This window comes from Hymenobacter glacialis (assembly GCF_001816165.1).
Lineage (GTDB): Bacteria > Bacteroidota > Bacteroidia > Cytophagales > Hymenobacteraceae > Hymenobacter > Hymenobacter glacialis.
The window spans coordinates 1-92,234 of record NZ_MDZC01000028.1; the positions used below are offsets into that span (position 1 = coordinate 1).

Annotated in this window: 79 protein-coding genes; 46 read left to right on the forward strand and 33 right to left on the reverse strand. The window is 60.3% G+C overall.

Annotated features, from left to right (window positions below; translation table 11 throughout):
- The 3 genes from BEN48_RS03075 to BEN48_RS03085 all read right to left on the reverse strand — a co-directional run.
- On the reverse strand, nucleotides 1-839 hold an 839-nt coding region (locus tag BEN48_RS03075; RefSeq protein ID WP_206599806.1), incomplete at its 3' end, for a YDG domain-containing protein.
- 1,636 nt (nucleotides 840-2,475) lie between these two features.
- Nucleotides 2,476-3,855 (reverse strand): NAD(P)/FAD-dependent oxidoreductase, encoded by a 1,380-nt coding sequence (locus BEN48_RS03080; RefSeq protein WP_070732834.1) that lies wholly within the window; start codon nucleotides 3,853-3,855, stop codon nucleotides 2,476-2,478.
- A gap of 182 nt (nucleotides 3,856-4,037) precedes the next feature.
- The gene (locus BEN48_RS03085; protein WP_070732835.1) at nucleotides 4,038-4,733 is read right to left on the reverse strand and encodes a carboxypeptidase-like regulatory domain-containing protein; all 696 of its coding nucleotides are present in this window, start codon (nucleotides 4,731-4,733) and stop codon (nucleotides 4,038-4,040) included.
- Between the two features lie 100 nt (nucleotides 4,734-4,833).
- Between BEN48_RS03085 and BEN48_RS03090 the strand changes: the two genes are divergently transcribed.
- The 4 genes from BEN48_RS03090 to BEN48_RS03105 all read left to right on the forward strand — a co-directional run bounded on the left by BEN48_RS03090 (nucleotide 4,834) and on the right by BEN48_RS03105 (nucleotide 8,448).
- Nucleotides 4,834-5,223 (forward strand): ArsR/SmtB family transcription factor, encoded by a 390-nt coding sequence (locus BEN48_RS03090; RefSeq protein WP_070732837.1) that lies wholly within the window; start codon nucleotides 4,834-4,836, stop codon nucleotides 5,221-5,223.
- 37 nt (nucleotides 5,224-5,260) lie between these two features.
- Nucleotides 5,261-5,578 carry a (2Fe-2S) ferredoxin domain-containing protein gene (locus BEN48_RS03095; protein WP_070732839.1) on the forward strand — a complete coding sequence of 106 codons (318 nt, stop codon included), beginning with the start codon at nucleotides 5,261-5,263 and terminating at the stop codon, nucleotides 5,576-5,578.
- Nucleotides 5,579-5,692: 114 nt separating this feature from the next.
- Nucleotides 5,693-6,892: a BamA/TamA family outer membrane protein gene (locus BEN48_RS03100; RefSeq protein ID WP_070732841.1), complete on the forward strand. Its 1,200-nt coding sequence runs from the start codon at nucleotides 5,693-5,695 to the stop codon at nucleotides 6,890-6,892.
- A gap of 293 nt (nucleotides 6,893-7,185) precedes the next feature.
- The gene (locus tag BEN48_RS03105; protein WP_070732844.1) at nucleotides 7,186-8,448 is read left to right on the forward strand and encodes a glycosyltransferase; all 1,263 of its coding nucleotides are present in this window, start codon (nucleotides 7,186-7,188) and stop codon (nucleotides 8,446-8,448) included.
- A 265-nt stretch (nucleotides 8,449-8,713) separates the two neighbouring features.
- On the opposite strand, the gene BEN48_RS03110 is transcribed toward BEN48_RS03105, so the two are convergent.
- The 5 genes from BEN48_RS03110 to BEN48_RS18385 form a co-directional block, all read right to left on the reverse strand.
- The gene (locus tag BEN48_RS03110) at nucleotides 8,714-11,170 is read right to left on the reverse strand and encodes a S9 family peptidase (RefSeq protein ID WP_070732846.1); all 2,457 of its coding nucleotides are present in this window, start codon (nucleotides 11,168-11,170) and stop codon (nucleotides 8,714-8,716) included.
- Nucleotides 11,171-11,319: 149 nt separating this feature from the next.
- Nucleotides 11,320-11,916 carry a class I SAM-dependent DNA methyltransferase gene (locus BEN48_RS03115; RefSeq protein WP_070732847.1) on the reverse strand — a complete coding sequence of 199 codons (597 nt, stop codon included), beginning with the start codon at nucleotides 11,914-11,916 and terminating at the stop codon, nucleotides 11,320-11,322.
- Nucleotides 11,913-12,671, reverse strand: a complete 759-nt coding sequence (locus BEN48_RS03120) for a PIG-L deacetylase family protein (protein WP_070732849.1) — start codon at nucleotides 12,669-12,671, stop codon at nucleotides 11,913-11,915. Before BEN48_RS03120 ends, BEN48_RS03115 begins: the two co-directional genes overlap by 4 nt.
- 21 nt (nucleotides 12,672-12,692) lie before the next feature.
- Nucleotides 12,693-13,241 (reverse strand): acyl-CoA dehydrogenase family protein, encoded by a 549-nt coding sequence (locus BEN48_RS18380; protein ID WP_094122918.1) that lies wholly within the window; start codon nucleotides 13,239-13,241, stop codon nucleotides 12,693-12,695.
- Entirely contained in the window at nucleotides 13,208-13,909 is a 702-nt protein-coding gene (locus BEN48_RS18385; protein ID WP_094122919.1) for an acyl-CoA dehydrogenase family protein, read from the reverse strand. The genes BEN48_RS18380 and BEN48_RS18385 overlap by 34 nt, the downstream gene beginning before the upstream one ends.
- Nucleotides 13,910-14,095: 186 nt before the next feature.
- Between BEN48_RS18385 and purH the strand changes: the two genes are divergently transcribed.
- From purH to BEN48_RS03160, 7 genes are all read left to right on the forward strand, one after another.
- Complete coding sequence (purH, locus tag BEN48_RS03130; protein WP_070732851.1) at nucleotides 14,096-15,631, forward strand: bifunctional phosphoribosylaminoimidazolecarboxamide formyltransferase/IMP cyclohydrolase; 1,536 nt, start codon at nucleotides 14,096-14,098, stop codon at nucleotides 15,629-15,631.
- 296 nt (nucleotides 15,632-15,927) lie between these two features.
- Nucleotides 15,928-16,953 (forward strand): rod shape-determining protein, encoded by a 1,026-nt coding sequence (locus BEN48_RS03135; RefSeq protein ID WP_070729623.1) that lies wholly within the window; start codon nucleotides 15,928-15,930, stop codon nucleotides 16,951-16,953.
- 156 nt (nucleotides 16,954-17,109) lie between these two features.
- Nucleotides 17,110-18,048, forward strand: a complete 939-nt coding sequence (mreC, locus tag BEN48_RS03140; RefSeq protein ID WP_070732853.1) for a rod shape-determining protein MreC — start codon at nucleotides 17,110-17,112, stop codon at nucleotides 18,046-18,048.
- Nucleotides 18,045-18,572 (forward strand): hypothetical protein, encoded by a 528-nt coding sequence (locus tag BEN48_RS03145; protein WP_070732855.1) that lies wholly within the window; start codon nucleotides 18,045-18,047, stop codon nucleotides 18,570-18,572. The genes mreC and BEN48_RS03145 overlap by 4 nt, the downstream gene beginning before the upstream one ends.
- Before the next feature lie 126 nt (nucleotides 18,573-18,698).
- Nucleotides 18,699-20,555: a penicillin-binding protein 2 gene (gene mrdA, locus BEN48_RS03150; RefSeq protein WP_070732857.1), complete on the forward strand. Its 1,857-nt coding sequence runs from the start codon at nucleotides 18,699-18,701 to the stop codon at nucleotides 20,553-20,555.
- A gap of 259 nt (nucleotides 20,556-20,814) precedes the next feature.
- Nucleotides 20,815-21,531 (forward strand): 3-ketoacyl-ACP reductase, encoded by a 717-nt coding sequence (locus BEN48_RS03155; protein WP_070732859.1) that lies wholly within the window; start codon nucleotides 20,815-20,817, stop codon nucleotides 21,529-21,531.
- Nucleotides 21,532-21,568: 37 nt separating this feature from the next.
- Entirely contained in the window at nucleotides 21,569-22,132 is a 564-nt protein-coding gene (locus tag BEN48_RS03160; RefSeq protein WP_070732860.1) for a hypothetical protein, read from the forward strand.
- A gap of 256 nt (nucleotides 22,133-22,388) precedes the next feature.
- Here the strand turns inward: BEN48_RS03160 and BEN48_RS03165 are convergent, their stop codons facing one another.
- Nucleotides 22,389-23,789 (reverse strand): NADH-quinone oxidoreductase subunit N, encoded by a 1,401-nt coding sequence (locus tag BEN48_RS03165; RefSeq protein ID WP_070732861.1) that lies wholly within the window; start codon nucleotides 23,787-23,789, stop codon nucleotides 22,389-22,391.
- A 151-nt stretch (nucleotides 23,790-23,940) separates the two neighbouring features.
- Complete coding sequence (locus BEN48_RS03170; protein ID WP_070732863.1) at nucleotides 23,941-25,407, reverse strand: complex I subunit 4 family protein; 1,467 nt, start codon at nucleotides 25,405-25,407, stop codon at nucleotides 23,941-23,943.
- Nucleotides 25,408-25,696: 289 nt separating this feature from the next.
- On the opposite strand from BEN48_RS03170, the gene BEN48_RS18990 reads away from it, so the two are divergent.
- Nucleotides 25,697-26,575, forward strand: a complete 879-nt coding sequence (locus BEN48_RS18990; protein ID WP_070732866.1) for a glutamate--tRNA ligase family protein — start codon at nucleotides 25,697-25,699, stop codon at nucleotides 26,573-26,575.
- A gap of 109 nt (nucleotides 26,576-26,684) precedes the next feature.
- On the opposite strand, the gene nfi is transcribed toward BEN48_RS18990, so the two are convergent.
- The 4 genes from nfi to BEN48_RS03195 all read right to left on the reverse strand — a co-directional run bounded on the left by nfi (nucleotide 26,685) and on the right by BEN48_RS03195 (nucleotide 33,756).
- Entirely contained in the window at nucleotides 26,685-27,374 is a 690-nt protein-coding gene (gene nfi / locus BEN48_RS03180; RefSeq protein WP_070732868.1) for a deoxyribonuclease V, read from the reverse strand.
- A 159-nt stretch (nucleotides 27,375-27,533) separates the two neighbouring features.
- Nucleotides 27,534-29,588 (reverse strand): S9 family peptidase, encoded by a 2,055-nt coding sequence (locus BEN48_RS03185; RefSeq protein ID WP_070732870.1) that lies wholly within the window; start codon nucleotides 29,586-29,588, stop codon nucleotides 27,534-27,536.
- Between the two features lie 292 nt (nucleotides 29,589-29,880).
- Entirely contained in the window at nucleotides 29,881-31,707 is a 1,827-nt protein-coding gene (locus BEN48_RS03190; RefSeq protein ID WP_070732872.1) for a DUF885 domain-containing protein, read from the reverse strand.
- Between the two features lie 222 nt (nucleotides 31,708-31,929).
- Nucleotides 31,930-33,756: a DUF885 domain-containing protein gene (locus tag BEN48_RS03195; protein ID WP_083320710.1), complete on the reverse strand. Its 1,827-nt coding sequence runs from the start codon at nucleotides 33,754-33,756 to the stop codon at nucleotides 31,930-31,932.
- Nucleotides 33,757-34,087: 331 nt separating this feature from the next.
- Between BEN48_RS03195 and BEN48_RS03200 the strand changes: the two genes are divergently transcribed.
- The 5 genes from BEN48_RS03200 (at nucleotide 34,088) to BEN48_RS03220 (ending at nucleotide 39,963) form a co-directional block, all read left to right on the forward strand.
- Nucleotides 34,088-35,647, forward strand: coding sequence for a peptidase dimerization domain-containing protein (locus tag BEN48_RS03200; protein ID WP_206599812.1), 1,560 nt, complete (start codon nucleotides 34,088-34,090; stop codon nucleotides 35,645-35,647).
- A gap of 180 nt (nucleotides 35,648-35,827) precedes the next feature.
- Nucleotides 35,828-36,775 (forward strand): isoaspartyl peptidase/L-asparaginase family protein, encoded by a 948-nt coding sequence (locus BEN48_RS03205; protein WP_070732874.1) that lies wholly within the window; start codon nucleotides 35,828-35,830, stop codon nucleotides 36,773-36,775.
- A 255-nt stretch (nucleotides 36,776-37,030) separates the two neighbouring features.
- Nucleotides 37,031-38,299, forward strand: coding sequence for a metal-dependent hydrolase family protein (locus BEN48_RS03210; protein ID WP_241502154.1), 1,269 nt, complete (start codon nucleotides 37,031-37,033; stop codon nucleotides 38,297-38,299).
- A 379-nt stretch (nucleotides 38,300-38,678) separates the two neighbouring features.
- Entirely contained in the window at nucleotides 38,679-39,260 is a 582-nt protein-coding gene (locus BEN48_RS03215; RefSeq protein WP_083320712.1) for a DUF1990 family protein, read from the forward strand.
- On the forward strand, nucleotides 39,253-39,963 hold the full coding sequence (locus BEN48_RS03220) for a DUF1990 family protein (protein WP_070732880.1): 711 nt from the start codon (nucleotides 39,253-39,255) through the stop codon (nucleotides 39,961-39,963). The genes BEN48_RS03215 and BEN48_RS03220 overlap by 8 nt, the downstream gene beginning before the upstream one ends.
- An 8-nt stretch (nucleotides 39,964-39,971) precedes the next feature.
- Here the strand turns inward: BEN48_RS03220 and BEN48_RS03225 are convergent, their stop codons facing one another.
- Nucleotides 39,972-40,277, reverse strand: a complete 306-nt coding sequence (locus BEN48_RS03225; protein ID WP_070732881.1) for a DUF3817 domain-containing protein — start codon at nucleotides 40,275-40,277, stop codon at nucleotides 39,972-39,974.
- A gap of 179 nt (nucleotides 40,278-40,456) precedes the next feature.
- Between BEN48_RS03225 and BEN48_RS03230 the strand changes: the two genes are divergently transcribed.
- Nucleotides 40,457-41,503 carry an NAD(P)-dependent alcohol dehydrogenase gene (locus tag BEN48_RS03230; RefSeq protein WP_070732883.1) on the forward strand — a complete coding sequence of 349 codons (1,047 nt, stop codon included), beginning with the start codon at nucleotides 40,457-40,459 and terminating at the stop codon, nucleotides 41,501-41,503.
- A gap of 230 nt (nucleotides 41,504-41,733) precedes the next feature.
- Here the strand turns inward: BEN48_RS03230 and BEN48_RS03235 are convergent, their stop codons facing one another.
- The gene (locus tag BEN48_RS03235) at nucleotides 41,734-42,555 is read right to left on the reverse strand and encodes a ribonuclease H-like domain-containing protein (RefSeq protein ID WP_206599807.1); all 822 of its coding nucleotides are present in this window, start codon (nucleotides 42,553-42,555) and stop codon (nucleotides 41,734-41,736) included.
- Nucleotides 42,556-42,937: 382 nt separating this feature from the next.
- Between BEN48_RS03235 and BEN48_RS03245 the strand changes: the two genes are divergently transcribed.
- The 4 genes from BEN48_RS03245 to BEN48_RS03255 all read left to right on the forward strand — a co-directional run bounded on the left by BEN48_RS03245 (nucleotide 42,938) and on the right by BEN48_RS03255 (nucleotide 46,721).
- Entirely contained in the window at nucleotides 42,938-45,421 is a 2,484-nt protein-coding gene (locus tag BEN48_RS03245) for a TonB-dependent receptor domain-containing protein (protein WP_070732887.1), read from the forward strand.
- A 115-nt stretch (nucleotides 45,422-45,536) separates the two neighbouring features.
- A complete protein-coding gene (locus BEN48_RS03250; RefSeq protein ID WP_070732889.1) occupies nucleotides 45,537-45,941 on the forward strand; it encodes a hypothetical protein in 405 nt (134 codons plus the stop codon).
- A 24-nt stretch (nucleotides 45,942-45,965) separates the two neighbouring features.
- A complete protein-coding gene (locus BEN48_RS18995) occupies nucleotides 45,966-46,121 on the forward strand; it encodes a hypothetical protein (RefSeq protein ID WP_158010088.1) in 156 nt (51 codons plus the stop codon).
- 48 nt (nucleotides 46,122-46,169) lie between these two features.
- Entirely contained in the window at nucleotides 46,170-46,721 is a 552-nt protein-coding gene (locus BEN48_RS03255; protein WP_141764575.1) for a hypothetical protein, read from the forward strand.
- A 247-nt stretch (nucleotides 46,722-46,968) separates the two neighbouring features.
- Here the strand turns inward: BEN48_RS03255 and BEN48_RS18570 are convergent, their stop codons facing one another.
- From BEN48_RS18570 to BEN48_RS03275, 3 genes are all read right to left on the reverse strand, one after another.
- Nucleotides 46,969-47,376, reverse strand: a complete 408-nt coding sequence (locus BEN48_RS18570) for a peptidase associated/transthyretin-like domain-containing protein (protein WP_125932453.1) — start codon at nucleotides 47,374-47,376, stop codon at nucleotides 46,969-46,971.
- A 549-nt stretch (nucleotides 47,377-47,925) separates the two neighbouring features.
- Nucleotides 47,926-48,306 carry a hypothetical protein gene (locus tag BEN48_RS03270; protein ID WP_070732897.1) on the reverse strand — a complete coding sequence of 127 codons (381 nt, stop codon included), beginning with the start codon at nucleotides 48,304-48,306 and terminating at the stop codon, nucleotides 47,926-47,928.
- Between the two features lie 81 nt (nucleotides 48,307-48,387).
- Nucleotides 48,388-48,990, reverse strand: a complete 603-nt coding sequence (locus tag BEN48_RS03275; RefSeq protein ID WP_070732968.1) for an RNA polymerase sigma factor — start codon at nucleotides 48,988-48,990, stop codon at nucleotides 48,388-48,390.
- A gap of 220 nt (nucleotides 48,991-49,210) precedes the next feature.
- Between BEN48_RS03275 and nuoK the strand changes: the two genes are divergently transcribed.
- The 3 genes from nuoK (at nucleotide 49,211) to BEN48_RS20015 (ending at nucleotide 53,624) form a co-directional block, all read left to right on the forward strand.
- On the forward strand, nucleotides 49,211-49,543 hold the full coding sequence (nuoK, locus tag BEN48_RS03280; protein WP_035562135.1) for an NADH-quinone oxidoreductase subunit NuoK: 333 nt from the start codon (nucleotides 49,211-49,213) through the stop codon (nucleotides 49,541-49,543).
- 138 nt (nucleotides 49,544-49,681) lie between these two features.
- Nucleotides 49,682-51,625: an NADH-quinone oxidoreductase subunit L gene (gene nuoL / locus BEN48_RS03285; protein ID WP_070732899.1), complete on the forward strand. Its 1,944-nt coding sequence runs from the start codon at nucleotides 49,682-49,684 to the stop codon at nucleotides 51,623-51,625.
- 415 nt (nucleotides 51,626-52,040) lie between these two features.
- On the forward strand, nucleotides 52,041-53,624 hold the full coding sequence (locus tag BEN48_RS20015) for an OmpA family protein (RefSeq protein ID WP_070732901.1): 1,584 nt from the start codon (nucleotides 52,041-52,043) through the stop codon (nucleotides 53,622-53,624).
- A gap of 250 nt (nucleotides 53,625-53,874) precedes the next feature.
- Here BEN48_RS20015 and BEN48_RS03295 read toward each other — a convergent pair whose 3' ends face one another.
- Together BEN48_RS03295 and BEN48_RS03300 are read right to left on the reverse strand one after the other, a co-directional pair.
- Complete coding sequence (locus tag BEN48_RS03295; RefSeq protein ID WP_206599808.1) at nucleotides 53,875-56,535, reverse strand: TonB-dependent receptor; 2,661 nt, start codon at nucleotides 56,533-56,535, stop codon at nucleotides 53,875-53,877.
- Between the two features lie 51 nt (nucleotides 56,536-56,586).
- Complete coding sequence (locus BEN48_RS03300) at nucleotides 56,587-56,946, reverse strand: winged helix-turn-helix domain-containing protein (RefSeq protein ID WP_070732902.1); 360 nt, start codon at nucleotides 56,944-56,946, stop codon at nucleotides 56,587-56,589.
- A 231-nt stretch (nucleotides 56,947-57,177) separates the two neighbouring features.
- On the opposite strand from BEN48_RS03300, the gene BEN48_RS03305 reads away from it, so the two are divergent.
- On the forward strand, nucleotides 57,178-59,643 hold the full coding sequence (locus BEN48_RS03305) for a S9 family peptidase (RefSeq protein WP_070732904.1): 2,466 nt from the start codon (nucleotides 57,178-57,180) through the stop codon (nucleotides 59,641-59,643).
- A gap of 366 nt (nucleotides 59,644-60,009) precedes the next feature.
- Here BEN48_RS03305 and BEN48_RS18575 read toward each other — a convergent pair whose 3' ends face one another.
- Entirely contained in the window at nucleotides 60,010-60,351 is a 342-nt protein-coding gene (locus tag BEN48_RS18575; protein ID WP_125932454.1) for a hypothetical protein, read from the reverse strand.
- Between the two features lie 119 nt (nucleotides 60,352-60,470).
- Complete coding sequence (locus BEN48_RS03310; RefSeq protein WP_070732906.1) at nucleotides 60,471-61,010, reverse strand: DUF6252 family protein; 540 nt, start codon at nucleotides 61,008-61,010, stop codon at nucleotides 60,471-60,473.
- A 1,083-nt stretch (nucleotides 61,011-62,093) separates the two neighbouring features.
- Here BEN48_RS03310 and BEN48_RS03315 point away from each other — a divergent pair.
- Entirely contained in the window at nucleotides 62,094-63,215 is a 1,122-nt protein-coding gene (locus BEN48_RS03315; RefSeq protein WP_070732908.1) for a Fic family protein, read from the forward strand.
- 73 nt (nucleotides 63,216-63,288) lie between these two features.
- Nucleotides 63,289-63,744: a hypothetical protein gene (locus tag BEN48_RS03320; RefSeq protein ID WP_070732909.1), complete on the forward strand. Its 456-nt coding sequence runs from the start codon at nucleotides 63,289-63,291 to the stop codon at nucleotides 63,742-63,744.
- A 297-nt stretch (nucleotides 63,745-64,041) separates the two neighbouring features.
- Here BEN48_RS03320 and BEN48_RS03325 read toward each other — a convergent pair whose 3' ends face one another.
- The 3 genes from BEN48_RS03325 to BEN48_RS03340 form a co-directional block, all read right to left on the reverse strand.
- Nucleotides 64,042-64,923, reverse strand: a complete 882-nt coding sequence (locus BEN48_RS03325) for a bestrophin family protein (RefSeq protein WP_241502155.1) — start codon at nucleotides 64,921-64,923, stop codon at nucleotides 64,042-64,044.
- A 753-nt stretch (nucleotides 64,924-65,676) separates the two neighbouring features.
- Nucleotides 65,677-66,342: a porin family protein gene (locus tag BEN48_RS03335; protein WP_070732915.1), complete on the reverse strand. Its 666-nt coding sequence runs from the start codon at nucleotides 66,340-66,342 to the stop codon at nucleotides 65,677-65,679.
- 123 nt (nucleotides 66,343-66,465) lie between these two features.
- Nucleotides 66,466-68,619, reverse strand: a complete 2,154-nt coding sequence (locus tag BEN48_RS03340; protein WP_083320717.1) for a glycoside hydrolase family 97 protein — start codon at nucleotides 68,617-68,619, stop codon at nucleotides 66,466-66,468.
- 278 nt (nucleotides 68,620-68,897) lie between these two features.
- On the opposite strand from BEN48_RS03340, the gene BEN48_RS03345 reads away from it, so the two are divergent.
- From BEN48_RS03345 to BEN48_RS03355, 3 genes are all read left to right on the forward strand, one after another.
- On the forward strand, nucleotides 68,898-69,293 hold the full coding sequence (locus BEN48_RS03345) for an NUDIX hydrolase (RefSeq protein WP_070732917.1): 396 nt from the start codon (nucleotides 68,898-68,900) through the stop codon (nucleotides 69,291-69,293).
- A 105-nt stretch (nucleotides 69,294-69,398) separates the two neighbouring features.
- Nucleotides 69,399-70,742 (forward strand): PQQ-dependent sugar dehydrogenase, encoded by a 1,344-nt coding sequence (locus tag BEN48_RS03350; protein WP_070732920.1) that lies wholly within the window; start codon nucleotides 69,399-69,401, stop codon nucleotides 70,740-70,742.
- A 167-nt stretch (nucleotides 70,743-70,909) separates the two neighbouring features.
- The gene (locus tag BEN48_RS03355; protein WP_083320714.1) at nucleotides 70,910-73,036 is read left to right on the forward strand and encodes a prolyl oligopeptidase family serine peptidase; all 2,127 of its coding nucleotides are present in this window, start codon (nucleotides 70,910-70,912) and stop codon (nucleotides 73,034-73,036) included.
- A 91-nt stretch (nucleotides 73,037-73,127) separates the two neighbouring features.
- Here the strand turns inward: BEN48_RS03355 and BEN48_RS03360 are convergent, their stop codons facing one another.
- From BEN48_RS03360 to BEN48_RS19000, 5 genes are all read right to left on the reverse strand, one after another.
- A complete protein-coding gene (locus BEN48_RS03360) occupies nucleotides 73,128-73,922 on the reverse strand; it encodes an ion transporter (RefSeq protein WP_070732922.1) in 795 nt (264 codons plus the stop codon).
- 108 nt (nucleotides 73,923-74,030) lie between these two features.
- On the reverse strand, nucleotides 74,031-74,819 hold the full coding sequence (locus BEN48_RS03365; protein ID WP_070732924.1) for an oxygenase MpaB family protein: 789 nt from the start codon (nucleotides 74,817-74,819) through the stop codon (nucleotides 74,031-74,033).
- Between the two features lie 255 nt (nucleotides 74,820-75,074).
- Nucleotides 75,075-77,645, reverse strand: a complete 2,571-nt coding sequence (locus tag BEN48_RS03370; RefSeq protein WP_070732926.1) for an alpha-amylase family glycosyl hydrolase — start codon at nucleotides 77,643-77,645, stop codon at nucleotides 75,075-75,077.
- Between the two features lie 205 nt (nucleotides 77,646-77,850).
- On the reverse strand, nucleotides 77,851-79,293 hold the full coding sequence (locus BEN48_RS18580; protein WP_125932455.1) for a T9SS type A sorting domain-containing protein: 1,443 nt from the start codon (nucleotides 79,291-79,293) through the stop codon (nucleotides 77,851-77,853).
- Nucleotides 79,294-80,188: 895 nt separating this feature from the next.
- The gene (locus BEN48_RS19000) at nucleotides 80,189-80,332 is read right to left on the reverse strand and encodes a hypothetical protein (protein WP_158010090.1); all 144 of its coding nucleotides are present in this window, start codon (nucleotides 80,330-80,332) and stop codon (nucleotides 80,189-80,191) included.
- Nucleotides 80,333-80,737: 405 nt separating this feature from the next.
- On the opposite strand from BEN48_RS19000, the gene BEN48_RS03385 reads away from it, so the two are divergent.
- From BEN48_RS03385 to BEN48_RS03395, 3 genes are all read left to right on the forward strand, one after another.
- Nucleotides 80,738-81,601, forward strand: coding sequence for an SDR family NAD(P)-dependent oxidoreductase (locus BEN48_RS03385; protein ID WP_070732931.1), 864 nt, complete (start codon nucleotides 80,738-80,740; stop codon nucleotides 81,599-81,601).
- 106 nt (nucleotides 81,602-81,707) lie between these two features.
- Nucleotides 81,708-83,120 (forward strand): hypothetical protein, encoded by a 1,413-nt coding sequence (locus tag BEN48_RS03390; RefSeq protein WP_070732933.1) that lies wholly within the window; start codon nucleotides 81,708-81,710, stop codon nucleotides 83,118-83,120.
- Nucleotides 83,121-83,197: 77 nt separating this feature from the next.
- Nucleotides 83,198-83,596, forward strand: a complete 399-nt coding sequence (locus tag BEN48_RS03395) for an NmrA family NAD(P)-binding protein (protein WP_083320715.1) — start codon at nucleotides 83,198-83,200, stop codon at nucleotides 83,594-83,596.
- Here the strand turns inward: BEN48_RS03395 and BEN48_RS03400 are convergent.
- A complete protein-coding gene (locus BEN48_RS03400) occupies nucleotides 83,590-83,955 on the reverse strand; it encodes a transposase family protein (RefSeq protein ID WP_241502156.1) in 366 nt (121 codons plus the stop codon). The two genes, BEN48_RS03395 and BEN48_RS03400, sit on opposite strands and share 7 nt — an antisense overlap.
- A gap of 41 nt (nucleotides 83,956-83,996) precedes the next feature.
- Complete coding sequence (locus BEN48_RS03405; protein WP_070732938.1) at nucleotides 83,997-84,488, reverse strand: hypothetical protein; 492 nt, start codon at nucleotides 84,486-84,488, stop codon at nucleotides 83,997-83,999.
- 149 nt (nucleotides 84,489-84,637) lie between these two features.
- Between BEN48_RS03405 and BEN48_RS03410 the strand changes: the two genes are divergently transcribed.
- The 12 genes from BEN48_RS03410 to BEN48_RS03465 form a co-directional block, all read left to right on the forward strand.
- Nucleotides 84,638-85,093 (forward strand): Rossmann-fold NAD(P)-binding domain-containing protein, encoded by a 456-nt coding sequence (locus tag BEN48_RS03410; RefSeq protein WP_193408649.1) that lies wholly within the window; start codon nucleotides 84,638-84,640, stop codon nucleotides 85,091-85,093.
- 287 nt (nucleotides 85,094-85,380) lie between these two features.
- Complete coding sequence (locus BEN48_RS03415; RefSeq protein WP_070732942.1) at nucleotides 85,381-86,118, forward strand: DUF4142 domain-containing protein; 738 nt, start codon at nucleotides 85,381-85,383, stop codon at nucleotides 86,116-86,118.
- A gap of 42 nt (nucleotides 86,119-86,160) precedes the next feature.
- The gene (locus BEN48_RS03420) at nucleotides 86,161-86,964 is read left to right on the forward strand and encodes a DUF5602 domain-containing protein (RefSeq protein WP_070732944.1); all 804 of its coding nucleotides are present in this window, start codon (nucleotides 86,161-86,163) and stop codon (nucleotides 86,962-86,964) included.
- Nucleotides 86,965-87,494: 530 nt separating this feature from the next.
- Nucleotides 87,495-88,028 carry an NUDIX hydrolase gene (locus BEN48_RS03425; RefSeq protein ID WP_070732946.1) on the forward strand — a complete coding sequence of 178 codons (534 nt, stop codon included), beginning with the start codon at nucleotides 87,495-87,497 and terminating at the stop codon, nucleotides 88,026-88,028.
- Between the two features lie 251 nt (nucleotides 88,029-88,279).
- Complete coding sequence (locus BEN48_RS03430; RefSeq protein ID WP_070732948.1) at nucleotides 88,280-88,852, forward strand: hypothetical protein; 573 nt, start codon at nucleotides 88,280-88,282, stop codon at nucleotides 88,850-88,852.
- A 202-nt stretch (nucleotides 88,853-89,054) separates the two neighbouring features.
- Complete coding sequence (locus BEN48_RS03435; RefSeq protein ID WP_070732950.1) at nucleotides 89,055-89,282, forward strand: type II toxin-antitoxin system Phd/YefM family antitoxin; 228 nt, start codon at nucleotides 89,055-89,057, stop codon at nucleotides 89,280-89,282.
- Nucleotides 89,282-89,545, forward strand: coding sequence for a Txe/YoeB family addiction module toxin (locus BEN48_RS03440; RefSeq protein WP_070732952.1), 264 nt, complete (start codon nucleotides 89,282-89,284; stop codon nucleotides 89,543-89,545). Before BEN48_RS03435 ends, BEN48_RS03440 begins: the two co-directional genes overlap by 1 nt.
- A 270-nt stretch (nucleotides 89,546-89,815) precedes the next feature.
- Complete coding sequence (locus BEN48_RS03445) at nucleotides 89,816-89,980, forward strand: hypothetical protein (RefSeq protein ID WP_206599810.1); 165 nt, start codon at nucleotides 89,816-89,818, stop codon at nucleotides 89,978-89,980.
- Entirely contained in the window at nucleotides 89,977-90,393 is a 417-nt protein-coding gene (locus BEN48_RS03450) for a type II toxin-antitoxin system VapC family toxin (protein WP_070732956.1), read from the forward strand. Before BEN48_RS03445 ends, BEN48_RS03450 begins: the two co-directional genes overlap by 4 nt.
- A gap of 234 nt (nucleotides 90,394-90,627) precedes the next feature.
- Nucleotides 90,628-91,053: a hypothetical protein gene (locus tag BEN48_RS03455; RefSeq protein WP_070732958.1), complete on the forward strand. Its 426-nt coding sequence runs from the start codon at nucleotides 90,628-90,630 to the stop codon at nucleotides 91,051-91,053.
- Between the two features lie 221 nt (nucleotides 91,054-91,274).
- Entirely contained in the window at nucleotides 91,275-91,751 is a 477-nt protein-coding gene (locus BEN48_RS03460; RefSeq protein WP_070732960.1) for a hypothetical protein, read from the forward strand.
- The coding region (locus BEN48_RS03465; RefSeq protein WP_141764576.1) for a transposase at nucleotides 91,751-92,234 on the forward strand (484 nt) is incomplete at its 3' end. The genes BEN48_RS03460 and BEN48_RS03465, both read left to right, overlap by 1 nt.

The window sequence follows — 92,234 nt, forward strand, 5'->3', positions numbered from 1 at the left end:
GCCGTGATGTAGGAGGCCGCGTTGGTGGCCGAGGCGTTAACGTTGGCCAGCGAGTAGTTGCCGGCGTCCACGTTGGTGGTGGCGTTCGGGGCGTTGATGGCCACCGTGGCCGTCACCGTCTTGCCCGTGCCCACGCGCTTGGTGTCAAACGTGCCATTGCTGGCGCTAACCTCGACTTTGTCGTTGGCGACGAGCCCGCTGGTGGCCGCGTCCAGGAAGGCCGAGGGCGAAGCCACCGTGCGGGTGCCGTCGTACTCTTTGTTGGCCGGGTTCAAGGCGATGGTCAGGGCCTTGGCCGTGATGCTGGCCGTGGTCGTGGCGCTCGTGTTGGCTGTGTAGTTGCCGGCATCCGCGCCGGCCTTGGCCACGTCGGCGGTCACGGTGCGCGACCCCACGTTCTTGGAGCTGTACACGCCGTTGCTGGCCGAAACCGTCACGTCGTCACCGGTCACCAGGCCGCTGGTCGTGGCCAGGATGGCCGTGGCGCCGGCGGCGGTCGTGTTGCCGTCGTATTGCTTGCCCGCGTCGGTCAGGGCGATGGTCAGGGCCTTGGCCGTGATGTTGGCCGTCAGGCCCGTGGGCTGGGTCAGGGCGTAGTTGGTGGAGGACAGGCCCAGGCCGGTCACGGTCACGGCCAGGCCGTCGGCCACGTTCTTGCTGGCGAAGGCGGCCGCGGGCACCGACGGGGTGGCCGTTGCGGTCGAGGTCAGCGTCACGCTCTCGCCCGATACCACGCCGGTGAGCGTGGCCGAAGCCGTATTGAGCGAAGCGGCCAGGCCGCCGTCGTAGGCTTTGTTCTGGGCGGTTACCCCGGCCACGGTCACGGCCTTGGCTATCACAGTCAGTGCTGCATTTCCATTAGAAGTTGCAGTACCACAGGTATTGGTAACTACACAACGGTACTTGTAGCCATTGCTGGACACAGGAGGCTTGGTCAAAGTTAATGATGCAGTAGTCGCAGTCGAATAGATGCCTCCGTTGGAGACGCTGTTCCATGACGAGCCCCCATCAGTACTAACCTGCCACAGGTAGCTCAATGTACCTGTCCCGGATGCCGCAACAGTAAAAGATGCGTTGGTGCCATAATTGCCCGATTGATTCGCCGGCTGGCCGTTAACTATGGGTGCTGTACAGGATGGTGCGCTTACAGTTATAGTAGGACTTGTAGTAAGAGTTGAAAAAGTATAGGTTGTCGTTGGGTTAGTTTTTGTGTTTGGGCCCTGCTTAGAACTGGTGGTAAAAGTATTAGCACCTGTCGTCGAAGGTACTGTCACTCCAGTATAAGTAAATGCAAAACTGCCTCCGTTACTGATAGAGAAATCGATAAATATACCATTGGAGCCAGTCGAACTACTAACGGTAGCGGCAGCACCATTCAGGGTGGTTATCTGTATGTAACCTGCTCCTGGCGAAACGCTAGGAATTGTCCATCCACTTGGGACTTCTACTTTGACTTGTGACGAAGGGAGGAATGTATTACCGTTCGGAATCGAAAAGTTAAACGTAAATGATTGTCCACTGCTACCCGCAACAACATTGTTGTTTGGCGACACAGTCATTAAACCATCACCACTATTTGCGTTCCCATCTGTAAAATCAGTCTGCGCTGTAAGCCCTGAAGTCAGACCCGTCGCTAGAAGTGTGAAGGACTCGCCTAAGTGAATTTGCTGAATAACAAACTGATTATTGTAAATATGCCCATTCACATCAGCAGTGGCATATAACACGGTATTACCATGGGAAACGGTAGAGTGGTCAATATCAAGCTTGACCTGCTCGTCTGCCTTCCACCCATCGCCTTCTATAATCACCACATCACCCGGCCGATAGTCCGGCTTATCGGTGTAAACAGTTGCCGCACTTGTGGCGGTAGTGCCTGTTTGAGCATATGCAGTTCCCAGAGAACTGAACAAGCTGACGAGTACCAACAGCAGGACCCCGTAGGCCCTGAAGTGCGTTACCCGCTTTGCAAAAAGTAAAATCTCTTTCATACGGTGGGTGTTGAAAAAAGGTTTAGATAAAAAGCATTGAGTTTTAGAAGAGAAAAAAACGGGTGTCCCAAATGGTACGGAGGAGCTTGACTGGAGATAATATAATCTCTCTAAAATTATAGATTACAAAGATATATTAAACAATGCAGCAAAAAATTTTAATTTTTCCGCTTATTAAAAAATTATTAAAAAACATGACAAATTCTGTAAATCTGTAAAATATTCTTTGTAAACTACTATATAGGTAAAACAGCAAGGCCCGATGCGTACAAGCGCATCGGGCCTTTGAGAGGTGGGTGAACAAGGCGGCTTCAGAGGGTAGCTACGTACTGATGCAGAAGCAGGCGTACTGAATTTAGGCCGTCATACGGAGCTTGTCGAAGCATCGCTACCGCAGCAGTAATCTGATTACCAATGAAGTAGAGATGCTTCGACAAGCTTAGCATGACCGCCATTTCTGCTGCGGTTGCATCTGCGCCACTACTTAGGAAGCTGCCGGCGTCTGAATAGCGGGCGGCGTGGGGTTGTACTCGGGCGTAGCGGTGCGGTGCTCGGCGCTTTTCTTGCCCTTGTCGTCCTTCACGTCGCGGCGGCTGAAGGGACGGATGATGAGGCGCAGGGCCTGGTCGGAGCTGAAGTAGCTGAAGGCCCAGTCCACGAAGGCCACCACCTTGTTGCGGAAGCCTACCAGCGTCATCAGGTGCACAAACAGCCAGGTGGCCCACCCAAAGATGCCGTTGAAATGCACGTTGCCGGGCAGGTCCACCACGGCTTTGTTGCGGCTCACAATGGCCATGGAGCCCTTGTTTTTGTACGCAAAGTCCTTGGGGGTTTCGCCGCGCAACAGGCGCAGCAGGTTCTCGGCCAGGTGTTCGGCTTGCTGCTGGGCCACGGGCGCCAGCATGGGCAGGCCGCGGGGCATGTCGTCGGTCACCATGTTGGCCACGTCGCCGATGGCGAAGATGTGGGCCTGGCCCTCCACCTGGTTCCAGCGGTTCACGGTGATGCGCTTGTTGCGGGCCACCACCTCCGGGGGCAGGCCGGGCACTTCGGCGCCGTTCACGCCAGCAGCCCACACCAGGTTTTCGGTGGGGATAAACTTGGTTTCGGAGTAATAGGCCCGGTTATCCTCGAATTTCTTGATGGACGTGTTGAGCTTCACCAGCACGCCCAGCTCGTCCAGGTAGCGCTTGGCATCGGCCTGCGAAGCCTTCGACATGGGTCCCAGCAGCTCGGCCCCGGCCTCAACCAGGAAAATCTGCATGGCCCGCAGGTCGAGCTCCGGGTAGTCTTTGGGCAGCACGTGCTTGCGCATCTCGGCCAGCGAGCCGCTGATTTCTACGCCGGTGGGGCCGCCGCCCACCACCACAATGTTCATCAGGGCCTGCTTTTCGGCGGGGTCGTCGGTGAGCAGGGCTTTCTCGAAATTCTGGAAAATGAAGCTCCGCAGGTTCAGCGCATTCGGAATGCTCTTTATCTGCATGGCGTTGCGCTCGATGCTTTCCAGGCCGAAGAAATTGGTGAGCGAGCCGGTGGCCAGCACCAGGTAGTCGTAGCGAATGCTGCCCACGCTGGTGCGCAGGGTGTTGGTGGCCGGGTCCACCTGCTCCACGTCGGCCATGCGGTAGAAGAAGTTCTTCTGGCCCGCAAAAATCTTGCGAATGGGGTAGGCTATGCTGTCGGCCTCCAGTGCGCCAGTGGCCACCTGGTAGAGCAGGGGCTGGAAATTGTGGTAGTTGTTGCGGTCTACCACCACCACCTGCACCGGGGCATGGCGCAGGGATTTGGCCAGGCGCAAGCCCCCAAAGCCGCAGCCGATGATGACCACGCGCGGGAGCGACGAAACGGGAAGGTTGGTATCCATAAAGAAAAGCGTGAGTTAACCCTTGCTTTACCCGGAAAGCCCTGTAGATGTTGCCGCAGCGAATACTGCCGTGCTATCTGACGTCCGCATTTGACCGTTTAGGTTTTTATCGAACAAGTGCAGGTCAGGCGTGATAAGGTCCTTCGCAGGCTCAGGATGACAGACGCTGACGGCCGATGCCCTTAATAGTCGTAGTCGTCGTTGTCCTTCTTCTTGAACTCGCCCTTTTTCACCTGCTGAATGAGCTGCAGCCAGCTGAAGGGGTTGAGCAGCGGGTTGTTGGAATAGCGCGACGGGCCCATGCCCTGGCGGGCGTTGTAGTCGTACTGCTGCCGGTCCATGGTCTGGCGGAAGTTGGCCACCGCGCCCATGGGCTGGGTGTTGAAAATGCGGCGCATGAGCTGCTCGTTGAGGTTGGCCGCCGCGGCGCTGCCGCGCTCGGTGGGTAGCTGCAGCGCCAGAAACGCCCGCTTGAAGTCACGCTCGGTGGTGTAAGGGAACACGCGCACCTCCCCCAGCATGGTGGCGTCTTCCTGCATCTGGATGATAACGGAGTAGCTCTGGCGCTGGAAATCGGCCGGAATCTGGATGGTCTGGTTGGTGTAGCCCAGCGAGCGAATCACCACGCTGTCGCCAGCCAGCACGGCCATGGAGAAGTAGCCGTAGGCGTTGGACGACGTGCCGCGCCCGGCCTTGGGCACGTAGATGGTGGCGCCGGGCACGCCCAGCAGGCTGTCGCCGCTGGCCACAATGCCGGTGAACTGAATCACCCTGCGGTTGCCCTGGGCCTGCGCCGAGGGCGCCGTCAGCAGCAGCACGCCCAGCAGGGCCACGGCAAAAAACAAAGAGAAGCGACGAAAGCGCAAGAAATCAGGCATATTCAGAGGGGGTAGTACAAATATACGGTACCGGGTTCGGGGCCGATGGTAACTTTGGGCGGAAAGCACCCGGCGGTTCCGCCTACTTTCCATATAGCAGATGCGTTTGAAACATTTCACGGTTGCTTTTGGCCAGCAACTTTTTAAATCCCTGGGCGATGAAAGCCGGGTGCGCATCCTGCATTTGCTGTGGCGCAACCGCGAAATGGTGGTGGCCGACCTGGAGCAGGTGCTGGATTTCACCCAGACCAAAACCAGTAGGCAATTATCGTACTTAAAAAACGCCGGCCTGGTGAGCGTGCGCCGGCTCGACAACTGGATGTACTACGCCCTAAAGCCAGAGGCGGTGGAATTGCTGCAGGAGTTGCTTGGCTTTATGGAAAAAGACCCGCAACTGCTTCGCGACCAGCAACTGTACCAAACGCTGTGGTCGAACCGCGAGCTGGCTGCGTATAAGCTGCAAAACCGGCACTGGCACGGGCCGGCGTGAGCCCGGCCGGCCGGGCCCAGCAACTTTTAGCATTGGTATGAGCAAGGACCGCCGCCTGTTTGTGTGCGTGAAACAAAAATCGGAAGTGGGGGAAGACGTGGCCCGCGCCCTGAAAAAAGAGCTGAAGCAGCAGGGCCTGAAAAGCCAGGTAATAGCCGGGGAAAAATGGCGCACGCAGGTGCAGACCTGCAACTGCCTGGACCTGTGCAAGCAGTGCAAAAAAGGCCCCGGCGCCGCGCTCATCGTGTATCCCGAAGGCACCGTGTATGGCAACGTGCGCCCCGCCGACGCCGCCGAGCTGGTAGCCGAGCACCTGGGCCGCGGCCACGTAGTGAAGCGCCTGCACCTGGACTAGCCCAGGGCCAAGTTCCCAAAAGACAAGGCTTCCGGAGCAATTGCCGCGCTGCTTGCCAACCGAAAGCAGGCGGAATCCGTTGTTAGCTCAATCAAAAGATTTTACCCCCTTCACATGCGCTTCCCCTTCGCAGCCCTCGCCCTGGCAGGGCTGGCTTTTACTGCCGCCGCTCAATCCGTAGCCCCGCCCGATACGGCCACTGTAGCGGCCGCTGCCCCCAGCACCCCTGCTGCCGACGTCAAGCCCAAGCGCATCACCATTCTGCCCATTCCCGTGCTTTTCTTCCAGGCCGAAACCGGCCTGGGCTACGGCCTGGGCGGCTTGCTGAGCGGCCGCTTCTCCGACGACACCCTCACGCGGCCTTCCAACATCCGGGTGCAGTACTGGCAGACCCAGAAGAAGCAGTCGCTCATTCAGCTGGTGCACACGGTGTACACGCCCGGTGAGAAATTCTACCTCAACGGCGAAATCAGCGCCTACGACATCCTGCTCTACTACTACGGCACGGGGCCGCGCAGCAGCAGCAACGACGAGTCGGAGACGGCCTACAAACTCTTCATCGTCAACCAGCGCCTGCAGAAGCAGGTGGCCCCCAAGCTGTTCTTTGGCGCCCAGTACCGCTTCACCGGTATGCGCGACATCGAGATTCCGGCCGGCACGGTAGACGCCGTGGGCACCAACGTAAACGTGTTGCTGCGCGACCCCCGCGTGACGCCCCGCCAGCGCGAAGACACGCGCGTATCGGGCCTGGGCCCGGTTATTAGCTACGACACCCGCGACGTGCCACTGGCGGCTTTCCGGGGCAATTTGCTCGATGCGAGCGTGATGTTCAACGGCTCCGGCCTGGGCTCCGACTACCGCTTTGTGCGCTACCAGCTCGATGCCCGCCACTTTCAGCCGGTGTTTTCGGAGCGCACCATTCTGGCCATGCAGTTCCTGGGGCAGTTCCACACCGGCGATGTGCCCTTTCGGGAGCTGGCCGGCGTGGGCGCCAACCTGGGCGGCACGCTCTACAACAACGCCAACCTGATGCGCGGCATCTACGAGCAGCGTTTCCGCGACCGCCAGATGGTGACCTTCCAGGCCGAGCTGCGCCAGAAGCTGTTCTGGCGCTTCGACGGCGCCGTGTTTGGCAGCGTGGGCAACGTGAGCAACTACATCGACAAGTTCAGCCTCAACCAAACCAAGTACGCCGGCGGCGCCGGCATCCGCTTCAACTTCGTGCGGCGCGACCGGCTCAACCTGCGGCTTGACTACGCGGGCGGCACCGGCAGCAAGCCCGGCATTCTCTTCGCCATCGGCGAAGCATTCTAAGCCTACTGCACCAGCAGCCATTACACACAAAAGGCTCCTCTGATATCTCAGGGGAGCCTTTTTGCGTGTAAGTAATCATATTGATATGGAACGTCATGCCGAGCCTGACGCCGTTTCTTGCCACGGATGCATTTACACGACTACTTGAGATATTTTGAGGCAACCCGAATTTCTCAAATGGGTTGGGCATCAGAATAAAAGCTGATTGCCACGGTTGAGGATAAGCCTGGAAAAGTGGCCTCAGGGTACCCGTGCCACTATCTTTCTAATCGGGCCGACCGTACACGGCTCCGATGAACCACGCTGCGCCTGCCCGCTTTATCGGCTCTCACGAAGCTACTGCTTCTACCCCGTCTCCATCAGCCTGCCTTTCGCCTGCGGCCCCGCGCCGGGGGCGCGATGCGGCGCGGGTGCACCGGCAGCTGCCGCCGCCCCGCGCCGAGCTGCGAGCGAGCGTCATCATCCCGGCCAAAGACGAGGCCCTCAACCTGCCGGCCACCCTGGCCGCCCTGGCTTCCCAAACCGATGCCCACGGCCAGCCGCTGCCCGCCGGCTGCTTCGAGGTGATTGTGCTGGCCAATAACTGCACCGATGCCACGGCCGCCGTGGTGCGCCAGCATGCGCGGCTTTTCCCGCAGCTGGTGCTGCACGTAGCCGAGTTGTGCCTCCCGCCGGCCAGGGCCCACGTGGGCCGGGCCCGCCGCCTGCTCATGGACGAGGCCTGCGCGCGCCTGGAGCAGGTGGGCGCGCCCGACGCCATCATCGCCAGCACCGATGCCGACACCTGCGTGGCTCCCACCTGGCTGGCCGCCATTCAGGCCGAAATAGCGGCCGGGGCCGATGCCGTGGGCGGCCGTATCCACAGTGAGATAAGCGGGGAGGAGCTGCTGCCCCTGCGTCGCCTGCAGACCCGCGACACTGCCTACCGCCTGCTGTGCGCCCGGCTCGAAAGCCTGATTGACCCCAGCCCGGCCGACCCGTGGCCGCGCCATTACCAGCACTTCGGTGCCAGCCTGGCCCTCACCACCCGCGCCTACCGCCGGGTAGGCGGCCTGCCCGAGGTTCGTTTTCTGGAAGATGAAGCCTTGTGCCAGGCCCTGCGCCGCCACGATTTGCGAGTGCGCCACAGCCCGTACGTGCAGGTGCTCACTTCGGCGCGCCGGGAGGGGCGGGTAGAAGTGGGCCTGTCGTGGCAGCTGCGCGAGTGGCTGAACATGAGCCAACACTACCGCGAGCCGCACGTGGAATGCCCCCACCAACTGGCCGCCCTGTGGCAGGTGCGGCGCCAATTGCGGGCGTACTGGGGCCGCCGGGCCATGCAGTGCAACCAGGCATTAGCCACGCGCCTGGGACTGGCGGCCTCAGCGCTGCAAGCCCAGGTACAGCAAGCAACCAGCTTTGGCGAACTGTGGGAGAATGTAGCAGCCACCGCTCCGGGCACTACCGTGGCGCTCGTGCCGCTGTCGCGGGCGTTGCGGGAGCTGCCACTGCTCATCAAGCCGGCGCAGGCTACCCGCCGGGCCGCGTCAGTACCACAGCTGCTGGCGCATTTTTAAGTTGTCAGGCAAAGGCAACCGCAGCAAAAAAGGCGGTCATGCTGAGCCTGCCGAAGCATCTCTACCGCTTCGTTGGTCATCCTGAGCGTAGCGGAGGACCTTATCATGTTTGAGCGACTACGTTCCTAGGTTAAGTACTCGTGCAGAGGTAAGCGTACTGAATTTAGAACGTCATGCTTCGGCTGCGCGGACGCCAGGTGAGCATGACGTTCTTTTTTCGTTTGGTTACTTCTGCACGGGTACCCAAGCCCCATTGCAGCGGTGCTTATTTTTCCGTTTTCAAGCCCGAAGGTGGCATGCCACCAGGGTTCAGGTTGGTTTCAAATAGCTTGAGGATGCGCTTGTACTCGTCGGTCCAGGAGCTGGGCTCTACGAAGCCGTGGTCTTCTACGGGGTACACGGCCAGCTCCCAGTTCTCCTTTTTCAGCTCGATGAGCCGCTGCGTGAGGCGCACAATGTCCTGGAAGTGCACGTTGGTATCCACCATGCCGTGGCACATGAGCAGCGCGCCTTTCAGCCCGGCCGCGTAGTTGATGGGGGAGGAGCGGGCGTAGGCGATGCTGTCCTGGTAGGGTTCGTTCAGGATGTTGTCGGTGTAGCCGTGGTTGTAGTGCGCCCAGTCGGTTACCGAGCGCAGGGCGGCCCCGGCCTTGAATACTTCCGGCTGGGTAAACATGGCCATGAGCGTGATGAAGCCGCCGTAGCTGCCGCCGTAAATGCCGATGCGCTGCGGGCTAACGCCGTATTTCTCGGCCAGCAGCTTGGCGCCGTCCACGTGGTCGGACAGGTCTTTGCCGCCCATGTAGCGGTAGATGCCCGTGCGCACGTCGCGGCCGTAGCCGGCCGAGCCCCGGTAGTCGATGTCGAGTACCGTGTATCCCTTGTCTACCAGCAGGTTGTGGAACATGTACTCGCGGGAATAGCTGCTCCACCACTTGTGCGCGTTTTGCAGGTAGCCCGCGCCGTGCACAAAAATCACGGCCGGGCCCTGGGCCTGCGGCGTGGCCGGCCGGTACAGCCGCGCGTACACGTCGGCCCCGTCCTGGGCTTTTATGGTAATAATCTCCGGGTCGCGCCAGGGGTAGCTCTCAAACTCGGCGGTGGTGGAGCGGGTGAGCTGGCGCATGGCCGCGCCGGTCTTGTTGGGCATCACGTACAGCTCCCAGGGCTTGTTGGCATAGCTGTAGCGCACGGCCAGGGTCTTCTCGTCGGGCGAGAGCGTGACTTCGCTGGCGCCGGGCTTGGTGGTGATTTGGGTGAGGGCGCCGCCTTCTACCGGCATCCGGAAAAACTGCTGCTCGCCGGGGTTGGTCTTGTTGGTGCTGAGGTACCAGGTTTTCTTGTCCTGGCTGAGCTGGGCCTGCTGCACCTCAAACTTGCCGCTGGTGAGGGCCTTTTTCTGGCCCGTGGTCACGTCCACGGTGTAAAGGTGGGAGTAGCCCGACTCCTCGCTCTGGAACCACACCCGGCGGTTGTCGGCCAGCCAGCCCACGTTGCCCGCGCCGTTGCCAATACCGGGCCCGCTAATCCAGGCCTCGTCGCGCTGCCGGTCCAGCAGGCTGATTTTCTGGGTGGCGGGGTCCAGCGACACCAGCCACCGGTCCTTGTTGTCGGCGGCGCGCATCACCAGAAATGCCCGCTGGCCATTGTCCGACCACACCGGGCGGAAGGGAGTTATCCGGCGGGTTTCGGTGGGCTTCTTTTCTTTCTTGGCCTTGGTGCTGTCGGCTGGTTGCGGGGCTTTGGCCTGCAACTGGTATTCCTTGCGGTAGGCCGGCAGTTCATCCAGTCCTTTTAGCTCCTTATAGCCCAGCACAAACGTGGTATCGCGCCCAATGTCGTAGATGCCCATTTCGTAGGCCGTCTGGGTGGCACCCACTTTGGTGCGGGTCGAAATATCTTCTGTAAAGCCCGAAGCCGTGACGAAGCTGGGCACAATGGCCACCTTCTGCTTGTCGGGCGCCGCCTGAATGGAGTAGGTCACAAACCGGCCGTCGGGGCTGAGCTGCAAGTTTTCTATCGTTTTAGCGCCCAGGTAAATGGCTTTGGGCCGCAGCTGGGCCAACGCCTTTTGCTGCTTTTCGCGGGCCTTCACGTCCTGGTCGCGCTGCCGAATCACTTCAAACAACGCCATTTGCCCGGCTTTGAGGGACTTCTCGGCCGGGCTGAGGTCGGTGCCCGCCGGCCGGGGGCCACGCCGGAAGTCGGTGCGCTGGGTGGTTTCGCCGGTGGCGGGGTCCCAGGTAAAGAGGTTGCCGCCGCGGGTGTAGCTCACCACGCGGTCGAGCAGCGCAAAATCGGCCTCGGTTTCGCGTTCGGCAGTGTTGGTCACGCGCCGGGCGCGTTGGGTTTTTAGGTCCAGCAGGTAGATGTCGCCGTCTTTCTCATACACCTTGCGGGCGCGGCGCTGGTCGTACTGCCCGCGGCTGGCGGGCAGGGCACGCTGTTCGCGCAGGCTAATTTTCTGCGGCTTACCGCCATCCGGCGCCACGCTGTAGAGCGAGTCGCGCCGCGCCTTTTCGGGGTTCCAGCTAAAGTAGATGCGCTTGCCATCCTCGCCCCAATACACGTTCGATGGCGAGGCACCCATCCATTGCGCCGGCTCGCGCATGATTTTTTCAACGGTGAGCGGGGCCAGCGTGGAGTTTCCGGCGGTGGGAACCTGGGCCTGCACGGCCACCGGCAAGGCCAGGGGCAACGCGGCGAGAAGAAGAAAACGCATAGAAAAGCAGGGGCTAAGTAAGGCTGCCCACAAGTGCGCAACACGGTGGCAACGGCCACGCCCGCAACGCCAGGCTCACCAATGGAGCAAAGCTACCCACCAGCTGTGGTTATTCTTTGATGGATTGTACTCCCTCAATTCAATGCCTGCTAGCGTTTTTCCAGCAGGTCGAGGCGGTAGGTTTCGTGGCGCTGCCCGGCCAGGTGGCGCAACGGGCCACCGTCCCCGGCTTTGGCGAGAAAAAGCGCGTGCACATCGTCGCCCGTCAGGGGGTAGTCGTGCACCGGGGGCGTCCAATGCACCAGCAGGAGCTGGCCGCCCGGCAGCAGCCGGCCGATGAGGCGGTCGGCGGCCAGCGCCAAATCGGCTGCTGACCAGTAGTAGCCCACTTCCGATACCAGAATCAGGTCGAACTGCTTTTCCGGGAGCTCCTCGGGTACCTGCATGCGCTGCACCGCCACGTGCGGCAGGCCCGCGCAGCGCTGCCGGGCTTGCGCCAGGGCGGCCTCGCTCACGTCCACGGCCAGCAGGTGGCCGCAGCGCCTGGCCAGCTGCTCCGTGAGCACCCCTAGCGAGCAGCCAATCTCAAACGCCTCTGGGTAGTGCGGGCGCGGCAGCGCCGCCAGGGTGGCCGTATATTTTTCTCGCTCGTAGGGGCGGCTTTCAAAACCCCACGGGTCGCGGTTGGCTTGGTACACCTGGTCGAAATACTCCGGCGGCAAGGTGTTGGGCTGGTTTTCATTCATACTGAAAGGGCTTCAAAAAAGACTTCGTACGGACCACTAAAATGCGCCAGCATCTCCTCTGAGAGCAGAAAGCCGGCCGGGTCGTCCGTAAACACCCCCGGCGCCACCTGCGAACGGTGCGCCGTAATGGCCCGCTGCTTCTGCACCACCACCGCCCCGATATCCAGCCGAAACCCGGTCACGTTATCAGCGTCCGTAGGCAAGTCGTCCGGGGCGGCGCGCTCCCAGGCCCACACCACGTATTCGAGGCGGCGCGGGGCTGCCGCCATGCCGGCCAGGGCTGCCTGCACCAGCCGGCTGGTAGCGCGGTGGTCGGGGTGCGGGTCGCGTCGCCACGAAACCACCACCGTAGCCGCCTGCTGGCGCTCCAGGAACTCGCGCAGCTGAGCTACCGCCGCCACGAAGCCAGGCTCCTCCGGTGAACCAGGTACCTGGCCGTCGGGCAGTCCCAGCAAAAGCGGCTCCTGCACATCAGCCCCCAGAATAGTCAGGGCGTGCCGGAATTCCGCCTCCCGAACTGCCCGGCGGGCCGGGCCGGAGAACAGCTCGGAAGCGGGGTGCGACATGCTGCCATCGCTCACCAACACCGCCGCTACGGGCGTGCCCGTCTGGTGCAGCAGGGCCAGCAGCCCGCCGCAGCCCAGGGCTTCATCATCAGGGTGCGGGGCAATGACTACGGTAGCGCCCAGGCTGGCTACAAAGCCAGCTTCTCTAATAGGGTAAGCGGAAAATGGTAGGGCGGTTTCAGACGACATCGGCAGCTGGATTCTCGGAAGTTAGGCTTCGAAATTCTTGCCATCGAGCACAAACCGACCAACATCGGCCAGGGCGCCATCGGGGGCGGGCTGGCGCAGGTAGTGCGTCAGGTCGCGGTGCAGGCGCTCGAAGGGCAGGGGCTGCAGCAGGCCGCGGGCGCCCACGCACCGCTCTGCTCGCTGCAGCATGTCGAGGCTAATGGTTTCGATGGCCGTGCGCGTCATGTTGGCGTAAGCCACGGTGGCTTCGGCCCCTTCTTCGGTGGCGGCTCCCGGGCGGGCGGCGTGGTTGGCCGCGCCATGCAGCCACTGACGGCCGCTTTCCAGGGCAATGGCCATTTCGCCCAGCCGCTGGCGCTGGTAGGGGTCGTCGGTGCGGCCCAGGCCGCGCAGGAAGCTCCGGGTTTCCTCAAATACGGCTTCGGCCCCGCCCAGCTGCACGGCGGCAAACCGAATGGCACCGCCGCTGAACCCGGGCTGCCGGTAGTAAGCATTGGGTGGTCCAATCAGGTCCTCGGGTCCCAGCTCCAGCCCGGTCAGGTCGGCCCGGAAACTGGCCGACGCCCGCATGCCCAGCGGCCGCCAAAACGAAGAGTCCAGCACCGGCGGCTGGGCATCGGCCGGCAGCACAAACAGTTGCCAGCCCTGCCCATCGGGTAGGCGCCCGTGATGAGGGGCCGGGCCACGTGGCCCGCACCGGAGGCAAAGGTTTTGGCGCCGCGCAGGCGGTAGCGGCCATTGGCCAGCGGCTCCAGGTGCACGCCTTCGATTGGGATTTCGGTGTTCCAGACGCCAAATAACCGCCCGGCGCGGGCATCGGCCGCGTAGCTCGCCACCTGCGCCGCGGTGCCCAGCTGCTGAATGAGTTGCAGGGCGTTAAAATGACCTTCGAAAACCCGGCCCACGGCCAGGTTGCCGCGCCCGATGTGCTGCAATACTTTTAGGAGTGAATGCGTAGCGGTTGGCTTGTGTAGCTCGGCCCCGCCCAGGCTGGTGGGCAGCCCGGCCGTGAGCAGGCCCGCCGCGCGCAGCCAGTCAAATTCCTGGGTCGGAAACGCGCCCACTACATCGGTTTCGCCGGCCTGCGCAAAGAGCCGGGGCGCCAGCCGGGCCGCCGCCGCTTCGGCTTGCGCGGGGCTGGCCAGCGGCCGGGGAAAGTCTGGCGTAATCACCGACTCAGCCAGCTCAACGGTTGTTTGGGGTTCTGCATTGACAGGAAGTAGAAAGGCGGCCGACATACACTCAGGAAACAGGCGGAAAGGAATACGCTATACTGAAAAATAGCCCTCAGTGTTCCGCAATGGCCCAATTGCCAGCGGTGCGAGTGCGAAGTCACAATTCCGTACTGGTTGGGCTAGGTCCCCGGCGGGGTGGGCCCGTACCTTTGCGGCGGCAATGGTGCCCTGCTTACTCGCCCCCTTTTTATGTCGTCACGTCCTATTCGCGCTGCGTTGCTTTCCGTGTATCACAAAGACCGGCTGGCGCCCCTGGTGCAGGTGCTGCGGCAGCACGGCGTCACGCTGTATTCTACCGGTGGCACCCAGAAATTCCTGGAAGACGAAGGCGCCGAAGTAACCGCCGTGGAAGACCTGACCAGCTTTCCCGAGGTATTTGGCGGCCGCGTGAAAACCCTCCACCCGAAAGTATTCGGCGGCATCCTGCACCGCCGGCACGACGAAGCCGACCTCGCCCAGGCCGAGCAGCACGGCATTCCGCCTATCGACCTGGTGGTGGTAGACCTGTACCCCTTCGAAGAAACCGTAGCCAGCGGTGCCGACGAAGCCGATGTCATCGAGAAAATCGACATCGGCGGCATTTCGCTGCTGCGCGCCGCCGCCAAGAACTACCGCGACGTGCTCGTCGTCAGCAGCCGCGACCAGTACGAGGCCGTGGCCGAGCTGCTGACCGCCAAAAATGGCGCCACCGACCTCGAAGACCGCCGCCACTATGCCGCCGCCGCCTTCGCCACCACCTCGCATTACGACACCGAGATTTTCGGTTACCTCGCCCAGGATACCGCCGTGGCCGGCACGGCCCTGCGCGTGAGTGCCCAGCCCGCCACGCCCCTGCGCTACGGCGAGAACCCCCACCAGGCCGGCACATTCTACGGCGACCTCACCGCGCTGTTTGACCAGTTGCACGGCAAGCAACTCAGCTACAACAACCTGGTAGACGTGGACGCCGCTGTGGCCCTGATGGCCGAATTTGCCGAAGGCCAGCCCGCCTGCGCCATCCTCAAGCACACCAACGCCTGCGGCGTGGCCCAGGCCGCCACCCTGCGCGACGCCTACGTGAACGCCCTCAGCTGCGACCCAACCTCGGCATTCGGCGGCGTCATCATCATGAACCGGGAAGTGGACGCCGCCACGGCGGCCGAGCTTAACCAGCTGTTTTTTGAGGTGCTGATTGCGCCCAGCTTCGCAGCTGATGCCCTGCCGGTGCTGCAAAGCAAGAAAAACCGCATTCTGCTCCTGCAAAAGCCGGTAGCATTCGCCCCGAAGCAGGTCAAAACCCTCCTCAACGGCTTCATCGAGCAGGATGCCGACCGCCAGAGCGAAGGCCCTGCCGATTTCCGCACCGTTACGCAGTCGGCCCCTACTGATGAGGAAACGACGGCCCTGGAGTTTGCCGGCAAAATCTGCAAGCACACCAAAAGCAACACCATCGTGCTGGCCCGCGCCGGCCAGCTGCTGGCTTCGGGCGTGGGCCAGACGTCCCGCGTCGATGCCCTGCGCCAGGCCATTGAGAAGGCCCGCGCCTTCGGCTTCGACCTGCACGGCGCCGTGATGGCCTCCGACGCCTTTTTTCCCTTCCCCGACTGCGTGGAAATTGCCGCCGCCGCCGGCATCCGCGCCGTGGTGCAGCCCGGCGGCTCTATTAAGGATGCCGACAGCATCCGCGCCTGCGACGAGCTGGGCATGGCCATGGTGCTCACCGGCGTGCGCCACTTCAAGCACTAGGCAGAACAGCGAACTCCCCTCCTTTTTTAAGGAGGGGATGCCGGCGCAAAGCGCTGGCTGGGGTGGTTGCACTCGTTGAACGATGGCTGAACAAGCCAGGTGATAATTGTTCGGGTGTCGTTCAATGAGTGCAACCACCCCAGCTTAGGCTTTGCCTAAGCGTCCCCTCCTTAAAAAAGGAGGGGAGTGTGGGGCGGCCCGGAAGTTATAATTAAGCCCCGCCCAAACCTTCCGTACCTTTGCCCATTATTTTGCCCGGGCTAACGCCGGGGCTTCGCCTTATTGCAGCTAACTCAATGGGTTTCTTTAATTTCCTTACCAGCGATATAGCCATTGACCTGGGTACGGCTAACACGCTCATCATTCACAACGACAAAATCGTGGTGGATGAGCCGAGCATCATTGCCAAAGACCGCACCACCAACAAAGTCATCGCCGTGGGCCGCCAGGCCCAGCAGATGCACGAGAAAACACACGATAACATCCGCACCATCCGCCCACTGAAGGACGGGGTAATTGCCGATTTCCACGCCGCCGAGGAAATGATAAAGGGCATGATTAAGATGATTGACACGCGGAACCGGCTGTTTCAGCCTTCGCACCGCATGGTCATCTGCATCCCCTCGGGCATTACCGAAGTAGAGAAACGCGCCGTGCGGGACTCAGCCGAGCACGCCGGGGCCAAGGAAGTCTGGATGATTCAGGAGCCTATGGCCGCGGCCATCGGCATCGGCATCGACGTGCAGCAGCCCGTGGGCTCGATGATAATTGACATCGGCGGCGGCACCACCGAAATTGCCGTTATCGCTCTGTCGGGCATTGTGTGCGACCAAAGCATAAAGACCGCCGGCGACGTCTTCAACCAGGACATTCTGGACTACATGCGCCGGCAGCACAACCTGCTCATCGGTGAGCGTTCGGCTGAGCGCATCAAGATTGAAGTAGGGGCCGCTCTCACCGAGCTCGACGTGCCGCCACCCGACCACGAAGTGCGCGGCCGCGACCTGATGACGGGCATTCCGAAAGTAATTAAAGTAACCTTTTCCGAAATTGCCATCGCCCTCGATAAATCGGTGGCTAAAATCGAAGAAGCTGTACTGAAAGCCCTCGAAATTTCGCCCCCCGAGCTGTCGGCTGATATTTACGAAAACGGCATTCACCTCACCGGTGGTGGCGCGCTGCTGCGCGGCCTGGACAAGCGCCTGGCCGCCAAAACCAAGCTGCCCATTCACATTGCCGAGGACCCATTGCGCGCCGTAGTGCGCGGCACCGGCAAGGCCATTAAGGACATTCAGGCATATAAGGGCGTGCTGTTAACGTAAGTTTAGAACAGGAAAAGGCCCGTCATGCTGAGCGAAGTCGAAGCATCTCTACTGCAGCAGTACATGAATTGCTTGTGCAGTAGAGATGCTTCGGCAAGCTCAGCATGACGTTCTTTTGTCGGTCGTTCTGCTACTTGAATTAATTAATAAACCTCCGTGCGGAATTTATTTCTTTTCCTATTTCGCTTTCGCGGGGCGTTGATTTTTGGCTTGTTGGAAGTAGTAAGTCTGTATTTATTTATTACCAACAATTCGTATCAGCGGGCGGCTTTTTTTAATTCGGCTAATAAATACACCGGCGTGGTATTGGAGCGCCGCATGCAAATAACGGACTACTTCCAGCTGGTGGAAATGAACCAGCAGCTGGCTGTGGAGAACGCCAGCCTGCGGCAGCAGCTGTACCCGCCGGATACCACGGGGCGCGAAGCCGATTCGGTGGCCCTGCCCCCGGCTCGCACCGATTCGCTACGGCGGGTTCGGTACCAGCGCCCCGCCGCGCGGCCCGATACGTTGCTGCTGGGGCAGCAGGCAATTGCGGCCCGCGACCCGGGTTATCCACTCATGCCAGCCCGGGTTATCAACAATATGCTTCGAAATGTGGATAACTACCTTACGTTGAACGTGGGCAGTGCCAATGGCGTGCGCCCCGGCCTGGGAGTGATAGCGGCGAATGGGGTAGTGGGCCGGGTGAAAGTGGTGACCGAGCATTACGCCACGGTCACGAGTCTGCTGAATTCCAAAACCAGCATCTCTTCCAAAATCAAGCGCGATGGCACCTTCGGAACCGTCCGCTGGCTGGGCGACGACCCCATGCATGCCACGCTCGACAACGTGCTGCGCGAAACCCGGCTGGTGAAGGGCGACACGGTGGTGACGTCGGGCTACAATACGGTGTTTCCGGAAGGAGTTTTTATTGGCACCATCGATTCATTTGTAAAAGAACCCGACAAAAATTTCTGGACCGTGCGTGTGAAACTGGGGGTCAATTTTGCTAATCTAACCTACGTGTACGTGGTGACCAGCCGGGCCAAAGCCGAGCGCGACACCGTAGAAGCCCGCTCGGGCATGCCACGGGAAGGAGCCCCGCGTCCATGAGCGGCCTCCGGTTTTTACTCGTTCAGATACTACGCTTCGGCCTTTACGTGGGCGTGCACGTGCTGCTGATTAGCCGGTTGGTGCTGTTCGACCTGGGGTGGTGTTTTTTCTACCTGGGTTTTCTGTTGTTTTTGCCCATCGGCACGCCCATTGTGGTGCAGCTGCTGCTATCGTTTGGCCTGGGTCTCACCGTTGATATCTTTTATGACACGGGCGGGCTGCACGCGGCGGCGGCGGTGCTGCTGGGCTTTTTGCGGCCCTGGGTGCTGCGGCTGCTCACACCGCGCGACGGCTACGATAGCGCCGACTCGGTGAACGTGCACCAAATGGGCTGGCAGTGGTTTGGTGTGTACCTGGCTCTGCTGGTAATGCTGCACCACGCGGCTTTTTTCCTGCTGGAACTCGGCAGTTTCCGCCACTTGGGGCTCACCATGGGAAAAATGCTCGTCAGTGCACTCTTTACCAGCCTTGCGCTGTTGATTGTGCAGCTGCTGTTCTTCCCCGTGCGCCGCGGGCGTAATTAGTGGTAATAGTGACTGTCATCCTGAGCCTGCGAAGGACCTTATCACCGCAGCACGATTTGCAGTAAGCCAACCCGACGCCTACGTGATAAGGTCCTTCGCAGGCTCAGGATGACAAATGAACAAGAAATGCAATACCTGGAAGGCCGTAAGTATATCGTGAAGGGCATCTTTCTGGTGGTGGCCCTCATCTTCCTCACCCGGCTGTTTTTCATGCAGGTGCTGGACGGTACCTATAAGCTGGCCGCCGACCGAAACACCTTGCAACGCCTGGTGCAGACGCCGTATCGGGGCCTGATTTACGACCGCAAAAACGAGCTGCTGGTGCAGAACACGCCCGTGTACGACCTGATGGTGATACCCCGCGAAGTGAAGGGCCTCGACTCGCTGCGGTTCTGTGAGCTGTTGCAAATTCCCCTCGAAGACTTGCGCAGCAGCCTGTTGGCGGCCAAGAAATACTCCCGCAACAAACCCTCGCCGGTGGTGCAGAACCTGACCACGCCGGACCTGGCCGCTATTTCCGACCGGCTGGGCGACTTCCCGGGCTTCCGCATCCAGGCGCGCATGGCGCGGGCCTACCGCACCCCCAACCTGGCGCACGCCCTGGGCTACGTAGGGGCTATCACGCCGGCATTTCTTGAAAAACCCAAGTACGCCAAGTACCGCCCCGGCGAAAACGTAGGCATTTCGGGCCTGGAGTCCTACTACGAGGAAACGCTGATGGGCCGGCGCGGCGTGCAGTACAAGATGGTGAACGTGCGCGGCATCGAAAAAGGCAAATTTCGGGACGGGGAATTTGATACGCTCTCGGTGGCGGGGCAGGACTTGCACCTGAGCATCGACGCCGAGCTGCAGGCTTACGGCGAGAAGCTGCTGGCCGGCCGGCGCGGCTCCATTGTGGCCATCGACCCCAAAACGGGCGAAATTCTGGCCTTTGTGTCGGCCCCGCACTACGACCCCAAGCTGCTGTCCGGCAAGGGCTCGGGCAACCGCTACATGGCCCTGCTCAACGACCCCAACCGGCCGCTGTTTGACCGGCCGCTGATGGCGACCTACCCGCCAGGCTCGGTGTTTAAGCTGGTAAATGAGCTGGTGGCGCTGCAGCTGCGGGTGGTCACGCCCAATACTTCATTTGAGTGCAACCAGAAGCTGGTGCGCTGCACCCACCGCCACGAGCGGCCCAGCAACGTGAGCATTGCCATCAAGCAAAGCTGCAACCCCTATTTCTACCAGGTGATGCAGGCGGCCGTGGTGCGCGGCCAGGCCCCCAACAAGTACGACGACGCCCGCATCGGCCTGGGGCAGTGGCAAAAAATGGTGAAGTCCTTCGGCCTCGGTGAAAAGCTGGGGGTAGACATGAGCCAGGAAAAGCGCGGCCTCATTCCTTCGCCGGAATTCTACGACAAGAAGTTCTTCAACAAAAAAGAGAACCGCCAGCACCGCTGGAGCTACCGCAACGTGTACTCGCTGAGCATCGGGCAGGGCGAAATCGGCATCACGGGCCTGCAAATGGCCAACGTGCTGGCCACCATTGCCAACCGCGGCTATTATTATACGCCGCACTTTGTGCGCAGCATCGGCAGCGGCGGGCCGCTGCCCCAGTACCGCGAGCGGCACTACACGGCCATCGACACCACGCTGTTCAAGCACATCATCCCCGGCATGATGCAGGTGGTAGACGGCAACGGCGGCACCGGCAACCTGGCGTCGTTGGCACAGTTTGGCATTTCGGTGGCTGGTAAAACCGGCACCGTGCAAAACCCCCATGGCTTCGACCACGCCACCTTTGCCGGCTTTGCGCCCGTCAACAATCCCCAGATTGCCATTTCGGTGTTCATCGAGAACAGCGGCTTTGGGGGCACCAGCGCCGCCCCGGCCGCTGGCCTCATGATTGAGAAATACCTGCGCAACAAGGTGGCCCCGCACCGCAAAAATTGGGAAGATTGGGTGATGTATGGCGACTTCACTAAGAAGCTGAAGTATTAACCACAGTCCATAAGCCGATAAAAAGCCAGTCATGCTGAACGTAGTGAAGCATCACTACCGCGTAACTAATTCAATCGAAGGGTTTACTGCTGCGGTAGAGATGCTTCGACAAGCGGACGCCAGATGAGCATGACGGCCTATTGAGATAGGCTCTAAATATAGCGGAAGAGGCCGCCCAGGCGCGAAGCTTCGCCTCCGCTAACATTTCCTGCGTATTGAAGTTCTAGAGCCTATTTCGCTCTCATTAACTTTTGTATTTATGGAATCTCTGCAAGGAAAAGTCGCGCTGGTAACTGGTGCCGGCAAAGGAATTGGCCGCGCCGTGGCCCTGGCCCTGGCCGCCGAAGGCGTGCACGTGGGCCTGCTGGCCCGTACCGATAGCGACCTGCAAGCCCTCGCTGCCGAAATTGCCGCCGCCGGGGGCACCGCCGCTACGGCCGTGGCCGACGTGGCCGACCGCGCCGCCGTAAACGCGGCCGTGGCGCAGCTGCACAAAGAGCTTGGCTCAATTGATATTCTCATTAACAACGCCGGCATTGGCCACTTCGCTAAGTTTCTGGAGATGGAGCCCGAGCAGTGGGAGCACATCATTCAGGTAAACCTGATGGGCACTTACTACGTGACCCGCGCCGTGCTGCCGGACATGATTTCGCGTCAGACTGGCGATATTATCAACATCTCCTCCACTTCCGGGCAACGGGCGGCGGCGGGCACCAGCGCCTACAGCGCCTCCAAATTTGCCGTCCTCGGCCTCACCGAAGCCTTGATGCAGGAGGTGCGCAAGCACAACATCCGCGTATCGGCGCTCACGCCCAGCACCGTGGCAACGCCGCTGGCGCTGGAAAATAACCTCACTGACGGCAATCCCGAAAAGGTGATGCAGCCCGAGGACCTGGCCGAATTCATCGTATCGCAACTGAAGCTGAACCGCCGGATTTTCATTAAGGAAGCGGGTATGTGGTCGACTAACCCCTAACTTGTTCCCAACTCTCACTTCCTTTCACTACCAAGCCATGAATGTCCGTGCTTTTCTCTTGTTAACGGCAATGCCATTGATGGCCATGATGAACAGGTGTGAGCGGGAGCCTGCCCCGGAGTTTGTTCTACCAGCGGCAAGCCAGTCCGGAGCCAACACCTTGGGCTTTGTTGCTGATGGTCGGGTGTGGCTGAACTACGGTTGGCTTCCCTACACCAGCGGCGAAAGCGACAACTTGAGGGTAGATTACCACCCTAGCACTGGAAAAAAGACCTTCACAATAAGTGCTGGCCAGATTGCTCGCGACGTGCAGGAAAGTTTCTATCTGACAATAGACAGCCTTACCAGCGTCGGAACGTACCAGGCCAGTACCCGCAGGAGCGGTGCACGTGCTGTGCGTGGGTTCGTTTTCAATAACGATAATACGGGGGCGGTATACAGCTACTTGCCTGTAGGCAGTACAGCAGTTACCACAATTACCACGCTGGATACGGTTCAACATATCATCGCTGGCACTTTCAGTGGAACACTGACGAGTATTAGCGACACTACGAAAAGAGTGAACATTACCGACGGGCGGTTTGATGTCAAGTACCGATGATGTGAGAGTTCGCCTGTTGGGCACTCTTGCAGGAGTAAGCGTACTGAATTTAGAACGTCATGCTGAGCCTGTCGAAGCATCTTTACTGCGTGAGTAATCAGGTTTACTGCTGCGGTAGAGATGCTTCGACAGGCTCAGCATGACTGCTTTTTTACAAAGATTGTTTTGAGCTACTACACCCCGCATAAACATAAAGCGTCCCCGCTACCTGATGTGGCGGGGACGCTTTGTGTTTATGCGGGGTGTAGTAGCCTTTCTACAAAATGCCGCTCAAGAAGCCAGGAACAATGCCCAAGGCGATGCTCAGCAGCGCCAGCAGCGCGAGGGTTACGGTCTGGATGCCATCGACGGGCACGGGCGTGGCGCCTTCTTCTGCAGGGCGCAGGTACATGGCAATGAGGGGACGCAGGTAGTAATACAAGCCCACCATGCTCATCACGAGGGCAAACACTACGAGGCCGATGTAGCCCTGGCCCACGGCGGCAGCCAGCAAGAAGAACTTACCAAAGAAGCCGCCCGTGAGCGGAATGCCGGCCAGCGAAAGCATGGCTACCGTCATGCTGAACGCCAGCAGCGGATTGGTTTTGCCTAGGCCATTAAGGCCGGCGTAGTCGTCGCGCTGGCGGTGGTCGGCTACCAGTTTCAGCACGCCAAAGGCGGCGATGGTGGCCACAGAATAAGCCAGGGAGTAGAAGAAAATGCCGCTGGCGGCCTCGCCGGTGAGGTTGCCCCGGCTGGCCACCAGGCCGATTAGCAGATAGCCGGCGTGGCTCACGCTGGAATAGGCCAGCATGCGCTTGGTGCTGGTTTGCACGGCGGCGCCCACGTTGCCCAGCAACAGCGTGAGGGCACACATGGCCTGAATGGTGGGCAGCCAGAAGCCCTGGGCGCCGGGCAGGGCCACGGCCAGCAGCTTGAGGAAGGCAGCAAAACCGGCCGTCTTCACCACGGTGCTCATGAAGGCGGTGAAGAAGGTGGGCGTGCCCTCGTACACGTCGGGCGTCCAGAAGTGGAACGGCGCGGCCGATACTTTAAAGCCGATGCCGATAATCATCATCAGAATGCCGATGTAGAGCATGGGCTGCAGGCTGGCATTGGCGGGCGCCGCCACGGCCGTGCTCAGTTCCGACAGCACGAAGGTGCCGGTGGCCCCGTAAACCAGCGCGACCCCGAAGAGCAAAATGCCAGTGGCAAAGGCGCCCATCAGGAAGTACTTCAGGGCGGCTTCGTTGCTGCGCGCGTCGCGCTTGCTGGAGCCGGCCAGCACGTACATGCTCACGCTCAGAATTTCAATGCCTACAAACAGCATGATGAGGTGGTTGTAACCTATCATCATCACAGCACCCACCAACGAGAAGAGCAGCAGGGAGTAATACTCGGCAAGGTTGGGTTCGCCGGCCACCACGTAGCTGCGCGAGAAGGGCAGCAGCACCAGAGTGGTGAGCACCACAATGCCCGTGAAGGCCACCGTGTAGTTGTCCACCACCAGCATGCTGTTGTAGAACGACTGCGTGCCCTGGCCCCAGTCGGCCAGGTTCACCCCGAACACAATCAGCAGCAGCAGCATGGCTCCGGGCAGCAGCACCTTGTTCGAGCGCAGGAAGCCCAGGAACAGGTTGATGATGCCGAAGACGGAGAGGAGAATGATGGAAGTCATGTTGGCTTGCGTAAGGCAGAACGGCAGCGCGGTACTGTCATCCTGAGCTTGCGAAGGACCTTATCAGGGTCGCTTCGTTGGATTACTACTTCAAATCTGCGCTGGCGTGATAAGGTCCTTCATTTCGCTGCGCTGCATTCAGGATGACAGGTTAGCGCCCTACCAACGACAGCAGGTTGGTCACGGCCGGCTCCGAGAGGTGCAGGAACGTTCCCGGGAACAGGCCCAGCCAGAACACCAGCACGATGAGCGGCACCAGTATCAGCAGCTCGCCGCCGGTGAGGTCGGTGATGGTTTCGGAGAAAGCGGAATCGGGGCCGAGCATGACGCGCTGGAACATGCGCAGCAGGTACACGGCCGAGAAGATGATGGTGAGGCCGGCTACGGCGCCCACCCAGGCGTTGTACTGGTACAAGCCGGCCAGCAGCAGGAATTCGCCCACGAAGCCGCCCGTGAGGGGCAGGGCCACGGTGCTGAGCAGCATCACCAGAAAGCATACCGTGAGGATGGGCGTGCGGCGGGTGAGGCCGCCCAGGTCGGGGATGTGGCGGGTGCCGGTGCGGCGCTCAATGGCATCGGCCACGAAGAACATGCCCACCACGTTTACGCCGTGGGCCAGCATCTGCACCACCGCGCCCTGCAGGCCGATTTGGGTGAGCGAGAACACACCGGCCGCCATCAGGCCCACGTGCGAGAGCGACGAATAGGCAATGAGCCGCTTCAAATCCTGCTGGCGGATGGCGATGATGGCCCCGTAAATAATGCCGATAACGGCCAGGATAATTACCAGGAAACCCCACTGGCTCACGCCCAGCGGCACCACGGGCAGCAGCCACCGCATGGTGCCATAAATGCCCATTTTCAGCATGATGCCCGAGAGCAGCATGGTGGCCGGGGCGGGTGCCTCGGTGTAGGTGTCTGGCTGCCAGGTGTGGAAGGGGAAGATGGGCATCTTCACGGCGAAGGCCGCGAAAATGAGCCAGAACAGCCACGACTGCTCCGATGCGCTCAGCGTGAGGGCATAGAAGGCCGACAGTTCCGAGGAGTGCTGGGCTAGTGAGCCCACGCCGGGGCCGGTTTGCAGGTAGAGGTATACGAAGCCGGCCAGCATAAACAGCGAGCCCACCACGGTGTAGAGGAAAAACTTGAGGGTGACGGCCACGCGGCGCTCGCCGCCCCAGGCGCCGGCCAGAAAGTAAATCGGAATCAGCGCGACTTCCCAGAAAAAGTAAAACAGGAAGGCATCGAGCGAGACAAACACGCCAATCAGGCCCGTTTGCATAAACAGCACCAGCGCGTAGAAAGTCGAGGGGCTGTCGTAGTTGTGCTTGAAGGCAGCCAGCAGAATGAGCGGCACCAAGAACGTGGTGAGCAGCACCAGCAGCAAACTCAGGCCGTCGAGGCCGAGGTGGAAGTTGATGCCGGCCGAGGGAATCCAGGCGTAGCTGAGGTCGAACGAGCCCGTGCCGGTGGCTTTGAAGGCGAAAGCGGCGTATACCGCCAAACCAAATTCGAGAAGCGAGGCACCCAGGGCCAGGGCACGGGCGGCGGCTCCCTTGGTGAATAGCAGCAGCAAAGCGGCAGCCAGCGGGAGGAAAAGCAGTACGGCAGTCAGCATGAACGAGCGGGTTGGGCGCGTTGCGGGGCAGGAGAACCGCCTCGCAAATTGACCGCAAACTTACGCACGGACCGGTAAGGCTCCGCTGTATTCGCTGAACTTCTGTGCGTGGCCTGCTTCCGACGCAGGAGTACGACCCCGGTAGGCGGCCGGAATTGGGTCGAGCGGCAGGCTCTTGGCATCAGGGGCGCACCGCCCAGCCGGGTGGGATTTGCGCGGGACTACTTTTGCGCCGCGGGTTGCGTGCGGCCTGCTTCGGCACCAGTCGTTACAAATTTCTCTCAAACTCATGTCGCCCATTTCACTGCCCGTTGTTTCGCGATTGGCCCCCACGCCCAGTGGCTACCTGCATCTGGGCAATGCCGTGAATTTTGTGCTCACCTGGCTGCTCACGCGGCAAGCCGCCGGCGTGCTCCACCTGCGCATCGACGACCTGGACCGCGCCCGCCTGCGCCCGGCCTACCTCGACAACATTTTCCGGGTTATCGACTGGCTGGGGCTCGACTACGACCACGGCCCCAGTGGCCCCGACGACTTTCTGCGCCACCACTCCCAGCTGCTGCACCTGCCCGAATACAACGCGGTGCTGCGCCGCCTGGCGCAGCAGCCGGGCCTGGTGCAGGCCAGCCCACGCACCCGCACCGGTGGCCCCGAAGCTCCCGTGCCACTTGCCACGCCCGGCGCCGCCTGGCGCGTGCAGGTGCCCGCCGCCACTACCATAGCCATTGCCGATGGCTGGCAGGGGAGCACCCACGTGCCCCTCGGCGCGCTGATGCCGGACTTTGTTATTCGTAAGAAAGACGGCGTGGCGGCGTATCAGGTAGCCTCGGTGGTAGATGATTTGCGCCTGGGCACTACCCTGATAGTGCGGGGCCTGGATTTGCAGCCCAGCACGGCCGCGCAGCTGTGGCTGGCCCGCCAGCTTTCCGAAACGGCGGCTTTCAACGCGGCGCGGATTCGGTTCTGCCATCACCCGCTGCAGACGAATGCGGACGGCCAGAAGCTTTCCAAGTCGCAGCAGCTACCGCTGGATGCGGGCGTGCTGGCGCAGAGTGGCGGGGCGCGCGGAGTGTATCAGGCCGTGGCCCAGTTGTTGGGAGGCCCGCCCGGCGCCGTTGGTTCTCTCAGGGATTTAGCGGCCTTAGTGCCTCAGGTTCATTCGGCTTAAAAAAACACCTGTCATGCTGAGTGCAGCGAAGCATCTTATCAGGGTGGAACAAGTCGTTCGTTGGTGATAAGATGCTTCGCTGCGCTCAGCATGACAGGAGAGGATATAATTAACGCACTTCCTTCTTGAACTGCTCGGCCCAATAGTCGGCTAGGCGGGTGGGTTCGGGCAGCTTGTAGCCGCGCAGGCAGGCCAGGGCGAGGCGGGTAGCGGTGGCTTGGTCGCAGCGGTGGCCGGGACTCACGAACAGCGGCAGCACCTTGTCTTTGCTGCGGACTACCTCCCCAATCAACTCGCCGGTTTTGGCATCGGTGAGCGGCGTGATGCTGCCGCGCTCGAGGCCCGGTTCCTGAAAAGTGCCCGTCAGCTTCTGCTTGGCTACGCCGAAGGTGGGCAAGTCGAGCAGCACGCCGAGGTGCGCGGCAATGCCCATGCGGCGCGGGTGCGCAATGCCGTGCCCGTCCACCATTATCACATCGGGCTTGTTTTCGAGCTTCGCAAAGGCATGAATGACGTTGGGCGCTTCGCGAAAAGAGAGAAAACCGGGTACGTAAGGCATGTCCACGATACCGTAGTTGCACACTTTTTCCACCAGCTTCAGGGAGGGAAATTTCAGCACCACAAATACCGAAAGAATCGTGTCGGGGGTGGGAAACGAAGAATCGCAGCCGGCAATGAGGCACGGCTCGCGGGCCAGGGGCTCGGCGCGCACCCGCAGGCGCATTTCCTGCTGCTGTTGGATGAGGCTTTTTACCAGAGCAGGGTCGGGCGGCGGGCCGGGCGGGCGGTAGTAGGCCATTTTTTCGAATTAGTGGTTGCTAACTGATTCTACGCGCTAAATCAGAGTTCAGCCATCCTTCCTGCCTGCTGCCATCACCTGCACGTTGAAAACGCATATGGCTTACCTGATTAGCTCGACTGGGCCGGGGCCCGCAATTGTCTAACCCGTAGCGGGCCGCTACTTGCTACCGGCCGCCGAGCTCGTGCCCGTGGGCAGGAGGTATTGCTGGTACCACGCCAGGTACCGGGCGTAGCGGTCCTTCACGTAGCTGGGCGTGATGATGCCATGGAACTGCCCGGGATAAATAACCAGCTGGGTGGGCACGTTCAGGCTTTTGAGCGCCTGGTACATCTGCTCGGTATTCAGCAAGGGCACGTTGAAGTCTTTTTCGCCGCACATAAACAGGGTGGGCGTTTTGATGCGGTCGGCGTGAAAGAAGGGGTAGGATACGCGCAGGTAAACATCGGTGTTTTTCCAGGGGGTGCCCAGCTCGGTTTCGTAGTCGCGGATGTACTGGTCGGTACCGTAGCCGGCCAGCACGTTGGCGATGCCGGCGCCGCTCACGGCGGCTTTAAAGCGCTGGTCGCGGGCAATGACCTGGTCGGTCATGATGCCTCCGTAGCTCCAGCCGCCCACGCCCAGCCGCTCGGGGTCGGCCACGCCTTGTGCCACGGCGTAGTCCACCACGGCCAGTACGTCGTCGGTATCCTTATTGCCCCAGTCGGCATAAATGGCTTTGCTGTACTCCAGGCCCCGGCCCGAGCTGCCCCGAGGGTTGGCCGCCACCACGGCAAAGCCATTGGCAGCAAAGTACTGCCACTCAAAGGAGAACCCGTAGCCAAACTGCGCCACCGGCCCGCCGTGAATGCGCAGCAGCGTGGGGTATTTGCGGCCGGCCTGGTAGCCCACCGGCTTCACCAGGAAGCCGCTTACCGGCGTGCCGTCTTTGCTTTTGGTTTGAATGGCTTCTACCGGGCTCAGGGAAACCCCCTTGAGCCAGGCATCATTTTGCCGAGACAATGGCTTGGGAGCCCCCTTTTTGTCCACCCCGAATACCTCGGCCGGCGCCTGGGGCAGGCTGCTGAGCACGACCAGCTGCCCGTTGCGGGCCAAGGCGAAATCATTCACCTCCCGGGTACCTCCCAACACTATGTTGATGGTGCCACCCGCCGCCGGCACCCGGGCCAGCGAGGTGGCGCGGTCGTCTTCCAGCAGAAAGTACAGGCTCTTGCCATCGGGCGCCCACTGGGGCTTGGTGGTGTTGCGGTCGCGGCCAGCAGTGAGGGCCTTCACGGTTCCATTGGCCACTTCCACCACCATCAGCTGGTGCAGGGCGTACACGAGCTGCTCGCGGGGGCCGCCCTGCACAAAGGCGATGCGCCGCCCGTCGGGGCTCCACGCGGGCCGGCTGCCGTAGCCGGGCGAGCTTTCGGCTACGTCGGTGGTGAGCAGCGGCCGGGCGGTGGCGCCGGCTTTCGCGTCGATAAGGTACAGGTCGAAGTTGTCGTGGCGGTCGGGGTCGGGCCCGCGCTTGCTGGAAAACACCAGCTGCTGGCCGTTGGGGCTCCAGGCGGGCAGGTGCTCGTCGTACACGCCGGGGGTCAGGTTCGTGAGCTTGCGCGACGCCACGTCAAAAATGTAGAGGTGCTGGCGCTGCTTGTTGAGGTAGCCATCAACGTCCTTTTTAAATTGAAAGCGGTCGATGACGATGGGCGGGGCAGTTTTCTTTTTGGCCTTCTGGGCCGCCGTAAGCGAGTCGGGGTCGGCGTCGCGGATGATGAGGGCCAGGCGCTGGCCGTCGGGCGACCAGACGTAGTCGGATACGCTGCCTCGGAGCTTGGTCACCTTTTCGGCCTCGCCACCGGCCCGGTTCAGCAGCCAGAGCTGGGCGTCGCCGCCGTCTTCCTCGCCGCGGCTCGACACGAAGCTCAGGTACTTGCCGTCGGGGCTGAAGCGGGGCTTGGCCTCGCTGGCCGGGGCGGTGGTCACGCGCAGGTTTTGGGAGCCGTCGGTGCGGGCCATCCACACGTCGGCGTCGCGCTTGTCGGTGGCCGAATCGGCGCGCGTCACGGTGTAGGCCACCCAGGCCCCATCGGGCGACAGCTGGGGGTCGGCCACGTCGCGCATCCGGTACAGGTCGCTGAGCTGGAGGGGCCGTTGGGCAGTTTGTGCCTGCAGGGCCGTCAGGGGCAGCACCAGGGCGGCCAATAAGGTAAAGGCTTTTTTCATCATACCACGCTGGAGAAAGACGCCCGCACCAAGCGGGTTGGGTTCGTATACGAAGCTACGCCCGGCGCGCTGGTTGTCCCACAACCGTCGCAGGTGAGCTGGCTTATTTCGTTCATCGAAAAGGTGCTATTGCAAGTACTTTAGGTAGTCGACTGCTTGGCGTTCAAGGAACGGCCACGTGTTGAGAGGTGAAACAGCAATAAACTCAAACGAGCGGGCCGCTTGGTCCGCTCGTTTGGGTTTAAGAAGTTCAGCAGTGGTTCAAGATTTGGGGAAGCTGAAGTGGTCATGCTGGCTACCGCTGCCGGGCGGCCCAGGCGTCCATGCGGCGCTCGGCTACGGCCAGGGGCATGGCACCGCCGGCCAGGAGTTCGTCGTGGAAAGCGCGCAGGCTGAATATCGGGCCGAGCTGCTTCTCGTAGCGGGCGCGCCATTCCAGGATTTTGAGCTGGCCCGTTTTGTAGCTCAGGGCCTGACCGGGGTTGCCCATGTAGCGCTCAATCTCGGCAGTAGCCAGCTGTTCAGTGATGACTTCGTTGTCCATCATGTACTTGATGGCTTCCTCCCGAGTCATGCCCTTGGCGTGTAGGCCCACATCTACCACCAACCGGATGGCGCGGTGCATTTCACCGCCCAATGAACCCACGTACTGGTACGGGTCGGTGTAAAGCCCAAGCTCCTTGCCCAGAGACTCGCAGTACAGCCCCCAGCCTTCGCTAAAAGCGCTGAAGCCGCCAAAGCGCCGGAATTTGGGCAAGGCCGTGTTTTCATTCTGCAGCGAAATCTGGTAATGATGCCCCGGAATGGCTTCGTGCAGAAACACGTCTTCCATGGGCGGCAGGGAGGTGACGTTGTATTGGGTAGCATCGAGAATGGGCACGTAAAAGATGCCCGCCCGGGAGCCATCGGGCGAGCCGGCCACGTACTGGGCACTGGCCGAAGCGGCGCGGTAGGCCTCGGTCTGCCGCACCTCAAACGGGGTTTTGGGTGTGCGGCCAAACAGCTTCTGCAGGTTGGGGAGCATGCGCTGGTGAATGGCTTCAAACCCATCGAGCACTTCCTGCGACGTTTTGTAGGGCCGGAACTTGGGCTCGTTTTTCATGTAGGCGAAGAAGGCGGGCAGGTCGCCCTGAAAGCCGACCTCCTGCTTCACCCGCTCCATTTCCGTGCGCAGGCGCTGCACCTCGCTCAGGCCGGTCTGGTAGATTTCGTCGGGCGTTTTGTTGGTCGTGGTGGCCGCTTTTACTGCGTAGCGGTAAGCCGCGGGCCCACCGGGCAGGGCCCCAAAACCCGAGGTAGTACGTGCCTTGGGCAAGTATTCGTTTTTCAGGAAAGCACTCAGCTTTTGATAGGAGGGAACCAGCTCGGTGAGAATGGCCTGCTGGTAGGCTGTAGTCAGCCTTGCTCGGTCGGCCGCGGGCAGCGCGTCGGGCAGCTTCGTGATGGGGCCGTAGAATAGGCTCTTGGTGGCGTCGGCCACCACTTGGGCTTCCAGCTGCGGAATCATCTTTACCACCAGGGCCCGGGGCAGTACCACGCCGGTTTTCAGGCCCTGGCGGAAGTTGGCAATGGCCGAATCGGTCCAGGCCGGGAAGCCGTGCACCCGGCCCAGCCAGTTGTCGTAGTCTTTGGCCGTCTTGAAGGGCTGGGAACCCGTGCCCGACCCAAATTGCACCATGCTTTGTGGCAGCCCGCCCGCCTGGCCAAAGGGCATCATCCACCGGAACTGCTGCAGTCCTTCCAGCGCCGTTTCCAGCTGGTACCGGAACACGTCGTAGCTCACCTGGTCTTCGCCCGCAAGCTTGGCGCGGTCAAATTTCAGCAGTGAAGCCTGGTATTGCTGGTAGAAGCGCCGCTGCTGCTCCCGGAAGGCGCGGGTCTGGTCGTTGGGCAGCTGGTCGTTGTAGCGGTTGTCGCCCTGGGCCGTGGCATTTAGCGGAAACTGGCGGGCCTGCTCGTTCCAATACGCCGCAAACAAGGCCACCAGCGGGGCCGAAGTAGACGGTTTGCGGGCGGTAGCGGCGGCGGCAGTCGATTTGGCAGCTTGGGCAACCGCGGGCACCGGTAGCTGAGTGGCGAGCAGAATGCCAAGGGCAAGCGGGGCCAGTATTCGTTTTCTCATGGAGCAAAGAAGGCTGAGGTTGAACGCGCAAGTACGAGCAAGAACCTGATTCCGGCTGCCCGCGAGCCGAATGCCCACGGCGAGCCACGGCGTGGCCGCAACAGGCATTTTTTGTAGAATCGATGGGCATCTGGCGGCGAGACTCACCGAACCGGCCAATCGGCCGTTGCCAGCCGGTCGGGTTGTATTTCAGCTGCAAGTTTGTGCGCTGCCCGGATGGCACTACCGCTGCCGGGCGGCCCAGGCGTCCAGCGTTTTTTCCAGCACGGCCAGGGGCATCGAGCCGCCGGCCAGCAGCTCGTCGTGGAAGGCGCGCAGGCTGAATTTCGGGCCCAGCTGCTTTTCGTATTTGGCGCGCAACTCCAGGATTTTGAGCTGCCCCACTTTGTAGCTCAGGGCCTGGCCGGGGTTGCCCATGTAGCGCTCCGTCTCGGCGGTGGCCCGCTGCTCGTCAATGGGCTCGTTGGCCATCATGTATTCGATGGCCTGCTCGCGGGTGAGCTGGCCGGTGTGCAGGCCCACGTCTACCACGAGGCGAATGGCCCGGTGAATTTCGGTATTCAAGGCACCCATTTGCTGGTAGGGGTCGGTATAAACTCCCAGGGCTTTGCCCAGCGACTCGGCGTAAAGGCCCCAGCCTTCCACGTAGGCGCTGTTGAACGTGAAGCGGCGGAACTTGGGCAGACTGGTGTTTTCCTGCTGCAGGGCTATCTGGTAATGATGGCCCGGAATGGCCTCGTGCAGGAAGAGCGACTCCATGCCCCGCGTCACGTTGTACTGAGTGGCATCGGGAATGGGTGCGTAGAAAATGCCCGGCCGCGAGCCGTCGGGCGCTCCCTGGTTGTACTGGGCCGAAGCAGACGCTTCCCGGAATTTCTCCGTTCGGCGCACTTCAAACTCCGTTTTGGGGGTCTTGCCGAACAGCTTGGGCAGGTTGGGGGAAATGCGCGTGAGCACGCCCCGGTACACCGCCAGCACTTCCTCAGGGGTTTTAAAGGGCCGGAATTTCGGGTCATTACGCATGTAGGCAAAGAAGGCGTTGAGGTCGCCCGCAAAGCCCACCTGCTGCTTCACCTGCTCCATTTCGGTGCGGATGCGCTGCACTTCGCGCAGGCCCGTCTGGTAGATTTCGGCCGGGGTTTTATCGGTTGTGGTGGCCCGCTTCACCCGGTAGGCGTACTGGGCTGCCCCATCCGGTAGCGCGTCTATGCCGCTGCTGGCGCGCGCCTGGGGCAGGTATTCGGTTTCAAGAAACTGCGCCAGCCGCTGGTAGCTCGGCACCAGGTCCTGTAGAATAACCTGGCGGTAGGCTGCTACCAGCTCGGGCTGCTCGGCTGCGGGCACGCCGGCCGGAAACTTGGCCATCGGTGCATAGTACAGGCTGGCCGTGGGGTCCGTGACTACAAAAGATTTCAGCTGCGGAATCATCTTCACCACCAATGCTTTGGGCAGCACGATGCCGGCCAGCATGCCGCGGCGGAAGTTGCCGATGGCCGAATCGGCCCACACCGGAAAGGCACGGGCGCGGCCCAGCCACTGGCGGTAGTCCTGGGTGGTTTTGAAGGGCTGGCTGCCCGTGCCCGCCCCCAGCTGGCCCAGGGTGCTGGGCAGGCCGCCGCCCTGGGTGAAGGGAATCATCCAGTCGGGCTGCCGCAGGCCGGCCAGGTTCATGGCCAGGTCGTAGTCGAAGATGTCGTAGCTGGTCTGGTCGGTGGCGTTGAGCTGCCGCCGGTCTGTTTTACGCAGCTGCGTTTGGTATTTCTGGTAAAAAGCCCGCAGCTGCTCCCGGAAGGCCTGGGTCTGGTCGTTGGGCAGCTGGTCGTTGTAGCGGTTATCGCCCTGGGCCGTGGCATTGAGCGGAAACAGCCGGGCTTGCTCGTTCCAGTACGCCGCAAACAAGGCCGCCAGCGGCGCCGAAGCAGACGGTTTGCGGGCGGTAGCCGGCTTGACTGGCTTGGCAGGCTTGGCCGATTGAGCGAACGCGGGAGCTGGCAAGGACAAGGCCAGCAAGGTGCCGAAGGCGAGCGGGTACAGTATTCGTTTTATCATGAAGCAAAGAAGACCAAGGTTGGACCCGCAAGTACGAACAAGAACCTGAATTCCAACTGCCCGCGAGTTAATTGCCTACGGCGCGTTATGGTGCGACGGCCGGCATGTATCTTCCCGCTTCCGGGCACCGGCTTCCCCGTTTCGGGGGGGAGTGGGTTCCGTGCTGGGCCAACGGTTCGAGTTTCTGACGCATCTTTTCCTCCTTTATATGACGCCTTCCTTTACTCACTCCCTTTCTTCCTGGAGCCTGCGCGGTGGGCGCGCCTGGTGCGTACTGGGCCTGCTGGCTGGGCTGGCGCTGGCCCCGCGGCCCGTGCTGGCTCAGGCCACCATGCCGCCCGCCAAGCTCGAAGCCCTGAAGCAGGAGCTCATCGGGGAAATTGATAAGCAGCAAAAGGCCACCCAACAGATGGTGGACATGGTGTTCAGCTTCGGGGAGCTGGGCTTTCAGGAAACGGAAACCTCGCGCTACCTCACCGGCATTCTGAAAAAAAACGGCTTCGTCATCAAATACGGCATTGCCGGCGTGCCCACGGCCTGGACGGCCACTTGGGGCGCGGGCAAGCCGGTTATTGCCATTGGCAGCGACATCGACTGCATTCCCAAGGCCTCCCAAAAGCCTGGCGTGGCCTACCACGACCCTATCATTGAGGGCGCCCCGGGCCACGGCGAGGGCCACAACTCGGGCGTGCCGCTGAACATCACGGCGGTGCTGGCCCTCAAAAAAATAATGGAGCGCGAGAAGCTGCCCGGCACGCTCATGCTCTGGCCCGGCGTGGCTGAGGAGCTGGTGGGCACCAAAGCCTACTTCGTGCGCGACGGCTACTTTAAAAACGTGGACGCCTGCATTTTTACCCACGTGGGCGACAACCTGGGCGTGTCGTGGGGCGACAGCGGCAACAACGGCCTGATATCGGTCAAGTTTAACTTCGATGGGCAGGCCGCGCACGCCGCCGGGGCGCCCTGGCGCGGCCGCAGTGCCCTCGACGCCGTGGAGCTGATGAACGTGGGCTGGAACTTCCACCGCGAACACATGGAGGTGACGCAACGCTCGCACTACGTCATCGCCGACGGCGGCGACCAGCCCAACGTAGTGCCCTCGAAAGCCACGGTGTGGTACTACCTGCGCGAACGCACCTACCCCAAAATCACGGAGATGTACGCCGACGCCCTGAAAATGGCCGAGGGCGCCACCCTCATGACGAAGACGACCACCACCCACGAGGTGCAGGGCAGCGCCTGGCCGGTGCACATGAACAAGGCCATTGCCGAGGCCATGTACCAGAACATCCAGCTCGTGGGCCTGCCCCAGTGGAGCGCGGCCGACCAGGTGCTGGCCCGCGCCGCCCAGGTGGAAATGAAAGCCCCCAAAACCGACCGCCGCAACCGTCCCATCGATGGCCTGGCCACCAAGCTCGACTCGCTCCGGGGGCCGGAGAAGTTCTCCATCGGGGGCGGCTCGGATGATATTGGCGACATTTCCTGGAACGTACCCACCGTGGTGCTCAGCTACCCGGCCAACATCCCCGGCCTGCCCGGCCACCACTGGGCCAATGCCATTGCCATGGCCACCCCCATTGCCCACAAGGGCGTGACGGCCGGCGCCAAAGCCGAGGCCCTGACCCTGCTCGACCTGCTGGTGAGACCCGAAATCATCAAGAATGCCTGGACGTATTTCAACGACGTGCAGACCAAGGACACCAAGTACACGCCCCTGATGTTGGCCACCGACAAGCCCGCCATCAATCTCAACCAGAGCATCATGGCCCAGTACCGGCCTCAAATGCAGAAATTCTACTACAACCCAGCCAAGTATAAGACCTACCTGGAGCAGCTCGGCATTGCCTACCCCACGGTGCGGCCGGCACCCAAAGCGGGCACTCCGCAATAAGGGCACCGCGCGGGTAGCACCCCTTATGCTTTATGGTCGGGCTAAATGGCTATCCGAATAGAACGTCATGCCCATCTGGCGTCCGCGCAGCCGAAGCATCTCTACCGCGTATGTAATCTGTTTTTACTGCTTTAGTATTACGCATGCTGGGAGCCCTTAAAGCTTAACCTCTTACACCTTATGTCTTCTGTGCCTCCCGTCAATTTCACATTGCTTCTGCACGGCGGCTCGGGCCGCTTGCACCCTGCTGGTACCCCGTTTCCGCAGGAAGCGGACTACCAACGCACGTTGGCAGCCGCCGCGCAGGCCGGCTTCGCGGTGCTGGCCGGAGGCGGCAGCAGCCTGGCAGCGGTGGAAACCAGCCTGCGCCTGCTGGAAGACTCGCCCCTGTTCAACGCCGGGCGCGGCTCGGTTTTTTCGCACGCCGGACTGAACGAGATGGACGCGGCCCTGATGGACGGCGCCACGCTGCAGGCCGGCGCGGTGGCGGGCGTGCGCACCGTGCGCAACCCGATTTCGGCTGCCCGGGCCGTGCTCGAACGCTCGGCCCACGTGCTGCTCACGGGCCCCGGCGCCGACCAGTTTGCCGCCGAAATGGGCCTGGAAACAGCCCCGCCGGAGTGGTTCCGGACCGAAGAGCGCTGGCAGCAGCTGCTGGCCCTGCAAGCGGCCGAAGGCAGTCCCGCGGCTCCGGCTCCGCCCGCCAAGTACGGCACCGTGGGCGCTGTGGCCCTTGACCAGGCCGGGCACCTGGCGGCTGGCACGTCCACCGGGGGCATGCTGAACAAGCGGTACGGCCGGGTGGGCGACTCGCCCATTATTGGGGCTGGCACCTACGCCAATCACGTGTGCGCCGTGTCGGGCACCGGGCACGGTGAATTTTTTATTCGCCACGCGGTGGCCCACGACATCGCCGCGCTGATGGAGTACCGGGGCCTGAGCGTGGCGGCCGCCGCACACCGGGTCATTCACGAAAAAGTGGCGCCAGCGGGCGGTAGGGGCGGTGTTATCGCCCTCGACGCTCGCGGCCACATGGCCATGCCCCACAGCACCGAAGGCTTGTTCTGGGCCTACGTGAGCGCCGATGGCCAAACCGGTACCAACGTGTGCCACATGATTGTGGAGTAGCTAAAAGTGCCAGCCTTTCCCAGGGCCCGATACCCTGTGGGGCCGAACAAGTGACCGCGCCGGAAATTGTGGCGGCGCGGTAAAACCGGCCCAATGCGACCCAAGGTGACAACGGGCGCGCAGCGGAGCGCGGCAGAAAAACCCTGTTTTCGGCCAAGTGCCAGCCTGCTTACCCGCCTTGCCCGGCAAAAGGCCGATTAAATGAACCACTTATCCCCCCATTGCATGCGCCAACTGCTACTTCTATTGCTTGTCTTGCTGTTCGCCACATGCCCTTCCTGGGTAAGTGCCCAGGTGAAGGCCCTTCGCTTCGGCCAGGTGATTGACGGCCGGGGCCGGGTCATTCCCAACGCCGTGATTTTGGTTAAGACCGACCGCATCGTGGCCGTGGGCCCGGAGAAAGACGTGATTGTCCCGGCCACTGCCGAAATCCTGGACCTGCGGGCGTACACGGCCATCCCCGGGCTCATTGACGCGCACACTCATATGACTTTTTATTGGGATAAAGCGCCCGGTACCACCCCATGGCAACAACTGGGCACGCTGGGGCCGGCCGTAACGGTGTTTCTGGCCCAGGAAAACGCTCGAAAAACGCTGGAAACCGGCGTCACCACCGTTCGCGACCTGGGTTCCTCGGACAACATGGACCTGGCCATGCGCGCGCTCATAAACCGGGGTGCCATGCACGGGCCGCGCATGTTTGTGGCCGGCAACGGCCTGCACATCAGCAGCTCGCCCTACAAAGTGGGGGCCGTGCCCGACCCCGGGCAATGCGACGGCGTGGCCGAGGTGCAGCGCGTGGCCCGGCAGCAGCTGGCGGCTGGCGCCGACTGGATTAAAATGTACGGCTCGACCGGCAGCGACCAGGATGTGACCGGGTTTCAGACCTTTGGCTATGAGGAGATGAAAGCCGCCGCCGACGTGGCGCACCGCACCGGCAAGCGCATCGCCATCCATTCCTACGGCCCCGACGGCGCCCGCGACGCGGTGCGGGCCGGCACCAATACCGTGGAGCACGCCATTGACCTGGACGACGCCACGCTGGCCGCCATGGCCCGGCAAGGCACCATTTACGTGCCCACCGTGGAGCACAACCGCTACTACATCGCCCACCGGGCCGAATACGGCTACGATTCGACCATAGTGGCCGGCCTGAACCAATACGTGGCCAAAAACTTTGAGACACTAAAGCGGGCCGTCAAGGCCCGGGTGAAAATTGCCATGGGCTCGGATGCCGTGTTTACGGGCTTTGGCGAGAATACCCGCGAACTGGCCTGGTTCGTCAAAGCCGGCATGAGCCCGGCGCAGGCCCTGCGCACGGCCACGGTGACCGGGGCCGAAATGCTGGGCATGGAGGGGTCCTTGGGTGCCCTCTTGCCCGGCTATTACGCCGACATCGTAGCCGTCGAAGGCGACCCGCTCAAGGATATAAACGTGGTCATCGACCACGTGAAATGGGTGATGAAAGCCGGTCAGGTGGAAGTGAATCACACGACGCCAGCAACTCCTGCCACCCAGCGGTGAAGCAGCCCAAGTGGGGCTGACCCCACGTTCTAACCAGCTGCTTGGTTGCTTACCAAACAAAAGGCGTGCTACGGCTGGTGAGCAGTGACACGAGCCTGAACCAGCCCCAGTCAACGACGATTTATCGAAGACCATGTGAACCCGTATCAAAGGTTTATGCGTCGAAAAACACTATAAGTCGCTCAAGAAATCGCCGCCTAACATCAGCTGCTAATTGGTAATCAAAAATGGAGGCTTTCGCAATGTGCGGCTGGCGCATACCATCAGCTGCTAATTGAGCATGTGACGATTGGCCTAATGCGAGCTGGCAACGTATACGCGAAAACAGGCTTGGATTGCCCTCTTTGCATTCTTAATTTCCAATTACTACTTAAAAACAGTGGCCGACACTCATCAATCTGAACAACCGGCCGCCACTGGCTCGGGGCCGTGGCTGGAGCGGCGCTACTACATCGACGTGGCTCGGCCGCGCCGCACGCCGGCTCAGCTTATGGGCGAAGTCCAGGCTGATGTGGCCCACTTTGCCCCCGAGCTGCTGGCCAACTTCAAGAAAAAGGAAGGCAGCGAAAACGGCTTGCGCGTGGGCGAGGAATTCGAAATTGCCATCCTTGGCCCCTGGAACGGGTGTGTGCGCGTGACCGAAGTTGGTACCACGTCCTTTGAGTTCATCACCCTCGAGGGCCACCCCGAGGCGGGCCGCATTCATTTCGAAGCGCACTACCTGGACGAATCGCCCGACGTGCTGCGCTTTGAAATCCGCTCGCGGGCCCGCTCCCGCGATGGGCTGGTGGCTTTTGCTTACAACACCACCGGCATTGGCAAGCGCGTGCAGGAGGCCACCTGGGTCGAGTTCTGTCGGCGCGTGGCGGCGGCCAGCGGCGGCCAGGCCTTGGGCGAGGTAGTAGTAGAAACCAGCACCCAAGACGAAAGGGGCACCTGTGACTTCGAGCGCCATGCATAGCCCTACCGGGCACGGCCCGGCCGGGAAGGGCCCTGCCAGGCCGCCGCTATGGGAGCAGCAGCGCGCCCGCCTCGAGGCCTACGCCAACACCGAAGTCAACTACGATTTTAGCCGCCAAAGCGAGTACACCACCGCCACCGGCTGGCGCCTCGACGACTACGAAACCGACCTGCCCGCCGAAGCGCCTGGCCCGCCCGCTGCGGCCGGCTCCTTCGCGGCGGCGCAGGATGTGCTGCGGCGCTACGCCTTCCCACCGCCTGACCTCATTACCGGCATTTTTGTGCCCGACGGCCCACTCGAAAAGCGCGTCATGGTGCTGCGGGCGCAGTTTCTGTTCTTTAAGTTTTACTTCGGCGTGCGGGTGAGCGGCGTGACCGATGAGGCCGCTCGCGACACGCCCGATGGGCCCGAGCGGGTGTGGGGCTACGGCTACCGCACCCTCGAAGGCCACTTCGAGCGCGGGCAGATTGACTTCACCATCCACAAAAACCTGGACACCGGCACGGTGCAGTTTCGCATCCACGCCGTGTCGCAGTCCGGCCAGATTCGTAATCCCTTTTACTGGATTGGTTTCAAGCTGTTTGGGCGAATGCTCCAACGCAAGTTTGCCCGCGAGTCATTGAAGCGCATGCAGACCCTGGTAGATGCCGCGCTGGCGCAAGAGAAGCTGCCTGCGCTGCCTGCTGCCGTCACAAGTGCCTGAAAGGGTGACTAATGGAAGAGACGGCGGTCGGCCCAGAACGTGCCGAACGGTAACACCGACGCCACCAGGGCCAGCGCCGCCTTCCCCAACGACCACCGGTACTGAATGGCCACCTGAATGACCAGCAGCACGTATACCACAAACAGCACGCCGTGCGCCATGCCCACGTAGCGCACCGCCGTGGGCTGCCCCGCCAAATACTTCAGGGGCATGGCAATGCCCAGCAGCACCAACAACGAAACGCCCTCCAGAAAACCAATCAGCCGCAGGCGGCCCAACGACGTAAGCAATAAAGTACCGGGGGTAAGGGACATGGAGCAGGGTGTAGAATACGGCTGCAAAGGTACCCCACGCTTTCCGGCCCTCCTCCCGCAAACCTTCGCCAACCGGCGCGGTTAGCCCACTCCCGGCCTTCGGATTTTCAACCGCTGAGCCAACAGCACCGCGGTGGTGCTAACTCACAACTCATAATTCAACACTCATAACTCCCAAAATGCTTCCTACTAAAGCTTACGCGGCTCCGGCCCCCAGCGTGCCCCTGGCGCCTTTCGATTTTGAGCGCCGCGACGTTGGCGCGCACGATGTTCTCATTGACATTCAATTCTGTGGCGTTTGCCACTCCGACCTGCACCAGATTCGCGACGAGTGGGGTGCGGGTATTTTCCCTATGGTGCCCGGCCACGAAATTGTGGGCCGCGTGACCCAGGTAGGCGCCCAGGTGAAAAACTTTAAAGTGGGCGACCTGGCCGGCGTGGGCTGCATGGTGGACTCCTGCCGCACCTGCCCCAGCTGCCAGGAAGGCCTGGAGCAGTACTGCGAAACCGGTATGGTGGGCACCTACGCCGGCACCGAAAAGGAAACCGGCCGCCCCACCTACGGCGGCTACTCCAGCCAGATTGTGGTAGACGAGAAGTACACCCTTCGGGTATCGGAGAAGCTGGATTTGGCCCGCGTGGCGCCGCTGCTCTGCGCCGGCATCACCACCTACTCGCCCCTGCGGCAGTGGAACGTGGGCGCCGGCCACCGCGTGGGCGTGATGGGCCTGGGCGGCCTGGGCCACATGGCTGTGAAGCTGGCCGCCGCCATGGGTGCCGAAGTCACGGTGCTCAGCACCTCGCCCGGTAAGGAAGCCGATGCCAAAGGGCTGGGTGCCCACAAGTTTGTGGTAACCAAAGACCAGGCGCAGCTGAAGTCGGTGAATAACTACTTCGACTTCATCATCAACACCGTGTCGGCTCCACTCGACCTGGCTTCCTACCTGAACCTGCTACGTCGCGACGGCACCATGATTTTGCTGGGCGTGCCGCCTGAAGCCCCGCAGGTCCACGCCTTCAATTTGATTGGGAAGCGCCGCCGCATCGCCGGCTCGCTCATCGGCGGCATTGCCGAAACCCAGGAAATGCTGGACTTCTGCGCCGAGCACAACATCATGTCCGACATCGAGCTGATTGACATCAAGGACATCAACGAAGCCTACGAGCGCATGCTGAAAGGCGACGTGAAGTACCGCTTCGTGATTGACCTGGCCACGCTGAAATAAGCTCTGGCTGACTTTCAGCTATTGAAGCTGTATAGCAAGCAAAAAGCCCGTCATGCTGAACTTGTCGAAGCATCTCTACCGCTTCGTATGAGACGGCAACGAAGCGGTAGAGATGCTTCGACAAGCTCAGCATGACGGGCTTATAAGCTCCGAACAACTAATAAAAAAGGCCCTGCACATCACTGCGTAGGGCCTTTTTGTTTGTGCTGGCGTGGGAATTGCGCGCCGGGCTACACCGCCGCAATGCGCATGGCAGGCACGGCGGGCCAGGGCGTAGCCGTTAGCTGCACGGTGTCCCACAGGGATTTCTGGCCGGTGTAGTGCAGGAACACGCGCGCCGTGGTGATGATGTCCTTTTCGCAGTACGCCACGATGCGGGCCAGGTCTTTCTTTACCCAATAGGTATGGGCTACCTGCGAGCCGTCGATGTCGTCTTTGGGCGAGGGGATGCCGAATACGCCGGCCAGCAGGGCCAGCGTGATGTGGCCTTTGTTGTCGCCGAATTTCCACAGTTCCATGGTGTCAAGCAGGTGGGGGAGGTCCCAGGGTTTGTGGCCGGCAATGTCGAGCATGGGCGGAATGTCCTGCCCGCAAATCAGCATGCGGCGGCCCAGGTAGCCGTAGTCGAACTCGCGGCCGTTGTGGGCGCAGAGGAAGTGGCCATCGGGGCCGGCCGTGTCGAGCTTGGCGTACCGGCTGGGGCCGTAGGGGGCGTAGCGCTGCAGGAAATGGCCAAACCCGCGCAGTACCTCGCACTCGTCGTCGTCGGCAAAAGACTTGGTGCGAAATTCCAGCGTGTCGTCCTTCAGCAGGCGGAAGAAGCCCACCGAGATGCACACCACCTTGCCAAACTCGGCGTAGAGGCCGCCGTTGGCAAACAACTCTTCGTGGGTTTGGCCGTCGGCCAGCTCGCGGGCGTGGCGCTTCTCGCAGAATTTTTTCCAGAGCGGCTGGTGCGTGGCCGGCAGCTCGGCGTGGGTGGCGTGGCCCGGCACGGTTTCAATATCGACAAAGAAAACGCGGGTCAGGTCGACGTGGCGGAGAATATTCATGGGTAGCAACAAAGAAGAACCGCTATGAAGGTAGTGCCCGCCGTGCTCGCCTGCCAAATTTTGCCGGGTAAACCTCTGTCGAATTGAGCCAAGACCTTTCCTTTGAGGCACAGCCCAAATTTATAGGTTGGGCCACCTCGACGCACAAACCAGGGCAGTAAGCTGGCGGCGGGGGCAGTCGTTTGCCCCAGCACATCGGTAATCGCAAACTGAGCAATAATAGGCCGCCTTGTTTCGATATATAGCTGCAGGTGCATAGCTAAGGTCGACTTTCGCTAGCCAGCTACAATGTAGCGGGTGTGCCATGCAACGACGAATGGCTTTTGTGTCTCCTTCCAACACTTTTTCTTCTTCCAAACACCTTTCCTACCTGCTTCTGCAAATGACTTACTTCTACCGCTTGCTACTGGCGCTACTGCTGGCCGCGCCTGTTTTCACGGCTCCGGTTTGGGCGCAACAGCCGGCCCTGCCGGCCGCACCGCCCGCCGGCACCGGCTCCATCACGGGCGTGGTGCTCGACTCGCTGAACCGCCAGCCGGTGCCCTACGCCACGGTAGTGCTGCTGCCGCCCGCGCCCAACGATAAGGCCATCACCGGCATTGCGGCCGACGACAACGGCCGGTTCACCTTCACCAAGCTGGTGGCGGGGCCGGCGCGGCTGCGCGTGAGCTACGTGGGCTACGGCACCCAGACGCGGGCCGTCACCATCACGGCCGGGGCCACCGATGCGGGCACGTTCCGGCTGCCCACGGCTGGCACGGCGCTGGCCGAGGCGGTGGTCATTGGCACCAAGCCGGTGGTGGAAGTGCGGCCTGACCGCATTGTGTACAACGCCGAACAGGACGTGACCAACACCGGCGGCACTGCCGCCGACGTGCTGCGCAAGGCCCCACTGCTGGCCGTGGACGGCGAAGGCAACGTGAAAATGCGCGGCTCCGGCAACTTCCGGGTGCTGGTGAACAACAAGCCCTCGCCCACGATGGCCGCCAACCTGGCCGACGCCCTGAAAAGCATCCCGGCCGACCAGATTAAGAGCGTCGAAATCATTACCACGCCACCGGCCAAGTACGATGGCGAGGGCACGGCCGGCATCATCAACATCGTGCTGAAAAAAGGGGTGGACCGCGGCGTGAACGGCCGCCTGGGGGCGTCGGGTGGCAACCGGGGCGCTAATACCAACGCGTCGCTCAACTTTAAGAAGGGCAAATTCGGCTTCACCTCAGCGGCCAGCGTGGGCCGGTGGTTCGGGCCCAACGAGTTTGAGCGTGAACGCAACGGCCTGCTGGACGCCTCCACGCTTACCCAGAGCAGCGCGGGCCGCAACAATGGTGGCTACTACTACGGCAGCCTGGGCCTGGACTACGATGTGAGCGAGCGCCAAAGCGTTTCGCTGGCCGGCTCGCTGAACGGCTACGGCGGCGAAAGCAGCAACGGCCTGCTGAGCCGTTTCACGACGCCCAATGCCACGCAGAACAGCCTGTTCTTCCGCGACACCGACAACTTGTTCAGCGGCCTCAATGCCGAGGTGACGGGCACCTACACCCAGACCTTTGCCCAGGCCCGCCGCGAGTGGAGCGTGCTGGGCCAGTACTCGCGCAACGACAACACCTTCGGCTACAATTACGACGAGTTCCGCAACTCGGCAGTGGCGCTGGAACGCCCGCTGGCCGACTACCGCGAGCGCAGCCGCGGTCGCACGCCCGGCTCGGAATACACATTCCAGACCGATTTTGTGCAGCCGTTCGGCGAGAAGCAGACCCTGGAAACCGGATTGAAAGCCATTTTTCGGCGCACCGGCTCGGAGGCCGACGTGGACGGCCTGCGCCGGGGCGAAACAACGGATTTTGCGCGCCTGCCCGGCCGCTCCACCGACTTCAGCTACGACCAGAACGTGCAGGCAGCCTACGCCACCTATTCCTTCGCGCCCAGCAAAAAGCTGAACCTGAGCCTGGGTAGCCGTTTGGAGCGCACCGCCCTTTCGGCCACGTTCCAGAGCACCGACCCCGGTTTCAAAGTTGATTACTACTCGCTGCTGCCCAACGGCAACGCCCAGTACGCTTTTAGTGAATCCAACAGCCTGCGCCTGGCCTACAGCCGCCGCATCACCCGGCCCTACATCTACTACCTCAACCCTTTCCGCAACTTGGGCGACCCGCAGAACATTTCCTTCGGCAACCCCAACCTCAACCCCGAGCTGACCGATTCCTACGAGTTGAGCTTCAACACCAACGGGAAGGCGGGCTCGCTCAACGTGTCGGCCTCGGTGCGCCGCACCGGCAACGCCATTGAAAGTGTGCGCCGGGCCACGGCCACGGTGGGCGTAACGGAAGAAACCTACGCCAATGTAGCGTCCAACGCCTTTTATCAGCTCAACTTCTACGGGTCGGCCAAGCCGGCTGAGGGCTGGGACATCAGCGGCGGCCTCGATGTGCAGTACATTGTGCGCCGCAGCCCCACGCTGGGCATCGAGCGCACGGGGTTCACGGCGGGCCTGAACTTCAATACGTCGTACAAATTACCCAAGAGCTTCACAGCCCAGGCATTTGCCTACGCATCCCTGCCCAGCCCCGAGCTGCAGGGCCGGGGCGCCTCCAACCTGTACTATTCCCTGGGGGTGAAAAAGAACCTGCTGAAAGGCAAAGCCGACCTCACGCTGAACGTCACGAACCCGTTCAACGCCTACTGGGCTTATCGGAGCACGGTCAATACGCCTTCGTTCAGCGAGCAGCAGGAGTACCGGGGCTTCCAGCGGAGCATTCGCATTAGCTTCGGCTACCGCTTCGGCCAGGAGCAGCAGGGCAAGCGCCGCAAGTCCATCTCGAACGACGACGTGAAAGGCGGCGGTAGCAAGCAGGGCGGGCAGTAGCCGCTGGCAGGAGGGAGCGCGCGGGCGGGGGCCGCACCTGGGCCAGTTGGTTCGGAGTGCACGGCTCGCCATGTAATATTGCCCGCCGCCCGCAAATTCCTGTCCTCCCAACGCCATGATGAAGCCGAGAAAAATTCTGACCTTTTCAATTTCCATACTGGTTGGCATCGGGCTGGGCCTGCTGGTGGGGATGTATGCCGGAGCGCACTTCAAACACGTGCACTGGGGCGGTGGGCAGGTGGCCGCGCTGCTGGCCCTGCTGCCATTGGCCTGGCTGGTAGCCGTGGGCCTGCACGAACTGAGTCACGCGCTGGCGGGCGTGCGGCAAGGATTTGTTTTGCAATGGTTTGTGGTAGGTCCGCTGATGTGGAAGAAGCTGGATGGGCGCCTGCGCTTTCGCTGGAATACCAACCTGAACACGGCCGGCGGCATGGTGCTCTGCGTGCCGCCCGACGACCACGACCTGCGCCGGCGCTTCATGGCGTTTGCGGCGGGTGGGCCGTTGGGCAGCGTGATGTGAGCAGCGCTGGCGCTGGGCACCTGGGTGCTGCTGCCCACGCCGGCCACGGCCGTGGGGCAGGTGCTGCAGGCCGGACTGGCGGCTAGTGGCGGGTGCTCGGTATTCCCGGCCCTGCTCACGGCTATGCCTTTCCACACGGGCGGTTTTTCCAGCGATGGAGCGCGGGTGCTCAACCTGTAGCGCGGCGGCCCGGCCGGCCAGCTCGAATTGGCAGTGCTATCGACTTTTGTGCGTTCGGCAGCCGGGGTGCGGCCCCGCGAGCTGCCGCTGGTGGAGCTAGAAGTGGCCGTGGCGGAGCCCACGGAACTGCCGTTCAAGCAGTACGCCTACCAATACCTCTACCTGGCGGCGCTCGATGCCAGCCAAATTGACCAAGCCGGGCAATACCTGCGTGAGTACCGCGACCGACTGGCCCTGACGCCCTCCGCTCTGCAAGCCAATGGTTGGCTGGAGTCGGCGTTTTTTGCGGCAGCCTACGAGCACGACCTGCCGGCTGCCCGCGCCTTCTGGGAAAAGGCGCAGGTGACAGCCCACACGCCAGCCGACACGCTACCCCGCACCGAAGCCGCCCGCGCCCGCCTAGCCGGCGACGCGGCCCGCACCCAAGCCCAAACCGCCCTGGGCGAGCTTCCCAAAACCCTGGACCCCGGCAGCGCCCGCCTCTACGCCGAGTGGCTGGCCGACACCGTGCGCTGGGCTGACCAGCCGGCTACCAGCAACGTCTTGCTTCAGCCTGCTGGCACCGCCGGGCTTTGCGCCAGCGGCTCAGCCAGGGCGTAACGGAAGTCGAACTAAGCTACTTGGCCACCATTTCGGTGTTGAATCTATGCTGGGTAATTCAGCCTTTTAATCCTGTCAGAATTTATAGGATGGGGCGCCATGCTGCCGAAATTGTCCGGGCACTACGATGAAGTCTCGTCCCATCGTTGCTGCCAAGGTTCGGGTATAAAAACAGCCTTATTATTCCCTGAGACTATATATAGAGAGCGCACGGAATAAATAAAACGGGGTACTGCCCAGCCGGCTGTTATTTGGCCGGGGCAATTTCTCTGGCGCGAAGCAGGTAAATGGAACCCAGGGCCTTGACGGGGGCCATGCTCACCACTTCCTCCTGCAAGCCTCCGTAGCCGCAGACGAGGGTAACCGTTTTGGCTTCGGCAGGCACGCTAAGCTGAAACTCTCCTTCCGAATTGGTGACGGCAATTATACGGCTGCCTTTCAGCGCTACGGTTGCGCCTGGCAAAACGCCTTGTGCCCCCTGAACCACTCCATAAACTACCTTATAAACCGGGGCGGCAGGCTTTTCTTCGCCATCTACAGCGGCAGTGCTTTCGCTGTTTAAAACGGTCTTATTAAAGGCAACCTGGGCACTGCCCGGAAGGGCAAATAGACCTAAGCCAGCAGCCAGTAATAGAGAAGTAGAAGAAATTTTCATGCTTATTGCACTGTGTGAATTTTTAATTTAACTATGTAAACATAATGAACTCACTATTATTCATGCAAATTTCTGCGGATGAAATATTGTTAACTATTAATGTGATTAGTCCCAGTGAATTGTACAATATATAATCAGTACGTTTATTAAATGCCCTGTCCTGATTAATAACCGCTGTTGCCTCTACAGTGCGTTTGGATGATGGCCGACCGGATTTATTTCAAATTAATCCTGCTATCTATACAATGTGCGGCCTGGCACAACCTCTTGATAGTGGCGCACCTCATATTCTCATTTAGAGGGCAGGGGCCTTACGCACCGATCTATCCCACTCGCAACGCTCCAAGAGTGTGGCGCGGGCCGTGGTGCTGCTATATGGGGGTAGATGCTTGACAGAGCGCAGCCACTGCAGCACGAAGCCTTGCTTCGCGGCCACTGCAGCAGCCCAGTCCTGGCATGACGCAGCGCTTAGCTGCATAAAAATGCGCGGCCCCATGTGAAAGGAGCCGCGCATTAAGCAACGTGTCAGGACAAACAGACGTCAGGCCGCTAGGCGGGCTGCTGCGCATTGGCGTCAGCAGCGGGCTCCGGCCGGCGCATCCACCCCATGCTGCAGCGCTGCTGCATTTGCTGGCGGAATTTTTCGCGTTCGTCGGGGGTCAGGTGCTCCATGCGGCCAACCATACGCTGCTGCCAGGCCCGGCGCTGCCGCGCCCAGCCGGCACGCCGTCCACCGCCAAACCCGCCAAAGAGAATACGTGAGAGCAGAAGCAGTCCAAATGTTTGGGCCAGGCCAATGGTGGGCCCGTTGAAAAGCTCGGGCACCAGCCAGTTCCACAAGTACTGGGTCAGAAAAGCCGCCGCCGTTACGAATGAGGCCGCGAAGAGCAGGAAGCGAAGGCCGCGCAGCAGCCAGAATTTACGGTCCATAAGATATTAGTGGTTAACGGTTAGTGATTAATGGTTAATGATTAAAACGGGTCATCCTCGTTGGAGCTAACCACTAGTCAGTTAGTCAGTGAATAATTCGGTGTACAGCTTTTGCAGCCGTTTGCGTAGGTGCAGCACGGCGTAGTGCTTGCGCGAGATGAGGGTTTTGAGCGGCACGCCGGTTTCTTCTTCCATCTCGCGGAAGGTTTTGTCTTCCAACTCGTGCCACACAAACACCTGGCGCTGGGCAGCCGGCAACTCGGCCAACGCATCAGATAGCGCTTCCATGAGGGTTTCGCGCAGCAGCCGGTTTTCGGGCGAGTCGTCGGGTGCGGGCAGCAGGTCGGCCAGCAGCAGGCCTTCGCCGTCGTCGGAGGCTTCGGCTGCCCCAAACGCTTCTTCCAGGCGCACGGGGCGCTTGCGGCGGTAGAGGTCGGTGATGCGGTTGCGGGCCACCCGAAACAGCCAGGCCGCGGCCTGCTCCACGGGCTTAAGCAGCCGGTAGCTTTCCACCAGCTCGGCAAAAACGTCCTGCAGGAGGTCTTCGGCCTCGGCTTCGTCGGGAATGCGGCGGCGGATGAACTGCAGCAGCCGGGGCCGCTGCTGCCGCACGGCATCGGCAATCTGCCGGTCTTGCTGGGCGGCGGTCATCGGGGAAAGCGTAGTGGGGAGCGAGAGAGCCATGGGTTGCATTCTGACCCAGTAGACGCAGGCCCTCCGAATTTACTTTAATCTTTTCGCAGCGTGGGCTCTCCGAGTGCGCGCGTGGCCCAAGGGTTGGGAAGGCGCTCGAGATAGGATTCAAAAGTCCGCGCTGTAACAAATTTGGACCGGCTTTTTCCTTTTTCAAGGATACCTTTGCCGGCCGGCCGGCTGCACTGTCCCGCCGCTGGCCTTTATACGCATGGACCAAACCATTCCCGAAGTAATCCGCACCGTTCCGCTGCAGTACTACGTTTTCTTTGCCTCGGCCCTGTTTGCCATCGGCGTCACGGGCGTGCTGGTGCGGCGCAATGCCATCATTATTTTCATGTGCGTGGAGCTGATGCTCAACGCGGTGAACATTCTGCTCACGGCTTTTTCGGCCTACCGCGCCGACCCCAATGGCCAGATTTTCGTGTTCTTCATCATGGCCGTGGCCGCCGCCGAAGTCGCCGTAGGTCTGGGCATCATCGTCATGATTTACCGCAACTTCCAGACCACCGACGTCAACTTACTGAGCCGCTTGAAGTGGTAATTTTCTGTCATCCTGAGCGCAGCGAAGGACCTTGTCGCGTTGAAGCCGCCTGCAGGTAATTCGTACTGCACGCCGTTCCACGGTTCAAAGGTCTTCGCTGCGCTCAGGATGACAGTTTTATTAGCATAGCCAATCCCCATGCAAGAAATCGTTCTCCCCGGCGCCAACGCCCCTTATTCCACGTTTCTCTACGTCCTCATTCCGCTGCTGCCCTTCCTGGGCTTTTTGCTGAACGGCCTGCTGAACCGGAAGCTCTCCGGCACCGTGGCCGGTCTCGTCGGCAGCGCCACCGTGCTGGGCTCTTTCCTGATTTCGCTGATGCTGTTCCTCAATTTTGAGTACCAGTACACCGTGCAGCTATTCGACTGGATTTCGGTGGGCTCGCTGCAGATTCCTTTTCAGTACCAAATCGACCAACTCAGCCTGATAATGCTGCTGCTGGTGACGGGCGTGGGCTTTCTCATTCACGTCTACAGCATCGGCTACATGCACCACGACGAGAACGTGGGCAAGTTTTTTAGTTTCCTGAACCTGTTCATTTTCAGCATGCTGCTGCTGGTGATGGGTGCCAATTTCGTCATTCTCTTCATTGGCTGGGAAGGCGTGGGCTTGTGTTCCTACCTGCTCATCGGCTTCTGGAACAAGAACACGGCCTATAACAACGCCGCCAAGAAAGCCTTCATTATCAACCGCATCGGCGACCTGGGTTTCCTGCTCGGTATCTTCCTGATTTACCTCACCTTCGATTCGGTGCAGTACGCCGAAGTGTTCCAGAAGGCCAGCACCATGCAGGTGGGCACGGGCGTGGTCACGGCCATTACCCTGCTGCTGTTTGTGGGCGCCATGGGCAAGTCGGCGCAGCTGCCGCTCTACACCTGGCTGCCCGATGCCATGGCCGGCCCCACGCCGGTTTCGGCGCTCATTCACGCTGCTACCATGGTCACGGCGGGCATCTACATGGTGCTCCGGGCCAACGTGCTGTTTACGCTGGCGCCCCATACGCTGGAGGTAGTGGCCATTGTGGGCGCGGCCACGGCCCTGTTTGCCGCCACCATCGGCCTGGCTCAGAACGACATCAAGAAGGTGCTGGCCTATTCCACGGTGTCGCAGCTCGGCTACATGTTTCTGGCGCTGGGTGTGATGGGCTACAGCACCTCGCTGTTCCACGTCCTCACCCACGCGTTTTTCAAGGCGCTGATGTTCCTCGGGGCTGGCTCCGTGATTCACGCCATGAGCAACGAGCAGGACCTGCGCCGCATGGGCGGCCTGCGCAAGGCGCTGCCTATCACCTTCTTCACGTTTCTCATCGGCTGCCTGGCCATCTCGGGCATCCCGCCGTTTTCGGGCTTTTTCTCCAAAGATGAAATCCTGAGCCACGCGTTCGAACACAACAAAGTGCTGTGGGCCATGGGCTTGCTCACGGCTTTCATGACGGCCTTCTACATGTTTCGCCTGCTGTTTCTGGCCTTCTTCGGCGAGTTCCGCGGCACGGCGGAGCAGAAGCACCACCTGCACGAGTCGCCTGCTTCGATGACGTTTCCGCTCATCGTGCTGGCCATTCTGGCTGCGGTGGGTGGCTTTATGGGTGCTCCCATGTTCACGGGCGGCCGGCACTTTCTAGCCGAATACTTAGCACCTGTTTTCACCTATTCGCAGCGCCTGTTGCCCGCTGCTTTCAACACTGCGCCCGACCACAACACGGAGCTGATGCTCATGGGCTTATCCGTGGCAGCCGGCGTGCTGGGCATCGTGCTGGCCTACGTGTTCTACGTGGTGCGCGCCCAGCGTCCCGCCGAGGACGAGGCCCAGCGCTCGGGCCCCGAAAGCCTGGTGTACCACAAATACTACATCGACGAGCTGTACGACGCGGTGTTCACGCGGCCCATCATGGCGCTGTCTAATGGCTTGTATAAGTTCGTGGAAAACGGCATCATCGACCCCGTGGTGGGCGTGTTTGGCCGTGCGGTGAACGGGGGCGGTACCCTGTTGCGCTATGTGCAAACCGGTGCCGTGGAAACGTACCTTATTCTGATGGTAGTCGGCATCGTGCTCATTCTGGGGCTGAACTTCGGCCGTCTCTAAGCTGTAGTTAACTGCACAGAAAAGGCCATCCGTTGAAACGGGTGGCCTTTTTTTATTCCTGCTGCACGGCTGGCCGCTGCCAGCGCAACCTGATTCCGTGTAGCTATTGCCGGGCAGGTGCTGCATGGGCGCGCTGACTTTCGGGCCATAGGAAGTCGATAAACGCAACCTCAAAGCCGACGTCACAGCGCTTCTGGTTCTTCTGGAAGTGCCCATATTGGGCTAATGCGCTGAGTGCAGTAAGCAGTGCCGTTTTAGTATGTGGCACTGATATTCAGTGATATTAATACGATTAAAAGTGGTGGCTTGTATAGGGGTAGCAACTTTTTTAGATAAATGAGGTATAGCAAGACATTCGCTCCTTACTTAAGAGTAGGCGGCGGATATCACCCTTCTTTCACATTTTCCCTTAATTATGCACCTCAAACCTCAACTCCTGCGCGGCCTCGCGCTGGGTGCGGTGATGCTCGGCATGGCTGCCCCGCATTCGCAGGCCCAAACCGCCGATAGAAAAACGGCCATTAGCCTCTACGGCAGCGCTTACCAGTACAAAGGCAACTACGGTTCCTACTTCTGGGATTTCAGCAAGAGCAACGGTGGCCCCGGCATCACCTTCAACCGCTACCTGAGCTCCGGCCTGGACCTGGGCCTGGCCCTGGGGTACACGGAACTGAAAGGTGCCCAGACCAGTAATAAGGCCAATTCTTTTAGCACCAACGTGGTGCACGGCAACCTGGCGTTCAAGTTCAAGTTGAACAACGGCTGGGCCATTAAAGAAGATGCCTTTATTCAGCCTTACCTGACCATCGCACCGGGCCTGGCTTACTTAAGCCGGGAAGCAACATACCGGGGTAGGGCTACCGATGAAAATGCCACCAGTTTCGACCTGATGGGCGCGGCCGGCATTAACTTCCGCCTCAGCGATGGTGTGGGCCTGTTTATTCAGACAGGGCAGCACATTCCGTTTGGTGCCAACATCGACGGTGACCCCGTGCGCGATGACAACCGGATAGATGACCGGTACCTGCAACACAGCGCGGGTCTGACCTTTGCCTTCGGCAAAACGATGGACGAGGACAAGGATGGTGTATCCGATAAAAAAGACAAATGCCCCGGTACCCCTGCTGGTGTAGCCGTGGACCCCAACGGCTGCCCGCTCGATAAGGACGGCGATGGTATTCCTGACTACCAGGACAAGTGCCCTGACGTGAAAGGCGTGGCTGCCCTGCAAGGCTGCCCCGACCGCGACGGCGACGGCGTGACCGACGCTGAAGACAAGTGCCCCGATACCCCCGGCAAAGCTGAGCTGGCCGGCTGCCCCGATGCCGACAATGACGGCGTAACCGATGCCGATGATAAGTGCCCCGACACCCCCGCCGGTGTGCAAGTGGATGCCAGCGGCTGCCCGCTTGACCGCGATGGCGACGGTGTGCCCGACTTCCAGGACCGCTGCCCTGACCGTGCCGGCCCCGCCAGCAACAAAGGCTGCCCCGAGATTAAAGCCGAGGCTAAGAAAATTCTGAACGAAGCCACCAAGTACATCAACTTCGACTTCAACAAGGCTACCCTTAAGGCCTCGTCGTATCCGAAGCTGGAGCAGATGGTGCAGATTATGAACGACTACCCAGACTACAGCCTGAGCATTGCCGGCCACACCGATAGCAAAGGTGCCGACGATTTCAACCTGGGTCTGAGTTATGAGCGTGCCGCTTCGGCCCGTGCCTACATGCTGAGCAAAGGCATCCCTGCCGAGCGCATTGAGGCCCGCGGCTATGGCGAAACCAAGCCCATTGCTACCAATGCAACGGCTGCTGGCCAGGCGCTCAACCGCCGCGTAGACTTTGACCCCTTCCTGACCGGCGAAACCAACGCCGCCGAAGTGAAGTACGGTGCTGCTCCAACCATCCAGGAGATTAAGGCACAGGGCAAGGCGGTGCCTACCCGCAAGGCGCCCATGAAGAAGGCTCCCGTACGTAAGGCCCCGGTCAAGCGTAAGTAGGTTGCCCGCGCAACATGCGCTAAGTATGAAAAAGGCCCGCTCGATGAGAGCGGGCCTTTTTGCGTTTGGATAAACGCCTTATCCTCCGGCTTAGGATGCTCGACCAAGGCTAAGACCGTCATGCTAAGCGTAGCCGAAGCATTTCGCGAGAAATAGTAAACCCAGTCGATTAGATTAGTTGCAGCACGCGAGATGCTCCGGCTGCGCTCAGCATGACGGTCTTTTGAGTGCCACGCCCCTGCATGGCTGCTCAAAATACCTGATACGTCACGGCCAGGTAGTAGAGGCCGCCCACGCTGGGGCCGCCCAGGTAGGTCACGTAGTAATTGTTGAGCACGTTGCTGGCACCGAGTTTGAAGCGTAAGTCGGCCTTGGGTAGGGTGTAGCTTGCCTGGGCATCGAGGGTGTGGTAGGCGGGCACCTTGCCATTCACCAGGAAGGTTTGGGAATAGTAGCCCTGCTGCCAGCGGTAGTTCAGGCCGAAGCCGATGTGTTGGTACACATTTTCGTTGCCGGCGCTTAGGTTGTAGGCCCAGCGCGGGGTGTTAAAGCCGTCTTCGAGGCCATCGCTGCTTTCGGTTCGGGCCAGGCGGGTGTAGGTGGTGTTGGCCCCTACGAAGTAGCTGCGGGCCAATTCGTAGCGCAGGCCGACTGTGCCGCCATAGTTGTATACCTGGCTCTGGGAGTTGGTCCAGAGGCGGTAGCGGGCCTGACCGGCGCGGGCGTTGAGCGTGGTGGCTACGGTGCTGAGGTCGGCCGTGGTGATGGGCGTGCCAGCGGCCGTGACTGGCACGTAGGCTTCCACCTGGGCAATGAAGTCGCGGTAGGAATTATAGTAGAAATCCACATCGGCTACCAGCCGGCCACCGGGGCCCAGGGCCGCTTTGTAGCCCACCTCCAGCGAGCGGATGTACTCGGGCTTGATATAGGTGTAGGGGTTTTTCACCAGCCGGCTCTGATTTTGGGCAATGGCCTGCTGGCGTTTCTCGGTCGCGGTTTGTGCCGAAGTGTTAGCGTTGATGGCAGCCGTCACGGCCATGTTAAACGCGTCGATGCTGGTGCGCAGGTGGCTATTCTCAAACACGCCGTCTGACATTACCCGCAGCCCGCCGATGCGCTTCACCTGCCCGCTGTTCACGTTGGAAAAGCCTTCAAACAGGCTCGGGAAGCGGTAGCCGCTCTGGTAGCTCAGGCGGAAATTATGCTGTTGCGTGGGCGAAAAAACGGCCGTGAAGCGCGGGTTGAACTTCACGTCGAAATAGTCGTTTTTGTCCACGCGCACAGTGGCGGTGAGGCGCAGCTTTTCAGCGAAAAACCGGCCGCCGGCCTGCAGAAAGCCGCCGGTTTTGGAGTAGGTCAGGTTGTCGGTGAGTGGGTTCTGGCCGGGCTCGGGGTTGATGAAGTAGTTGCCGTCGGGCACCACGAGGTAAGTGCGGTGGTCGGCCCCGGCCAGTAGGTCGAGGTGGGCGGGCACGCGGGTGCCTCGGCGGCGCAGGGCCTCGGCCAGGTTCACCTGGGCCTCGCCGTGGAGCAGGCTGGCCCGCACGCGCAGGGCCGCACCCACGTCCCAGTTGTTAATTCCTTGTAGCTCACTCAGGCGCTGATTGAAGGCGGCGGTGCCGGGCTGCAGGCGGCCGGCGTCGGCGGCGGTGCGGGCGGTGGCGTGGGCCTGGGCAATGGGCTGGCCGGCGGCTACGGCGGCGTTCCAGGCCCCGGTATAGTCGGCGTTCCACCGGGCATCGGGCTTGAAGCTGCGCTCCAGGTTTTCGCCCATCGAGCGCAGGTTGTAGCTCTGGCCGGTGTTTTCGCGGGTGAAGTAGGCGCGGGCCTGCACCACGGGCGTGGTGAGGGTGAGGGCGTGCTGCTGCAGGCGGTAGTCCCGCAGTCCGAAGCGATTCGAGCGCTGGTATACGTTGTCGAAGCCGGCCACGCGGTAGGTGTAGGCCAGCTCCGTACCGAGCCCGAAGCGGTAGTGCAGGGCCCCATCGGCCCGCAGGCTGCGGATGGTGTAGTCCACCAGGTCGCGCTCCAGATAGCCGGTGCGGGCCACCACGTACTGCCGGCCGCCGAGCGTGAGCGTGCTGCGGTCCGACGACTCGTTGCCGTAGCTGTTGGTGGGGTCACGGGCCGGGTTGTCGGCCCCGAGCAGGCCGGTAGTGGCGTTGCCCTGGGCAAAGAGGTCGGTCTGGTCGTTGGCCACCCAGTCGTAGGCGCGCAGGTAGGTGCCGTTTAGCTTAAAGGCCAGCTTGTCGGCCACCAGCACTTTGGCGTAGCGCACACTGGTTTCGGAGTAAATATTCTCGGCCGCGTCGCCCGCTCCGGACGTCTTTACATTCGAGTCGTTGAGGTGATTGACGCCCGTCTCCTGCCGTATGCTCAGCCCTGCGGAAGAGAACGGGTTCTTGGTCCGAAAATTTGCCAGTCCGTTGATGGCGTTCAGGCCGTAGAGCGCCGAGGCCGTGCCGGGCACAATCTCCACCGAGTTGATGTCCAGGTCGCTTGGCCCCAGTACGTTGCCGATGGGCGCGCCAATGTGCGGCGCCTGGTTGTCCACGCCATCCACGAGCTGGGCAAAGCGCACGTTGGTGGTGTTGGTGAAGCCCCGGGCGTTGATGACCTTAAAGGCCAGGCTGGGCGTAATCACCTGCACACCCTTGAGGTGCTCAATGGCATCAAAAAACGAGGGCGCGGGCGTAAGGCGCAGGGCCCGCGGGTTGAGCTTTTCCACCGTCACCGGCGACTGCAGCAAGCTCTCTTCGACTCGCGAGGCCGATACCACTACTTCGGTTAAGTCCACGTTTTGGCGGGTGGTATCGGCCGGCGTGGCGGTTTGGCCTGCTGCCTGTAAAGTAGCTACCAACAAGCCGGAAAGCGCCAGCGCGCGGACCACGCGGAGTAGGGGTAGCATCATGAAAAGCAACCGTTATATTTGCAAAGATATAACGATGCGTGCCCATGGCACTTACTCCTGTAGCCTGGTTGTCTCGGCGGCCATGAATGCTTGGAAGCGCGCCTGCAAGGCCTGAAACTCCGTGATGGCTTCGTGGCCGGCTGCGGTAACCACAGCCCCGCCGCCGCGGGAGCCGCCGGTTTGGGTGGTTAGCAGGGGCGCGGCGGCTTGGGCATTCATAGAGCGCACTAGGTCCCAGGCGCGCTTGTAGGACATGCCCATGGCTTGGGCGGCCTTCGAGATGGAGCCCAGCGCGGCGATGTGCTCCAGCAGCTCCAACCGGCCGATGCCCAAAAAGCGGCCGTCCTCGGTTTCGAGCCAGAGGCGGCCGTTGAGGCGGTAGGTTTTGGTGGACAGGAGCAGCGTTTTCATGTAGCAAAGATGAAGGAGGGCGGGCTGGAAACGCAACCTGCCGCCGCGGGCTGCGTGCGGGCGTTTGCAACTCTTGGCCGGAGCGCGCGTCAGTACCTGTTGAACAGGGGAGGGGCAGGCCTGAGTAAGCAGGCTGCCCGCCCAAAACTTATACCACCCGCACCAGTCGCCGTTGCTATCTTTCGGTATCGGCAGCTGCCGAAACTGTGGGTACTCTTCTCATCACCGCGTATGAAAAAACTAGTTCTCTCCGCCAGCTTGCTGCTAGCCACCGTAGCCGGGGCGCAAGCGCAGGATTTCCAGTACCAAACCCCGCCCAAGGCCCTGCAGGACCTGCTGCTGGCGCCGCCCACGTCGCGGGTCAGCCTGTCGTCCGACGGCCGGGTGATGGCGCTGCTGCAAGTGCAGGATTTTCCCACCATCGCCGAGCTGTCGCAGCCCGAGCTGCGTCTGGCCGGCCTGCGCGTGAACCCCCGCACCAACGGCCAGAGCCGCGTGAGCTACGCCGTGGGCATCAAGCTCAAAACCTTGCCCAACGGCGCCGAAATCGACGTGAAAGGCCTGCCGGCTCAGGCCCGCATCAGCAGCGTGAGCTGGTCGCCCGACAATAAAACCATGGCCTTCGCCCTCACCACGCCCGGCTCTGGCACCGACGGCCGCGTGGAGCTGTGGGTGGCCGACGTGGCCGGCGCCAGCGCCCGCCGCCTGCTGTCCACACCCCTCAATGATGCCTTCGGCAACGCCTTCGATTGGGTGTCAGACAGCAAGACCATTGTGGCCTGCACCGTGCCCGCGGGCCGCGGTGCCGCGCCGGCCGCCGATGCCGTGCCCACCGGCCCGGCCGTGCAGGAAAGCGGCGGCGGTAAGAAAACTGCCGCCCCCACCTACCAGGATTTGTTGAAAAGCCCCGCCGACGAGCGGCAGTTTGACTACTTCGCCACGTCGCAGCTGGTGAAGGTGAACCTGGCCGATGGCGCCACCCAGCCGCTGGGCCAGCCCGGCATCATTCAAACTGCCTCGCCCTCGCCCGACGGCAAGTACGTACTGGTGCGTACCCGCCACCGGCCCTATGCCTACACGCTGCCCATCAGCCGGTTCCCGCAGCGCATCGACGTGCTGGACCTGGCCAGCGGCGCCCCGGTACGCACCCTGGCCGACCTGCCCCTGGCCGATGCCGTGCCCATTGGCAACGATGCCGCCGCCACCGGCCCACGCAACCACGCCTGGCGCGCCGACGTGCCCGCCACCATCAGCTACGTGGAGGCTCAGGACGGCGGCAACCCCAAAACGAAGGCCGATATCCGTGACAAAGTCTTCACCATCGCAGCCCCCTTCACGGGTGCGCCGGAGTTGCTGGCGGCCCTGCCCATGCGCTTTGGCGGCCTGAGCTGGGGCACCGGCCAGTTGGCCCTCGTGGAAGGCTACCGTTGGGCCGACCGCCGCCAGACCACCTGGCAGCTGAACCCCAGCAAGCCCGACGCGCCGCTGAGCGTGCTCTTCGACGGCTCCTCAGAGGACAAGTACAACGACCCCGGCACGCCCTACGAGCACCGCAACGCCCAGGGCAAGTCGGTGCTGCTCACGGGCGGCGCCCTGGGCCAGACCATCTACCTGATGGGCAACGGCGCCTCGCCCGAGGGCGACCGGCCTTTTGTGGACGAAATGGACCTGATTACCAAGAAAACCGCCCGCTGGTGGCGGTCGCAGGCGCCGGTGTACGAAGTGCCGGTGGCCATCCTCGACGCCAGCGGCAAGAAGCGGCAGCTGCTCACCCGCCGCGAGTCGCTCACCCAATCGCCGAACTACTACCTGCGCGACGCCACCAAAAAGGACAAGCTCACGGCCGTGACCAAGTTTCCGAACCCGTACGCGGCCTTTGGCGGCAGCTTCCCCAAGCAGGTGCTGAAGTACAAGCGCGCCGACGGCGTGGACCTGACGGCCGACCTCTACCTGCCCCCGAACTACAAGAAGTCCGACGGCCCGCTGCCCATGCTTATGTCGGCCTACCCGCTCGAATTCAAGGATAAGAGCACGGCCGGCCAGGTCACCGGTTCGCCGTTCACCTTCACGCGCCTCAATGGCGGCTCGCCGGTGTTCTGGGTTACGCAGGGCTACGCAGTGCTGGCCAATGCCAGCGTGCCGATTGTGGGCGAAGGCAGCAAAGACCCCAATGATACCTACATCGACCAACTGGTGAGCAGCGCCAAAGCGGCCATCGACGAAGGCGCCCGACTGGGCGTGGTCGACCCCAAGCGCGTGGGCGTGATGGGCCACAGCTACGGCGCGTTTATGACGGCCAACCTGCTTACGCACTCCAACCTGTTCAAGGCCGGTATTGCCCGCAGCGGCGCCTACAACCGCACGCTCACGCCCTACGGTTTCCAGGGCGAGGAGCGCAACTACTGGCAGGCGCAGGATGTGTACAACTCCATGTCACCGTTCAACTACGCCGACAAAATCAAGACGCCCATCCTGCTCATTCACGGCGAAGCCGACAACAATACCGGCACTTACCCCATCCAGAGCGAGCGATACTACGCCGCACTAAAGGGCCAGGGCGCCACCGCCCGCTACGTGGTGCTGCCCGCCGAGTCGCACGGCTATGCCGCCCGCGAAAACCTGCTCCACGTACTCTGGGAAACCAACGCCTGGCTGGACAAGTACGTGAAGACCCCCGCGCCGGAGCCGGCTAACTAGGCCAAGCTTGAGATTGATTCTGAAGCTGCTTGAAATTGCAAGAAGCCCGACCTATTTGAATTAGGTCGGGCTTTTTCATTAAGTAGTCGGCTATAAGTAAACGCGTAAAAGGCGGTCGTGCAGAGCGCAGCATCTTGCTTGCAGCCGTAAATCAGTCGTTGAACGCTGTGAGAAAGATACTTCGCTGCGCTCTGCATGACGGGTACTTTTGGCTCACTATTAAGGTTGATATTTGAAGATGCTGTTTAAATATCTCACCGTTTTCCTAAACGGGCCGAAGGTTCAAGTCGCTTACTTCCGGCAGAAATGTTAGCAGGGGATGATGTGCGCTGTTGGCAAAGCAAAATCGCAAGCGTTTGGTAAAAGCTACTCGCTACGATAGACAGCGGTAACCACATTATCTGGTCCCAATACAACCGCAATCTCATGGGAAGAAAGAGAAGAAGCAGCGTACACGTAGGTTAGGCCCGTCCGTTGCAATGGGGCTTCTATTCGTTGCGGGTTGCCCATGATGCGCAAAACCTGTCGCCGGTCCATCCCAATGGCCACCCGGCGCACGTTAAGCGCATTCTGCTGGGCTTGCCGAACCTCGGGACCGGTAGAAAAAATCCAGTAAACTGACAGGAATCCTAGCAGCATGAATCCGGAAACGGTTGTCAGAACATAGGGAATCCAGCGATGAAAAGTGCCTGATGATGAAGTGCCCATGAATCACAAGGTAAGTGCTCGAAATATTGCAGCAGAGCTTCTTTCAATCACTAGAACGGTTAACATATAGAGCAAATCACCGTTTTCGCAAACTACTAAAGACGCAATCCGGCCGCTGCTTAGAGCTTCTTGTCGAAACGCCCGTTGGTGACGCGCACTGTGTCGCAGCCGGGCTGGTAAAGCGTGAAGGAAAAGGTGCCCGAAACGACGCCTTGTGTCAGGTCTAGCCGCGTAATCGTGAGGGTACCTTTTTGGTAGGTAACACGGGGAGGGTCCCCGATGTAGTCACAGGGTGAGGGCTGGCTCAAGTCCGTGTAAAACGCGGAGTTGCTGTTAGGCAAATCAAAGCTATAAAACCCTGCCTGTGTCACGTTCGCTGCCCCAAATGTGATGCCTTGTCGCACCTGATTGGGTTCAACATAGCGGTACGTCTTAACCTGCAAGGCCCCCCCCGCATAACCGGGGTCATAACTAACAGTGAAGTTGGGCTTACCGTTATTTCCCTGGGGAGTCCAGGGTTGGCCGTTGAGCAGGCAGCCAAAGGTGTTGGCCCCGGTCTGGGTAGCCGGGGGCAACTGGTCCACCGGGGCGGGGTCGTTTTTCTGGCACTGGCTCAGACCCAGCAGGGCACCCAGCATCAGGAGTGGGTAGATTTTCATGAAAGGGAGCGGCAAAGCAGAACTAGATTATTGCGATGCTCAAATGTACAGGCTCGGTAGGTGCACATACCAAGCAATCTTCCGCCTCTTTCGACTTCACGAACGGCCCCTATCACTGAATAAACAACTTGCAGTTAAGTACATAGAACGCGATACAGGGGTGTTGTCAAGGCGACGCCCAGAGAAATTAATTGAACCCTCGTAATGCTGAACGAGGCGCGTTTACCTTCGGACCCTTTTGCTAAACTTAAGCAGTCTTGCTATTTTGCCTCAGGCAGGAAACCGCTAGGGCGACAAAGGCCTTAAAAATGCGTGTCAAACCGGCCCTCACTAACCGTTACTCGTCCGCAACCGGGGGTTTCCAAGGTGAAAGTGAATCGGCCCGATACGATGCGGGCGACCGGGTCCCAACGGGTGATTTGGACTGCAGCTGACTGACCGCTGCCCGTGAGGTATTGGCAATTCGTGAGGAAGTTCGAAAACACTAAAAGATTTTGCTTTGAATCATTAAGCTGGTAATTACCAGGCCCAGCGACCGGGTCAATCGCAAATTCTATCGATTGATTGGTGTTTGAGCTGCCGTTCGCGTTATTAAATGTCCGGCGACAACTGATACTAAGTCGGCTTTGATTCCATTCGGCGGCCAGTATCGGCCCATTAAAAGGACTGCCCGCCTGGGTCCAAAGCTGGCCGTTAAGCAGGCAGCCAAAGGTGTTGGCGCCGGTTTGCGTGGCGGGGGGGTAACTGGTCGGCAGGCGTGACCGGGGCGGGGTCGTTCTTGCACTTGCTGCACTGGGTGAGCAACACCAGGCAGAGGTAGAGGGGCAAGCGGCGGAGCATGGCCGGAAGGTAACTCGGGCTTGTCATCGTTTGGCGTTTATTCGCTCCTTACTTTGAACTCGACGAAGCCGAAGTAGCTGTAAACATCAAAATCTATGTTGTTTTAACGTTTGGTCTGCTGGAATCGGTCCTTGATGAGGCCTAAATCAGAGCAGACATTAAATAAATGCATCCAGTGATGCCTGCATGAAAAGCCGTAGGTTTGTGCTTGTAACAGGCCACTTAACCCGTGAAACCGCGTCAATGAGCTATCCCATTAACCCGGACCGCAACCAGCCGTGGAACGCGCTGCCGGAATTACCCGTGGCGGCAGAGCTGGTGGAAACGGTTGAAATCCTGAGCCAGTTAGTCAAGGCCCGGGCCGCGCTGGGGCGGCTGCAGGGCCGGAGCGCCGTCATTCCCAACCAAGGCTTGCTCATCAACAGCATCAGCCTGCAGGAAGCCAAGGCCTCCAGCGCCATCGAAAACATCTTCACCACCGACGACGAGCTCTACAAAGCCTACAGCGAGCAGGCCACGGCGACGAGTGACGGCGCGCCCAAGGAAGTGCTGCGTTACCGCGAAGCCCTGTGGCACGGGCACGAATACCTGCGGGACCGTCCGTCCATTGAGGCCGAGTATTTTCCCCAAGTATACCGGCAAATCACGCAGGCCACGGACGGCATCCGCCCGCCCAGCGCGCAGATATACATAAAGCAGGGCGGCTCTGGCCCCAACGCGGGGAAGGCGGCCTATACGCCTCCGCGGGGCAAGGGCGTCCTGGAAGCCAAGCTGGCCAACCTGCTCGCGTTCCTGAACGACGACGCGCGCTACCCCCTCGACCCGGTGCTGAAGATGGCCATTGGCCATTTTCAATTCGAAGCCATTCACCCGTTTCGCGACGGCAACGGCCGCACGGGCCGGGTATTCAACATCCACTACCTGACCCACAAAGGGCTGCTGGATTACCCGATTCTGTTTTTGAGCCGCTACATCATGGACCACAAGGCCGACTACTACGCCTTCCTGTCGGGGGTATCGCAGCGGGGCGATTGGAAATCCTGGCTGCTCTACATGCTGCGGGCCGTCGAAACCACGGCCACCCTGACCTATGATAAAATCAACGACCTGGTGGCGGCCAAGGACGCCATTTTGCAGGCCGTGGTAACCGATACCCAAATGGAGCGCCCGGAGCAACTGGTTAACAGCCTCTTTACCCAGCCCTTTACCAAGGTCAAGCACCTGACCGATGAGCGCCTGTACGTAGAAAACACGGCCCGCAAGTACCTCAATCAGTTAGTGAACATGGGCATCTTGGCTAAAAAAGTCATTTCCGGTCATCACTACTACCAGAACTTGGAGCTTCATCGCATATTGAGCGAGTAACTAGGAAAATGAAAGTCCCGGCCGTTTAGCTTGCCACCGTTTTCTTAAACGAATACCATCTTAGCTTGCGGTGATGTTGGACTGGCTTACTCACGCGCTAACAGCGGCTTATGGGTCGCTACAGGCCCCTAATTATGCGTTCGTCGACCGGGCCCTGCGGCAGCGGCCGTACCGGGACCTCGTGGCTGCCCTGCAACAAGTCTTTGCGGTGGAAGACATCACCGACTCCAATTACGACGTGTCTTTTGCCTACGTACTGCAGGGCGAGGCCGCGTACTTGCTCCATCTTTCAATGGTGGGCCGCTTTGCTGCGCTGTTCCCGTTCAGCCCCGAGCGCGTAGTCGGGCAGGCCCTGGCCAACGCCGATTCGCCCCAGGCCGCCGTTATTCTGCGGCTGCTAAGCGAGCACGGGGTCACCGTGGTAGAGGCCTCTTTATTGCCACTGCGCACGGGCGTACGGGACATCGAGTCCAATTCTGGGCAGACCTTGAACGTGTACCAAGCTCTTTTTACTTACGATTTTAGTTAATCGCTCCTTTTCGTAAACGACTAAACGACGGGCTATTGCAACACCAATATAGGCGCGATTGCGCTCTTTTCGTCCATGGTCGAGTTTAAGAAACTCGTCTACGATTCAAAGTTTAGGAAATGGCGCAAGGCAATGAGTTTCGTAAACTCCGTTGCCGCATGTTTATGATTGATAGAGCTGCTTGGCTGCACCAGCACGAGGGCCGCCCGCTGAACACCCGCAGCTACGGCAGCCTGGCGAGCCGTGCTTTCTCTTCCGGAGCTGGCAGGGAGTGGTAGCCGCAGTGATGAAATGCTCCTACATCAAATAAAATGCCTCGGCGGGGAGCGGAGCGGGCACTTCGTCTTCCTCCAGCAGTTGCCGCAGGTTGATTTCTACGGTGCGGGCAATGGCCGTGACGGGTGTATCGGTGGGCAAGTCGCTGAAGGGGTCCTGCATGTAGCGGGCGGTGCGCTCGACTAGGAAGAACGTGACGGCGAACATGAGCAGGATGGGGAGTTCCCACAGGCCGTTGATTTCCACCAGGCTCAGAGACAAGGTGCCCAGAAACAGGTAGATCAGAAAATGCACCAGCCGCCGGTAGTTGGTGGGAAACACCGTGCTTTTGATGCGCTCGGCCCGCCCCATCGCGTCGCACAGGCGCACCAGGGTGGCATCGAGCTGCACCTGCTGGAAGGGGTTGATAGCCTCTTGCTCGTAGAGGGTTTTGATTTGCTGCGTGTGCAGCGCCAGCAGCGCCAGCGGCTTGTTGGCGTGCTGCCCCGCGTAGGCCAGCTCCTGCGCCGGCAGGTAGCGGACCAGCGTGGCCATTGGGTCCTGGCCCCGCAGGGCCTCGCCCAGGCCGTAGCACCACGCCATCTGCCGGTAGGCCAGGCCGCGCAACAGCGCCGGCGTCAGGTGGTCCGCCTTGACAAAGCTGCGCACCTGCAGCAGGAGCGTGCGTGAGTCGTTGACGATGGCGCCCCACACCTTGCGCGCCTCCCACCACCGGTCGTACGACTGGCTGAGGGTGAAGGCCAGCAGCAGCGAAATAGAACCACCCAGAATGGAGGGCAACGACAGCGGAATGGGCGGCAAGTACGGTCCCACGAACACCTTCAGCACCTGGAAGATAACTGAGATAATCAGCAACACCGCTACATCGGGCAGAATTTGTCTCAGAATAAAGCTAGGGGGCAACTTTGCATCAAGCAACATAGGCAGCAGTACGAAGGAAGTATAAACCTGTCTGTACGTACACGAGCGGCAAGTAGTCAAACTTAGTGGTTCGCAGTTCTTCCGTTCTAGCCCGCCTGTAGCCCGCCCGAGCGCGCATTGAGCCGGCGCCCTACCTGGTGTTGGCCTGCCAACAGGCCGGGCCGCTCAACCCGGAAAAGGACTACACCGTCTGCCCCATCGGGACCGTCGGTGTACCCGGCGATATTGCCCGCTATTGCCGCATTCTAAAAAGCAAAATAGTACGCCAAAAGCATCAGGGAGTAGGATGCCAAGCAATGGAAGAGTTTAATTGACATTGTTCTGGTCCTCAAATGGAGTATTTCCGCCTTGTAAAACGCTTCATTTGAGAAGAGGTAGCTATTCACGGCAAAAACAATAAGAGGTACTACTGTAAAGCATACTATATCAGCCGATTCGGAGTCGTCAAACGCAGCAAAGCGGCTACGAAATACGAGCCCAGCACTCGCTACTGCGAAAAACATCAAAGTCATAAGACGAGCTTTGGTACTGCCAATGCCTTCACCTATCAATAGGAAAGGGAATAAGAAGCCAAAGTGTATGCTTAATAACGCTTTCTTCATTTGCTGTGTAAGGCATGCTAAAACCCTAGTTTGCATGAACCGCGGCCTACGTGAGCTTGTAACTCAAAATTGCCCTAAACTAGCGCCAGTTTAGTGCCTTCGTCCTAATAAAAATTGGCCGGTTCTGCGGAGCCTACCGGAGCAGAGGCACGCTCACCAAGGCCTGCACGCCCGCGTGGCGAGGCCGCGCGTTCGTGCCGCGTCCTCTCTCATATATTCCGGTGAAACTGCCCGTGTATCGCAATTCAAGACTCCAGCCGCTTGGCCACTGGTATCCGAGGCCTGCTACTGCGGCTCCGTCCCAACGGGGCAGCCCCTTTGGGTCCGTGTTCACCCTTTTGCCGGTGCCAACCACGCCGGGCACCGGCACGAAGTATTCTTCGCGCACCCCCGCCAGATACCCCAATTGTGGGCCGACCTCCCCAAAGAAGCCGTGATAATGACCCGTCAGCAGCACCGGCAGACACACGTAATTGGACCGCAAAGTGGCCTTGTAGCCAGTGCTACTGTTGGAAAGACGGTAGCCCTGCTGGCTGTACAGCAGTTCCGCCTGCACCACCCACCGGCTGCTGGCTCCCAATGCAAACGTGCGGTACAGCCCACCAATAGCGCCTACCAAGGGACTGATACTAGGCGGCACGCCTGTGCCTGGCCCCACCAGGGTCGTGAGGCTGACGCCGCCTTTGGTGCCCATCCTCACGACTTGGGCCGCCGTTGGGTGTGAGCCGCCGAGTACGCTTAAGACAGCCGCGCAAATGATTCGATTCATGCTATAGGTGCGTAGAGCAGGGAATGTCATCTATTGAATGGCTGCAGAAATAAATAAGCGCCATTTGCGCGAACTGCTACCTCTACGAGGATGCATTCAAGCTGACCTCAAACTGGCGTCACAGCCCGAAACAACCGGTCTGCCGGGCTCTTTTTACCGCGTGGTCTCTACCACGCTGATGGCGTAGCCGCCGCCGGGGGCGCAGTATTGCGAGAGCTTGCTCTTGCTGGTCACGTTGACTTTGCGGATGGCGTAGGCCTGGGGGTTCTTCTCGTAATGCGCGTCCCGGGCATCGGCGTAGATGGTGGCCACGTACTTCTTGCCCCGGTCCAGGAAGCGGAGGTTGACGGTGGAGGTGCGGCCGTTTTCATCGCAGGTGCTGCCGATAAACCAGCTGCTTTTGCCTTTGGCTTTGCGGGCGATGGTGATGTAGTCGCCGGGCTCGGCTTCCAGCACCTGGGTGTCGTCCCAGTCAATGGCCACGTCCTTAATGAACTGGAACGCGTCGAGGTGCTGGTTGTAGTGCTCGGGCAGGTCGGCGGCCATTTGCAGCGGCGAGTACATGGTCACGTACAGGGCCAGCTGCCGGGCCAAAGTGCTGTGCACGAAGGACTTGTTTTGGGGGTTGAGGACGCTGATTTTCGTTTGAAAAATGCCGGGCGTGTAGTCCATGGGCCCACCCATGAGGCGGGTGAAGGGCAGGATGGTGGTGTGGTCGGCGTTGTTGCCGCCAAAGGATTCGTACTCGGTGCCGCGGGCGGCCTCGTTGCCAATCAGGTTGGGGTAGGTGCGCGACAGGCCGGTGGGCCGCACGGCTTCGTGGGCATTCACCATGATTTTGTAGTCGGCCGCTTTGGTGATGGCGTAGAGGTAGTGGTTCACCAGCCACTGGCCGTAGTGGTGCTCGCCGCGGGGCAGAATGTTGCCCACGTAGCCGCTTTTCACGGCGTTGTAGCCGTTGTCGACCATGAATTTGTAGGCCTCGTCCATGTGCCGCTCGTAGTTGCGCGCCGAGCCGCTGGTTTCGTGGTGCATCATCATTTTTACGTTCTTGCTGGCGGCGTAGCGGTGCAGCTCCTGCACGTCGAAATCGGGGTAGGGCGTCACGAAGTCGAACACGTAGTCCTTGCTCTGGCCAAACCAGTCTTCCCAGCCCGTGTTCCAGCCTTCCACCAGCACGGCGTCGAAGCCGTGCAGCGCGGCGAAGTCGATGTACTCCTTCACGTGGGCCGTGTTGGCGGCGTGCTTGCCGTTGGGCTTCAGGGTGCGGTAGTCCACCGAATCCAGCTTGATGTTGGTGGCGTCGGTGTAGGCCCAGGAGCTGCGGCCGGTTATCATTTCCCACCACACGCCCACGTATTTTACAGGCTTAATCCAGCTGGTATCTTTGTACTTGGTGGGTTCGTTGAGGTTCAGGATGAGCTTCGATTCCAAAATAGCCCCGGCCCGGTCGCTCACCACCACGGTGCGCCAGGGCGAGTGGGTGGGCGTCTGGAGGTAGCCTTTGTCGCCCACGGCGTCGGGCGTGAGGTGGCTTTCGAGCACGAAGGTCTGGTCGTTCAGCTCCAGGTTCAGGCAGGAATAGTCAATCAGCGCCGCCTCGTGGATGTTGATGTAGAGCCCGTCTTTGCTTTTGAGCATGAGCGGGGTTTGCACGCCGGTGGGGGAGAAGGTGGTTTGCGAGGCGTTGCCGGTCACGGCGTCCTTCATCTTGCCGCGCACTTCGGATAGGTTCGACGTGACGGTGCTGTACTCCTGGGTGTCGTAGTCGCCGGGCAGCCAGAAGGCCTTGTGGTCGCCGGCCAGGGCGAACTGCGTGCGCTCTTCCTTCACCACAAAATGCCCCAGCTTATCCTGCTTCGGAAACTCGTAGCGAAAGCCCAGCCCGTCGTCGAACACGCGGAACCGCACCCGCAGGGTGCGGCTGGTGGCGGCCTGGGTGAGCGTCACGGCCAACTCGTTGTAGTGGTTGCGAATGGTTTTTACCTCGCCCCACACCGGCGTCCAGGTCTCGTCGAAGGTGCGCTGCTGGGAGGCAGCCACCGCAAAGCCGCTGGTGAGGGCGGGGGCATTTTTCAGGTCGAAGCCCAGCTTGCTGGTTTTGATGACATCGCGGCCCTTGTAGGTGAGGCGGTAGGTGGGCACGCCGTCGGCCTGCAGCGCAAACTGCAGCCGCAGCTGGCCGTTGGGCGACTTTATTTCCTCGGCGGCGGCGGTATGCCAGAGCAGGCACAGGCAGAACACCGCAAGGGCCTGACGAGCGTGCTTAAACGAAAAGAGCGGGGCTGAGAAAGCAGAAAGGGGCATGGTGGGCATTAATAGGATGACAAGCGGAAAGAAGCAGGTAGCTATGGTTGCGAAAGCGCCGCGCCCGCGTCCGGCAAGGCCAGCCAGGGCCTCGGAAGGGTTAAAGCTGCTACAAAGCCCCAATTTATACCCCGGATTTCGCTTCCGCTGATGCAGAGCAGAGCGCACGCGCCGGCCGCGGGGGCAAATGCGCCCCGGCCTGGACCTGGCATCTGCAAGAGCCAAAGGCGCGTATGGCGTACTGTCTGCCGGTGGCACACGCGTAACACGAATTCTGAATGATTGACAAAATAGCCTGGCTACACCTGCACGACGGCCAGCTCCTGAGCACCCGCAGCCGTGGCAAAGACCGGTACTACATTCCCGGCGGCAAGCGCGAAGCCGGCGAAACCGACCAGCAAACCCTGCTGCGCGAAATCAGCGAGGAGCTGACCGTGGCCCTCGACCCGAGCAGCCTGGCGTACGTGGGCACGTTCGAAGCGCCAGCCCACGGCCACCCCAGCGGCGTGCTGGTGCGCATGACCTGCTACCGCGCCAGCTACACCGGCACCCTGCAGCCCGCCGCCGAAATCGAGGAAGTGGTGTGGCTGACCTACCGGCACCGGCCCGAAGTTTCGGCCGTGGACCAGCTGATTTTTGACTGGCTCCGGGAGCAGGGACTGCTGGCGGAGTAGGCTGCTGGCCGGGTGGTATCACACAACCAAATCAGGGGAGCGAAGTAAACCAACCGGTGTTCACTTCACGCCGGGCCATCGGTTTGGCTTCGCTAATTCGCTCTTATGAAACCAGGTAAATCAACTGCGCTGCTGGCGTCGGTGGCGCTGCTGGCCGCGTGCAGCGGCCCCAGCAAACAGGAACAGCAGGAAGCCGCCGCCACCACGCCGGCCCAAACCATCACCACGGCCGCCGTGGATTCGCTGCGGCTGCCCGCGCCCTACAGCACCAAGTCGGTGTCCAATCGGGTGAACGTGGTGGGCTGGCCCGCCGGCAAAACCCCCACCGCCCCGGCCGGCTTCGCGGTGGCCGAGTACGCCGGCCAGCTGCAGAGCCCGCGCTGGATATACGTGGCCCCCAACGGCGACGTGCTGGTGGCCGAGTCGAGCACCGTGCCCAAGTCCACGCCCCTGAAAGTGGTGGCTAAGCTGAAGCTGGACAAGTCCCGCTCGCTGCGCTCGGAAAGCGCCAACCGCATCACCCTCTTCCGGGATACCAACCAGGACGGCCGGCCCGACGTGCGCACCACCTTCCTGGCCGACCTGAAACAACCCTTCGGCATGCTGGTGCTGGGCGACTACTTCTACGTGGCCAACACCGACGGCATTTTGCGCTTCCCCTACACGGCCGGGGCCACCAAAATCACGGGCCAGGGCCAGAAAATTCTGACGCTGCCCGCCGGTGGCTACAACAACCACTGGACCCGCAACCTGCTGGCCGCCCCCGACGGCTCGAAGATTTACGTGAGCGTGGGCTCGGGCAGCAACGTGCAGGAAAACGGCGCCGCAGCCGAAGTGCGCCGCGCCAACATCCTCCAGATTAACCCCGACGGCAGCGGCGAAAAAATATACGCTGCCGGCCTGCGCAACCCCGTGGGCATGGGCTGGGCCCCCGGCACCACCACCCTCTGGACGGCCGTGAACGAGCGCGACGAACTGGGCGACAACCTCGTGCCCGACTACCTGACCAGCGTGCGCGAAGGCGGCTTCTACGGCTGGCCCTACGCGTATTTCGGCCCGAACGTAGACCCGCGCCGCAAAGGCGAGCGGCCCGATTTGGTGCAGAAAACGTTGGTGCCCGAAGTGCCGCTGGGCTCGCACACGGCTTCATTGGGCCTGGCTTTTTATGATAAAACCGCCTTCCCGGCCAAGTACCACAGCGGCGCCTTCATCGGCCAGCACGGCTCCTGGAACCGCTCGGCTTTTTCGGGCTACAAAGTCGTGTTCGTGCCCTTCGCCAACGGCAAGCCCAGCGGCCCGCCCGAAGACTTCCTCACCGGCTTCCTGGCCGGTGGCGACTCGAAAGATGCCTACGGGCGCCCCGTGGGCGTGACCACCCTACCCGATGGCTCCCTGCTGGTGGCCGACGATGCCGCCGATAAAATCTGGCGCGTGAGCACGGCCCGGTAGGGCCCCGTGCCGCCAGCGGGCGCGGGGTTTTGTCCCGGCACCACCAATGGAAAGCGGCGCTGCAGTACCTTCCCATTCTTAACCGCAGCGCTACCTGGTTTTGAAGAACCAAGGTGGCTCCTGGTGGGTTAATTGCCAGTATTTCAACCTTCCACCATCCCCACTCTATGAAAAGCTTCTATGCCTCGTGTGCCGCTTTGCTGCTCGGCGCGCCCGTCTTTGCCCAAACGCCCATCAAGATGCTGCCTTACCCGCAGACCAAAAAGGTGGACACCGTGACCACTTACTTCGGCACCAAGGTGGCCGACCCGTACCGCTGGCTAGAAAACGACCAGGCAGCCGACACCAAGAACTGGGTGCAGGAACAAAACAAGGTGACGCAGGGCTACCTAACCCAAATTCCTTACCGCGACGCCATCCGCAAACGCCTCGAAACGCTGTGGAATTACGAGAAATACGGCGCGCCTTACAAGGAGGGCAAGTACACGTATTTTTCCAAAAATTCCGGCTTGCAGAGCCAGTCGGTGGTATACCGGCAGCTGGGCAGTACGGGCACCCCGGAGGTGTTCCTCGACCCCAACACCTTCTCGAAAAGCGGCACCACCTCGCTGGCTGGCCTCAGCTTCAGCAAAGACGGCAGCCTGGCCGCCTACCAGATTTCGGAGGGCGGCTCCGACTGGCGCAAGGTGATAGTGATGAAAACGGCCGATAAGTCCCTGGTGGGCGATACGCTGAAGGACGTGAAGTTCTCGGGCCTGGCTTGGCGCGGCAACGACGGCTTTTACTACAGCTCCTACGACAAGCCCATGGCCGGTAGCCAGTTGGCTGGCAAAACCCAGATTCACAAGCTGTTTTACCACAAGCTGGGCACCAAGCAAAGCACCGACAAGCTGGTGTTCGGCGGCGATAAAACGCCCCGCCGCTACATCGGCGCCAACCTCACCGAGGACGAGCGGTTCCTGGTCATCAACGCGGCCAACACCACCAACGGCAACGAGCTCTACATCCAGGATTTGAGCAAGCCCGGCAGCGCCATTGTGCAGGTTGTAGACAATGAGAAAAGCAACGTGAGCGTGCTGGCCAACGTGGGCAGCAAGCTCTACCTCGAAACTGATTTCAATGCCCCCAACAACCGGGTGGTGACCGTGGACGCCGCCAACCCCAAGCCGGCCAACTGGAAAGACCTGATTCCGGAAACCAAAAACGTGCTGAATGCCACCACCGGCGGCGGCAAAATCTTCGCCAACTACCTCAAAGACGCCACTTCGCTCATCGAGCAGTATGACATGAGCGGCAAGAAGGAGCGCAGCATCGCCCTGCCCTCGGTGGGCACAGCCGGCGGCTTCGGCACCAAGAAAGAGGAAAAGGAAACCTACTACACCTTCACGTCCTACATCTACCCACCTACCATTTTCAAGTACGACATCGCCACCGGCAAATCCACGGTCTACAAAAAAGCCGGCGTGCAGTTCGACCCCAGCAAGTTTGAGTCGAAGCAGGTGTTTTACAACTCCAAGGACGGCACCCGCGTGCCCATGATTATCACCTACAAAAAGGGCACCGTGCTCAACGGCAAAAACCCCACGCTGCTCTACGCCTACGGCGGTTTCAACAGCAGCGTGACGCCGGGCTTCAGCACCTCCAACATTGTGCTGCTCGAAAACGGCGGCATCTACGCCGTAGCCAACCTGCGCGGCGGCGGCGAGTACGGCGAGAAGTGGCACGCCGCCGGCACCAAGCTGCAAAAGCAGAACGTGTTCGACGACTTCATTGCCGCCGGCGAGTACCTGATTAAGAACAACTACACGTCCAAGGACTACCTCGCCATTTCGGGCGCTTCCAACGGCGGCCTGCTGGTGGGCGCCGTGATGGCCCAGCGCCCCGACCTGGTGAAGGTGGCCTTCCCGGCTGTGGGCGTGATGGACATGCTGCGCTACAACCAGTTTACGGCCGGTGCCGGCTGGGCCTACGACTACGGTACTGCCCAGGACTCCAAGGAGATGTTTGATTACCTCTACAAGTACTCGCCCGTGCACGCCCTAAAGCCTGCCAGCTACCCCGCCACCATGGTCACCACCGCCGACCACGACGACCGGGTAGTGCCCGCGCACTCCTTCAAATTCGCTTCCAAGCTGCAGGAGTCGCAGACCGGCGCCGCCCCCGTGCTCATCCGCATTGAGACCAACGCCGGCCACGGCGCCGGCCGCTCCACCGCTCAGGTCATCAGCGAGCAGACCGACAAATGGTCCTTCATGTTCCAGAATATGAACGTGACGCCGTACCAGAATAACTAAAAAACGGTCTAATAAGACGGTCATGCTCGGCTGCGCGGACGCCAGATGAGCGTGACCGTCTTTTTTGCTACGGTTGCTTCTGCATGATTACTTACCGTTTATCTGCCGCCCGCCCGGCCTGCAAGTCGGCCCGTAGCTGGCGCACTTCTTCGTGTAGCGCGGCTACGGCTGCCGCGCCGGCTACTTCCGCCTCGGGGTCTTCGGCGTCGCGGCCCATAAAGAACGAGGCCAGCGTGGCCGTGAAGTAGCCAAATACGGCAAAGCCATAGAGCGCCAGAATGAAGCATAGCGCCCGGCCTTCGCTGGTTTCGGGCCAATAGGCGCTGCCCATGCTGGTGAGCAGCATGGCCGTCCACCACAGGGCTTCGGGGTAGGTGCGCAGGCCGTTGGGCACGTCTTTTTCGAAGGCGTACATGCCAGCGGCCCCCAGCAGCAGCACCACGCCGGTAAGGCCCAGCACGTAGCTCAGCCCGCGGCGCCCGAAGCTGCGGGCCAGGGCCTTCATGCCGCGGTTCAGGGAGCCCACCACCTTCACCAGCCGCAGCCCCCGCACCGCCCGCGCCGCCCGGAACACCCGCGCCAGTCGGAACAGGCGCAAGGCCGGCACCACCAGCGAAACCAGGGTGATGACGTTGGATTTCAGGAACGACAGCTTGTGCGGGGCCAGGATGAACTTGGCCACAAAGTCAAGAATGAAAATTGCCCAGATGGTAGTGCCCAGCATTTCCAGCGCCGGCGAAAGGCCCCAGATAAGCTCAACTCCCAGCAACAGCAGCCACCCAAACCCCAGCACCAGCATGGGCGTCTCGAGCCACTCGGTAATTTGTTGCAGCAGCTCATACCGCTCGTGTTGGAGTTCTTCTTTTTCGGAGGTCGGAGTAGGCATGGCGAGGGGCTGCAGGGCAAGGGAAGTGTGCCCTTGTGCATACGCTTGGCCGGGAGCCAAGTTTGCGGTAGCTGCCAGGGTAGCGCAATTCGCACAGCCCGCCCCGGCTCAGCCCGCCCCGGCAGGGGTGAGGCGTTCCGGCTCGCCATCCAGTGCCAGAATCTGAGCGCGATAAGCCGTCGGCAAAATCGAGTTCTTCATCCAGCGGCCCAGTGCCAGCTGCTGCGTGGCGCGGTACACCGGCACCACGGGCTGCACCCACGACGGACCGCCCAGGTGCAGCAGGTTGCGCACGGTAGCGGGCACCACCAAGCGCTGGCCGTGGCGCAGCAGCCAGTAGCGAAAAGACCCCAGGTGCTTGCGGTACTGCAGGTAGAGGTCGGCAGTGAAGCGGCTATGGGCCAGGTCGGCGGCAAGGTGCTGCTGGCGGGCGGGCAGCCACGCGGCGTAGCTGGCAGGGATTTCCGCGATGCCCATGCGCCGCCCCACGCGGGCAAATACGTCAAACACTTCTTCTTTTTCGGCCAGCGTCAGGGGCCGTTCCAGCACCTCAAATGCCCGAATGGAGTAGTCGATGAGCAGGTAGAGCACATCGCGGTAGGCCCAGGCCGGAATGGCCATGCCGCGCTTGGCCTCTACAGCCCCGTGAATGGCCGCAATGGCATCGATGGCCCGCTCGGCATCGGCCTGCCGGGAGTACACAATCCGGCGGGCGTACTCTACCGTGGAAAACAGGCGGGCCAGCGGGTCGGCGGGCAGCCGGCCGGTGAAGTAGAGCCAGTCCACGGCTTTGTTGAGGGCGAACTCAGCCGCCGCGCCGGCAAAAATGAACAGCACCGTATCGGCCTTGCCCCAGATGGCGCGCACCACGGAGCCCTGCGCCACAAAGTATTCCATGCCGCAAGAACTGAAGAGGTGCGTAAAAAACTCCCGCTCCGGCGGTTTAAGCTGGACGTTTCGAGTTATCCAAAAAAACATTATAAAACGGTCATGCTGAGCGCAGCCGAAGCATCTCTACTGCTTCGTAGAACGATTCAGGCGAAGCGGTAGAGATGCTTCGACAGGCTCAGCATGACCGTTCTTATTGATTCAAACAACTTATAGACGGGTTAAGTAGCTTTTCCAACTACCCTACCACGCGGCTGGCCCGGCCTAGTGCGCTACCACCAGCCGCTGCGTGGCCACGCCCGCTTCGCCCCGAATTTGCACGAAATACGTGCCGTTGGCCCAGGTGCTGGTATCAAGAGTGTGGGTGCGGCCCCCTACGTACTGCGTGCTGCGGGTGCGGCCCTGCAGGTCGTACACGGTCAGGCGGTATTGCGAAGCGGCCGTGGCCGGCAGCACCATGGTTACCAGGGCCGTGGCGGGATTGGGATAAAGCTGGAGCGCAAAAGCCGCTTTGCCCGTGGCGGTGGCCGTGGGCTGCGCCAGCGTGAGCCGGAGCACCCACGTCTGGCGGGCAGCCAAGGCGGGCAGGGCCGCCGCCCAGTTGCTGAAGCCGCCCTGTGCATCCACGATAAGCGAGCCTGCCGTCTGGCCCGAGTACAGGTCGGTGGCCTGGTACGTGCCCGCCGGGAGCGACGACACCGCTAACGACACCGCCGCCGCGCTCACGGCCGTGTTGGCGAAGTTGGATACCACCACCACGGCTTCCTGGTTGTGCACCCTGGCGTAGCTCAGCAGGCTGCCGGAAGTGGTAGTGAGGGGCAGTAAATAGCCCTTGCGCAGCACTTCCGACGACGTGCGCAGACCAATCAGTTTCTTGTAGTGGTTGAGCAATGAGGCCGGGTCGGCCTGCTGGGTGGCTACGTTGAACTGCTGGTAGTTGGAGTTGACGCTTCGCCACGGCGAGCCGGAAGTAAAGCCCGCGTTGGCGCCCGTGGTCCATTGCATGGGCTTGCGCTTTTCCTCGTCGGGGCCGGCGCCCAGCATGCCCACTTCCTCGCCGTAGTACAGGAAGGGCACGCCGGGCATGGTGAGGTACAGGGCCGCTGCCTGCTTCATCAGGGCCAGGTTGCCGTTGAACTCGCCCAGCACACGGTTCTGGTCGTGGTTGGTGAGAAAGGTGGCGTACTGCAGCTTGGGGTAGGTGGCATCTACCAGGTTCAGCTGGGAGCGCAGTGCAGCGGGGCTGCCGGAGTTGATGCCATTGATGATGGCCGAAGCCAAATCAAACTCAAAACACACGTCCAGCCGGTCGTTGACGACGTAGGGCCGTACCCGCGCGGTGTTCGACCACGCTTCGCCCACGGTGAAGGCATTGGGGTTCACGCGTTTCACCGAATCGTGAAATTCTTCCAGAATGCGAAAGGTCTCCGGGGTGTCCTCCAGCGTGGTGCCGGTCTCGTCGAGGTACTTCACGGCATCGAGCCGGTAGCCGTCTACGCCCTTGGCCAGCCAAAACCGCGACGCATCCCACATGGCGGCTTTCAGCTGCGGATTCTGCCAGTTCAGGTCGGGCATTCCTTCCCAGAAAATACCGTAGTAATAGCTGCCGTTGCGCTGGTGCCACACCGTTTGGCCCCAGGGCCCCTGGTAGCTGGGGCGCGTGGCCGACCACCGGAACCAGTCGCGGTAGGGGCTGGTGGCACTGCTGGCCGCCTGCGTAAACCACGGGTGCTGGCTGGAAGCGTGGTTGAGCACCAAATCAATTATCACTTTGATGCCGCGCGCGTGGGCCGCTGCCAGAAAGGCTTCGAATTCGGCCATAGTCCCATAGTCGGGCTCGGTGGCTTTGTAGTTGGTCACGTCGTAGCCGTGGTAGCTTGGCGACTCCATCATGGGCATCAGCCAGAGGGCCGTCACGCCCAAGTCCGTGGTGGTGGCGGGGTTGCCGTCGTTGAGGTAGTCCAGCTTGGCGGTCAGGCCCGCAAAGTCGCCCTTGCCGTCGCCGTTGCTGTCGTAGAAGCTGCGCACGAATACCTCGTAAAACACGGCATCGTTCCACCAGAAGGTGCTGTAGCTGTTAGCGGGAGCGGAGCCGCAGCCCTGGCAGCTGGCAAAGCAGGTAGGAGCAGGTTTGTTCACAGGCGCCGTGGCGTCGAGCACGCGGTGCAGGGTGCCGGTGCCGTCGTCGCTGCCGCAGGCGCTGGGCACGGTTTCGGCCCCGGCCAGGGTGTTGCCGTTCACAAACCGGTAGAAAAAGCGGCCGGGCGCCGGCAACGAGAGCTGCACTTCGTAGGTGCCGTCGCCGTCCGCATCGCGCAGCTCGATGGCGGCGGGAGTACCGTTGGCCCCGTAGCCAGCCAGGGCCTGGAAGTTGCCCACCACGTGCACGCCCGCGCTGCTCACGGTTTGGCCTTGCATGTTCACGGCGAATTTCACCTGGGTATTGCAACCGCCAAAGCCCACGCTGGGCAGGCGCAGGGCCGTGCTGCCCAGGCTGAGCTGCCGGTTGACGTTGCCGCCGCCATCGGTCACGCCGCAGCTGGCGTTCGGCACTTCGGCCCCGGCCCAGCTGTTGCCGTTCACAAACTTGTAGAGGTATTCGCCCGCCGGCACGTTCACCGTCACCTCAAAAATGCGGTCGCCATCGGGGTCGGTGAGGGCGGTGGTGGCCGGATTCCAGTTGCTGGCGAAGCCCGCGGCGGCCTGAAAGGTGCCGGCTACGTGCACGCCCGTAGCGCCCACCGTTTGCCCAGTCATGTCAACCCGGAAGGTGAGAGGCACCGCCTGCCCGGCGAAGGCAAACGTTAGCAGCACCAGCGTAAATAGGTATTTCATTGTGTTCGGGTTCGCGGGGAAAACAGGGCTTAAATCATGAATTTACGATGGAAATCGAAGTCATAGTAACGAGTTGCAAGATGTAACGGCCAACTAATGGACTCTTCAAGGTCTTCGGACGCACTACTTAAGCAACCTGGGCCCGCTGAGTAACGCATGTGACGCGTTACTCAGCGGGCCCAGGTTGCTTAAAATCTGCTTTCGGTTATTTCACTATTCGCTGGCTGAACAGGCCCATGCTTGTCTTCAGCCGCACAATGTATACCCCCGCGGGTAGCATATGCATGTCCAGCGTCCAGCGCCCTTCCTTGATAGCAGGGAATGGTACGGATTGCACCCGGCCCAGGATATCAACTACCTGTAACGCGTCAGTGCTCATTACCTCGGCCGGCAGGTTGCTACTTGCCACCCATTGCTGGTCCACGTTGCCCGGATACACATCCAGAGCGCCATTGCCCACGCTGCTTAGTTTCACTGCCCGAACCGGGGAGTAACTAAAGGTAGCGTCCAGGTCGACTTGTTTCAGGCGGTAGTAGCAGTAGCTGGTGCCCGTCAGGGGCTTATCATCTACCACCTCGTAGTCTATGCGGCCCGTTGAGTGGCCGGCGGCGGGTACTGTACGAACGGCCTGGAAATCCTTGCCATCGGCTGAGCGCTCGACCACGAAGTTGGCGCTGTTTTTCTCGGTGGCCGTGGCCCATTTAAGGCTAACTTTCTGCTGATTGCTGGCAATAGCCGTGAATGAAACGAGTTCAACAGGCAGTGGTTTGCAAAAGCTGGGCGCCTCGGCATCACAGGCTTGCTCGTTGGCGTTGGTACCTGCAACAGGCCCATTGTTGCAATTCACGATTTGTGGCGCTTCGGTAAATCTACCTCTTATGCATACCGATAGTACGCCCGCGGCACAATTTCTTAGCAGATGTGTGGTGGCCCCATTCCCACCAAAAACACAGCCTTCTACCGTCAACGTAGGAGGTCCCTGTCCTGCAAATGCGTTGTTAGTATTGCAAAGAGTGTTATTGGCGCCTCTATCGGAAAGGTCAAGATGACCTCCGACATTAATAGTGCCGTCGTCAATGATGTTCGAAGTAAGGAGAACAAGATTACATGCGGTGGTAAGAGTGGCGCCTGAAGCAACATTAACAGTTCCCTTCCTGATGGTTAGTGTGTTCAATTTTACAGTGGCACCACTTGAGAGCTTCAGGTTAGTTGCAGCCAACGAGGTGGTACCATTGCCCAACACGAGGTCATAACCTGTACCCATTAGTTTGCTGCCTTCTCCCAGAACCAGTGAGCCACGACTCGAAATTGTAAGGTTGCCACCGTCGGCAATTGTGAGCATTTTATCAGCAGCCACCGTGAACGTGCCATCATTGATAATAAGGTTGCTACGAGCACCTATTACGAGATTATCTGAGAGCGTGATATTATGGCCGCTGATATCAATAGTTACACCGAGCAGGGTACGTACTGGGATATCAGGGCAAATACCTCCATCCAACGTCATGCCAGTTACTTCCCACGTGTTAGAGTCGAAAAAACCGCCATCACTCGTGGCTCTGTAAGTGCACTGCTGAGCCAGCGCCGGCGCTGAAAGCCAACCGGTAAGAGTAATAAGTATCAGAAAAGTGCGGAGAAATGATTTCATAGCAGTAGTAATTATGGGTGTGAGTGTGTCTTATGCATTTCACTATTGCTAATATACGAGAATTTTACTTATGATGCAACTTCATGTTTGATTAATACAAAATATGTATCGCCTTTAAACTTCGTTTGTTGTTATGTTCATTTTTTCTTGTATCTGTCCATGAAGAAAAAAGTTCATTTTTTAGTTTATTTTTAACTGTTGGAGGAGTAGGAGAGTAAGAAATAGCATAGCGTGAAGGACAGACTAAAAAGTTTGCCTAAGACTGCGTGAGTACACATGATTTTATAATGTATTAATTTGACAATCAGCGTATAGCATTGAATAATAATGCGTGTTATTCAAACAGTTAATAGAATAAAAGGTATATGAATCAAGAGCAACGCCTGATTCTTAATACCGAGTTATGCTTAAAAGACCGAGCGTGGAGCACAACTTCTAATAGTCTTCTGGATTCAACCTGACGATAGTGGGATAACTTGGCATGCTGAAAAAAAACACGTGATATTGTAAAAATGATACGCTTATATAAGGAGTCATTATCCTTTACCTCAACAGTAGTACTGGCCTGCTCTAGCGGCTAATCTGGTTACTGCATCATCTAGCTTATACAGACAATTGTCGGAGCCAGAGTGAGGAGGAGACATGATGAGCCATGCTCAGGAAATCGTTGGCCGTTTTGTCATAACTAGGTAGCAATCGGCGGAACTGCGTAAGGCGGCTGGGGAAGCGCTCGGCTTAATTCCGGTCGAAGTACAGGTTGCTTGAATGGGCCGAAAGACTGCACGGCTCTTTTTGGTGGAAATAACGCCATGCACGTCCAGCGCCTGCACAGCGCTCACCACGGCACTTGTATAATGAATACTGCCAGCCAGCGCGTTGGCAGCGCACTCAGCGGCTAGTAAGTCCGCTGAGTGCGGCGGCAATTGGCCTGCTGGCCTGGCCCGGGTACCACTCGCAACGGATGGCCTTGCGCGTCGGCCACCACGTGCCGCTTGGTGGTCAGCTCGCCGCGACTGCGGCCGAGGGCTTTGTTCCCCACAAGGTTTTTGCCGCTGCCCGCTGCCTGCGCGTGAGACAGCACTACGGTCGAATTCCGGGCATCACCAAGTCCAGTTTGGGTTCCTGTACGGCCTCGAATAAGCGTTGCCGAATGCCTTTTGGGGCCCAGCGTCGGCTGTGCTTGCGCAGCGTGTCATGCTTGCCGAAGTGGCCCAGCAGCACGCACTATGCAAACCGGTGGCAGGCAACCCAAACACCGCGTTGAGAAAGCCCCGGCTATCCGCCCACGTCCTTCCAACGTTACCTGCTTTACCGGATAAATGGGGCACTACCGCAGGTATGCCCGGTCATTAATTCCATTAATACTGCCCCTAAACGCAAGGATAATGGTCCCTAAACCCATGAAATCTGCCCGCTCCTCGATAATTCCCCTACCTTACACCGCATGCAGACTTCCCTTCCGGCCCTGGTCATCACCGGCGTTTCGAGCGGCCTGGGCCTGGCCACGGCCCGCGCTTTTCTGGCCCGGGGCTACTGGGTGTTCGGCAGCGTGCGCACCCCCGTCGATGCCGCCCGCCTGCAGGCCGAGCTGGGCGACAACTTCGCCCCGCTGCTGTTTGACGTAACCGATGGCCCCGCCATTGCGCAGGCAGCGGCCGACGTGGCGCGCCAGCTGGCCGGCGAGCCCCTGCGCGGGCTTATCAACAACGCCGGCATTGCCCTGGGCGGGCCGCTGCTGTACCAGCCCATGGACGTGGTACGGCAGCATTTTGAGGTGAATGTGCTGGGACTGGTGCAGGTAACGCAGGCGTTTTTGCCGCTGCTCGGAGCTAGGCCGGATTTCCAGGGGCAGCCCGGCCGCGTCATCAACATCGGCTCGGTGAGTGGGCAGGTGGCCTCGCCGTTTATGGGCGCTTACGTGGGCACCAAATTTGCCCTGGAGGGCCTCTCGGCTACGTGGCGGCGTGAGTTGCAGCTGTTTGGCGTGCCCGTGGTGCTCATCGGCCTGGGCGTGACCAAAACGCCCATCTGGGACAAGGGGATGGACTTGGAGCCGTACCGCGACACGCCCTACCATGGGCCCGCGCAGCGCTTCGCCACCTTCGTGAACCGCACCCGCAACCAAGGCCTCACGCCGGAGTACGTGGCCGGGCGCCTGGTGCGCATCCTGGAAACGCCCCGGCCCCGACTGCGCTACAGCATCGCGCCCGACCTGCTGCGAAGCTGGCTGATACCCAAGCTGCTTCCAGACCGCCTTTTCGATTGGATGCTGGGCAAGGGCCTTGGGCTGCTGCCGTCGAAAAAGTAGCCCAGCAGGCCGAACGCCCCTTGGCCGGTAGCATCAAAAAATCTGGGTGCTGAGGCAACGTGTGCTACTTTTAGCACCCTCCCACTGATTGCCACTACCTCATCACATGAAGCACCTGCTACTGCTCTACCCCACCTTTTTCTGCGCCGCGCAAGTTGCGTGCGCTCAAAGTATTCGCTTCGAAAAAGACTCCCTTGCACAAGTTTTTGCCAAAGCGCGACAACAGAACAAGCCGGTTTTCGTGCTGCTGGCTATGCCGCCTGCCCCCGCCAACCTGCCGGACGCTCTCAAAAAGTCGCGCAACACCTCAGGGCTGAATACCCCGGCCGTGGTCAGTGCACTCAACAAGGGGTTTTTGAGCAGAGAACTGGCGTTTGGCTCCCGCGAAAGTGCTGCCCTAGTCCAGCAGTACAAGGTTTCGCAGTGGCCCACTTACCTGTACTTCAACCCCGACGGCAGCTTGCTTTACCGCCGCTCCGGCAACGCCAACGCCGGGCAACGCTACCTGCAGGACCTGGAAGCTTTCCAACAGGCGCAGGCTGACCCCGCCAACCTTAGTCGCCTGCAGGAGGAGTTTGAGAAAGGGAATAGGTCACCAGAATTTCTTCGGCGGTACGTTGCCAAACGGCGGCAGCTGGGCCAGCTTGTGGAAACCACTTTGCTCGAAGCCTACGTGGAGGCACTGCCCGTGAAGGCATTGGACCAAGGCGCTGAAGTGCTTTTTATTCTGGAAAACGGCCCTGTGCTGGGCAGCAAAGCCCAGCAGCTGACCCGCCTGAACATGAAGGTGTACGATAGCCTGTACCGAACGCTGCCGCTGGCGCAGCGCGTGGCCATCAACCGAACCATTATCACCAACACCATGGCGCAGGCCATTGCAACGAAAGACCGCGCGCTGGCTACTAAGGCGGCCGATTTTTCGCGGGCCAGCTGGAACACAAACCACCAACGCGGCATGGCGGCTTACGAAAGCAATATGCTGCAATTTTACCGTAGCACGAAAGACACCGCTGCTTACCTGCGTTCGGCCGTGAGTTTTTATGAACGCACTTACTACAACTTGCCCGCCGATTCGGTGAAGAAGGCGCTGGCCGTCATGCAAGCTTCCCGGCAGGAGCAGGCGGCCAACCGCCAACGTCTAGTTCAGGCCGCTGGCAAGCCGCCACGCATGCCATCCGACAGCAGCGGCCGCGTCACAACTATGGCCCGGGCCGTTGGAACGGGTGGGGCGTCGGCTTTCTTTTTGCAGGAACTGAACAACGGCGCCTGGAGCATCTACCAAACCGGCACCCGCAACAGCCAGTACTTGCTGCGCGCCATGCAATGGAGCAAACGCACCGTCGACCTGGACCCTACTTCCCACCACTACGACACGCTGGCCCACTTGCTCTACCGCTTGCGGCTCTTCAGCGAAGCCGAGGCCATGCAGCGGCAAGCCGTGGCCGTGGCTCGCCGGGAAAAGGCTGCCACCGGAATGTATGAGCAGGAACTGCAGAAGATTCAGAAGCGCACGCTCTAAAATTGGTGCCTAGTACTCGCCCCGCTAATCAAACGTGCGGCCACGCGTTGCCCAAGTCCACGCACAACACTCCAACTTTGACGACACCCGCTACAACACCGCAACCCGGCGCCAGTGCTACTCCCGCCACCATCGTGCTGGCCGGCGCTACCGGCGACCTGGGCTTTCGCATTGCGCAGGCCCTGCTCCGGCGGGGCGCCGTGGTGCGGGCCCTGGTGCGGCCCGGCAATACCAGGCCCGAAGTAGCGAAACTGCGCGAGCTGGGCGCCGAAGTGGTGGAGGTTGATTTGAACAGCGTTACGGCCCTTACCCAGGCCTGCTCGGACGCAGCCTGCGTGGTGTCGGCCCTGTCGGGGCTGCGCGACGTGATTGTGGACGGCCAGAAGCGCCTGCTCGACGCGGCTGTGGCGGCCGGCGTGCCCCGCTTCATCCCGTCTGATTATTCCATTAGACTTGTTGCACTGAATTATCAATGAGTTAAGCAGAAGTTCCATAGGCCGGCGCATACCTCCAGCGCCACATCAAACTGTTCCAGGTTGTGCATGCGCAGGCGGTCAGACAAAATACGGTACCGTTTTAGGCCACCGATGCTGTGTTCCACTACCACGCGTTTGCGGGCTTGTTGCAAATTGCGAAACTTATTGTTTTTGGTCAATTTCCCGCCGCGCGGTTTCTTCGTTGGCAGAAATAATTTCTCGTATGCATAGGTTTTGCCAAAGTCTTGAAAGCCGGAATCCAAGCGTACCGTCAGGCCGTTAAACCACTGCTTGTCTGGTGGAAAATCCTGTTTCAGCAACGTGAAGTCGTGCATTGCCCCCGGCACCAACCGGCCCACGTAAATCAATTTCCGCTGTGCATCGGCCAGGATGAGGGCTTTTAACGTGTGGCGTTTTTTTTACCACTGTATTGCGCTTTTTGCGCCGCTTTTTCCTGCGGCCGTTGCGTGGCAAATTCGGTGGCATCAACGAGCACGGCCCGCCGTTTAGAAAAGTAGCGCTGCAATTCGGCAGGGGATTGAAATTCGCGTTCGGGCAAACAGTTTGCCAGCCGCAACGCTTCGCGCAACACGGCCAATCCTTCGTCTTGCCGGCGCTTGGCCGTGGCCCCGTCCAGCCCGCAGACCAGCCCGAGCACGTCATAAGTCAGCCCGGATTTGCAACTGAACAAGGTAAAAAAGAGCAAGTCTTCTTCATCTCTCATGCGCGTGCCCGCTGGGTGAATGACCATTCGGTCAGCCAGTTGCACCTCGTGCACGGCCGCATAAGCGCGTCGGAATACAACCAACAGCTGCGCAAAATGGTGCGCATCACACCCCAACGCAGAACGCCACTGACGGGGCGTTTTTAAATCCTGAATGGAAATTTTCATGCCCAAATATCCCGCAGCCTAACCGCTGCAACAAGTCTATTGACTACACCAAGCTGCCCAACGGCTCGAACCGCAACCTGGACCTGCGCCGGGAGTTCAACCAGCGGCTCGACCACGCCCCCATTCAGGCCACATCGGTGCTCAACGGCATGTTTACGGACCTGCTCACCGGCCAGGCGCCGGTGGTGCTCTTCGGCCTGAAGCGCGTGATGTACTACGGCCGCGCCGACCAGCCGCTGGATTTTACCACCACAGCCAACACGGCCGAATTCACGGCGGCGGCGGCGCTGGACCCTACGGCCCCGCGCTACCTGCGCGTGGCCGGGGAGGTGGCCAGCGTGCGCGGCCTGCAGCAGGCCGCCAGCCAGGCCACCGGCCAGCCATTCAAGCTATTGCGAGTAGGTCCGGTGAGCGTGCTGGGCGGGCTGATAAAGGCGACCAAAACCCTGATGCCGACCAGTAACGAAGTGTTTCCGCCCTGGCAGGGCATGCAGTACCTGCACAACATGTTCACGGGCCTGCCCAAGCTCACGCCCCTCGACAATGCCCGCTACCCTGATATTCGGTGGACGTCGGTGCGGGAGGTACTAGCAACCCGGAAATAAGCGCCGATGCTGGGCATTTGCCCTGCTATAAAGTGCAGATTGGGCAGCTCAGCCTTCGTGCAACCGCGCAATTGTAACATACTTACGCTGACTTTTCAGTACCAACAAACGCAGCAACAACACGGGCGTTCAACATTCGTATAGTGAATAGGTTAGCGCTATTTAGCGGGTTTGGTGCTATTGCGATAAAGACCATTTTTTGCGTGTTTGAAATCAGAAAAATACCCACTCGTTCCAGAGTTAGCTATATTATAGCATAATTGCATTTAACTTAAACTTTAATCCGTATGAAAACGATGAAAGTAATTGCCTATTTATTGGTGGCCAGTGCCTCAGTAATCGGCACAGCTTGTAGCAGCACGGAGGCCACCATCAGCAATGCGGGTGGAACCGGCAGCACCGCCGTTTCTGTATCGGATAGCGCCGATGCCACGCGCATGGGCACGGACACAAACCCCACCCCCGACGCCAACTCCGGCATGGCCAACAACGGCGCATTGCCGGGCTCGGGCGCCGCGTCCAGCGACGCAGCCATGGGCACTAGGGGCATGGCCGCTACCCCGGAAATGACCGCCTTCATGGGTACGTTCGCCACCATGAAAGACCCCGTGTTCCTGATGAACGCAGCCAGTAGCAACCTGCTTGAGATTCAGGTGGGCAAGCTGGCTTTGCAGCAGGCCAGCAGGGGGGAGGTAAAGCAGTTCGCCCAAATGATGGTGAGCCACCACACACAGGCCACTCAGGAGCTAAAGAACGTGGCCTCTCCGCTGGGCGTGAAGCTCCCACAAGCTATGATGCCGGCGCACCAGGCCATGCTGGACCAGTTGAAAAGCAAAACAGGCAAAGACTTTGATGAGGCCTACATGGACATGATGGAGACTGCCCACAAGATGGATGTTGCCATGTTCCAAGCAAAGAGTATGACCGCCGAAATGCAAACTGTGAAAGGATTTGCCAATCGGACACTGACCATGCTGCGCTCGCACCAAACTTCAGCTAACAAAATTGAGAAGAAGGTGGATTAACCTGTAGCTTCTTGTGAGGTGGCGCAGCGAAATCAACGTCAATTGCCTGCCATCCTAAGTGGGCTGCTTCTGGCCTGCATTGCTTTGGTGGGGCCCGCTTGCTCCAAACAAGATGCCGTTGAGCCCGTCCTGAGCAGCAGCAGCCAAGGGGAGGCCAAGGCAGACAAAACCAAAACATTTTACGGGCCCGCAAAGCCCATGGGCCAGGGCGTGGGCCGGGCCTGGGTGGAAGTGGGCTCCAATGGCAAGCCCCTTGCCATTGGAATTGACCTTTCTGCCAAATCAATGCTAAGCCAGGGGAGTAGCCCCACGGAGTACACGCTTCAGCTGCCCCACCAGGTAGCCGTGCCCCCCTTCGACCACATCGAGCTTGGGTGGAACCCGCAAGGCCACGAACCGGACCACATCTACACCTTGCCTCACTTCGACGTGCATTTCTACATGATATCCAGCGCGTTTCAGGCTACCATCCCGTTCCTGGCGCCCCCTGCCTTTGATACACAACCAGCTGCGAAATACCTGCCAGCAGACTACTTGATGGGGCCTGGCCTGGTGCCAAACATGGGTGCCCACGCGGTGGATTTACGCTCGGATGAATTTCAGCCTGACGGTGTGTTCACCAAAACCTTTATTTACGGCAGCTACCAAGGCAGACTGACTTTTCTGGAGCCGATGTTTACGCTCAAGTACCTCGAGGAAATGAAAAGTGAGACGATAGAAATTCGCCAGCCCCAGGCATTTGCGCGAGCCGGCTATTACCCTACCACCTATACCATCAGCTACACCTCCTCTCCCAAAGAATACCACATATCCTTAAATAAATTTATCTACCACGAGGCAGAGTAAGGTAACCACCGGTTTACCTGAAGGCCGGCGATAACAGGTGCGCTACGCTTGACAAGCCTGAGACGCCGCCCACCTGCAGGAGCTATGGCCTGATGAGGTCGTTTTAAGCGAGCCCTGGCTCGTGCTTCGGCACGGGTCAGGGCTCTGCTGTGGGCGGCCGCGTCACGCGGCACTTTCGCTGAAAGCAAATCACCACGGCGGCCTTTCATTCCTTTGCAGACTTAGCGCCCCGCCACTGAGCCAGAGCTGAAGGTTTCAGCGTCCTGCCCGGATAGTTTCACCGATGAGGAAACGAAAGCCGCCCCCGTTCCGCGAACTGATGCTGCACCAGAGGGTTTGCGAAGCTCATTTATCGCGCTCCACCGCCATCGCCGGCCCCGAGGGGGGAGGGGAAAAGTTTACTACCGAATATTGCCTTGTCCGCTTTCCATGGCAGGCCCACGCTTGTGCTTTGGCTCTTCATGGAAGGAGTTGGGCTTAAAAGCCATGCGGGTGCTGTACTCCATGGGGGAGGCCACGTATAGCGCCGCATGAGCTCCCCCGTTGCCCTACGCCAATCAGCCGTGCTCGTGCCCGTGTTCCGCAACGCCGCTGGCGAGGCTACGCTCGTGCTGGTACGGCGCGGCGACTTTGGCGTGCACGGCGGGCAGCTGGCATTTCCCGGGGGCAAGCGCGACCCCTCCGATGCCTCGCTGCTGGCCACCGCCCTGCGCGAGACCGAAGAGGAAATCGGCCTGCCCGCCACCGCCATTGAGGTGCTGGCCGCGCTGCCGCCCGTCCAAACCCACACCTCTGGCTTCCACATTGCCCCGTTTCTGGCCCGCGTAGCGCCGCCGCCCACGTGGCGCTTTGCCCAGCCCGAAATAGCCGAAGTGCTGGAAGTGCCCCTGCCGCACCTCACCGACCCCGCCAATGCCGGGCAGGAGCTGTGGGATTTTGCCGGCCATGCGGTGCCGGAGTTGGTTTCCTTCTGGCGAATAGGGCCGCACTACCTGTGGGGCGCCACCCACCGCATGCTGCAGCCCCTGTTGCCGCGCCTGCTGGCAGGGGAGTGGGAGCTGTAGAGTGGGGCGCTGTGGCCGGGGTAAGTCCCATTTAAACAGGAGTTAAATGTTTGGTTAAGGGCAATTGAAATAAAGGAACGTCATGCTCATCTGGCGTCTGCGCAGCCGACGCCAGATGAGCATGACGGCCAGGCGAGCCTATAGCCCCACCAACGCAATGGCAAGCATCTGCCCGGCCTACAACCTCTGGCCCCGCAACACAGTACCACTACATAAACCCCAGGCGTTGGCGCCTGCCTATCTTCCCGCTTATGAGCAACGTGCACGTATTTTCCGCCGATAACGAAACCATCCTATGGAATGCGGTTGCAGCCAGCATTACCCATCAAGGCGACCTGTTTGACTACACCGCCGAGTTGATTCAGGACGGTTACCACATGCAGCTCGATATTGAGATTGACCTAGGCGGCGGCTTCGAGGGCGGTTTCCAGAGCACTACCCTCACTGCCCTGGTGCCCAACCATACCCGCCTGCGCTTTGCCCTGCACGAGCAGGACTGGCTGCATGAGCTGGGCAAGCTGCTAGGCATGACCGATGTGAAGCTGGGCGACCCGGAGCTGGACGCCGCCTTCATCATCACCACCAACAACGAAGCCGCCCTGCGCGAGCTGCTCCTGCCCGATACCGCCCTGCGCCAGACCCTGCTGCGCTACCAGGAGTGCCGCCTCACGCTGGCCCCCACTTCCGACGAGCCCGGCGCCGACGTGCACCTCACCTTCACCAAGGAAACCGCCCTCACCGACCCCGCCCACCTGCGGGAAGTGTACCACGCGCTCTACACCCTGCTGCGCAAAATAGCCCCGCTGCCACCCGCCACCGCGTAGCCGCTTATGAGACGAAAAAGAATAGTCAGTGCGGCCCCCCCACGCCCCGCCGGTCCCGCCTGAGCGAACCCACCGCTTCGGCGTAGCTTCCGCTCCTGCGCCCCCCCGCCCGCTGCCCGCACCGCTGAAAGAAATGGGCGCTTCTTTTGTAGCGGCAAGCAGGCGGCTGGAACTATGCGGAATCTTTGTAGTTTTGAATAGTATGAAATACACCCTCGAAATACCCGACCAGGAAGCGGAGTTTGTGTTGGAGTTGTTGCGGCGTATTACGTCCGTCAAGCTTACGCCCGTAACCAGCAAAGGCAAAAAAGCGGCAATGAATACGACCGAGTATCTGATGAGCACGCGCACCAACCGGGAGCGACTATTGGCTTCGATTGAGCGCTTGGAGCGCGGCGAAGGGGTTCAGCACGACCTTATCGAAGACTAATGCGGCTTTCGTGGGATGAAGACGCGTGGGAGCAATACCTGCACTGGCAAATAACGGATATGGCCATCCTGCGCAAAATCAACGGCTTGCTGAAAGAATGTATGCGTACCCCGTTTGCGGGTACTGGCAAGCCCGAATTGTTGAAAGGCAACATGCGCGGCTATTGGTCGCGCCGAATCACACAGGAGCATCGCTTGGTGTACAAAGTCGCAGGTGAAGAGCTGCTAATTGCCCAATGTCGTTTCCACTACGACGACAAGTAAGCCCTCCCCGGCGCGCCCGCCCCGCCTGACGCCTTCCACGCGCCCCGCCCGAGCGAACCCCGCGCTTCGGCGTAGCTTCCGCTCCTGCGCCACCCGCGCCCGCTGCCCGCGCCGCTGAAGAAACAGGAGCTTCTGCGTAACTTAGCTTTGGAAGCAGCATGGTTTCTTTTCGTCGTTCAGCATCTGCCAAATATGACACCGATACTTGTTTTAGAGCCAACGAATGACTCTGACCTGAACTTGCTTCTGAATCTGGCGCAGCGGCTGGGTGTGAAAGCTACTGCCACGCCTCCGGCTGCTACTATTTCCGAGGAAGAGCGGCGGCGGCGCTTTCTGGCGCTTGCGGGTTCCTGGCAGTCCGACGAGAGCGGGGATGAAATCAATAAGATGCTGATGGAATCGCGGCACTTCCGCGACCGCGACGTAGCGCTATGAGCTTCTATTTGCTGGATACCAACATCTGCATTCATTTCACCAAAAACGAATACGGCATTGTTGAAAAGCTGGACAGCATTGGTTTCGGCAATTGCTTTATCAGTGAGCTGACAATCGCCGAAATGCTGTACGGCGTGGCCAACAGTGCCCTAACCAAGAAGGCCGCCAACCGACTGGCGCTAAATGGGCTGCGCACTGCCTTTGAAGGCCATATTTTGCCCATTGCGGACTGCTTTGAGCATTACGCCGCTGAAAAAACCCGCCTGCGCCGCGCCGGCCGTCCCGTCGATGACTTCGACCTGATGATAGGTTGCACGGCCCTCCGCCATGGTCTCACGCTGGTTACGCGCAACACCCGCCACTTTGCTGATATCTCCGGTTTGGTGCAGGAAAACTGGATTGACAATCCGTAACACCCCACCGCTTCGGCGTAGCTGCCACCCCCGCCCGCTGCCCCCGCCGCTGAAGAAACGGGAGCTTCTGCGTAGCATGTTGCTCCACACCAATACGAGTGCCATATGCTATAGAAATGGATGTTCTGTAAGAAGAATCCATTTAGTGGCAACTGTTTACTGACTTGCAGATATAAACACTAGGTTTTGTTTATATTGCTTTCCGGTTAGTTATAAACATCTAAAAAAATCGACATGAGAGTATTGTTTGTCTTTTTGCTTATTGTCGTACAAACGTTAATAATTAGCGGAAAATGCTATGCGCAACTTGAAGTTGAAGCAGGAGTTAAATACAAGAAGGAAGGCCAAGGATGGTCTGAATACTACTTCCGAAACATCGATTTGATGACGGGGCCAGAATTGAACGCTAGCACAAAAACTAATGATTATAAGTACAGTTCGGATTATGCACTAATCTGGTTTAGCCAACACGAAGTAGCTATTGTTGAACTCAAACAATCCATCCAAACGGATGCCGCACGGCTAATGGGCAATTCGATTTCCAGTTCGGTGCTCAAAATCCATCAACAGTTTTATGGATATCAAATGGAAGGTGTTGATAAGTCCGGCGTCAATTGGAAGTTTTGCTTCTTAACGGAACTGCGTCAACTTTGTCAATAAATTTTTTGTGAAAACATTTCATGTAGAACCATCCGACTATCAGAGCTCCGCAGAGTATCCAAGAGATAATCAAGAGTTTTCGCCCCTGCCCGCTGAAAGAAACTGGAGCTTCTGTGTAGCTTGCCCGTCGCCATCAGATTCTGAGCGTTAAGAATAAGGTTGAGAAAAAGAAATTTTGGAGAGTAATGAATTTTGAATCTTCATTGAACAGATAACCAAAGATGACTGAAGCTGAGAAATACGGACTGTTAGTGAATATAATTGTCCCTGTTGCCTCGGCAATAGGAGCTGCATATGTTTCATTTCGAGTTGCAAAAAGCCAAATTGATGGCGACCGTTTGCTTTTTCTTACGCAGTTAGAATCTGATTCCCAAGCGGAGCGAGATAGAGAAAGTATCAAGGATAAGAACAAGTTAAACAACTTTGTATGGCTATTGAATAACATCATCAAATATGCAACAAAGCAGAATGAAGATTATCTGAAAGTAGTAAAGGGCATAGAGGATAATAAGCTAGGGCAAAATGTGTTCATCTCTTTAGCTTCATCTGATATTGCTAGAATTCTGCAAGTCAATCCCGAAGAAGTATTTCTTGCGCTTATTGCGAAAGCCCGAGATACACAAGAAAATAGGGACCGAGTAAGTAAATTATTTACTGATGTTACGCGGATATTTAGGGGAGTAATTTACGTTTGGTGATGAGTTGCACACTGGATTTGTACACAGATTACCTGATTAGTTCGACGGGTCAAACGTCGGCCACGGGTTTATCACGGCTGATGGATGGGGCCGTGAGTCACGACCAGGTCACGCGCTGGCTGAGTAGTTCGTATCTGGACTCTGAGCAGGTCTGGAAGCAGGCCAAGCCGGTGATTCGCGCGGCCGAGCAGCAGCGGGCGGACGACGACTTTGCGGTGCTACTCGTGGATGATTCCATCCTGGAAAAGGCCCACACGGACCCGAGTGCGTTGATTTGCACCCACTGGGACCATAGCAAGGGCCGCTTCGTCAAGGGCCTCAATTTCGTCAGCCTACTCTACCAGGCCGGCGAGCTGGCCCTGCCCATCGCCGTGGAACTCATCGAAAAAACCGAAGCGGTGGTGGACCCCAAAACGCAGAAAATCAAGGCGAAAAGCAAATACACGAAGAATGAGTACCTGCGGGCCATGCTGCGTGTGGCCC

Coding starts and splice junctions, on each gene's coding strand:
- BEN48_RS03295 (WP_206599808.1), bottom strand. CDS start 56,535: ATGATGCTACCCCTACTCCGCGTGGTCCGCGCGCTGGCGCTTTCCGGC.
- BEN48_RS03365 (WP_070732924.1), bottom strand. CDS start 74,819: ATGGAATACTTTGTGGCGCAGGGCTCCGTGGTGCGCGCCATCTGGGGC.
- BEN48_RS03110 (WP_070732846.1), bottom strand. CDS start 11,170: ATGCGTTTTCTTCTTCTCGCCGCGTTGCCCCTGGCCTTGCCGGTGGCC.
- BEN48_RS03135 (WP_070729623.1), top strand. CDS start 15,928: ATGGGTTTCTTTAATTTCCTTACCAGCGATATAGCCATTGACCTGGGT.
- BEN48_RS03335 (WP_070732915.1), bottom strand. CDS start 66,342: ATGACATTCCCTGCTCTACGCACCTATAGCATGAATCGAATCATTTGC.
- BEN48_RS03390 (WP_070732933.1), top strand. CDS start 81,708: ATGAAGCACCTGCTACTGCTCTACCCCACCTTTTTCTGCGCCGCGCAA.
- BEN48_RS03305 (WP_070732904.1), top strand. CDS start 57,178: ATGAAAAAACTAGTTCTCTCCGCCAGCTTGCTGCTAGCCACCGTAGCC.
- BEN48_RS03440 (WP_070732952.1), top strand. CDS start 89,282: ATGCGGCTTTCGTGGGATGAAGACGCGTGGGAGCAATACCTGCACTGG.
- BEN48_RS03340 (WP_083320717.1), bottom strand. CDS start 68,619: ATGCCCCTTTCTGCTTTCTCAGCCCCGCTCTTTTCGTTTAAGCACGCT.
- BEN48_RS03275 (WP_070732968.1), bottom strand. CDS start 48,990: ATGGCTCTCTCGCTCCCCACTACGCTTTCCCCGATGACCGCCGCCCAG.
- BEN48_RS03160 (WP_070732860.1), top strand. CDS start 21,569: ATGAATGTCCGTGCTTTTCTCTTGTTAACGGCAATGCCATTGATGGCC.
- BEN48_RS03190 (WP_070732872.1), bottom strand. CDS start 31,707: ATGAGAAAACGAATACTGGCCCCGCTTGCCCTTGGCATTCTGCTCGCC.
- BEN48_RS03095 (WP_070732839.1), top strand. CDS start 5,261: ATGAGCAAGGACCGCCGCCTGTTTGTGTGCGTGAAACAAAAATCGGAA.
- BEN48_RS18570 (WP_125932453.1), bottom strand. CDS start 47,376: ATGAAAATTTCTTCTACTTCTCTATTACTGGCTGCTGGCTTAGGTCTA.
- BEN48_RS20015 (WP_070732901.1), top strand. CDS start 52,041: ATGCACCTCAAACCTCAACTCCTGCGCGGCCTCGCGCTGGGTGCGGTG.
- BEN48_RS03155 (WP_070732859.1), top strand. CDS start 20,815: ATGGAATCTCTGCAAGGAAAAGTCGCGCTGGTAACTGGTGCCGGCAAA.
- BEN48_RS03455 (WP_070732958.1), top strand. CDS start 90,628: ATGAGAGTATTGTTTGTCTTTTTGCTTATTGTCGTACAAACGTTAATA.
- BEN48_RS03425 (WP_070732946.1), top strand. CDS start 87,495: ATGAGCTCCCCCGTTGCCCTACGCCAATCAGCCGTGCTCGTGCCCGTG.
- BEN48_RS03170 (WP_070732863.1), bottom strand. CDS start 25,407: ATGCTGACTGCCGTACTGCTTTTCCTCCCGCTGGCTGCCGCTTTGCTG.
- BEN48_RS03250 (WP_070732889.1), top strand. CDS start 45,537: ATGATGAAGCCGAGAAAAATTCTGACCTTTTCAATTTCCATACTGGTT.
- BEN48_RS03350 (WP_070732920.1), top strand. CDS start 69,399: ATGAAACCAGGTAAATCAACTGCGCTGCTGGCGTCGGTGGCGCTGCTG.
- BEN48_RS03185 (WP_070732870.1), bottom strand. CDS start 29,588: ATGATGAAAAAAGCCTTTACCTTATTGGCCGCCCTGGTGCTGCCCCTG.
- BEN48_RS03145 (WP_070732855.1), top strand. CDS start 18,045: ATGAGCGGCCTCCGGTTTTTACTCGTTCAGATACTACGCTTCGGCCTT.
- BEN48_RS03165 (WP_070732861.1), bottom strand. CDS start 23,789: ATGACTTCCATCATTCTCCTCTCCGTCTTCGGCATCATCAACCTGTTC.
- BEN48_RS03200 (WP_206599812.1), top strand. CDS start 34,088: ATGCCGCCCGCCAAGCTCGAAGCCCTGAAGCAGGAGCTCATCGGGGAA.
- BEN48_RS03345 (WP_070732917.1), top strand. CDS start 68,898: ATGATTGACAAAATAGCCTGGCTACACCTGCACGACGGCCAGCTCCTG.
- BEN48_RS03460 (WP_070732960.1), top strand. CDS start 91,275: ATGACTGAAGCTGAGAAATACGGACTGTTAGTGAATATAATTGTCCCT.
- mrdA (WP_070732857.1), top strand. CDS start 18,699: ATGCAATACCTGGAAGGCCGTAAGTATATCGTGAAGGGCATCTTTCTG.
- BEN48_RS03355 (WP_083320714.1), top strand. CDS start 70,910: ATGAAAAGCTTCTATGCCTCGTGTGCCGCTTTGCTGCTCGGCGCGCCC.
- nuoL (WP_070732899.1), top strand. CDS start 49,682: ATGCAAGAAATCGTTCTCCCCGGCGCCAACGCCCCTTATTCCACGTTT.
- BEN48_RS03415 (WP_070732942.1), top strand. CDS start 85,381: ATGAAAACGATGAAAGTAATTGCCTATTTATTGGTGGCCAGTGCCTCA.
- BEN48_RS03090 (WP_070732837.1), top strand. CDS start 4,834: ATGCGTTTGAAACATTTCACGGTTGCTTTTGGCCAGCAACTTTTTAAA.
- BEN48_RS03100 (WP_070732841.1), top strand. CDS start 5,693: ATGCGCTTCCCCTTCGCAGCCCTCGCCCTGGCAGGGCTGGCTTTTACT.
- BEN48_RS03225 (WP_070732881.1), bottom strand. CDS start 40,277: ATGTCCCTTACCCCCGGTACTTTATTGCTTACGTCGTTGGGCCGCCTG.
- BEN48_RS03085 (WP_070732835.1), bottom strand. CDS start 4,733: ATGCCTGATTTCTTGCGCTTTCGTCGCTTCTCTTTGTTTTTTGCCGTG.
- BEN48_RS03235 (WP_206599807.1), bottom strand. CDS start 42,555: ATGAATATTCTCCGCCACGTCGACCTGACCCGCGTTTTCTTTGTCGAT.
- BEN48_RS18990 (WP_070732866.1), top strand. CDS start 25,697: ATGTCGCCCATTTCACTGCCCGTTGTTTCGCGATTGGCCCCCACGCCC.
- BEN48_RS18380 (WP_094122918.1), bottom strand. CDS start 13,241: ATGCGGGCGTCGGCCAGTTTCCGGGCCGACCTGACCGGGCTGGAGCTG.
- BEN48_RS03430 (WP_070732948.1), top strand. CDS start 88,280: ATGAGCAACGTGCACGTATTTTCCGCCGATAACGAAACCATCCTATGG.
- BEN48_RS03115 (WP_070732847.1), bottom strand. CDS start 11,916: ATGAATGAAAACCAGCCCAACACCTTGCCGCCGGAGTATTTCGACCAG.
- BEN48_RS03315 (WP_070732908.1), top strand. CDS start 62,094: ATGAGCTATCCCATTAACCCGGACCGCAACCAGCCGTGGAACGCGCTG.
- BEN48_RS03105 (WP_070732844.1), top strand. CDS start 7,186: ATGAACCACGCTGCGCCTGCCCGCTTTATCGGCTCTCACGAAGCTACT.
- BEN48_RS18385 (WP_094122919.1), bottom strand. CDS start 13,909: ATGTCGGCCGCCTTTCTACTTCCTGTCAATGCAGAACCCCAAACAACC.
- BEN48_RS03195 (WP_083320710.1), bottom strand. CDS start 33,756: ATGATAAAACGAATACTGTACCCGCTCGCCTTCGGCACCTTGCTGGCC.
- BEN48_RS03320 (WP_070732909.1), top strand. CDS start 63,289: ATGTTGGACTGGCTTACTCACGCGCTAACAGCGGCTTATGGGTCGCTA.
- BEN48_RS03120 (WP_070732849.1), bottom strand. CDS start 12,671: ATGTCGTCTGAAACCGCCCTACCATTTTCCGCTTACCCTATTAGAGAA.
- BEN48_RS03450 (WP_070732956.1), top strand. CDS start 89,977: ATGAGCTTCTATTTGCTGGATACCAACATCTGCATTCATTTCACCAAA.
- BEN48_RS03205 (WP_070732874.1), top strand. CDS start 35,828: ATGTCTTCTGTGCCTCCCGTCAATTTCACATTGCTTCTGCACGGCGGC.
- BEN48_RS03410 (WP_193408649.1), top strand. CDS start 84,638: ATGTTTACGGACCTGCTCACCGGCCAGGCGCCGGTGGTGCTCTTCGGC.
- BEN48_RS03300 (WP_070732902.1), bottom strand. CDS start 56,946: ATGAAAACGCTGCTCCTGTCCACCAAAACCTACCGCCTCAACGGCCGC.
- BEN48_RS03310 (WP_070732906.1), bottom strand. CDS start 61,010: ATGAAAATCTACCCACTCCTGATGCTGGGTGCCCTGCTGGGTCTGAGC.
- BEN48_RS03270 (WP_070732897.1), bottom strand. CDS start 48,306: ATGGACCGTAAATTCTGGCTGCTGCGCGGCCTTCGCTTCCTGCTCTTC.
- BEN48_RS03245 (WP_070732887.1), top strand. CDS start 42,938: ATGACTTACTTCTACCGCTTGCTACTGGCGCTACTGCTGGCCGCGCCT.
- purH (WP_070732851.1), top strand. CDS start 14,096: ATGTCGTCACGTCCTATTCGCGCTGCGTTGCTTTCCGTGTATCACAAA.
- BEN48_RS03405 (WP_070732938.1), bottom strand. CDS start 84,488: ATGAAAATTTCCATTCAGGATTTAAAAACGCCCCGTCAGTGGCGTTCT.
- nuoK (WP_035562135.1), top strand. CDS start 49,211: ATGGACCAAACCATTCCCGAAGTAATCCGCACCGTTCCGCTGCAGTAC.
- BEN48_RS03370 (WP_070732926.1), bottom strand. CDS start 77,645: ATGAAATACCTATTTACGCTGGTGCTGCTAACGTTTGCCTTCGCCGGG.
- BEN48_RS03360 (WP_070732922.1), bottom strand. CDS start 73,922: ATGCCTACTCCGACCTCCGAAAAAGAAGAACTCCAACACGAGCGGTAT.
- BEN48_RS03230 (WP_070732883.1), top strand. CDS start 40,457: ATGCTTCCTACTAAAGCTTACGCGGCTCCGGCCCCCAGCGTGCCCCTG.
- BEN48_RS18575 (WP_125932454.1), bottom strand. CDS start 60,351: ATGGGCACTTCATCATCAGGCACTTTTCATCGCTGGATTCCCTATGTT.
- BEN48_RS03080 (WP_070732834.1), bottom strand. CDS start 3,855: ATGGATACCAACCTTCCCGTTTCGTCGCTCCCGCGCGTGGTCATCATC.
- BEN48_RS03435 (WP_070732950.1), top strand. CDS start 89,055: ATGAAATACACCCTCGAAATACCCGACCAGGAAGCGGAGTTTGTGTTG.
- nfi (WP_070732868.1), bottom strand. CDS start 27,374: ATGGCCTACTACCGCCCGCCCGGCCCGCCGCCCGACCCTGCTCTGGTA.
- BEN48_RS18580 (WP_125932455.1), bottom strand. CDS start 79,293: ATGAAATCATTTCTCCGCACTTTTCTGATACTTATTACTCTTACCGGT.
- BEN48_RS03220 (WP_070732880.1), top strand. CDS start 39,253: ATGCATAGCCCTACCGGGCACGGCCCGGCCGGGAAGGGCCCTGCCAGG.
- BEN48_RS03385 (WP_070732931.1), top strand. CDS start 80,738: ATGCAGACTTCCCTTCCGGCCCTGGTCATCACCGGCGTTTCGAGCGGC.